This window comes from Methylobacterium sp. CM6244 (assembly GCF_054817885.1).
The window spans coordinates 2,695,291-2,807,962 of the sequence record NZ_CM139247.1 but is presented as its reverse complement, the minus strand read 5'-3'; the positions used below and the strand labels follow the sequence as shown (position 1 = coordinate 2,807,962).

The window sequence follows — 112,672 nt, the reverse complement described above, 5'->3', positions numbered from 1 at the left end:
CATGGCCTTCGGCCGTCCGCGCTTCACGGCCTCGGGCTTCGGATCGAACGCATGGGCCAGCACCTTTTTCATGACGCCGGGCAACGGTTCCTCCTCGAGGTCGCGCCTGGGCGTGAAGCGCATGCCGGCCGGTGCCTTCGTGGCGAGGCCGACGCGGGCGACGAAGACGGTCAGTCCCAACGGGAAATGCGTGAAGACGTGGCGCACCACGCCCGGCAGCCGCTTCCATCGCGCGTCCAGCGGAGCGTCGAGCAGGGCCTGGGCGACGTCGTAACCGCTCTCCCATGCGCTGGTCGGAGGCTCCGCCATGGCACCGAGCAGCCCCTCGGGGGGGCGGGTCCGCAGCAATACGGCCTCGTCGCCGCTCCGGATCGCCACGAAGGCGGCGCCATAGCGCTCGACGCCCTTCGTTTTCTTGATCTTGCGTGGAAACGTTTCCTGCAGCCCCAGGGTGCGGGCCTCGCAGGGGGCCATCCAGGGGCAGAGGGCGCAGGCCGGTCGCTTCGGCGTACAGATGGTCGAACCAAGATCCATGAGACTCTGGGCGAAGTCACCGGGCCGCTGCGCCGGGACGAGGCTCTGCGTCAGCCGTCGGATCTCGGGACGCGCGGCGGGGATCGGCGTCTCGATTGCGAAGAGCCGGGTCACCACCCGCTCGACATTGCCGTCCACTGCCGCTTCCTGCCTGTCGAAGGCGATGGCCGCGATGGCGCCGGCCGTATAGGCGCCGATGCCGGGCAGTTTGCGCAAGCCGTCGAGCGTATCGGGGAAGGCGCCGGCTTCCGCGACCGCCTTGGCGCAGGCATGGAGGTTGCGGGCGCGGGAGTAATAGCCGAGGCCGGCCCAAGCCGACATGACGCTCTCCTCCGGCGCCGCCGCGAGGGCCTCCACGGAGGGGAAGCGTTCGAGAAAGCGCAGGAAGTACGGTTTGACCGCCGCGATCGTGGTCTGCTGCAGCATCACCTCGGACAGCCAGACCCGATAGGGGTCCGGAGCTTCCCCCGGCAGGGCGCGCCAAGGGAGGACGCGGCGATGCCGGTCGTACCATGAAAGGAGATCGGCGGCCTGCGGGCCTCCAACAGAAGAACCGGTCGCTGCCGTGAAGTCCGGTGACATGAAATCCCGCGACATGAGATCCGGCGTGTTGGGCGCCCGTCCATACAGGGTGGCGGCGAACGATCAAAGCATTCGAAAGCCCGCGCCGTTCGGGCTATCATGCGACTTCAGCCCGCATCGGAGTCTCCGGAGCTCATGGCCCGCATCAAACCCCTCGCCGAGCTGATCGAGACCTGTATCGGACCGGCTTTCGCCGCGCAGGGGTTCGCCTCCACCGATATCCTCGCGGCCTGGCCCGATATCGTCGGCGAGCGCCTCGCCCGCTTCTGTCAGCCTTCGAAGCTCGAATGGCCGCGCCGTGCCAAGCGGGAGGAGCAGGGCCGGCCGGATCCAGGCACGCTCGTGGTGCGCGTGGAGGGCGTCTTCGCCCTGGAATTGCAGCATCTGGCTCCCGTGGTGATCCAGCGCATCAACGCCCATTATGGCTGGGCCTGCATCGGCAAGCTCGTCCTCAAGCAGGGGCGCGTTCATCAAGCCGTTCGCAAGCGGGTCGTGCCGCCCCTCGATCCGGTGAAGCGCGGCGAAGTCGCCCTGGCCGTGTCGTCCATCGGCGATGACGCGTTGCGTGACGCCCTCGATAGGCTCGGCGTGGCGATCGTGGCTTCCTCACCACCGCAATCTCGCTGAATCTCACTTCCGACACCATCCGTGTCGCGGCGCATGGAAGCGGGACCGCAGGTCCCGTCTTGTCAGATTGTTCGCGGGTCTCTACCGCAAGCCGCATGGATCGGATCTTCGAGCGGAGCCCGTCGACATCATGATCACCCGTCGCGACACCTTGAAACTCACCGGCATGGCGATCGGCGCGGCCGCGCTCCTGCCCCGGCTGACACTCGACGCCTTCGCCCAGGATGCGAACCTCGCGTCCCTGATGGAGCCCGGCCCCCTCGGTGACGTGTGGCTGGGGCCGAAGGACGCCAAGGTCACGATCATCGAATATGCCTCGATGACCTGCTCGCACTGTGCCGCGTTTCACAAGAACACTTGGCCGGCTTTGAAGGAGCGCTACGTCGACACCGGCAAGGTCCGTTTCACGCTGCGAGAGTTTCCGCTCGATCCTCTGGCGACCGCGGCCTTCATGCTGGCCCGCTGCGACGGCGACGCGAAATACTACCCCATCACCGATCTGCTGTTCGACCAGCAGCAGGGCTGGGCCTACGTGCAGAAGCCGCAATCGCCGGTGGATGCCTTGGAGCAGATGTTGCGGCAAGCCGGATTCTCGAAGGAGAAATTCGAGACCTGTCTCAAGGATCAGAAGCTCTACGCTGCCGTGAACGCGGTGAAGCAGAAGGGGCTGGACACCTTCAAGGTCGACTCGACGCCGACCTTTTTCATCAACGGCGAGCGCTTCAAGGGCGAGATGACGATCGACGGGATGGAGAAGGTCATCAAGCCGATTCTGGGCGCCTGAGACCGAAGCTTGGCCGTCGATTGCCCTTCATGAACGGGGCGCATCGTTCAGGATCGTCGCAAGGGCCTGTTTATCTATATTTTACAGGAACTTAAGACCTATTCGGCGCGCCTTGACACTCAAGATAGGCGAAACTATGGTGCGCCGCGCTTGACGGGGTTTTCAGGCCGGTTCCCTCCACTCTCGCCAATGTGAGTTTTCGCCGTGAGCGGTAACGACGCAGGGGATGGGAATGGAGACGGACGGCAGAAGCCGGATGAGGATCTCTCGGCGAGACTGAAGCATCTCGAGAAGCGGATCGAGGAGAAGCGGCCCGCCGCTACTTCTCGCCCCTCGTCGGGTGCCGGTGGCTCCAACGGGGCGTCATCCTTGGGCCTGGCGATGCGACTCTCCACGGAGTTCATCGCCGGTGTCCTCGCCGGAGGCATTCTCGGCTGGTTGTGCGATCAGTTTCTGGGGACGAAGCCCTGGGGTCTGATCGTTCTGCTCATGCTGGGCTTCGCAACCGGCGTCTATAACGTCATGCGTGTCTCGGGCTCGCTCTCGAGGCCGGCCGCGAAAAACGCGGTCGACAAGAACCAGGATCGGGAACGGTCCTGATCGGCGAATTTTGCCGCTTTCGAGCGGTCCTGAGGCAAAGCGGGCATCTCGCCCGCTCGTGGACAGAAGGACGGTAGCGGCAATGGCCGTAAAGATGGATCCGATCCACCAGTTCGAGCTCAAGCCGCTCGTATCCTTCGGTCATATCGGCAATCAGGAAATCGCGTTCACCCAGTCGGCGCTGTACATGTTCGCCGCCGTCGGGATCATCGCGCTGATCACGATCGTGGCGACGGCGCAGCGCTCGGTGGTGCCGGGCCGGATGCAGTCCGTGGCCGAGGTGTTCTACGAGTTCATCGGCTCGACCCTCCGTCAGTCGGCCGGGCACGGGTCCGAGCGGTTCATGCCGCTGATCTTCTCCCTGTTCATGTTCGTCCTCGTCCTGAACATGTTCGGCATGATCCCCTATGCGTTCGCCGTGACAAGCCACATCATCGTGACTTTCGCGCTGGCGCTCCTCGTGATCACCACCGTCATCGTCTACGGCTTCATGGCCCACGGCACGAAGTTCCTGAAGGTGTTCGTGCCCTCGGGTGTGCCGGGCTGGCTGATGCCGATGATCGTCGCCATCGAGATCGTCTCCTTCGTCTCGCGGCCGATCAGCCTCGCGGTGCGTCTCTTCGCCAACGTGCTCGCCGGCCACATCGCCCTCAAGATCTTCGCGGGCTTCGTGCCGGCGCTTCTCGCCGCGGGTGCCTGGGGTGCGATCTCTCCGCTGCCGCTGGCTCTCAGCGTCGCGGTGACGGCCCTCGAGTTCCTCGTCGCCGGTCTGCAGGCCTACGTCTTCGCGACGCTCGCCTCGATCTACCTCAGCGACGCCCTCCACCCCGGCCACTAGGCCCCGGCGGTATCCCCTTCCGTCCCCGGTCCGCGGTTGCGGCCGGATTCCTCTCCACGCAACGAACGAACCGATACCAGGAGCAATTTGATGGATCCCTTAGCCGCTAAGTACATCGGTGCCGGCCTCGCCTGCCTCGGAATGGCGGGTGCCGCCATCGGCCTCGGCAATCTCTTCGGCCAGTTCTACGCCGGTGCCCTTCGCAACCCGTCGGCCGCTGACGGCCAGCGCGGCAACCTGCTCCTCGGCTTCGCGCTGACGGAAGCGCTCGGCATCTTCTCGCTGCTCGTCGCGCTGCTCCTCCTGTTCGCCGTCTAAGTCAGACGACGTTCGTCGACCCGACAGCAGACCCGGACCGGGCGCCCCATTCTTCTGGACGCGCGCCCGGTCCTCATTCACGAACTTACTTTGAGCGAAGGACGTCATGGCTCAGCCGGCCCATCCGACCGCAACCCATGAAGGCATCATGGCATCGCCCGCGTCCGAACATGGCGGCGGCTTTCCGCCGTTCGAGAGCCATACTTTTCTCTCGCAGCTGATCTGGCTCGCACTGGCCTTCGGCCTGCTCTATTACCTGATGGACAAGGTGGCCCTGCCCCGCATCCAGGCGATCCTGCACGACCGTGCCACGCGCCTCTCGTCCGATCTCGACGAGGCCCAGCGCATGAAGTCCGAGGCGGAGGCAGCCGGAGCCGCCTACGAGAAGTCGCTGACCGATGCCCAGGCCAAGGCCCGCACCATCGCCACCGAGACCCGCGCTGCCCTGAGCTCCGAGGCTGAAGCCCGTCGCAAGACGCTCGAGGCCGAGCTCAACGACAGGATCGCCGCCTCCGAAGCCACGATTCGCACCCGCACCGCCGAAGCCATGGGCAGCGTTCGCTCCATCGCCGGCGAAACGGCCTCCGCCATCGTCGAGCGCCTCACCGGAACGGCTCCCGACCAGGCCAGCCTCGATACCGCATTGAACCGCGTCGCCATCCCGCACTGAGTGCGCCTGCAGCAGACGTGACCGGTCCAGCCCCGCCCGGCCGGACGCCAACGAAATAGGACGACGAGAATGTTGTTGGATGCCGAGTTCTGGGTCGCCGTCGCCTTCGTCCTATTCATGGGCGTCGTGTGGAAGGTCGGCGGCTTCGCTCAGATCACCAAGGCCCTCGACACCCGCGGCCGCCGCGTTCGCTCCGAACTCGACGAGGCCCGCCGCCTGCGCGAGGAGGCCGCCACGGTACTGGCCGACTACAAGAAGCGCCGCAGCCAGGCTGAGTCCGAAGCCGAAGCGATTGTTGCCGGAGCCCGCGAAGAGGCCCAGCGTATCGCCGACGAGGGCCACGCCCGTCTGAACGAGTTCATTGCTCGCCGCACCAAGTCGGCCGAGACCAAGATTGCCCAGGCCGAGGTTCAGGCGACCGCGCAGGTTCGCGCCGCCGCCGCCGATGCTGCCGTAAAGGTGTCCGAGGTGATCCTGCGGGAGCGCCTCCGGGGCGATGCGGCTCTATCGCTCGTCCGCTCCAGCCTGGACGAGGTTAAGGGGCGCCTTCAGGCCTGAGTGTTACCTCCGTCGACGTTCGGAGAAAGCCGCCGCAAGGCGGCTTTTTTGTTCTCCGGCGTGCCGCTACACACTCGTCCGCGGCACCCATCTCCATGGTATGGCAGCGCCGTTAGTCGCTCCGAAGAAAAATAATCCACGGAGATTCGATGCCGCCTATCATCTCCATCGCGGGCTTGTCCAAAGTCTACGCATCGGGTCTCCATGCCCTGAAGGATATCAACCTCGATATCGCTAGGGGTGAAATCTTCGCCCTGCTCGGCCCCAACGGTGCCGGTAAGACGACACTGATCAGCATCGTTTGCGGACTCGTCCGGGCAAGCGGCGGCACCGTTACGGTGGACGGCCACGACATCGCAAAAGACTACCGTAATGCGCGAAGAGCCATCGGCCTCGTGCCGCAGGAGCTCACTACGGACGCGTTCGAGACGGTTTGGGCGACAACGAGTTTCAGCCGGGGGCTGTTCGGTATGAAGGCCGACCCTGGTCATATCGAGCGGGTGCTGCGTGACCTGTCGCTGTGGGACAAGAAGGACAGCCGCATCATGACGCTGTCCGGTGGCATGAAGCGGCGCGTACTCATCGCCAAGGCCCTCAGCCACGAGCCGCGTATCCTGTTCCTGGACGAGCCGACCGCAGGCGTAGACGTGGAACTACGTCAGGATATGTGGCGCTTGGTCCGGAAGCTGCGTGACCAAGGCGTCACCATCATTCTCACGACGCATTACATCGACGAGGCCGAAGAGATGGCCGACCGCGTCGGCGTGATCCGAAAAGGGCAGATCATCTTGGTCGAGGAGAAGGCCGAGCTGATGCGCAAGCTCGGCAAAAAGCGGCTGAATCTGCAATTGCAGGCTCCGCTCCCCGCATTGCCGGTCGAATTGGCCCCACACGGCCTCGCGCTATCGGCGGATGGTCAGGAGCTTGTCTACACCTACGATACCAAGGGCGAGCGCACCGGCATAACGACTTTGCTCACCGACCTCGCTGCGGCGGGAATCCCATTTCGCGATCTCTCCACGAGCCAAAGTTCCCTCGAAGACATCTTCGTCGATCTCGTGAGGGAGCAGGCATGAAGGTCGCCCCGATGAATCCTCTTGCGATGAATTGGCCGGCGATCCGCGCCATTTACCTTTTCGAAATGGCGCGTTTCTGGCGCACGGGCCTTCAGAGTATCGTTGCTCCGGTCATCGCAACCTCTCTGTATTTCGTGGTCTTCGGCGCAGCGATCGGTGCACGCATGGCTTCCGTGGATGGAGTCGCCTATGGCGCCTTCATCGTGCCAGGCCTGATCATGCTCTCTTTGCTGACGCAGAGCATCGCCAACGCATCCTTCGGCATCTACTTCCCGCGCTTTGCCGGGACGATCTACGAGATCCTGTCGGCACCGGTCTCGCCGTTGGAGATCGTGCTCGGCTATGTCGGGGCCGCGGCTTCGAAGTCGATCCTGATCGGCCTCATCATCTTGGCGACGGCGGCCCTGTTCGTACCGTTGAGGATCGAGCATCCGCTTTGGATGGTAGCGTTTCTCCTGCTGACTGCGACCACGTTCAGCCTGTTCGGCTTTTTGATCGGATTGTGGGCAGACGGGTTCGAGAAGCTGCAACTGGTGCCGCTTCTCATCGTCACGCCACTCACCTTCCTCGGCGGCAGCTTCTATTCCATCGAGATGCTGCCGCCCTTCTGGCGGACGGTGAGTCTCGTGAACCCAGTAGTCTATCTCATCAGCGGTTTCCGCTGGAGCTTCTTCGGCACGTCCGATGTCGGGGTGGAGATCAGCCTCGCGATGACGTTGATCTTCCTCGCCCTTTGCCTTGCCAGCGTGACGTGGATCTTTCGCACCGGCTATCGGCTCAAGAGCTGATCGCCCTCACGGCCGCTCGTCGAGGAAGGCCAGAACGCCCTGCCGGTGCAGCTTGTCGCCGACAGCCGTGCTGTGATCGCGGTTGGGGAGTTCCAGGCTCTTCGCATGGGGCATGAGCGCCGCCAAAGCCGGGGCCGAGCCTGCTACAGTATCGAGGGTGCCCACCGTGACGAGCGTGGGAGCCTCGATCTGAGAGACTTCCTCCCGTGACAAGGTCTGGCGTGAGCCGCGCATACAGGCGGCGAGCGCCCGAAGGTCGCTTTTGGTCTGTTCGGCGAAGGTACGGAAGGCAGCAGCCGTGAGATTGGGCGCCTTTTCGCCAGCCGGAGCCTCCAGAGCCTCGGCGATGCCATTCGGCAAGCCCTTCCCCTCCACCAGATGCAGGCCGAGGCCCCCTAAAAGCACCGAACGCACCCGCTCCGGGTTGTCGAGTGCGAGATAGGCCGAGATCCGCGCGCCCATGGAATAACCCATGATGTCGGCGCGCTCGATACCGAGATGGTCCAGGAGCCGCCTTGTATCCTGCGCCATGATGTCGGAGCCATAGGCTTCCGGCTCGTAGAGCTTCTCGCTCTCGCCATGGCCGCGATTGTCGAGAGCGACGACCCGGCGCCCCGCCTCGGACAGGGTCTTCACCCAGAGTGTATTGACCCAGTTCACGGCATGGTTGGAGGCGAAGCCGTGGATCAGCACGATCGGATCACCGCTGCCGCCCTTCGCCGGCACGTCGATATAGGCGATGGTGGTCCCGTCGGAATCGAACGTCTGCATCGCGCTGCATGCTCCTGTCGGAAGGTCGATGGCGGCCCGAGGGCCATGCCTATTGGTCGCCAAAATCGTCCTTGAGCGGCATTGAGGCAAGGCGCGAGTGGTCAGAGGGGTGACAGGACGGCCTTTCCCTTGTCCTCATCGTACTCCAACCGTCTTCCTCCCCTTGCCGCACGGAACTTGCGGGGCGAAGAACGATCTGGCCGCCCCAGCTAAACGATTCAGGGCGTGCCATGCGGCTCGATCTTTCAGGATATGGACGGCCCATGATTCAGATCGTTCCCGTTGTCGTTCTCAAACACGTGGTGCGCGCCCCGCAGCCGGACGTCTTCCGAGCCTGGACGGACCCATTGCTCGCGCGAGGCTGGATGGCGCCGGTCGGAACCGTGGCGGATCATGTGGAGATCGACCCCCGAGTCGGGGGGGCATTCCTGCTGCGGGGGCGGGATGAGGCGGGCGCACTTCACGCGGTTACCGGTTATTTCGAAGAGATCAGACGCGGGCATCACCTGCATCAGACGTGGACTTATGACGGGCCGAACGAGATGCTGCGCATCGGCGAGACTATCGTGCAGGTGGATTTTCTGTCGGTGGGTGACAAAGCCACGGAGATCACATTAACGCACCGCCGGATCGTCAGCGTGGACGTACGCAACGCCTATCGGTTGCATTGGCGCGACCGCTTCGAGAAGCTCCACGCCTCGCTGGCCTGAACGAGCTCCGCGGCGTCTAAAGCCGACAAGGGGGCAACGACTAGCGTCGCTGCTCCCCTTGTCGCGGATGCGATGAGCGATCTAGGCGAAGGCGGGCTGGCCGCTGGCGACGGCGCGTTGGGCGACCGCTTCGTCGTACAGCTTCTGCTCGTTTTCCTTATGGGTGAGCGAGAAGCGCACGGAGATTGCGCAGAGCGACGAGATCAGCACGGCGATGCCGAGGATGAACAACGCGCCGGGCAGGTTGCCGACCCCCTTGAGCAGGAATCCAGCCGCCACGGCGCCGACGTTTCCACCCGCGCCGATGATGCCGGTGACACCGCCCAGCGCCTTGCGATCGATGAACGGTACGAGGGCATAGGTCGCGCCGCAGGCCATGTGGGTGAACAGACCGAAGGCGAGCATGGCGATGACGGCGAGCGCGACCGACCCCGCATAGGCGAAAGCGAGAAGGCCGAGACCCTCGCCGACCATCAGGACGAACAAGAGCAGGGTGCGGCCGTCGAGGCCTTTCTGACGTGCGACCCGGTCCGACGCGATGCCCCCGAGCGCACGGGCGAAGAGAGCGAGAAGTCCGAAGCTGCCGGCCGCCATTCCGGCCTGGGTCAGGTCGAGGCTGAATCGTTCGACATAATACGTCGCCGCTACCGCATGGATGAAGATCTCGACTCCGAAACAGGCGCCGTAGGTGATCGCGAGCATCCAAACGCGATAGTTCGCCATCGCCTGTTTGAAGACGGCCCAGCCGCCCTTCTTGCCGGCGTCAACCGAAACGCCGCGCGCACGAAGCTCGGTGATGTTGCCCTCGGGCGTGTCCTGCGTGAAGCGGTAATACAGGAATGCCACGACCAGCATCATGACGCCGGGCACGATCATCGACAGGCGCCAGCCCATCGTCTTCTCGACGCCGATGCTGACGAGGGCCGCCAGAATCAGCGGCATCACGCTCTGGGTGACACCACCGCCGGCATTGCCCCAGCCGCCGACCGTGGCGTTGGCCGTACCGACCACGTTCGGTGCGAACATGACCGAGGTATGAAACTGCGTGATGACGAAACTCGCCCCGATGGCGCCGATGGCGAGGCGAAAGAACAGGAAGCTCTCATAGGAATTGGCGAAGGCGATGCCGATCACCGGAATCGCACCGAGGGTCAGCAGACCCGTGTAGGTCAGGCGCGGCCCGAACCGGTCACACATGGGACCTATCAGGAGGCGCACCAGGATGGTGATACCGACTGCGGCGATGTTGATATTGTAGACCTGATCGTTGGTCAGCTTGAACTCACCCTTGATGACCGGCATCAGCGGAGCGACCGCGAACCAAGCGAAGAAGCAGACGAAGAAGGCGAGCCAAGTGATGTGGAAGGCACGCATCTGGGGCGTGGCCAGACTGAAGAGATCGATTCGGGTCGCTTTTTGGGACTGCATGCGGAGAGGCTCCAGGCGATCGGATATCTCCCGGCACTCCTCGCGAGTGGCCCCCATGAACGGGGTGGGGAGAGATTGGTCGCTCACGCCACAGTGAGCACGAGCCGCCCGTCATCGAAGGCGTCTCTCGCAGGCGCCGTTGCCCACCTGAAGCCATCTGCATGGTATGTGCCAGCTGCTCTAAGCGATTCCGTAAGGCCGCCCGTCACTGCGGCTTTCCCTGGGGCTGCATTGTTCCCCTACCCTTTTCATGAAGGCGCCAGTCCTACGGAGGATGCCTCCCGGATAACCGTTTGCTCAGTCGATAATCGGGGACGTGCGCCGTTTGTGGGCATGGCGTCGAATTATGCAGGCTTCAAGGGCGGTGCTGGACGACAGGAGAAGCTTGCCGTCAGGCTGCCGGGCTGGCATCACCCGGCGCAATGACCGATACGCATTCTTCCGGCATCCCGCCCTTCGGCGCCCACGCGCCCAAGGGGCTTGTGGCACGCATCACCAAGCGCACGGTGAACCTCTCGGGCAAAAGCTGGGCGGGGCGGCGTCTCGGCTTCCTGCTGAGGCGACTCGCGATCACGATGCTGCAGGGTCAGCCCCTCGACGTGGAGCGTTTTGGCGCACGGATGCGGCTGCACCCCTACAACAACAATTGTGAGAAGAAGGTGCTGTTCACGCCGCAATTCTTCGATCCCGAAGAACGTGCGCTTCTGGCGTCACGGCTGGAGCCCGGCTGCACCTTCCTCGATATCGGGGCCAATATCGGCGCCTACGCCTTGTCCGTGGCCGCCTTCGCCGGTCCCCGCGCGCGGATCCTAGCCGTGGAACCTCAACCCGACATCTTCGATCGGCTCACCTACAATATCGCCCAGAACCCGTTCGGCACGGTGAAGGCCGTGGCTTGCGCGGTGGCCGATAAGGCCGGTGAACTGACCTTGTTCGTCGATCCGCGCAACCGGGGCGAATCGAGTCTGAAGATTGTCGGCACCAACGAAGGTGCACAGATCCGAGTGCCTGCAGTCACCCTTCTGGGCCTTGCCCAGGGCGAAGGCATCACCCGGATCGATGCGATCAAGCTCGACGTGGAGGGGGCAGAGGACCTGATCCTGGAGCCGTTCTTTCGTGAGGCGCCGGTCTCCCTGCACCCTCGCCTGCTCCTCATCGAGGATGGCACGGCGCAATGGCAGATCAACCTCGTCGGCCTGCTCGAATCGCGCGGCTATCGCCAGATCGCCCGCACGCGGCTGAACCTGATCTTCGAGCTGAGAGTCGCCTGAAGCGATTGTCGCCCACTCGAATGGCTCGAGCGGACTCACCGCACGGTCAGGGTGGCGACGGACAAACACTGCCACGCTTGGCCAAGCGGAGTTTTGCGCTCACGATCGACCGCTCAGCGCCATCCACCTACCCTGCCGCCAGAATACCTCACATGGCCTCACGAGCGATAAGGGCGTCTTCAGGGGGCGCGACCGACACCGCCGCTTGAGTACAGTACCCCAAGGCCATTGTAAAAATGCGCCTCTCTCGAGGATCCGGCGACTGCGTCGCCGGAATGCACTCGTAGCAGGAAGCAATGCCTGCCTGTCAGGCGCATGCTGATGCTTTCAGTAAAGTTGCCGTGTAGGAACAGCTAGATAATAAAACTACCGTCCGTCAGGCTCGATGCCACGACATCGTGCAAGATGATTTTCTGCGCAGGGTCTGCAATCCCAGCAAACGTAACTTGCGTATCCTGTCCGCCGTTAATCGCTTTAATTTTAATGTCACTGAAGTTTTTCGCGATGAGTGTTACATTAAGGCGATCGATATCGACTTCGAATTTATAAATGTTGTCTCGGCCGAAATTACTGTCCGTATAGCCGAAAATGGTTTCGCCCGAACCTGCAAACAACTTATCGTTGCCGGCGCCGCCAGTGATACTGTCGTTGCCGTCGCCGGACAAGATCCAATCATTGCCCTGGGTGCCATAGATGACGGTGCTATTTTCCAAAGTCGTCTGAGATACGATGGTTTGACCTTGCGTTACGAACTCGAACGACACATCACCGCCGTTCCGAACGTAGGTCCTTTCGATACTATTGAAGTTGCTGTTTGTGAGTTCGATAACGCCCGTGACAATCAGTACGTCTTTCCCGGTGCCTCCGTCGATGATGACGGGATCCTCGGAAACGACGAGGCGGTCATTGCCACCTAGGCCGTAAAGAGAGTCGTTTCCTCCGTTGCCGATCAAAGTGTTGGCGGCGGCGTTGCCCGTGAGATGGTCTCCATGGGTGCTGCCATTGATCTTGGAGATACTGATCAAGACGTCGCCTTCGGCATCGCCACCTCGATTGACGCCCGTGCTCAGGTTGACGGTGACTCCCGCGGAGGAATGCTCGTAGCTCGCCGTGTCGGTTCCCAAGCTGCCGTTCAAGATGTCAGCGCCAGCGCCTCCTTCCAGCACGTCGTTGCCGCGACGACCGTTGAGCGTGTCGTCTCCGAGCCCTCCAAGAAGACTGTCCGAGCCGGATCCACCGGTCAGGACATCGGCGAAATTTCCACCCTCGAGTGTCGTTTTTCCAAGGCGGTCGGAGAAGTTGAAATCGTAGCCTCCCGAAAACGCCGTAGCATGGTGCGACAAGCGATCTTCAGAAAAGTAGAATAATGTTGTCCCGTCTCCATCGCTATCGCGAATCACGAGTCGCTCATCGACCCCGACGGAGCGGACATAAATATCTGCTTCCGGATCGTCGTCATACCGTTGCGGAGGAAATACAGTGATGGAATCGTCATCATTGTAACCTGTACCTACCGTGATTTTAATGGTCGGCATGGCGAATCCTAGAATCTATCCAATAAGGATCTCGATCACTAGGTTGAGCGTAGCGGTCATATTTAAGGTTGCAACTGAAAAAAGAGACGCAGGTTGTTTTTAAGGCAATAATCGTTGGAGCGGTTTATTTCTGTATTGATGAGCCGGTAACCGGTGATAGCGATTTGCGGGTTTGTTCACGGCAGTGCTGACAATGCCCTTGAAAGAAAAGGTACTGTTTGTCTTGCCACGATGGGGCGTTGGGGAAGCTCAAAAGCGGAGATTCCGGTCCAACCCAACCCAGCGAGCTGGTAGCCGGCCCTTGCCGGCGCAAGCCGCGAACCATCGGCGCAAGCTCTCGATCTGTCCCTCCTGCGTCGGATCATCCTGGCAGCATCCGGGAACAATCGCGATATGGGTGAGAGTGCCGAGCCTTTGGTAGGTATGGCGGCTTTCCGGGGCGACTGTCAGATCACCCGGACCGGACGGAGCCGGAACTTCGAGCGGACGGTCGGCTGGGCACGTTCGCCCATCGCATCGAACCACCTCATCCAGATGTGCCCCGCGTATGTGGGTCTTGAGGAACTCGTTCGTTCGCTCAGGTCCGGCTGGAGCCTTTCTCATCGTCAGGTGCCGCGGCACCTGACGATGGGGTCGAGATTGGGATGGCCGAAGATGTCATCGCGGCTCCCGCACCCCACGTCATGGCCCACCATCCACTTCGCGGCGGGCCACTGGGAATAGGCTTCCCCGGTGGGAAGCCTTCCACCGCTTAGAGCGGGATGTTGTCGTGCTTCTTCCAGGGCTGCTCCATCTCCTTGGTGCGGAGCATGCCGAGCGCCCGGGCGATGCGTTTACGCGTCGAGTGGGGCATGATCACCTCGTCGATATAGCCGCGCTCGGCGGCGACGAAGGGCGAGAGGAAGCGGTCCTCGTATTCGCTGGTTCGTGCCGCGATCTTGTCGGTATCGCCGATCTCACTTCGGAAGATGATCTCCACCGCGCCCTTGGCGCCCATCACCGCGATCTGCGCGGTCGGCCAAGCGTAGTTGATGTCGGCGCCTACATGCTTCGAGGCCATCACGTCATAGGCACCCCCGAAAGCTTTGCGGGTGATGATGGTCACCAGCGGCACGGTGGCTTGGCTGTAAGCGAAGAGCAGCTTGGCGCCGTGCTTGATGAGACCGCCATATTCCTGGGCGGTGCCGGGTAGGAAGCCGGGGACATCGACGAAGGTGACGATCGGGATCGAGAACGCATCGCAGAAGCGTACGAAGCGGGCCGCCTTGCGGGAGGCATCCGAATCGAGCACGCCGGCCAGCACCATCGGCTGGTTGGCGACGAAACCGACGGTGCGGCCCTCGATGCGGCCGAACCCGGTGATGATGTTGCGCGCATAAGTCGACTGGATTTCGAAGAAGTCGCCTTCGTCGGCCACCCGGCGGATCAACTCACCCATGTCGTAGGGCTTGTTCGGGTTGTCCGGAATCAGGGTATCGAGGGACTTATCGAGCCGGAGCGGGTCGTCGAAGCTTTCGATCTCCGGCACGCCGTCGATGTTGTTGGCGGGCAGGAAGTCGAGCAAGCGGCGGATCTGAAGGATCGCCTCCACGTCGTTCTCGAACGACCCGTCGGCAATGGAGGACTTGGTGGTGTGGACCTTGGCGCCGCCGAGTTCCTCGGCCGTGACGACCTCGTTGGTCACGGTCTTCACCACGTCCGGGCCCGTGACGAACATGTAGCTCGTGTCACGGACCATGAAGATGAAGTCGGTCATGGCGGGCGAGTAGACGTCGCCGCCCGCGCAGGGGCCCATGATGACGGAGATCTGCGGAATGACGCCGGAAGCGGCGACGTTGCGGCGGAATACCTCGCCGTAGCCGCCCAAAGCGGCAACGCCTTCCTGGATGCGGGCGCCGCCGGCATCGAAAATGCCGATGATCGGGGCGCGCATCTTCAGCGCCATATCTTGGACCTTGACGATCTTGGCGGCATGCGTCTCGGAGAGCGAGCCGCCGAAGACGGTGAAGTCCTTGGAGAAGAGGAACACGGTGCGGCCGTTGATGGTGCCCCAGCCGGTGACCACGCCGTCACCGGGAATCTTCTGCTTCTCCATCCCGAAATCGGTCGAGCGATGCTGCACGAACATGTCGAATTCCTCGAACGACCCATGGTCGAGGAGGAGTTCGATACGCTCTCGTGCCGTCAGTTTGCCGCGCTTGTGCTGGGCCACGACGCGGTTTTCGCCGCCGCCGAGACGGGCTTGAGCGCGCCGCTCTTCCAGCTTCTCGAGAATATCCTTCATGCGTGGTGAGCCTTGAGATGGGTTCGTGGGGGTGAAGCCGTGCCCTGTCCGACAGCATGGCTTGGCGGTATACTTCAAAAGCGCCTTAGCACGGGGGAAAGGCAGCGAAAATGAATTTAACGAGCCAGGGTTGCCAGCGTCGCTGCGGCCTCGAATTCAGCCTTCCGCAGGGCATGCCGAGCCTCAGCTTCGGCATCGCTACCCCAGACGCTGGCCTGATAGGCCTCGTCCACATGCGCCGCCGCCCAGGCCTCCATCGGAGTGAGATGTCCGCGCAGCGTGGCGAGGGCGATCAGGAGAGAGCCAGTCAAGGTCGTCATCGTGTGCAGCGCGGCCAGCCGGAAAGGCCCTTCGACGGCCGCGATCGCAGCGCGAAGCGCGTTCACCGACGTCTCCGGCTGGGTCACATGCATCACGCCTTCGCTCAATATCAGGCGTACGCCCAAGGTCTCGTGCGCCCAGTCGATCACGGGGTTCCAGGCACGGGCTTGATCGGCCACGAGACGTTCCGGGTCTCCGGCGCGGTAGGCGACGAGATCCGTCCCTGCATAGGCCGAGAGATCATCGATCACCGCGTCACGGCGGGGAGCGACCCCGTCGATGGCGGTGTTGGCGAGGCGAGTCAGCGGCATGGTCGAGGGGTCGATGAACTCGGCCTGCGCTGCCCATTCTGCGGCGATAGCGTCGCCGAGTGAGCGGGTCGGCAAGGTCAGCGGATTACGGGCCGGTGTATTGGCAGATCGCCCGTCGAGAATCAGGCGAAATCCCTCCTCGCTACCCGCGAGGCCGGCCACTTTGTAGAACCGCTTCGGCAATGCGGGGCGGGTTTGTGCGCGCACGGCCTTGTGCGGATCGTGCACCGGAGGGGCGTCGCCAAGCCAATCGGCAGGATCGTCTGTACTCATGGCGCGAGGTTCTAGCGCATCGTCTCGCAGCCTGCGAGCAGGAAGCCGGCGCGATACTGAATGGCTGTAGCGAACTTTACTCGCGGGTAAGATCCGCAATCGTCATGTCTACAGCGACCGTTCGAAGGCCGCCCGTGAACAGATCTGCCAGCGCGGAAGCGGTTTCGACCACGATCACTGCCCCAGCGCCAAGCAGCGCTCCCGGCGGATGGTAGCCCCAAGCGACACCAATGGCGGCCGCGCCGGCACTCACCGCCATATCCATGTCGTAGGTGGTGTCTCCGATCATCACTGTCGTCTCTGGCGGTGCTCCAACCGCGGCCATGGCCTGATGCAGCATCGCCGGGTCGGGCTTCGATGGCGCGTCGTCAGCAGTCTGGATGGTGGCGAAGACGTCGCCCCAACCATGGCTTTCTACGAGCCGATCGACACCGCGCCGGGATTTCCCCGTGGCGAGTCCGAGGCGCAGGTCGTCTCGGGCATGCAGACGTTCGATCAGATCGCCCATTCCGGGGAACAGTGGCTCTTCATAGGCCGGATCCAGGCGCAAGGTATTGAAGGCCCGCTTGTAGCTCTCGGACAGGCCTTCCACAGGCCCATCCTCGCCTACGAGACGCCGGAAGGCCTGCGGCAGTGAAAGGCCGACAACGGAAAGGGAGACTGATCGCGAGGGTGGAACGATGCCGTGCTCGGCGAAGGCCATGCCTTGGGCCGCAACGATGAGGTGCTGGCTATCAACCAGCGTACCGTCAACGTCGAAAACGACGAGCTTCACGGAAGAGTCCTGCATGGCCGCATTACGGCTGACGCCCTGGCTGCAGTTGTTGCGCCGCTGCCTGGCCTGGCTTCTGGCGTTCGTAGCCGAGCTTGCAGCGGATCAGAAAGCGCCGCCGTACCCCGCCGCGCAGGCCGCGCGCGTGCGAAAGTCGGTTGCAACTGGCATAGGACCGCCGCCTGCGTTCGCCCGCCCGCGCCTGTGATCCATGGCGGCCGACGGCGGGAGGTGGCGGAGCTGGGTTCTGCGTTGCCGGAGCGGGAACCGCTTTTACCGCGGGACTTGGCGGGGTCTGTTGTGGACCCGCCGCCTGCGCGGCAGCCTCGGCGGTCAGCGACGCTGATCCGAAGCACACGAACAGGCCGATCAAGGCGGTGCTGGCCATGGTCGCGAACGTCATCGGCATTGTTTCTCGCTGCAACGACGGGTGTGGTCGACCACAAGGATAAGGCATGGCGCCCAATTGCCAAGGCGCATACGTGGACGCTTTCCGCCGATGCGGCCAAAGCGGATCACGCTTCCGGCGCCTCGACGATGGGATCGTAGCGCGAGGCGTCGAAGCCCAGAAGGTTCCAGCTCTGCGCCATATGCGGTGGCAGGGGCGCCGTGACGTCCACCGGCTTCAGCGTGCGCGGATGCGGGATGACGATGCGACGTGCGAGGAGATGCAGCCGGTTCTGGATGCCTCCCGGCAACGCCCAGTTCTCGACGCTGAAATATTTCGGATCACCGACGATGGGATGGCCGATATGCGCGGCATGGGCGCGGAGCTGATGCGTGCGCCCGGTCACGGGCTTCAGCGAAAGCCAGGACAGCTTCTGCGCCGCATTGTCGACCATGGCGTAATAGGTGAGCGCGTGGGCGGCACCGTCGTCGCCGTGCTGGGCTACCCGCATTCGGGCGTCGCCGTCGGGGGCTTCCTCCTTGGCGAGATAGGTCGAGATCCGGCCCTGAGGCACGCGCGGGACACCGGCGGTGAGTGCCCAGTAGACCTTGCGGGCGGACCGCGAGCGGAAGCTCTTGGCGAGGGTCGCCGCAGCCAGGCGTGTCTTGGCGACGATGAGGCACCCGGCGGTGTCTTTGTCGAGGCGGTGGACGAGGCGCGGCTTCTGTCCGTCCGGTCCGGTCAGAGCCTCCAGCAGCCCGTCCACGTGGCGCACGGTGCCGGAGCCGCCCTGGACCGCGAGGCCAAAGGGCTTGTTCAGCACCATCATGTCCGCATCCTCGTAGAGGATCAGCGAGCGCAGGAAGTCGGCGTCGGTGGCGTCACGCGCGACACTGCGCGGCCGTTCCGCCACCGGGTCGAGCTTGAGGGGGGGGACGCGCACGCTCATGCCCGGCAGGAGCCTGTCGTTCGGCTTGGCGCGCTTACCGTCCACACGTAGCTCACCCTTGCGGACGATGCTTTGAACACGGGTGAAGGGTAGCTGCGGGAAACGCGTCGTGAGGAAGCGGTCGATCCGCATTTCGGCTTCGTCTTCCTCGACGATCAGTGTCTGTACGCCGGAGGCCAAAGTCGCGGAGGCGGCGGCGCGCTGTTCGCGCCGGGTCGGTCCTTCGACCACTGGTTCCGGGGACTTGGTGCCAGCGCGGCGCGGACGCGGCGCGTCCAATGATTTCTCCACGACCTCATTGCGAGGCGCCCGCGTCCGAGGCGCACGGGCCACCGGGATTTCGTCATCGGACGGCGTCTCCGGGGCATCGCCGGGGCGCCAGGGCGCGCGCTTGTCGGCCTCGCCGCGCAACTGCGCCGCGCGATGGGCGGCGTCGAGGGCGCTCGTGCGGGGGCCAGTGCCTTCGCGGTCGGGCCTGCGGAACGTGCCGGGCTTGCCGGGACGGTAAGGCTTGCCGCCGCTGCCGGGCGGCCTGCCTTTGCCGGCGCCGGAACCTTTACGTCCGGCATTGCCGCGTGATGGTGGTCTGGTGGTCATCGCGTGCTCGTAACACCCTCGCCCCTCTGGGCAAAGCGCTTCGAGGATGGGGCGCTTCGAGAACGCGACGTTGCATGAACCGCAGTTCAGCCGGCGCGGCGGCCCGCCTCGATGGTCAGCCCGGTCCCGACGGAGCCGAACGTATCACCGTCCACAACTCTGGCATTCGGGACGCCCGCCACCAATGCGGCACGGACATGCGGCAGGCCCGTGGACCCGCCGGTCAGGAACAGGGCGTCGATGCCCTCGGCCGGCAAGCCCGCCTGATTCAGGCAGCGCCCGATCCTCTCGGCGATTCGCCGAGATAGCTCTTCCGTCTGCGCCACGAGGCCGGCATGGTCGAGGTTGGCGGCGAGACCCGGCTCGACCCAGCCGAGCGCGACGCCGCCCTGGCCGGCATCCGAGGCAGCGATCTTGGCGCCCTCGACTTCCATCGCCAGGGAATGCCCGCGTTCGGCTTCCACCACGGTGTAGAGCCGAGCGATCAGGTCCGGCCGGCGCGCGTCGCGGCGGACCTCCTCGATCTCGCGGAGGGTCTTGGCATTGTAGAGCCGGTTGATGCTCGACCAGGTGGCGAGGTCGTGGAAATACCCGCTCGGCACGTCGAGGTCGCCTCGGTTCATCGGGCTGCCGAGCCCGAAGAGCGGCATTACCGTGCCGAGGCTGAGCCGCCGGTCGAAATCGGTACCGCCGATGCGTACGCCGTCATTGGCGAGGATGTCGCCGGACCGGTCGACCTTGGTATGGCGCTCCGGTGATAGCCGGACGATGGAGAAATCCGAGGTGCCGCCGCCGATATCAGCGATGAGCGCGATCTCCTCCCCCGTCACCTGCTGCTCGTAATCGAGCGCCGCCGCGATGGGTTCGTATTGGAACGAGACGTGGCGGAAGCCGATGCTCTGGGCGATCTCGCGCAGGGCATCCTCCGCGCGGGCGTCACCCTCCGGGTCGCCATCGACGAAGTGGACCGGGCGGCCGTGCACCACAGTATCGATGGCCGTTCCCGCCTGCGCCTCGGCGCGCGTCTTCACAGCGAAGAGGTAGCGGGCGATGACGTCGCGGAAGCGGATTCGCTCACGCCCGACTGGCGTCGTCTCCTCGAGTAGCGAGGATCCGAGCACTGACTTCAGGCTGCGCATCAGCCGCCCCGGCGTGCCCTCGACGTACTTCGCCATGGCCGCGCGGCCGACGAGGGGCGTCCCACCCGGCGGGAAAAAGATCGCGCTGGGAATTGTCACGTGGTCACCCTCCAGTCGCAGCAGGGCGGGCCGTCCCTCGGTCACAAGGCCGAGCGTGGTGTTGGACGTGCCGAAATCGAGGCCACAGGCCGCCATGTAGGATCTCCGGACGCTGGTCCGCTGGAATGGGGGGCCGTCGACCTACAGGCTGGGCCCGTCCCGGTCCACCGGTCTCAGCGCTCGAAATCGCCGGCCCGGCTCGCCTTCAGCGCAGGGCTCCCGCCGGTGAGCCGCCGCTTGAGCCGCACGATTGCCTCTCGCTGCAACTCGCTGGCGGCGGAATGGGCATTGGCGACCTGTGAAAGCATGTCGATGAAATGCAGACGCTCGGCCGCGGTCAGGTTGTCCCGCAGCAGGGGCAGCATTTCGTCTGCCACGAGGGAGAACGGTCGTCGTGCCTCGGTGTAGGTCCACGCTCGCTCGAACGTGGCCGAGATAGTATCGATCTGGAGCGGAGAATCCATGAATTCCAGGATCTTGGTCGTCTCGGCGGCGGTGACGGGGCTACCCGTGCGCACCAATTGGATCATCAGGATCACCGCCGCGAGCCTGACGTCTCGCACTCGCTTCAGCGGTGTGCCGATGATGTCCTCCAGGGTCGATTTCGCCCGACGCTGAAGGCCCTTCGTGTCACGATTGACCTCCCTCAGCGCCGTCGCGGTGCCGTGCGCGCGGATGATCCAGAACAGGACGGCACCCACGATCCCGATCACTGCGACGATGACGACCATTCAAGCGAACCTTTCCCCGGATCCGATTCGGCTCGGACGATTGTTTCGGCTGTGAGCATAGCGCCATGGCGGCAGCGGCAAACCCCGAGGGACGTCCGATCCCGCGAAGGATCGCCACGCAGCAACCGATTCGCAACCAGCCGATGCGAGCGTTCAGCCTTCCCCGAGATAGCGGTGGCGCAGGTGGCGCATGTAGTCTTCTGCGCCCAGGGGCTTGCCGGTGGTGGCAACGAGCAACTCGTCCGTCTCCAGGAAACTGCCGCGTCCGTGCACGTTCTCGCCGAGCCAGCCGCGCATGGCGGTAAAATCGCCCTCGGCCAGATCGGCTTGGATTCCGGGCAGGTCCTCACAAGCGGCGCGGAAGAACTGCGCCGCCGCCATGGCGCCTAGGGTATAAGTCGGGAAATATCCGAAACTGCCCCCGGGCCAGTGGATGTCCTGCAGGCAGCCGAGCCGGTCGCTCGGTACCGCGAGACCAAGTAGCGAGCGCATGCCTTCATTGAATGCGCCCGGCAGATCGGTGATTGCGAGATCACCGGCGATCATCGCGGTTTCGAGATCGTAGCGGAGGAGGATGTGAGCCGGATAGGTCACTTCGTCGGCATCAACTCGGATCAGGCCCGGCTCAACTCGCGTGTAGAGGCGGTGCAAGTTGTCGGCATCCCAGGCGCTTCCCTGCCCGCCGAACGCCTCGCGCAGCCGAGGTGCCAGGTAAGCGCAGAACTCGGCTGAGCGGCAGGCCTGCATCTCGATCAGCAGCGACTGGCTTTCATGCAGGCTCATCCCCCGGGCGTTCCCCACGGGCTGGTGGAGCCATGTGGCCGGCCGACCCTGCTCGTAGAGCGCGTGGCCGGTCTCGTGCAGCACGCCCATCAGGGCGCGGGTGGCATCGGTCTCGTCGTAGCGCGTGGTGATGCGCACATCGTTGGTGGCGCCGCCGCAGAATGGATGCAGGCTGATATCGAGCCGTCCGCGATGAAAGTCGAACCCGGCGGCGCGCATCAGCGTCAATCCCAGGGCCTTCTGCGCCTCCACCGGAAACGGCCCGGGAAGCGGGATCGGTGTCGGCAGTGAAGCCTGACGATCGCGGATCACTTCAATCAATCCCGGCAGGATCGCGCGAAGCTCGGCGAAGAGCGGATCAATCGCCGCCTGGCGCATGCCGGGATCGTAACCGTCGAGGAGGGCATCGTAGGGAGCAAGCCCCAGGGCCGCGCCCTTCGCCTCCCCGACCTCCCGCTGCAGCCGCAGGGTCTCGGCGAGATGAGGCGCCAGCATCGCGAAATCGGATCCTGCCCGCGCTTCCCGCCATACCATTTCGGAGTGGGACGAAGCTTTGGAGCTCGCGGCGACGAGATCGCCCGGCACGGCGGACGCATGATGACAGGCTCGTCGCATCTCGCGCAGATTAGCGCGCTCCCACGTCCCGAGGCCGGTCTCGTCGTCTGAGGCCTCCGCAATCAGGTCGCCGGTCTCGGTGCCAGTGAGAATCTCGTGGGCGATGACCCGCAACTGCGCAAGCTGTTCTGCCCGACCCTCTGCGGCGCCGTCCGGCATGAACGTCTGGGCGTCCCAGCCCAGGATGCCGGCCGCATCGTCGATGGCCCCGATGCGGGCGAAGCGGGTGGCGAGGCTCTGATAGGCATTCGTGGTCATGGTTGGCCTTCCTGCTTGACGGAGCGCCGCCCTAACACCGGACGTCGCGGTCAGCGTTCCTCATCACGACGTTGCTTTCGCAAGGCCTCCCAATGGGCAAGGCGGTCGCCGTAGCGGGTTTCCATGCCACGGTCGGTGGGCTCATAGAAATACTGGCGGCCCAGCGCCTCGGGCCAATAATCCTGGCCCGAGAACGCATCCGGCTCATCATGGTCGTAGCGGTAGCCCTCGCCATAGCCGATCTTGCGCATCAGCTTGGTGGAGCCGTTGAGGATAGTCCGGGGCGGCGGCAGTGAGCCGTGCTCCTTAGCCACTCGCGTCGCCGCCTTGTAGGCATTGTAGACCGCGTTCGATTTCGGCGCGCAGGCGAGGTAGACGGTGATCTGGGCGAGCGCCAATTCCCCTTCCGGCGAGCCAAGGAAGTCGAACGCATCCTTGGCGGCGGTGGCAACGACCAGGGCCTGCGGATCGGCGAGCCCGATATCCTCCACGGCCATGCGCACGAGGCGCCTTGCGATGAAAAGCCTGTCCTCGCCTCCGTCGAGCATGCGGCAGAGATAATAGAGCGCCGCATCGGGGTCGGAACCACGCACAGTCTTATGCAGTGCGCTGATGAGGTTGTAGTGCCCCTCCTGGCTCTTGTCGTAGATCGGCGCCCGGCGCTGGACGATCTCCTGCAAGGTGGCAGCGTCGAAGATCTCGTCTCGCTTGGCAGAGCGCCAGACCTCTTCCGCCAGGGTGAGGCAGGCCCGTCCGTCACCGTCGGCCATGCGGACGAGGACGCCGCGCGCATCTTCGTCCAGTGGCAGCGAACGCCCCGTCAATTCCTCTGCCCGGACCAGTAGCTTGGCAATGGCGACGTCGTCGAGCGAGCGGAACAGCAGGACGCGGGCGCGCGAGAGAAGCGCGGCGTTGAGCTCGAAGGAAGGGTTTTCGGTAGTGGCGCCAACGAGCGTTACGGTTCCGTCTTCCATCACGGGAAGGAAAGCGTCGAGCTGAGCTCGATTGAAGCGGTGGATCTCATCCACGAAGAGCAACGTCCCCTGACCCATCGCCCTGCGCTGGCGCGCCGCCTCGAAGACCTTTTTCAGATCGGCGATGCCGGAAAAGATCGCCGAGATCTGTTCGAACTTGAGGTCAGTCTCGTGGGCCAGAAGGCGGGCCACCGTGGTCTTGCCGGTACCCGGCGGCCCCCAGAATACCAGTGAACCGAAGGATTTGCCGTTCAGGAGCCGGGTCAGCGATCCGTCCGGTCCGGTGAGGTGCTCTTGTCCCACCACCTCGGCGAGGGAGCGCGGACGCAAACGGTCCGCAAGCGGGCGAGGCGCATCGTTCTGCAGACCGGCGGAGGCGAAGAGATCGGACATCGACGCATAGAAGACGCGGGCTGCGCCATCCCGCAATCTGGAAATGACCTCGTCCCCGCGTTTCGGTGGACTTGCCGTCCTGCCTAACAGTTAGGATGCCGAGCAAAGATCGGATCGGCGCCTCGCACGTCTTCCTCATATGGGCATCCAGCGAATCACACGCGATCCCGGCCTCCTATGACCAACGTTTAATTCGCCAGGGCACGCCTCCGGAGCCCGGTGCCCGAGGATACCGGCTGCGCGGACTGAATGAGGCCTCTAGCCTCCGAACACCGAGGTCAACACTGTGCCGCCGCGATTAATCGTAATCTCCCAAATGCCGGGATTGGTCCGGATCAGGCGCTCGAGATCTTTCGTGGCGGTCACTGGGGCTCCGTTGATCGCCACGACCACGTCTCCGACCTGGAGTCCGTTGCGAGCCGCGATGGACCCTTCCTCTACGGACGAGACCGCTACTCCCTCGGAGGCGAAATCCTTCTGCAATTCTTCCGCGACGGCCGGCGAAGTGTTGACCAGGGTGGCGCCGAACATGGGCGAGCGAGTGCGCAGCTTCACCGCCTCGCGTGGTCGTGTCTCTGGAGCCGAGGCGAGTTTGACCGAAATCGTGGAGCGGGAGGTGCCGCGCAGGATGCCGAACTTGGCACTTCCGCTGATTCCCTTCAGGGCAAAGCGGTAACCAAAGGCTTCCGGATCATCGACGACTTTGTCGTCCACCGTGAGGATCAGGTCACCGCGCTTCAGCCCGGCCTCTTCGGCCGGGCTTTTCGGCTGCAGGCTCGCCACCAAGACTCCGGTCGGATGGTCGAGGCCCATGCTCTCGGCGATGTCCGGTGTCACGTTCTGCACCCGCGCCCCAAGCCACGGGCGGCGTACCGTCGTGGCACCACCCTTGGCTGTCTCGACCACGGCGCGAACCATGCTTGTGGGGATGGCAAAGCCTATACCGTGGCTTCCGCCGGATTGTGAGTAGATCGCCGTATTGATGCCGACGAGCTGCCCTTGCAGGTCAACGAGAGCGCCGCCGGAATTGCCCGGGTTGATCGCCGCATCGGTCTGAATGAAGAATTGGTAGTCCGAAGACCCGACCTGGGTACGCGCCACGGCCGAGACGATGCCCTGCGTCACTGTCTGGCCGACGCCGAACGGGTTGCCGATCGCCATCACGAAGTCGCCGACCTCCAGCGCCTCGGAATCCCCCATCGGCATTGGCACGAGTCCGCCAACGGGGCTCTTGATCTTGATGACGGCAAGGTCAGTGCGGGGATCGCGCAAGACGATACTGGCCTCGAACTCCCTTCGGTCGGAGAGCGAGACACGAACCTCATTCATGTTATCGATGACGTGGTTGTTGGTGATGACGAGCCCAGATTCATCCACGATGACGCCGGACCCCAAGGATTTCTGTGCCCGCTCGCCCGGCATGCCCTGGCCACGACCAGAGCCTTGCTCGCCGAAGAACCGGCGCATGAACTCGTCCATGGCGCTTCGCGACGTGCCCCGTTGCTCCACATGCGACGCGTAGACATTGACCACCGAGGGAGCGGCTCGCTTCACCACCGGCGCGAAAGAAAGATGGACTTCGCCCTTCGAGCCGGGAACGATCTTGGCCGGAACGTGCGTTTCCGGCGTCTTCATCATCTGCGCTTGAGCGTTTGGCGAGACGACGATGGACGCCGTGACGAGGCAGGCGAGCAGCGGCCGATGAATCATCGCGATCTCCCGGATGGTAGGCGCAGACAGCGGAGCCGCTGCGGAATCCGAGATATCTAGACGCGCCGGGGCGTCAGCGCGAGGGGTGTCCGGGGCGTCGAAGCGTGTCGGCGATGCGGCCCGCGCGGCGGGCAAGACTCGCAATGCAGCTGAGAGAGGCATCGGCTGCCCGTTGCATTTCATTCACTTGGAGACGGAGAGCATCAGCGGGGTTCTTTGCCGCCGATAAGGCACGCCAATGCGCAAGAGTGGCAATGCTCTCGTTGCGGACATAGGTCGCCAGCGTATCGTTGGCGGCGGTTATTTCCTTCAATGCCGAGGGGGTCTCAATGGTTGGCGACTGCGCGGCAAGATCTTTCGCCGAGGCGATCGCACTCTCAATCTCGGCAGGCAGGAGAGATGCGAGTTCCTCCTCGTGCTCCGTTCGCGCCTCGCCATCGCCGGCATGTCCTGGCGCATCATCTTGCGCGGCGTTGGATACGTTTACGGCGGCAGGCGCGTGGACTTCGGATGCCCCATCCTCCGCGAGCGTCTCTGCTATGCCGGAATGGAGCTCCGTCACAGACTGTCCGGCCGTCAAAGCATCTGAAGACACGGTCTCCAACAGGGGCGCGATGACCGGGGTAGAGCCGTCAGGCAGAGATGCCCCGACCAAGGCAGAATCGATACTCGACGATTGATAGGTCGGAGCCACCTCGAGCGACTTCGTTACGATATCCGGCGCTTCGGCTGTCGTCGGAGCGGCGTCCGCATTGGCAGGCTGGGTCGATCGATTGGCTTTACTTTTGGGGCGCTCTACGGAGCGTGCTGGTCGGCGTATTGCCATGATTCGCGTCCCCTTCATCCATCGTCGGACATGCATCGCCAGGTACCGGCCGGCACCCTCCGCGGTTCATGCCGGAACTCCAGTTGGACCGCATTTACTGCGCCGACACCATACCGCTTCTCCGGTTTGCGCGCGAACCGGCAATCGGCCAGTCCGCGCATGGAGGCAAATTCAGGCGCCTTTGGTCGCTTTCTGCGCCAGGGCGCCGAGATCCTTGGCCTGGGTCTGAATCACGGCAATCTGGCTGTGCAGGAACGCGCTCTGCAACTCGAACGCTTCCTTCACGTCGCGGGTACGCACCAGCTTTTGAGCGAAGTCGAACGTCGAGCTTGCATTCGCCTGGACTTGGTCAAGGCCCTTGGCGATCACGGACTGGATCGTCTCATGCACCGTGTTGGACGATGTCTGAAGCTGTTCGGCGGATTTGACGACCGTGCCGAGCAGACTGCTCACGGCAGTCCGGGCCTGACTGACGCTCTTCTCCGCGAAGTCGCGAAGCTCGGCAGGAATCCCGTAGGTTGGCGCGTTCATGTCGTTCCTCTCTGAATGAGCGGTGGCGACACGGGATGACGCGCCGCACTATCGATATGTTGCGCTGCAATATGGAAGTCAAGATGGGGCGTTTAGCGGAGCCCACCGGTAGCAGTGCCATCCCGGTGTTGGATTCAAATTAGCGGGATGCCGAAGGATTTGAGCATGCAATGTAGGCCAGCAAGTCAGGCATTGTGAAATATGACGTCCGCAGTAACGATTCATTGGCGGCTGTGTTGAGCATGTTGGGCTTGAGGATGATCCTTTTCGATGGATCTCACGTGGGAGCCGACGCACAGGTTTTCTGCAGCTATCGATGACTTGGTGTTTCTAAGACATCGGGCGTTGCAGGCGATACGTTTCGGGTGATCCTTCGATAGAGGCGGACAAGTGCATCGGCATGGGCGTCGATCGACATCGGCGCGTTCCAATATCTAGCGTGAGCGGAACGCCCGAGCGTCTCCGCTGTCATCGCGTCGAGATTTCGGAAAGCCGCCGCGAGCGTTGTCCGCTCCGGTGCGACTACATAACCGGTAACGCCGTTGACGACTTTCTCGGCGGCACCGGAGCGGTCTGACGCGATGACAGGAAGCCCGGTCGCCAAAGCCTCGTAGACGGTGAGAGGTCCCGTCTCGTACCACCGGGACGGCGCGGCCACGGCACGCGCACGTTGAGCAAGGATGGTCCATACCTCGTCGGGAGAGCGCCATCCCAGCATTTCCACATGCGGCTGCACGCTCAGTTCCGTCTCTAATGGTCCAGTTCCGATGAAGAGGGCCGGCATGCCGGCATCGCGTGCTGCCTCGGCGACGAGGTCCGCGCCTTTCTCGCGCGTCAGGCGACCTACATAGGCAATAGCTGCCGCCCCAGCCGGGTTGGCCCGTACTCCCCTTTCCACCCGGACGGGATTGTCGACCCGATGATGCGTCACGGAGAACGAGCCTTGCAGATCGTCAGCGCGGCGGAGGCTGGCATCGCAGACATGGACCAGATCGAGATGGCGCCGTCGCAAGGCACGGCTTTGAACGACGCTTCGCCCTACCCGGATGGCCTTGTGAAAGCGGCTTCTTGGATCGCAAGGCGCTACGACACAGGACTTTGAGAGTGGCTTCAGTCCACATGGGCGATCCTGGTCGAACCGGTAATAGACGCCGTTGGGGCAGGAAAGAAAGTAATCGTGCAACGTCACCGCCACGGGGACGCCGCTGTCGAATAAGACAGGGAACACGCTGGGTGAAAGGCTCCGGGTCCATTGATGCAGGTGGATAACGTCTGCTGGCCTCGGGAGGCTGCGAAGTATGGAGCGCAAGCGTGCGGCGGATTGCCAATTCCAAAGGCCAGACAAGGCCGCCTCCATAGGGGGGCGACTCCAGATGTCTGCATTGCCGAGGGTAATGTGCCGGATGTTCGGATGATCGAGTAACGGATCCGCCGCGCCGTCGATGGCTTGGATGTATGTAATGTCGATCCCCGCCCTAGCGAGGCCGTGCGCAGATTCGACCGCCACCTTTTCAGCACCGCCACTCGCTACGGCGAACTCGGCGAGGATCACGATATGCATGGCGCGCCCGATCCCTCGGCCAGCTCGAGGATCCCATGAGGCTCCGGCCGGTATGGCCAAGGTAGCGATGATCGACTCATTTCCGGTAAACGCCACCGTCGCACAGACGAGCCGCTGTACCGCCAGCGATGAAAGGGATCGGGCGTCGTTCCATCCGCGTTTGTCGAGGTGAATGCGCAACCCCGGTGATGACCGGGCAAGCACCAGGAGACGCTGATGTCCGACCCGAAGCCAAAAGCCACGTCCGATGCCGACGAGAAACCTCGCGTTGACCCGGCGCGCGGCGGTGACAAGACGAATCCCGGTAATAACCAGGATGAGATGAGCGAACGACTCGATGAAGCTTTGGAGGAGACCTTTCCTTCAAGCGATCCGGTCTCGGTAAAAATCACGAAATAGGGCTACGAATAACCAAAGCCGAGATGTTGGGCATCTCGGCTTTGGTAGCGGTTCGGTGTCGTGGGCTCAGGTATCAGATTTCGCGCGACACCATCATCTTTTTGATCTCAGCGATGGCCTTTGCGGGATTGAGGCTTTTCGGGCAGGCATTGGCACAATTCATGATCGTATGGCAGCGATAAAGCCGGAACGGGTCGTGAAGAGCGTCGAGACGCTCGCCGGTGTTCTCGTCACGGCTGTCGATGAGCCAGCGATAGGCCTGTAGAAGCGCAGCGGGACCCAGAAAGCGGTCGCCGTTCCACCAATAGCTTGGGCAGGACGTGGTGCAGCAAGCGCACAGGATACATTCGTAGAGACCATCGAGTTGGGCACGGTCCTCCGGGGTCTGCTTCCACTCACCTTCGGGGGCCGGTGTCTCGGTTTGGAGCCAGGGCTCGACCGAGGCATGCTGAGCAAAAAAGTTGGTCAGGTCGGGTACCAGATCCTTGAGGACCGGCATGTGCGGGAGCGGGTAGATCCGCACTGCGCCGGTCTTCTTACCCTTCGCATGCTCCTGGCATTCGTCGATGCCCATGGTGCAGGCGAGCGCGTTCTGACCCTCGATATTCATAGCGCAGGAGCCGCAGATACCCTCACGGCAGGAGCGGCGGAACACCAACGTCGAATCGACCTTGGCCTTGATCCACAGGAGGGCGTCGAGAACCATCGGCCCGCAATCGTCGCGGTCGACTTGATAGACGTCGACACGCGGGTTGGCGCCGTCATCCGGATTCCAGCGATAGATCCGGAATTCCTGAAGGTTGTTGCCCCCGGTCGGCCGAGGCCAGGTCTTGCCCTCGGTAATCCGGGAGTTCTTGGGTAGGTTGAATTGGGCCATGGTTCGGCGTGCCTAAATCCGTCTCGTGAGTACCATCGTCGGGAGCGACCGCAGCCGCTTTCCTAGTAAACGCGAGCCTTCGGCTCGATGTATTGGATCTCGTTGGACATGGTGTAGGTGTGGACCGGACGGTAATCGATGTTCACCTGCTGAGATTTGTCGTCTAGCCACGACAGCGTGTGCTTCATCCATTCCTTGTCGTCACGATCGGGATAGTCCTCGCGAGCATGAGCGCCGCGGCTTTCCTTGCGGTTGGCAGCCGATTCCATGGTGACGACGGCTTGACCGATCAGATTATCGAACTCGAGCGTCTCGAGCAGGTCGGTGTTCCAGATCAGCGAGCGATCGGTGATCTTGATGTCGGCTTCGCCTTGCCAGACCTTATGGATCAGAGCCTTGCCTTCTTCCAGAACCTCGCCGGTGCGGAAGACCGCGCAGTTGTTCTGCATGGTCTTCTGCATTTCGGCGCGCAGTTCCGCCGTCGGCGTGCCGCCATCGGCATATCGGAAGCGGTCGAGACGACCGAGCGCCTTGTCGGCCGAATCCTTAGGCAGGTCCATCTGGCGACGGCCCGGCTCGACGATCTCGGCGCAGCGTAGGCCGGCTGCGCGGCCGAACACCACCAAGTCGATGAGGGAGTTCGAGCCGAGACGGTTGGCGCCGTGCACCGAGACGCAGGCAGCTTCACCCAACGCCATCAGGCCCGGCACCACCGTGTCGGGGTTGCCGTTCTTCAAGGTCAGTACCTCGCCGTGATAGTTCGTCGGGATGCCGCCCATGTTGTAATGTACGGTCGGCAGGACCGGGATCGGCTCCTTGGTGACGTCGACGCCTGCGAAGATTTTGGCAGATTCTGAGATGCCCGGCAGGCGCTGGTGCAGAATCGCCGGGTCGAGATGGTCGAGATGAAGGTAGATGTGGTCGTTTGACTTACCGACCCCGCGCCCGGCCCGGATCTCCATGGTCATCGAGCGTGAGACCACGTCGCGCGAGGCGAGGTCCTTCGCGCTTGGAGCATAGCGCTCCATGAAGCGCTCGCCCTCGGAATTGGTCAGGTAGCCACCCTCGCCGCGGGCACCCTCGGTGATGAGGCAGCCGGCGCCATAGATGCCCGTAGGATGGAACTGCACGAATTCCATGTCCTGCAATGGAAGGCCGGCGCGTAGCACCATCGCGTTGCCGTCACCCGTACAGGTATGGGCCGAGGTTGCCGAGAAATACGAGCGTCCGTAGCCGCCGGTGGCCAGGATGGTCATCTGGGCACGGAAACGGTGGATTTCACCCGAGGCCTGATCGATGGCGATGACGCCGAGGCAACGGCCCTCCTCGTCCATGATCAGGTCGAGGGCAAAGTACTCGATGAAGAAGTTGGTATGGTTCTTCACTGCCTGCCCATAAAGCGTATGGAGCATAGCGTGGCCGGTGCGGTCGGCCGCCGCGCAGGTGCGCTGTGCGGTGCCTTTGCCGTAATCGGTGGTCATGCCGCCGAAGGGGCGCTGATAGATTTTGCCTTCCTCGGTGCGGGAGAAAGGGACGCCCCAATGCTCTAGTTCATAGACGGCGGCGGGCGCATTACGCACTAGGTACTCGATGGCATCCTGATCGCCGAGCCAGTCCGACCCCTTCACGGTGTCGTACATGTGCCAGCGCCAATCGTCCGCGCCCATATTACCAAGGGAGGCAGAGATTCCCCCCTGCGCCGCCACGGTATGCGAGCGAGTTGGGAAAACCTTCGAGATGCAGGCCGTGCGGAGACCAGCCTGAGAGCAGCCCACCGTGGCGCGAAGACCGGCCCCGCCGGCGCCGACGATCACCACGTCAAAGGTGTGGTCGATGATGGAATAGGCGGGCGCACCGTTGCCGCTGGTTCCGTTGGTGGCCATGGGCAGATCCTTCGGGTTCGTGGGCGGGTCAGACGAGCTTGCCGAGGCTCACGCGCAGGATCGCGTAGAGGCAGGCAACGGCGACGACGACCGCATAGGCATTGTTGGCGAACAGGCTCAAGAATTTCAGTCCCTTGTCGTGGACGTAATCCTCGATGATGACCTGCATGCCAATCCTCATGTGGAGCGTGACCGAGATCACGGCGAGGATAAGAACGAGTGCAACGAGCGGGTGCGACATCAGCGCGACCGCCTCGGGGTAAGGCCGATTGGCCATCATTGCGACGATGACGACAAAGCCGAGCATCAAAGGCGCGTTGGAGGCGGCGGTCAGTCGCTGCTGCCAAAAATGCCCTGCGCCGTGGCCGGAGGCGCCGAGACCCTTCACCCGCGCACGCGGGGTACGCATGGTCACGTTCGTGTTCTGACGGTTGTCTACCATGGAGTCGCTCCTCAGCGCAGGACGAGGGCGAGCGCCCAGATGAGGACGGTCAGGATCACGGAGCCGATGAGGGTCGCGCGAGCCAGACCCAATCGCTGCTCACGGTCGAAGCCGTAGCCAAAATCCCAGATGAAATGGCGCAGGCCACCGAGCATGTGGTGCATCAGGATCCAGGTGTAGGCGAAGAGGACCAGCTTCCCGATGATGGAGCCGAAGAACCAAGCGACCCAGCCGTACGCAGCCGAGCCGGAGGCAAGTGCGACAAGCCAAATTGCTACCAGGGCGGTTCCACCGTAGAGAGCGGTACCGGTGACGCGATGGAACACCGACATCGCCATGGTCCAGGTCCAGCGGTAGATCTGGAGAAAGGGCGAGAGCGGCTGCGCGATCGTGGGTCTGACGGTGGGGGCCATTCTGCGAAAGTCCTCGGCACTTTGGGGCCAATGCCAGCAGGTATGCTGCTCAGATTGGACCGTCTCTAAAGGGGTAAGGGCCATGCGCCAATGCGCAAGCCGGTTAGATGTGCATTGCGGTGTGACACACTCACATGATCGTCATTCGGCTCGTCCTCATGGAATATGGCCGAGAATACGCCACCAGAGGTAGTCGAGCGGCGTTACAATGAGCAGTGACGACAGACCGACTACGAGTGTCAGAATGGTCGCCGATCGGAGCGGTACCCGGCCGAGATCCATTGCCATCACGATGGGCGGAGCCTGGTAGGGAAGGAACAGGGTCGAGTATCCGACGACCTGGATCATCACCACGCTCGCGAGGTCCAGACCGCTCGCGCGGGACATCTCACCGGCCAAGGCCGTGTAGAGGGCGGGAGCGCCGTTGGCTGTGACGGCGATGGCAAAGAGCGCCGCAACGATCGTCAGCACGCCGAAATTCTGTGCCGATGCTCCGTGTTCCAGCGGAGCTACGGCAAGTAGGACATGGCCTAACCGAGCGCCGAGACCCGTCTCATTGATCACGGCGACCAGCCCGAGGAGAGCGGCCACGTAGAAGCAGGTTCTCAGGTTCACTGCGCCAAAGGCTTCCGCCGGAAGGACGCCGACGCGCGGCAGGAGGCAGATCACTGCTGCGATCAGCCCGATCCAGGCCGGGGCGATATGGTGAAGGCTGTCCGTCACCCAGAAACCCAGCGTCAGTGCCAGGATGATCGTCAATCGCACTTCCGGCGCGGAAAAAGCTGGTCCTGTCTCGCCGATACCGATGGTGGCTGGGCTCATCCGGTCTGGAAAAAGGCGCACGATGACAGCCACCAGAAGGATCCCCTTCACACCGGCGAGGATCGGCGCGTGGAGCAGCAGATAGGGCAGGTAGCCGACATGCAGGCCGTATTGGGTCTCCGCCGTGCCAGCCATGACCAGGTTGGGGACGTTGGCGGGGAGGATCGCCGCTGAGAGCAATGGTGTCGCCAGGGCTACGGCGAGGACCGCGCCGTTTCGCCCGGGGCGGCCAGGCTCCAGGCCGAATGCATCACAAAGGGCCAGAACCACCGGGATCAACAGGGCGATGCGCCCGAGATTGGACGGCATGACGAAGGCAAGGGCAAACGACAGGGTGACGATGACCGCTACAAAGCCGGTATAGGATCCGGTCAGCCGGCCCGCGAGGCTTCGCGCCAAGCGAGTGCCAAGGCCTGTCCGGGTGATCGCGAGACCGACTACCATCCCGCTCAGAACGAGCCAGAAAGCGGATGATGAGAAGCCAGAAAAGACCGTCGCTGCAGGAGCGAGCTTGAAAAGCATGGCTGCGGCGAAGAAAATCATCGCCGTTACCACTTCGGCCACGATGCCACTTGCCCACAGACCCATGCAGACGGCGAGCAACAGCGCGGTCACGACCATCGTCCAATCGCCTGTCAGGGTGGTCGCCGCCTGCATCTGCCGGGAACGCTCCGCTCGGGCTGTGAAAAGCGGTTGCCCGGTATCGTCGGAGGGGACAGTGCTCTCGAATTGGAGTGGTTCGCAATTCGGATATCGCTGACCGTTCCTTCGCCAAGGGCGAAGGATCGTCGCGCTGCATGGGTCTCAGGCCATCGTTCAGCGCAATCGATTTTCCTGATCTACCGCGATACGAATGAGGTCTGCCAGCGTGCTGACACCGAGCTTCTGACGCATGGCGGAGCAGGTGTTGAGAACCGTTCGGTACTTGATAGATAGCGCGTCGGCGATGCTTTGATACGAGGTGCCGCGGCTGAGGAGCGAAAGGATTTCGCGCTCGCGACTGCTCAGATCAGCCAGGGGCGAGCGACGGGCTCCGGCCTGCAGCACTGCAATCTCCACGGCGAGGTCGTGATCGAGGTAGCTACGCCCGGCGCGTACCGCTTCGAAGGCCTTGAGGAATTCCGCTGTCCGAACATCCTTGAAGACGTATCCGATGGCGCCGCTTTCCAAGGCGCGCGAGACGATGATCGGGTCGTTGTGCATGCTGAAGGCGAGGATCCGCGTGTCCCGCGCGAGATTATGGATGCGCCGGATCAGCGAGAGGCCGGACAATCCCTCGCCCTGCAAACTCAGGTCGGCGACTACCATCTGCGGGCGCAGGCGGTGGAAGATCCGGTAGGCGGACATGATGTCGGTGGCCTCATGGATCGTCTCGACGCCCGCATCCTCCATGAGGCGCCGGAAGCCGCGCAGGACCACGGGATGATCGTCCACGACGAGGACGGCCGTCATTGCCGGTTCTCCCGTTCACGGGGGGCTCGTCCCTCACCCTGGAGCGAGTAACGCTCCTTCAGCCTCGCCAGCGCCGTCGCCCGGTCGGCTCCCTGCTGGCGGGTGTTGTAATAGTGCTGGCACATCTCGCCGAAGAGCTGCTTGCGGTGGGTGGCGGCGGCGACCTCCTCCAGCCCGTCGAGTAGATCGGCATAGGGTTCGGGCTTTCCCGCCTCGGCCAGCATCTCGCCGAGCTGGACGATGCGGTTGGCCATCATGCGCGGATCCTCGATGAAGACCTCCTTGGCGCGAGCGAGGCTGTGGCGGAGATGCTCTGTCTGCGAGCCCACCTCCGCGGCGGGCCTGCCGATCTCGCGGCTCGCGAGCCACCGGGCCGGCTCGGTCGGGTCCGTATGCGAAAGCCAAGCCGGAACGTCGGCGTCGGATTTCGTGGCGACGAGGGCCTGATCCTCGGTGCTCGCGGCCTCGCCGCCGGCCTCGTCACCCTTGTCGCAGGCCGTGAGGGCGAGGGGGAGGCACAGGATCGCGCGCGTGACCCGTTTCATCGCACCGCCTCCGGGTTCGAGCCGACGGCGAGGCTGCGTGGCCCCTCCGCCACGGGGATGCGGGCGGTTTCCTTCGACGATTTCAGGTCGATGACCGAGACCGAATCCGAGAACCAGTTCGCCACATAGGCGAAGGCCCCATCGACGGCGATCCCTTCGGGGTAGCGCCCGACCGGGATCGTCGCCTTGAGGCCGAGGCTGCCCGAGTCGAGCACCGCTACGGTGCCCGCCTGCTGGTTGGTGACGAGGACGAGGCTGCCATCCTCGCTGGTCGCGACGCCGTAGGGCATCCCGCCGATCTTTACGGTGGCCGTCACCGTCAAGCTGCCCGTGTCGACGACGCTCAGGTCGCCGCTGCGCACATTGCCCACGTAGAGCCTGCCTTCGTCCGGGCTCAGCCCGAGGGCGAACGGCCCCTCGCCCACCGGCACCGTCGCCACCCGCTCCATGCGCGCGGTGTCGATGACGCTGACCTGCCTGCTCTCGCGGTCGGCCACGTAGAGCCGGCCCTTGCGGTCGAGGACGAGGCCGGCCGGGTCCTTGCCCACGGGGCAGTCGCCCTCGACGGCGCCCGTCGATGCGGAGAGGCGGACCACCCGTCCCCCGGCCCAGTCGCCGACGAAGAGGCTCTCGCCATCCGCCGGGGCGGCGATGCCGAAGGCCTGTCCGGGAAACGGCAGGCGCCGCAGGACGACACGGGTTCGCCCGTCGACCACGTCGATCCCCGCGTGGTCCGGTTGACTCAGGTAGAGGCGGCCGTTCGGTCCGGCCGCCACCTGCGCGATCCCCTGCCCCACCGCGATGGTGGCCGCGACCGTGGTGGCCCCGGCCTCGATGCGGCTCAGCGTCCCGGCTCCCTGGCTCGCCACATAGACGGGCCCGGCCTCCACCCGAGGGTTGGAAAGCGTCAGGACGAGACCGGCAAGGAGCATCGGGCGCAAAGGTCTCATCGCGCCGTCTTGCCCTCCAGGCGCGCCTTCAGACCCTTGAGCCCGTTGCTGAAATAGAGGTTCATCGCATCCTTGCCGGCGGCATCGCTGAGCTCCTCCGGCGGCTCGTTTCCGGTGTCGCCGCGATAAAAGCGGCCGAGCCACTCGACCTTCGAGCCCTCGCCGTCCGGTGAGACGGTGATCGTCGCCGAGTAGGAGGAGACCGGCAGCGCCTTCAGGTCGGCATCGCCGAGGCGGTAGGAATAGCTGCGCTTGGCCGCGTCCCACTCGTCGAGGCCTTCATCGAGGGTGCCGCCGTTCTTCAAGGTCAATGTACGACGACCGCCCGAGGCGTTGCCGCCGGTGCCGACGCTTTTCGCCACGTCCGGATGCCAGTTCGAGATGCCGGCGAAGTCGCCGACCACGGCCCAGACGGCATCGGGCTTTGCCGCGATGGCGAAGGACTGGTCCACCTTCTGCGGCGTCGGGCCGTGCGCGAGAGCCGTGGTTGCGAGGAAGGCGGTGGCTGCCAGGGGAGCGAGGAACGCGGACGGCAGGGCAAAACGCATCGATCAGACCTTTTTTACCAGGACAAAACGGCCGGCCCCGAACAGAGGGGCGGCGAAAACGGCAAGGATCAGCGCGAGGGCGATCCCGCCGAAGACGGGGCGCAGGTCGAGGCTGCCCGGGAGCGGGCGCGGGGTCGCCGCGCGGACCAGCGCGGGGCCGACCCCGGGAGGGCCGTCGAGATGGGCGTAGGTCAGGCCCGTCGCCTGAGCGAGGGTCTTGAGGTAGGCCTCCCGCACCGAGGAGAGATGCTCGGTGCCGGAGGCCGCCGCAGCGCCGAAGGGGGCGTTGCGCGGGTTGTAGCCCTCGCGGCTCTCGGCATCGGCGGGGGGCGGGCCGAACCGGTTCTCCTGCTGGACGTCGCCCGAGCCATAGAATCCGGTCTCGCGGCCGCGATCGTTGTAGCGTGGGATCGGCGACAGGGCGTAGGCCCCCGCTCCGACGATGAGGCCGCGCACGGCGCCCGGCTTGCCGTCGAAGGCGGGTCCGCCGGTGCTGGGCAGGGGCGGCGCTTCGTGGCCATCGGTGATGAAGACGAGGTCGGTGCCGAGACTGGCCGCCATTTCCACCGAGCGGAACAGCCCGGCCGAGATCCGGCTGTCGCCTTCCCAGGCCATGCGCCAATCCAGGGCGTCCAGCGCACCGTCCAAGGGGGCGAAATCGGCGCAGACTTCGATGGGGGTGAACAGCAGGAACGGCCGGCGCTCGGTGAACAGGCCCAGTGCCACCCGCGACCCGCAGGGCAGCGAGGTGACGAGTTCGCGTAAGGCGGCCTTCGCCGTCTCCAGACGGCTCTGCGGTTTGCCGTCCGCGCCGACGTAATCGCGGACGTTCATGCTGCCGGTGATGTCGAGGACCGCCAGAATCTCGACGCCGTTGCGGGTCAGCGGCAGGGGGCGAGCCACGAAGGTCAGCCCCACGAGCGCCAGTGCGGCGGCCAGGAACTGGAACCGCCGGTCCCGCAGGTTTCGCCGGACGAGGCCGGGCGCTCTCATGGCTCGCCCCGCGGCTGGCCGGGGATCTCGGTCCAGATCTTCTTCGGTTCGGCCTTCAGCTCGTCGCCGGTCTTGCGATCGAATTCGGGAAAGTCGCGGAGCAGGCGCGAGGCCACGTCGAGGTTGAACTTGGCGTCCCAGAGGTCCGGCCGGCCCTGGAGCGCGCGCCGATAATCCTGACGGGCCAAGGTGATGAGCGGTCCGGCCGGATCGAGGTTGCTCCGTTCCAGATGGTCGAAGGCTTGGCGCAGGCGGGCATTGCCGAGCGCATAACGGGCGCGAGCGGAGAGGTCGGTCTCGCCCCGGCGGTCGAGGGATTCGATCAGCGGCTCGATCTCCTCGGTCACGCCGCGACGGGCGAGGTGCTGCACCCGCGCCAGCAGGAGCGGAGCCGAGGCGTCGAGGGAGACCGGGACGTCCTTGCCGGCCGCGAGGGCCGCGATCGCGGCGTTGTCGCGCGCTGCCCGCCAGGCCGCCGCGCCGAAGCCGAGGGCCACGAGAAGCAGGAGGATCGGCACGGCGAGGAGGAGGTGCGGGCGGGCGCGGCGCAGGGCGTCGCCCAGTCCGGCACCGGCTCCCCCACCCCCCTCTGCGGGAGAGGGTGGCCCTCGCGTCAGCGAGGGTCGGGAGAGGGGAGCGCGCTGTCCAGAGAGGTCGCCCCCTCTCCCGGTCGCTCCGCGACCACCCTCCCCCGCAGAGGGAGGAGGGTTGGCGCGCTGCGGCGATATTGGTTTCACAAACGCCTTCATGCGGCGAGCCTCTGCGGCTGGGGAGCCGGCGCGGCGGAGGCGGAAACCACCGGCCGGCGCAAGCTGAGATCCGCCTCGGCGAGCTTGGCCGCGACGAGCAGGATCAGGCCTAACAGGCTGATTCCATAGGCCCATCCCGCGAGGTCGCGCCGTGGCCGCTGCTCGATATAGGGGATCGGGTCGCGCTCCAGACGCTCGATCTGGCCGATGGCATCGGCCACCGCCTCGGCGCCCTCGGCCTCGAAGGCGCGGTATGGGATGCCGAGGCTCTTGAAGAACAGATCGAGATGACGTTCGGGCGCGGCCTGAGGGGTGTCCTCGCCCGATGGCCGGTCGGAGATGGAGGGCGAGCCCTTCGTCCGCAGGAAAAGCCAGTAGAGGTTCGGACGAATACGCGAGAATTCGGCGCGCAACGTCCCCTGTACACGGGGATCGATCACCGCAGCGCCGTCGGAGACGATGAGCAGGGCGCGCGAGACGTTGGCGGTACTGGCGCCGAACTGCGAGAGCGCCATGCCGAGGCCGCGCGCCACGTTGGTGTAGTCGAGGCCCGGCCGGTCGATGGCGGCGATGGCCGCGCGGACCGCCTCGTGCCGATCGGTCATCGGCACCACCAGCATGGGGGCCGTGGAGAAGGCCGAGACGGCGAACTGGTCATGGGCGCGGCTGCCGACGAACTCGCCGAGCAGCCGGCGCGAGGCCGCCGCCTTCGATTCCTCGGCACCGGAGGGCTGCAATCCGGCGAAGGTCTCGTTCATGCTTCCCGAGCGATCGACCAGGATCGAGACCTGGGCCCCGATGCCGGTCCGGGTGATGGTCTCGCCCTGGCGATAGGGGCCGGACAGGGCGACGACGAGGCCGCCGATGGCGAGGATGCCGGCGAGGCGCAGGCTCCAGCCGATGAGGCGCGACAGGCCGTCGACGGGGCTGGCCGCGATGCTCGACAGCGGGGTGACCCGCTGGCTCGACGCGGCGAGCGGCAGCAGCGCCAAAGGCAGCAGCCACAAGACCCAGGGAAAATCCGCCATCAGGCGCATGACACCACCGCCATCAGACCCATGCTTCGACCGCCATCGGACGGGTTTTCGGCTCGTTCATGATTGCCGCTCGATGGCGGTGAGTTTCCGGGTCAGGGCGACGACGTCGGCCAAGGGCAGACGCTGCATGGCGGCGGCCGGACCGGGTCCGAAGAAGCTGTGACGCGACGCGTCGAGGAAGGCGGCGAGGCCGGCCCGTTCCCGCGCATAGGCGGGATGGCGGGTGAGGAAGGCCGGCAGGTCGTCGGCCAGGACCCGGCGCCCGTCGGTCTCGTCCAGCGCCCCGTGAAGCGCGAGAAGCGCGGTCTCGTAGGCCGCCTCGTCCTCCCTCCGTCCGGCGAGGACGCGCAGGCGGCGCAGGCACGCGGCAAAGGCGCGTCCTTCGCGCTTGGCGAAGGGCCACCATGTCCGGTCCCAGGCGAGACCCGCGAAGGCCAGAAGGGCCATGGCCATGAAGCCGGCGCCGCCGACGACGAGGGGTTGCGTGTCGAGGGAGGCGACCCGCCCGTCCGGACGCAGGTAGTTCCTCGGGTCTTCCTGAGCCGGCGGCTGGACCTCGCGCAGGGGCGAGATGTTGAACGACCACGGCGGAACCTGGGCCTTGGCCGTGGTCGCGCCCGTGTCCGTCTCGCTTACGAAGGTGACGACGAAGCCGGGGATCTCCAGGGGGCGAGCATCGAGGGCGGCGTAGAAGTTCTGGTAGGTGAGATCGAGGCGCACCCGGCTGCCGCCGCCCACGGATGCCTGCGTGACCGCGACGGTGCGAAGGTCGAGCCAATAGGTGATCGCGCCGGGCTGGGGCAGCGAGGCGGCCTGCAGGGCAAAGCCCGGCTCGACCACGATATCCACCTGGGCGCGGACGAGATCGCCGAGGAAGTAGCCGAACGGGCGCGGCGTGCGCACCTCGACGGTCCGCACCTGGGACTGGGCGGCGAGCGACGAGCAGAGCAAGAACAGGAGCGGGGCGAGGCGGCGCATGGGATGCCTCAACTCGCCAGGAGGTGACGGCTGATCGCGTCCGGGTCGAAACGGCCCGCGAGGCGGAAAGGCGGTCGGCCATAGGTGGACGCGATTCGGCGCAGGGTCTCCTCCCGCTCCGCTTCGCGCGCGATCCAGCGGCGGCGCAGGCTCGGGCGCATGAAGACCAGGCGACGGCCCGCACCTTCGAGATCGTCGAGTTCCATCAGGCCCCATTCGGGCAGGCCGTCGTCCTCGGCGGAATCGGCCAGGACGACCGGCACGAGGTCGTGGCGCGACAGGCTCGCGAAGGTCTCGGCGATGAGTGCCTCCGGCCAGCGGAAATCGGAGACCAGGAACACGATCTTGGGACGGCCGACGAGGCGGCGGGCCGCCTGCCCCATCCCGTCCGCGCGGTCGCCGGTACAGGCGGCGTCCGTCAGCCGGGAGACCACGTCGCCGGCAATGCTGCGGCGACGGCTCGCGGGCAGGAACACGTCCTCCCGCAGGGTGGCATCGCAGCCGACCAGGCCGAAAGCGTCCCCGATGCGCGTAGCCGAGGCGGCGAGGCAGCCGCAGAAGGACGAGACGAGCCCCATCCTGTCTGCCTCGCCGGAGAAGCGCATGGAAGCGGAGAGGTCGACCAGTGCCCAGATTTCGAGCGCCGTGCGGCTCTCGAACCGCCGGACGTAGGTGCCCTCGAACGGGTCGCGCAGGGTGGCGCGGACGTCGATGCGGCGGGCATCCGGCATGCGCAGGAACGGCACCTGGTCGCGGAAGGTGCCGAGACCGCCGGCATCGCGGCCGCGATGGGCACCCGCCATCGTGCCGGGAACGCGGCCGCGCGGGCGGTAGACGATGTCCGGCGTCGGCTCCTGGGGCGTTCTCTCGGGCGCCGTCACGGGGCGGGCACGGTGTCGAACACGGCGCGGCAGAGCTCCGGCACGATGGTGCTGCGGCGCATCTCGTAGATCGGCTCGAGGAAGACGCGGTGGGCCATCACCTCGGGGAAGATCGCCCGGATGTCCTCGGGCACGAGCCAGTCGCGGCCCTCCAGCCAGGCGCGGACGCGGGCGGCGCGGACGAGGAAGGCGACGCCGCGCGGCGAGGCCCCGCCCTGGATCAGCGCCGACATGTCGATGCCGGGAAGGCGGATGCCGGCCTCGTGCGGGCGGACCAGGGCTTCCCACAGGCCGACCACGTAGGCCTCGATGGCCGGACTCGCCTGGATGCCGTGCTGGATCGCCGCGCCGATCCCGGCCATGGCCGCGTGATCGAGGACGCCGCCGTCGATGCCGGCGATGAGGGCATCGGTATCGTGGAAGCGCGGATCGAAGACGAGGGCGCGGCGCGCCTCGGCATCGCGCGGGGCGTCGAGCCCAATCTCCATCAGGAAGCGGTCGCGGGCGGCGGCCGGGAGCTCGAAGGTTTCCTCGCGCTCGACGCGGTTGCGGTCGGCGAAGACCTGGAGGTTGGGGAAACGGTATTCGCGGTTAAACGCGGTCAGGCTGCGCTCGGCCATGAGGCGGAGCAGGAGCGAATGGACCTGCGGACGGGCGCGGTTGATCTCGTTGAAGAAGAAGATCGAGAGGTCTTCGGATTGCCGCAGCACCGGCCCCGGCTCCACGCGCGGGCGGCCGTCATCGGCGAGGTAGGTGTGATAGATGAGGTCGGACGGCATCATGTCCACCGTGCCCTCGATGCGCTCGTAGGCGCCGCCGAGCGCCCGCGCCACGGCGCGCAGCAGGGTGGTCTTGCCGACGCCGACATCGCCTTCCAGCAGCACGTGGCCCCGGGCGAAGAGAGCGATGGTGAGAAGCCGGATCGCCCGGTCCTGGCCCACCACGGCGCCGCGGACCGCGCGCTCGAAACGGCCGGCCGCCTCGCGCCAATCGGTGAGCATCGCGTCGCCGGAGCGGATGTCGTTCATGGGGTTTGCCTTTGAGGACAGCGGCCGCGATCCCCGGACGGAGCGGTCCAGGCGCCTGAGGGGATCGCGGTCACCGTGATGGCCGCCCAAAGCGATGGGCGGCGACGACGTCAGTTGGAGGAGATCTTGGTGACGTCGTATTCGAACTTGCCGGTCTTCTTGGCGGCTTCGATGCGCTTCTTGTTGCGCTCTTCCATCTGCTTGATCGAATCGGCCTGCTTGTTCAGCTCTTTCGGATCGTGCTTCGGGTCGTATTTCGTGCCGGCGATCTTCTCGGGGAAGCCGGGCTTGGGCTGCCAGCAATCGCCGGGGGCCTTGCACTTGGTGCCGTCATAGGCGAGCGCGGGAACGGCGAGCAGCGCGCCCGCACCGATTGCGAGAGCCGTGATGAGTGTCCGCATGGTCGTTTCCTCTGGTTTGATTGTTACGGCGTTCGCCGCTTCTCGCTCACCGCGCGAGGCATCCTCGCGCGACGTGACTTCCCAAGACTGCTACTCCAGCGGTGGGCACTGGCCCGGAGCGTCCTTGGGGAAGGTCTCGCCCTGCTTGTAGGGCGTGTATTTCTTCTTCTGCTCGTCGTTGAGCCAGACGGCGTCCTTGACCGGGCCGGTATAGAGGTGCCGGATCCAGGCGATCGTCTGCAGCATCTCGTCGGGCGTCAGGTTCTCGTTGTGCGGACCCATCATGCCGTTGGCGCCGCCGAAGATGGTGGCGAACAGGCCGGTATCCTCGGTGTTGGACGGATAGGTCCAGTAATTGTCGTTGAGGCCGGGGCCGAGCTTGCCTTCGGCGAGGTGCCCGTGACAGCCGGAGCACGAGGTCGCGAACAGCGATTCGCCGTTACGCAGGCACGACTTGTCGTCGATGTAGAGGTTCTTGCCGGTCTGGAAGAACTCCTTGACGGCGGGAGTGTCGCGCCCGCCTTCCTTGCCTTCCGAGACGTTCAATTCTTCGCCGGTCACGGTGTTGCGGAAGGTGATTCCCGTCGAGGGGCCCGCGGAGGGCTGGGCCAGGGCCGCCAGACCGGCGGAGGCGAGGCCGAGCCCGAGAAGGGCGGCGAGGACACGGTTCGTGTGACGCATCAATTTGCTCTGTTTATCCCCGGACTTGCGGCCGAGGTGGGCGTACCGGTGCTCAGCGCACCGGCGACGCGGGACAGGGTTCGGAGGATCAGTTGGAAACGGGGGTGACGGGCACGCCGTCCTGGCGGAGGATCGCCTCGATCTGCGGGCGAGCCTTGGCGATCGCGGCGTCGAGGGCCGTCTTGAGGGCCTGGTCGTCGCGGCGGACGCCCATCGACTGGTCGAAGCTCTGCGGCACCTTCTGGCCGTCGCTGCGCACCGTATCGTCCGGCACCGGATTCATGCGCAGGGGCTGGCTCGAATCCTTGACGTAGCGGGCGACGTCCGGCGCGAAGGCCACGGCGACGTCGGCCTTGTTGGCGACGACTTCGCTGACCATCCGGGCCGGGTCGATCTGCGTGTAGGTGTTGCGGGCCGCGCGGAAGTTCACCAGCGAGTAGAGGTAGGCCATGTCCTCCTCGTAGCGGCCGATATCCTTCAGCATTGCCTCGCCCGGCGTGCCGAAACCGACGACCATGTGGTCGATCGTTTTCAGGCGCGGATCGGACCAGGACTTGATGTCGAGGTCCCGGTCGGCGCGGGTGATGAAGACGTAGCCGCTGCGGTAATAGGGCTTCGTGGTGAGCACGCGCGGGTCGTCGCTGTCGAGGCCGACCACCACGTCGCAGAGCTTCTTGTCGAGACTGTCGCGCACGAGATAGATCGCGGCCTTGTCGGACCAGACGAACTGCGCCTTGCGCCCCATGGCCTCGGCGACGGCGGAGACGATGCGGTTCTCGAGCCCGGAGCCGTCCTTCATCGAGAGCGGCGGCTGGTTGGCCGCGCAGACCCGGAGCACGGTGTCGTCGGGCGCGGATTTCGTATCGGCCTGCGCGAACGCGGCACTGCCGAGGGAGAGGAGAGCCGCGACGGACAGGCATCCTTTGGCGAAGGACATGAGAGCGTTTCCGTTGTTTTTATGGGTCGGATTCTTTGGGATCGAGGCGCTGCGAACGGAGCGCCGCTCTCCTCCGCAGCGGATCTCGGGCCTGCCCGAGATCCGTCGAGATTGCGGGGAGGAGTTGGAGGTGGGGGTGGCTCCGCTGGCCTCTGCAGCCTGCGGGTCACCCAACCACCCCCACTCCTAACCTCTCCCCACAAGGGGGAGAGGGACGCGCTCGTTTCCCGATGCAGCCGTTACTTGGCGGCTGCGGTCTGGTACTCGCCGATGCTCGGATCGTCGTACGGACCCTTGCCGTTCAGCGAGAACACCATCACGCCGCCGCCCATCTGGGTGTAGTTGGCGAGCTTCTTGAACGCGCCCACCGCGCCGAGGCCGGCAGTTGGGTCCTGAAGGTCGAACACGAGGCCGACACCCGGCCAGCCGCCGACGCCGTAGTAGATGGCGACGTACTGATCACCCTTGTGGCTGTAGGTAATCGGGTAGCCGATGGCGCCCGACGGCATCTTGAACTTCCAGAGAAGGTCTCCGTTGTCCGAGTTGCGCGCCTTGATGTAGCCGTCCAGCGTTCCGTAGAACACGAGACCGCCGGCGGTCGCCGTCGTTCCGCCCCACACGGCGAAGCGCTCCATCTTCTCCCATTTGAACTCGCCGGTGATGGCGTTGTAGCCCTTGATCTGGCCCAGACCTTCGTAGTTCTGGCGATCGCCCTTCGGGCCGGGATACATGTTCAGAGTGGCGCCGACGAAGAACTGACCGGCACGGTAGGGAAGCATGAAGGGCTCCCAATCCATGCAGATGTGGTTGATGCCCATGAAGAAGAGCTTGCGCTCGGGATCGTAGGAATCGTGGCCCTGGTTGTGGTAGCCCATCGCCGAGGGACAGATGTCCTTGGCGAGGTGGTCCATGCGGGTGCCGTATTCGGGATCGCGCACCGGCTGGCCGGTCTTCAGGTCGACCGACTTGAACACGTTGACGGTGTCGTCGATCTTGTTGGCCGAGACGAGCGAGCCGTCCGTCCGGTCGAGCGTGTAGACGATGCCGTTCCGGTCCGGATGGGTCAGGAGCTTGCGGTCCTTGCCGTCCTTGTCCTTCTGGTTCGACAGCATCATCACGTTGACGCCGGCGTAATCCCACTCGTCGTGCGGGGTCTTCTGGTAGCCGAACTTGGCCTCACCCGTATCGGCGTCGCGGCCGAAGATGGTCATCGTCCACTTGTTGTCGCCGGGACGCATGGTCTCGTTCCACGGCGCCGGGTTGCCGGTGCCGAAGTAGATCAGGTTGGTGCCGGGATCGTAGGCGTACCAGCCCCAGTTGGTGCCGCCGCCGATCTTCCAGGCATCGCCCTCCCAGGTGGAGGTGCCGAGGTTCTTCTGGCCGTAATGGGGGTTCTTGATGTTGAAGTCGGAGGCCAGCAGCAGGTCCTTGTCCGGGCCGGTCGCGTAGGCGCGCCAGACCTGGGAACCGGTCTTCACGTCGTAGGCGGTGAGGTAGCCGCGCACGCCGAGCTCGGCGCCCGAGGAGCCGATGATGACCTTGTCCTTAACCACGTAGGGGGCGATCGTCAGCGTGGAGCCGACCTTGATGTCGGAATTCTCGACCTTCCACACCGTCTCGCCGGTCTCGGCGTTGAGCGCCATGACGTTGCCGTCGAGCAGGGTCTTGAGGATCAGCGCCGGGGTCTTTCCGTCGCCGGGCCAGTAGGCGAGACCGCGATTGACGAGATCGCAGCAGGCGACGGCGCGGGCGGCCGGGTTCTGCTTGGGCTTGTCCTGCCACAGGATCTTGCCCGGATCGTCGAGGGCGAGAGCAAAGGTGTTGTTCGGGAAGGAGGTGTGGATATACATCTTGTTGTCGACGACGACGGGCGCGCCCTCGTGGCCGTTGAGCAGGCCGGTCGAGAACGACCAGGAGACCTTGAGGTCCTTCACGTTCGTCGTGTTGATCTGCTTGAGCTTGCTGTAATTGTCCGAGTCGTAGTTCTTGCCCGGCATCACCCAGTTTTCATCGCTGTTCGACAGATCGATGAGCTTGTCGTTGGCCGAGGCGATCCCTGACAATCCGATCGGTGCCAGGGCCAAGACGGCCAGCACCGAGACTGAATTCAGTAACCTGTTCATTCTGCGTCTCCTGCCCTTCTGCCGCGTGCTCGACCCCAGGGGATCGGCCGCAGCCATTGCTTTCGCCGGTTCAGCAAACAGTCAGTCGGTCGATATTATGAACGTATTTATAAGAATAACCTGACGCTGGCCGCTCTTATAAAAGACTTATTACTGATCCATCGGCTAGCTATATAATCATTTGCTTTGCCTGCTGTCTTTAGCCACTTCAACCTTTTTTTACAGGACGATTTGGCAACTTGTTCCATGCTTTTATCCCTGTCCGGAGGGTGATCCTGGCCAAGACTTGTGGAAGAGCGACATAGGTGAACGACCGGTCTTTCCCTTTCGGTCGAAGCACTTGCTCTGTGGATTGAAGCACTTGCGCTGCAGGTTGGCCGTCGTCGGCCTCTCGGAGCGGTCCGGCGTTCGGTGGCGCAGAGGCACGGGAGCCGGACGATGCGCGGTCGCGATGCGCAAGGTTTATGCACAGTGTCGCAGCAGGAAAAGCGTCCTGTGCCGGTGAGCCTGTGCTTTACTCGTTGCCGACCAGCGCTAAACTGATGGTGGGTAGGAAACAAAAACGAGACATGCCGATGATCAGAAGAACAACTGCGCTCGTGATTTGCCTGATTGTCCTGCCGTCGATTGCCGATGCGGCACGGTTGACCATGGACGACAAGGTATTGCGCTGGCCCCGCGCTTCCACGGACGAGAAGATCGATTTCGCCACCCGCATGGGCAAGGCCTTCTCCAGCCTGAACGCCGAGCTCGACAAGAATTACTTCATCCGCTGCCTGGAAGAGACCGCGAATATCGGCAATCCGGGCGAGATCAAGCTGGAATCGGCGGTGAAGATGTGCGTGTCCGTGAAGAAGGACCCGCCGGAATAGGTGGTCCCCGCGGGGCCCTGCCCCGTGCGCGAGGCCGACGACATTCCGAACCGCCCTCCTCCTCGGATCGAGCGGCGATGGCTCAGCATCAGCATCGGTTCACATCACAGATGATTCCTGTCGCAGCCGAAAGCTCGATCCGCCGGAGGCACGATGGCCGGTCCCGCCCGCTGCGGAGATGGGCGCTGGCCGGGCTCGCAATCATGGTGTCGGGGGCGGCCTCGGCGGAGGAAGGGCGCATGGCCGCCCTCTATCCGCATGACGGGCGCCGCGATCTGACGGGGGCCGACATCACCCGCTATCCCGGCGCGGGCGTCCTGTTCTGCCATCGCCGGCCGGACGGTATCCCGCAGAAGGCGGCGGCGGCCTGGCTCGTCGGGTCGTCACGCCTCGTGGTGATGAACGCGCACAATTTCCGCAACCGCCGCATGGAGGTGACGCGGGAGGTGGAGGATTGCTTCTTCCAGATCGGCGGGCGGAATTACGGCTTCGTACCGGCGAGCCTGCGCCTCGGCGCGGCGCCCGACGCCAAGGCCCTGCACATCACCGACGATTGGGCCTTGCTCGACCTCACGGAGGCGGTGGTCGGCGCGCCGCCGCAGCCGGTCCCCGAGGCGCCGTCTCTGGCAACGGGCGTCGCGGAGATTCCCGTGGTGATGGTCTCGCCCGGCGGGCACGAGAATTATCGCGGGCCGAGCAGCACCGAGACCTGCGCGATCCACCAGATCGATCCGCCGACGGAGGACGACATCCGCCGCGCCCGGCACAATTGCAATGACGGGTTCGGCGGCTCTGGCTCCGGCCTGTTCGACCTGTCGGGCCGTCTCGTGGCGATGCAGAGCGCCTCGCTCTCCATGAATTCGCGCCGCCCCTTCGACCTCGAGTTCCATTACGGTTCCGCCCTGCTCTTCGAAGGCGCCCTTCTGGCGGCGATCCGGCAGGCCGTGACGGCGGAAGGCGAGGCCCCGAAGACCCGGTGAGGCGACAGGGCGTCTCAATGCACGGTGGGACCCGGCTCTTCCGGCGCGAGGGTGACCACCTCGGAAAACGGGAATTCGAGGACCGTTTCGCCGGATTCGTCGGTGACGACGAGGATTGCCCCCATCAGGCGGGCCTGGGCCTCCGCCTCGCTCATCGTCGCCTGAATCGTGTCGCGGGCGACCTCCCAGGCATGGTCGGCATCCCGCAATTCGGTGCCGGTGGGATCGGCGATGACCTCCCGGCCGATATGGGTGTGAAAGAAGAAGCGGGGCATCGCGGCACTCGATCGGCTTGAGGAACAGCCGATATCAGCTGGAAACCGAGGTGCGGCGGCGCAAGTCCCGCTGGCCCGTCTTGCAGGGCGGAACCGGTCCTCCGCCGTGTCATCGCAGGCAGGCAAAGCCCATGAGGCACGCTCGTCCCAGTCTGGTCTCAGAGCAGATGTGAGGTGTTTTTTTCCAACGCACCACCTCATCCTGAGGTGCCGCGAAGCGGCCTCGAAGGAGGCCTCCAGTCGACGCGCGATCCCTGGAAGCTCCCTCAAAGCCCTTTGCTTGCGCAAAGGTCACCTCAGGATGAGGTGGTCGGCTTGGATGATCGATCCTGGCAAGACGATACGCAGAGAAACCTCATCAGACCGGCTCTCAGGCCCGAGCCAATCGCGAATGACGCTGCGAATAGGCGGCATAGATCATCAGGGCGGCGGCGATCCAGAGCGCGAAGAGCAGGTAGGTGTCCCGTGGCAGCGCCGCGATGAGCATCAGGCAGCAGGCGAGGCTCGCGAGGGGCACGAGCGGGTAGAACGGCACGCGAAATCCTCGCGGCAAGTCGGGGCGCCGCCGGCGCAGGATGATCACGCTGAGAGAAACCGCCGTGAAGGCCACGAGGGTGCCCATGCTGGTGAGGTTAGCGAGCACGTCGAGGGGGACGAGCGCCGCCAGCGAGGCGACGAAGAGCGCCACCGCCAGCGTGTTGGCGTTCGGGCTCCGGCTGCGCCGGTCCACGCGCTGGAACAGCCTGGGCAGCAGTCCGTCCCGGCTCATGGCGAAGAGGATGCGGGTCTGGCCATACATCGTCACCAGGGTCACGGAGAAGATGGAGGCCACCGCCCCGATCGACAGGACGAGGGCCGGCCAGGCCGTCCCGGTGACGTTGCGCAGGATCACCGCCAGCCCGGCATCCTGCCCGGCAAAGTGCGTCCAGGGCTGGGCTCCGATCCCCGCGAGGGCGACGAGGAGGTAGATCGCGGTGACGATGACCAGGGAGACGAGGATGCCGAGGGGCAGCGTGCGGGCCGGGTCGCGCACCTCCTCGCTCGCCGTCGAGATCGTATCGAGGCCGACATAGGAGAAGAAGATCGTCGAGGCGGCGGTGCCGATGCCGGCCCAGCCGAGCGGCGCGAAGGGCGTGAGGTTCGCCGGCTCGAACGCCGTGAGGGCGACCACGGCGAAGAACGCCAGCACCGCGAGCTTCAAGACCACGAGGAACGCGTTGATCGCGGTGGATGCGGCGGTGCCGCGCAGGAGCAGCAGGGTGCACAGGCCGATGAGGACGATGGCCGGCAGGTTGACGTAGCCGCCCCGGCCGGGGGGCTGGCTGATGGAATCGGGCATGGTCCAGCCGAGGAGCGCACCGAAGACCTCGTTGAGATACTGGCCCCATCCGACGGCGATGGCCGAGGCGGAGACCGCGTATTCGAGGAGGAGGCAGGCGCCGACCAGGAAGGCCGCGAGTTCCCCGAGGGTGGCGTAAGCATAGGAATAGGACGAGCCCGAGAGCGGAAGCGCCGAAGCCAGTTCCGCGTAGCAGAGCGCCGTGAGGCCCGCCGTGACGGCGGCCAGCAGGAACGAGACCAGGATGGCGGGGCCTGCCTCCGGCACCGCCGCGCTCAGGATCACGAAAATGCCGGTGCCGACCGTGGCGCCGACCCCGAGCATGACGAGGCGGAACAGGCCGATGGAGCGTTCGAGGGGCCGGGCTCCGGTATCGGCACCCTGCGTCGCGGGGGATACGGGTTTCCGCCGTAGTACCGACCGGCGCCAGTCGCTTGGTCCCCCGTCCGATCCGATCAACGACCCCATCGCGACGCGACCTCACAGCGACCGGGTCGAGAGGTGCCGATCATGATGCCCTGCCCATTTCGCCCTCTCTCATCGCAGCAAGGGCTATGCCGCATCGCGCGGGCGCGCATCCTGCCTATGATCGATTCGGTATCGGTCCGGGAGACGAGGCGTCATGGCGGACAAACTGAATGTCGTTCCCTTCGTCAGCGTGGACAACATGATGAGGCTCGTCCTGGCGATCGGCGTCGAGCGGTTCCTGCGGGAATTGGCCGCCACGATAGAGGAGGATTTCCGGCGCTGGCACCTGTTCGACAAGCAGCCGCGCCTGGCCTCCCACAGCGCGGACGGGGTGATCGAACTGATGCCGACCAGCGACGGCACCACCTACGGCTTCAAATACGTCAACGGTCACCCGAAGAACGCCCGCAGCGGGCGCCAGACCGTGGCCGCCTTCGGCGTGCTGGCCGATGTGGGCAACGGTTATCCGATGCTGCTCACCGAGATGACGATCCTCACGGCTCTGCGCACCGCCGCCATGTCGGCGGTCGCGGCGAAATACCTCGCCCCGAAAGGGGCGCGGACCATGGCGATCATCGGGAACGGCGCCCAGGCCGAGTTCCAGGCCCTGGCCTTCAAGGCCCTCATCGGCATCGATTCCCTGCGCCTCTACGACATCGACCCGGCCGCCAGCGCCAAGTGCCGGCGCAACCTCGCGGGGTTCGGCTTCCGGATCGCGATCTGTTCGAGCACCGCCGAGGCGGTGGAAGGCGCCGACATCGTCACCACGGCGACGGCCGACAAGCAATGCGCCACCATCCTCACCGACAACCTCGTCGGCCCCGGCATCCACATCAACGCCGTCGGCGGGGATTGCCCCGGCAAGACCGAGCTCCACCCCGACATCCTCCGCCGTTCGGACATCGTCGTCGAATATGCACCCCAGACCCGGCTCGAAGGCGAGATCCAGCAATTGCCGGCCGATCACCCTGTCACCGAACTCTGGCGGGTGATCGCCGGCGAGGTGCCGGGGCGGATCGACGACAGGCAGATCACGCTGTTCGATTCCGTCGGTTTCGCGGTCGAGGATTTCTCCGCCCTGCGATACCTGCGCTCGGTGCTGGCCGGCACCGGCTTCTTCGAGGATCTCGACCTGCTGGCGGACCCGGACGATCCCCGCGACCTGTTCGGGATGCTGCTTCGGGCGGAGGGCCGGGCTGGTCCCGATCCTGCGGCGCCATGACGATCCGCCGGCCCGCGCCTCACGGCTGTCGTGCGCGGCCCCTATGGTGTCGGCGGATCGGAGAATGAACCCATGGACGAGAAACGCTGCATCCTCATCGGCGTGCCGGTCCAGGAGGGCACGAACCGGCTGGGCTGCGACATGGGCCCGAGCGCCTACCGGGCCGCCGGTTTGGGCGGCGCCCTCACCTCCCTCGGCCTGGTGGTGGAGGATCGCGGGAACATCGCCCCTCCCCCCGGCGAGGCCGTCGCCCATCCCAATCCGAGCGTGACCAACCTCTCCGACTTCGTGCGCTGGACGTCGGCGCTCAGCGAGGCCGCCTATCGGGCCGGGGGCGAAGGCCTGCCGATCTTCCTCGGCGGCGATCACAGCCTCTCGGCCGGTACGGTCTCGGGCATGAGCCGGCGGGCGGCCGAGGCGGGCCGCGAGTTGCACGTGCTCTGGCTCGACGCGCATCCCGATCTCCACACCCTGGAGACGACGACGAGCGGCAATCTCCACGGCGTGCCCATGGCCTATGCACTCGGCCTCAAGGGGTTCGGCCCCTACCTGCCGCCGCCCGTCGCGCCGGTGAAACCGCATAACGTCTGCATGATCGGCCTGCGCAGCGTCGATCCGGCGGAGCGGCAGACGATCCGCGAGGCCGGGATCACCGTGCACGACATGCGCGCCATCGACGAGTTCGGCATCGGCATCCTGCTGAAGGCCTTCCTCGAACGGGTGGCCGCCGCCGGCGGGTGGCTGCATGTGAGCCTCGACGTGGATTTTCTCGATCCCGGCATCGCGCCGGGCGTCGGCACCACGGTTCCGGGCGGCGCCACCTTCCGCGAGGCGCATCTCGCCATGGAGATGCTGCACGATAGCGGCCTCGTCCGCAGCCTCGATCTCGTCGAGCTCAATCCGTTCCTCGACGAGCGCGGTCGCACCGCGATCCTGATGACGGATCTCGCCGCCAGCCTGATGGGACGCAGCGTCCTCGACCGGCCGACGCGGAGTTTTTGACCGACCGGGTTCACACTACTCCTCGGACAGGCGGAGCGCGTCCCTCTCCCCACAAGGGGGAGGAGAGCCGCGTATCCCGCGAAATGTGTGATGATCGTAGGCTGCCGACACCCGCGCAGGGCGAACGAAACGGCGTTCAGAGCCGGTCGCGGGCGCCGGTCAGGAATGCGCGCAGATCCTGCGCGGTGGGGAAGTAGATGTCGGCGTCCGTCTCCTTCCACAATCCCTTCAACGTCTCGTCGGACGCCTCGCGGAGGGCGCGGTCGATGAACTGCCGCAACCGGACGCGCTCCTCGCCGCGGAAGAGGTTGAGAACGAAATCGTACATCTCGTCGAGCGTCGGCGCGCCGCCACCGATGTCCTGCATGAACCAACGGCCGAACTTCAGGAATTCCGGGGACGCTCGCATGTCAATCTCCGTCGTTGCCCGGATAGGCGGTATGGATGCGGTACCCGCGGGGGTTGCCCGGATCGTGAAGGATAAAGATTCCGACACCGTAAGTCGTACGCATGTACGGCTCAAGCTGCCCCGCCGTGTAGGCTTCCCGACCAGTTTTGTATCCAAATCGGGACTTTAGGAATGCATTGGCCTTTTTCCCGGTTGCGACGTCATCAACTTCGGAGGCGTTCTGTTCCAAGGTGCAGTTGATGAGATCGTTTGCGGTCTCCACAGACTCGAACGTGCCATCTCGCCTGAGGCCATAGTCTACGAACAGAAATCTCCTTTTGCTGGACTGGACGCGCTGCATCATCTGCGCGTCCGTCCTACCGACATGCTCGCGAAGCGTATGGCCGCCGCGCACCTCTTCTTCGGAGAGCACGACCGTGTACCGACGGTTGAGGTCATCCGAGACGTGGACGATCCGCGCATCGTCACCGGAATCATATCCGTCGCCCGCACCGCCGTCCGTCCATTGGCCGCCGTCCGGATGTCCGGCCGGCACGCGGGGTTGATCGGCGTGGTACGCACGGAGCGACAGACGCAACCGCTGAAACGCGACCTGAACACGGCACGACGTGATCAGCCATTTCGCCTGCAGCAGCGCAGTTGTGCTCGACGACATCGGATTAACCCCCTTGATCAAGCTATTATACCTATAAAGGAATAATAGCATAATATCAGTCACGAAATCGGGGGGGTGAAACGCGAAACGCCGGAGCCCCTTTCGAGGCCCCGGCGTCGCGCATTGTCCGAATGGCCGGGCGAGCGCGCCCGACCCGCTCGCCTCAGAGCGAGTAGTACATCGTGAACTCGACCGGATGCGGGGTCATCTCGTAGCGCATCACTTCCGTCATCTTCAGTTCGATGAAGGAGTCGATCTGATCGTCCGAGAACACACCGCCGGCCTTCAGGAAGCCGCGGTCGCGGTCGAGGTTGGTCAGCGCTTCACGCAGGCTGCCACAGACGGTGGGGATCTTCTTCAACTCGCGCGGGGGCAGGTCGTAGAGATCCTTGTCCATGGCCGGGCCCGGATCGATCTTGTTGATGATGCCGTCGAGGCCGGCCATCAGCAGGGCCGAGAAGGCGAGGTAGGGGTTCGCCATCGGATCGGGGAAGCGGACCTCGACGCGCTTGGCCTTCGGGTTCGTCGTCCACGGGATACGACAGGAGGCCGAGCGGTTGCGGGCCGAGTAGGCCAGCAGCACGGGGGCCTCGTAGCCGGGCACCAGACGCTTGTAGGAGTTGGTGGACGGGTTGGTGAAGGCGTTCAGCGCCTTGGCGTGCTTGATGATGCCGCCGATGTACCAGAGGCATTCCTGGCTGAGATCGGCATACTTGTCGCCGGCGAAGATCGGCTTGCCGTCCTTCCAGATCGACTGGTGCACGTGCATGCCCGAGCCGTTGTCGCCGTAGACGGGCTTGGGCATGAAGGTCGCGGTCTTGCCGTAGCTCTGGGCCACGTTATGAATCGCGTATTTGTAGATCTGCATGTGGTCGGCGAGTAGGGTCAGCGTGTCGAACTTCATGCCGAGCTCGTGCTGGGCCGAGGCGACCTCGTGGTGGTGCTTCTCGACCTTGACGCCCATGGACTGCATGGCGGCCAGCATTTCGCCGCGCATGTCCTGCGCCGAATCCTGCGGCGGCACGGGGAAGTAGCCGCCCTTGGTGGCCACGCGGTGGCCGAGGTTGCCGCCCTCGTAATCGGTGAAGCCGTTGGTGGGCAGTTCCACCGAATCGAGCTGGAAGCCGGTATGGTACGGGTCGGAGCCGAACTTCACGTCGTCGAACACGAAGAACTCGGCCTCGGGGCCGACATAGATCGTGTCGCCGATGCCGGTGGACTTGAGGAACGCCTCGGCGAGCTTGGCGGTGCTGCGCGGATCGCGCGAATACGGCAGGCCGGACGAGGGCTCGAGCACGTCGCAGACGATCGACATGGTGGAGGCCGAGAAGAACGGGTCCATGCAGGCGGTCGCCGGGTCGGGCATCAGCAGCATGTCGGATTCGTTGATCGCCTTCCAGCCGGCGATCGACGAGCCGTCGAACATCGTGCCTTCGGCGAAGATTTCCTCATCGACGAGGGACACGTCGAACGTGACGTGCTGCCACTTGCCCCGGGGATCGGTGAAGCGGAAATCGACGTACTTGACGTCGTTGTCCTTGATTTCCTTGAGGACCTGATCGGCGGTCTTTGCCATCCCTGTGTCTCCTTCGAGGCTCAGCCTGTCTCGGCCGTGGTTTTGCCGCACCACGCGGTGGCGTGCCGCGGATTGGGAAGGGGCGTGCGCGAGGGACTTAGCTTCTAGGACGGCGCGAGGCTAGAGCCGCGCTTGGCCGGATTGTAACAGGCCGGCGCCTTCGCCCCATCGTTCCGTTCGACCGTCGCCGCCGGCCGGCCGGAGCCATGCCGGAACATCCGCCGGAAGCGGGCGTCAGATCGCGTCGGTGCCGGTCTCGCCGGTGCGGATGCGGATCGCTTCCTCGATGGTCGAGACGAAGATCTTGCCATCGCCAATGCGTCCGGTCTGGGCCGACTTGCGGATGGCTTCCACGGCACCTTCGACCAGAGCGTCGGAGAGGACGATCTCGAGCTTCACCTTGGGCAGGAAATCGACCACGTATTCGGCGCCGCGATAAAGCTCGGTATGGCCCTTCTGCCGGCCGAACCCCTTGGCTTCGATCACGGTGATGCCCTGAAGGCCGACCTCTTGAAGGGCCTCCTTCACCTCGTCCAGCTTGAATGGCTTGATGATCGCTTCGATCTTCTTCATGCCGAACGGGCCTGACCTGAATGCTGCTCCGGGCCCTTTTCCTACCATCGCGGCACGGCCTTCGCCACGCCGTTTTCCCCGAGACAGGCGTTAAATTGCCCATTCGGTAGGCAACGAATGCAAATCGTTTCAGCCAAGCCCGCTTTGCGCCTGAAATAACGGCGCGGCATGAGCGGTGCGCAGGCATGGACACATGGACAAGGCGAAGTTTCGAATGCCCCCACACCGTCTGATCACCGTCGAAGCGATGCGGAGAATGGACGCCGCCGCCATAGCGGCGGGCGTTCCGGGGATCGAGTTGATGCGCCGGGCGGGCGCCGCCGTGGCCGAGAGGGCCGCCACGATGGTCGCCGCGCCCTCCCGCATCATCGTCCTCTGCGGACCCGGCAACAATGGTGGGGACGGTCTCATTGCCGCCCGCCTCCTCGAACGCAGCGGCTATGCGGTCGATCTCGTCTGCACCGCGCCGGTGGAGAGCCTGACGGGCGACGCCGCGTTGGCCGCCGCTGACTGGCAGGGGCCCGTCCTATCCGAGGCCGATCCGGTGGGGGCCGCCCTCGTCATCGATGCCCTGTTCGGGGCGGGCCTGTCCCGCGACCTCGACGGCGAGGCGAAGGCCATGGTCGAGCGGGTCGCGGCGGCTAACGTGCCCGTTCTTGCAGTCGACATTCCGAGCGGTATCGACGGCGATACGGGCGCTCTACGCGGGGTGGCGCTCAGGGCGCGCGAGACGGTGACTTTCGTCGCGTTGAAGCCGGGCCACCTGCTGCAGCCGGGCCGCGACCATTGCGGTCATCTCCATGTGGCCGATATCGGCATCGGCGACGCTGCCGTCGAACAGGGGTTGGCCGGCACGCCGAGGGTCTGGCGCAACGGGCCGGGTCTCTGGGACTCTGATTTCCCGAGGCTCGACGCCGTCAGTCACAAATACACCAGGGGGCATGTCCTCGCCCTGTCCGGGCCCGCCTTCAAGACCGGGGCGATCCGTCTCGCGGCGCGGGCGGCGTTGCGGGTCGGGGCCGGCCTCGTCACCATCGCCTCCCCCACCGCCGCGATGCCTGAGAACGCCGCGCATCTCACCGCGATCATGCTGACGCCATGCGAGACCGCCGACGACCTCGACGATCTCCTCGTGGACGAGCGCCTCAACGTCATCCTCGCCGGCCCCGGCATGGGGAGCGGCGAGGCGACCCGCGAGCGTGTCGCCGTGGCGGCCGGCGTCGGGCGAAGCCTCGTCCTCGACGCCGACGCGCTCACGAGCTTCAAGGGTCAGGTCGACCAATTGGCGAGCATCATCGCGGATGGCGGGGGGCAGGCAGTGCTGACCCCGCATTCCGGTGAGTTCGGCCGCCTCTTCGCCGATACGGCCGCGGTCGACCCGAAGGCGAGCAAGCTCGAACGGGCCCTGAGGGCGGCGTCTGTCGCCGGGGCGGTGGTGGTGTTGAAGGGCGCCGATACCATCATCGCCGCGCCCGACGGACGCGCCGCGATCAACGACCACGCCACGCCCTATCTCGGCACGGCCGGTTCGGGCGACGTCCTCGGCGGCCTCGCGGCCGGCCTGCTGGCGCAGGGCATGCCGGCCTTCGAGGCGGCCTGCGCGGCGGTCTGGCTCCACGGCGATGCCGGGTTGCGGCATGGGCCGGGCCTCATCGCCGACGACCTGCCGGAGATGATGCCGCGGGTTCTCGCCGGTCTGGTCAAGTGACCTCGAAACTCGTCCACAATCCGGTGTCGAACCGCTCCAGCACCGTGGAGCCGATGACCCAGCGGCCGGGATTGTCCGCCTTGAAGGCGATCCGGGCCGTACGGCCTTCGAGCAGCTGGAACGTGTCGAGCCAATAGGGCTCCCAGCCGTCGTCCAGCGGGTGAAGCAGCCGGAAGGCGTGGCCGTGGACGTGCAGGGCCTGCGGGAAGGCGGTGTCGTTCCGGATCGCCAGGACCACAACCTGGCCGCGCTTCACCGTGAAGGAGGGAGCGGTGCCGGAGGCTCCCGTGATGCCGTTGATCGCCCAGACCCGATTCGGATCACCGGAATAGGCCGGTTCGGCGTTGGGCTTGTCCTTGTCGAGCTTGGCGCCGCCGGTGATCGCGATGTCGCGGCGGATTGCGTTCTGCAGCTTGACCTCGGCGGGCAGGAGTTTGTTCTCGCCCACCGGTGCGATCGGCGGACGCTTCTCCGTCACCGGCTGGCCCTTGGCGGTGAGTGTCGCCAGGACGAGGCCGTTGCCGACCAGGGCATTGACCGTGACGCTGGCGCCGGCCTCCGCCGGCATGTCGAGCATCAGGTCGTAGCGGGTGCCGGGGGGGAAGGGCAGCGTCGCCCGCAACGGCTCGAACGTGTCGGTGGGCTGGCCGTCCACGGCCACCACGTAGACCTTGGCGCCCTCGAACCGGATGCGGGTTCCGCGCGCGTTGCAGACATTGCCGAGCCGCAGGCGGATCCGCGATCCCGGGCGGACCTCCACCGCTTCGGGAACCGGCCTGCCGTTGATCGTGACGAGATTGCCGAGGCGCCCGGAGGCCGCGGCGAAAGCCGTCTGTCCGAACGGCATCAGCGCGCCGTTCTCCTCCAGACGCCAATCCTGCATAAGCAGCGCGAGGTCCTGGTCGAGCGAGGGCGGCGAGGTCTCCTCGACGATCAACGCACCGGCGAGGCCACGTCCGGACGGTTCGCTCGAACCGCCCACGACGAGGGGCCGGATCAGGAACGTGCCCGCATCCGGCGGGACGAAGGAATAGGTGAAGGCCGCACCCGGAGCGATCGGCGGCTGGGTCACGCCGCCGACGCCGTCCATGGCGTTCTGGTTGCGGACCCCGTGCCAGTGGAGGGAGAGCGGCTTGTCCGTCTTGTTTTCGACGCGCAGGCGGACGGTGTCGCCGAGTTTCGCCCGGATGACGGGAAGGCTCGCTTTGCCGTCGAAGGTCCAGACCGGCGTCTCGGCGGCCGGCTCGGGTTTAAGGCGGTTCGTGCCCGGTCCGGCGACGAGCGCGCGCGGTTCGGGCAACGGCTCGGCCGGCTTGGTCTCGGACGGCTTGGCCGGCACGGGCGCTGCCTTTGGGGTAGCCTTGCCCGATCCGGTTTGCGCCCCCGCGCCCGTGATGAAGGCCGGTCCGGCAAGGCCGAGGGCCGCCGCCCGGCCGATCAGCGAACGGCGGGACAGGCCACCGGTCTCCGAGGGCGGGTGGTCATTCTTCAGGTCGGAACTCGGCATGTCACCTCGGACGGGAATGAAGGGATGCTCAGGCGCATCCGGCGCTTTCGCCCGCTTGTAGACGGCGGTCCCGCGCGGCGCCAACCGCCGCCACGCCCCTGATGGGCGAGGTCTTATTTTTTTGCTGCGGACTTGCGCGCGCATGCTATAGGACCGCGCTCTGGCGGCTGAAAAGGCACGCCGGGCGTTGGCGCTTGCGGGCGTGGCGGAACTGGTAGACGCGCTGGATTTAGGTTCCAGTGACGAGAGTCGTGGGGGTTCGAGCCCCTCCGCCCGCACCAGCCTTCGCCGTTGGGAACGGAATGGCTCACAGCGATGGCCGGCCCGCTCTGCCGCTCGGAGTCGGCCTCCGGTCGGGCGTGCTTTGTCAAACGCCGCCTGTGGTGTCCCGCCCTCGACGGCGGCGCCATTCGAGATTTTTTGACCGATCACACGGACGACAGCGGGAAGACGACGATGCAGGTGACCGAGACACTCTCCCAGGGTCTGAAGCGCGAGTTCCAGGTGCTTCTGGCCGCCAAGGAGCTCGAAGAGCGCCTGACGACCGAGCTGTCCACCCTCAAGGACAAGGCCCAGATCAAGGGCTTCCGCCCCGGCAAGGTGCCGGTGGCCCATCTGCGCAAGCTCTACGGCCGCTCGGTGATGGCCGACGTGCTGCAGAACGCGGTCAACGAGGCCAACCAGAAGATCGTCACCGACAACAACCTCAAGCTCGCCCTCGAGCCGAAGATCGAATTCCCCGGTGAGGCTTCCATCGTCGACCGGGCGCTCGAGGCCAAGGACGACCTGTCCTTCAACGTCGCCCTCGAAGTCCTGCCGAGCTTCGAGCTCGTCGACCTGTCCGACGTCACCCTGACGAAGCAAGTCGCCAAGCCGAGCGACGAAGAGGTCGACGAGGCAATCAACCGCATGGCCTCCTCGAACCGCGCCTTCACCCCGAAGGACGAGGGCGCCGAGGCCGCCACGGGCGACCGTGTCACGATCGATTTCGTCGGCAAGATCGACGGCGTCGAGTTCGACGGCGGCAAGGGCGAAGGCGTGGATCTGGAGCTCGGCTCGGGCTCGTTCATCCCCGGCTTCGAAGACCAGCTGGTCGGCGCCAAGGTCGGCCAGTCGCTGGTGGTGAAGTCGACCTTCCCCGAGGCCTACGGTGCCGAGCATCTCGCCGGCAAGGATGCCGAGTTCGACGTGACCGTCACGGCGATCCAGGCTCCGGGCGAGACCAAGATCGACGACGAGCTCGCCAAGGGCTTCGGCATGGAATCGCTGGAGAAGCTGAAGGAAGCCGTCGCCGGCGCCCTCGGTGGTGATTTCGAGGCCCAGTCGCGCCGCAAGCTCAAGAAGGAGCTCCTCGACGCCCTCGACGGCAAGTACGCTTTCGACCTGCCCCCGAGCCTCGTCCACCAGGAATTCGCTGCCGTGTGGGCCCAGGTCGAGCAGGACCTGAAGACCCGCGGCAAGACCTTCGAGGACGAGGGAACCACCGAGGAAAAGGCCACGGCCGAGTACCGCAAGATCGCCGAGCGGCGCGTCCGTCTCGGCTTGGTGCTTGCGCAGGTGGGCGAGACCGCCGATATCAAGGTCAGTGACGACGAGGTGAACCAGGCCCTGATCGCCCGTGTCCGGCAGTATCCCGGGCAGGAGCAGCAGGTCTGGGACTTCTACCGGAAGAACGCACAGGCCCTGGCCGAGCTTCGCGCACCCCTGTTCGAGGAGAAGGTCGTCGACCATGTCCTCGCCCAGGTGAAGCTGGTCGAAGAGCCTGTTTCGAAGGATGCTTTGTTCGCAGATGAGGACGCCGATGCGGCCAACGCCGGATCGACGGAGTCGGAGACGGACAAATCCCAGGCTCCTTCGGGCGACGATCTCCCGGCCGTCGCAAAGGCCGATTGAGCTCGAGGCTCCGAAAAGGGCGGCGGGCTTGGATGTAAAGGCGGCGTTCACCGCCGCCGTAGTTCGCTGACACGTCCGGCTCGCGCGCCATTCGCGCGGCCGGACCCCTTGAAGCCTGGGGCACGAGAATGATGAGAGATCCGGTCGACTATTATAACAGCGCACTCGTTCCCATGGTGGTCGAGCAGTCGAGCCGCGGCGAGCGTGCGTTCGACATCTATTCCCGCCTGCTGCGTGAGCGGATCATCTTCCTCACCGGCCCGGTCGAAGATTACGGCGCTTCGCTGATCGTCGCGCAGCTGCTGTTCCTCGAAGCCGAAAATCCGAAGAAGGAAATTTCCTTCTACATCAACTCGCCCGGTGGCGTGGTGACGTCGGGCCTGTCGATCTACGACACGATGCAGTTCATTCGCTGCCCGGTGACGACCCTCTGCGTCGGCCAGGCCGCCTCGATGGGATCGCTGCTGCTCACCGCCGGTGAGCCCGGCCACCGCTTCGCCCTGCCGAACGCCCGAATCATGGTCCACCAGCCGTCCGGCGGGTTCCAGGGCCAGGCCACGGACATCCTGATCCATGCCCGCGAGATCGAAGCGCTGAAGAAGCGCCTCAACGAGATCTACGTGAAGCATACCGGTCGCGACTACGACACCATCGTCCAGGCGCTCGAGCGCGACAATTTCATGACCGCCGACGCGGCCAAGGAATTCGGCCTGATCGACGAAGTGATCCAGAAGCGTCCCGAGCCGGCCGCAGCCTGATCTCGACCGCGCCGTGGCCGCATGGCGGCCCCGGCGCGTCCTTTAGAGGCGGGCCGCCAATGCGGCTTTGCCTTGATCCCGTCGCGGCAGCATGCTTGCATCGCGAGTCTGACCTACCGGCAGAAAGCGCGCAGGTGACTGTTTCTTTAGGCGGGCGCCCTTAGATCTTAGAAGATGCGCGTGCGCCCCGGGGCTGGCGTCGCACCCGCGAACGGAGACCGATATGAGCAAGACTGGCGGCAACGACTCGAAGAGCACGCTGTACTGCTCGTTTTGCGGCAAGAGCCAGCACGAGGTCCGCAAGCTGATCGCGGGCCCGACGGTGTTCATCTGCGACGAGTGTGTCGAACTGTGCATGGACATCATCCGTGAGGAATCGAAGTCCTCGCTGGTGAAATCGCGCGACGGCGTGCCCACGCCGAAGGAGATCCGCCGCGTCCTGGACGATTACGTCATCGGCCAGGATTTCGCGAAGAAGGTTCTCTCCGTCGCGGTCCACAACCATTACAAGCGCCTCGCCCACGCCTCGAAGCACAACGACGTCGAGCTGGCGAAGTCCAACATCATGCTGATCGGGCCGACCGGTTCGGGCAAGACTCTGCTCGCGCAGACCCTGGCCCGCATCCTCGACGTGCCCTTCACCATGGCCGACGCGACGACGCTGACCGAAGCCGGCTATGTCGGCGAGGATGTCGAGAACATCATCCTGAAGCTGCTCCAGGCGTCGGATTACAACGTCGAGCGGGCGCAGCGCGGCATCGTCTACATCGACGAGATCGACAAGATCTCGCGGAAGTCCGACAACCCGTCGATCACCCGCGACGTGTCGGGTGAAGGCGTGCAGCAGGCCCTCCTGAAGATCATGGAAGGCACCGTCGCCTCCGTGCCCCCGCAGGGCGGTCGCAAGCACCCGCAGCAGGAATTCCTGCAGGTCGACACCACCAACATCCTCTTCATCTGCGGCGGCGCGTTTGCCGGGCTGGAGCGGATCATCTCGGCGCGCGGCAAGGGCACCTCGATCGGCTTCGGCGCGACCGTGCAGGCCCCGGACGACCGCCGCACCGGCGAAATCTTCCGCAATGTCGAGCCCGAGGACCTGCTGAAGTTCGGCCTGATCCCCGAGTTCGTCGGCCGTCTGCCCGTGCTGGCGACGCTGGAGGACCTCGATGAGGTCGCCCTCAAGCGCATCCTGCAGGAGCCGAAGAACGCCCTGGTGAAGCAGTACCAGCGCCTGTTCGAGATGGAGAATGTCGACCTGACGTTCCAGGAAGAGGCGCTCTCCATGGTGGCCCGCAAGGCCATCGAGCGGAAGACCGGCGCCCGCGGCCTGCGCTCGATCCTGGAGACGATCCTGCTCGAGACGATGTACGACCTGCCCGGCCTCGATTCGGTGGAGCAGGTGGTGATCGGTCCCGAGGTGGTCGAGGGCAAGTCGCGCCCGCTCTACATCCATGGCGACCGCAACAAGGACGTTCCCGCGAGCGTCAGCGCCTGAGGGCGCAAAGCGGCGGCAGAGACTTAGCCGCCGAAACGGTCCGGGGAGAATTCTTGAAAAAGCTCTCCCCGGCTTCCATCTGAAGTGTCAGACGGCGATGGCCGCACGCTCACCTTCTGAGGTGCGGTGTCCCGCCTCCAGCCTCACAGTTCAGCGATGCTTCCGACCCCGCGATGCGGACTGGTCGGTCCGTGGCAGGATGCTTGCTCATTTCGAGGAGCTAGAGCCCGGAATCCATCAAGAGGAAGTCCGACATGACCCAATCGAAATCTCGCCAGCCGGTCGTCCCGGGTTCGACGGGCTCCTACGCCGTTCTTCCCCTGCGTGACATCGTCGTCTTCCCGCACATGATCGTGCCGCTCTTCGTCGGCCGCGAGAAGTCGATCCGCGCCCTCGAAGAGGCCGTCCGCACCGACCGCCACATCCTGCTGGCCACCCAGATCAATGCCAGCGACGACGATCCGTCGACCGATGCGATCTATAAGATCGGCACGCTCGCCAGCGTCCTTCAGCTCCTGAAGCTGCCCGACGGTACCGTGAAGGTGCTCGTCGAAGGCGCGGGCCGCGCCAAGATCACGAACTTCAACAAGTCGGATTCCTTCTACGAAGCCGATGTCGAGACGCTGACGGATGAGCTCGGCGATCCCGTCGAGGCAGAGGCTCTCGCCCGCTCGGTCATCTCCGAGTTCGAGAACTACGTGAAGCTCAACAAGAAGATCTCGCCCGAGGTCGTCTCCGCGGTCACCCAGATCGACGAGCCGTCGAAGCTCGCCGATACCGTCGGCTCGCATCTCGCGGTCAAGATCGCCGACAAGCAGGCGATCCTCGAAATTCCCACGGTGGCGGAGCGTCTCGAGCGCGTCCTGTCGCTGATGGAGAGCGAGATCTCCGTGCTGCAGGTGGAAAAGCGCATCCGGACCCGCGTGAAGCGGCAGATGGAGAAGACCCAGCGCGAGTACTACCTCAACGAGCAGATGAAGGCGATCCAGAAGGAACTGGGCGATTCAGAGGACGGCAAGGACGAGCTCGCCGAAATCGAAGAGAAGATCGAGAAGACCAAGTTCTCGAAGGAAGCCCGTGAGAAGGCGATGGCCGAGCTGAAGAAGCTTCGCCAGATGTCGCCGATGTCGGCCGAGGCCACGGTCGTGCGCAACTACCTCGATTGGATGCTCGGCATCCCGTGGTCGAAGCGGTCGCGGATCAAGAAGGATCTGCTGGGCGCCCAGGTCATGCTCGACCAGGACCATTTCGGTCTGGAAAAGGTCAAGGAGCGCATCGTCGAGTATCTCGCCGTGCAGCAGCGCGCGAACAAGCTCACCGGTCCGATCCTGTGCCTCGTCGGTCCTCCCGGCGTCGGCAAGACTTCGCTCGGCAAGTCCATCGCCAAGGCGACCGGTCGCGAATTCGTCCGGATGTCGCTGGGTGGTGTGCGTGACGAGGCCGAGATCCGCGGTCACCGCCGGACCTATATCGGTTCGATGCCCGGCAAGATCGTGCAGTCGATGCGCAAGGCCAAGACCTCGAACCCGCTCATCCTGCTCGATGAGATCGACAAGATGGGCCAGGATTTCCGCGGCGATCCGTCCGCGGCTCTCCTCGAGGTGCTCGACCCGGAGCAGAACGGCACGTTCAACGATCACTACCTGGAGGTCGATTACGATCTCTCGGACGTGATGTTCGTGACGACGGCGAATACGCTCAACATCCCTGCGCCCCTGATGGACCGCATGGAGGTGATCCGCATCGCCGGCTACACCGAGGAAGAGAAGCTTCAGATCGCCCGCAAGCATCTTATCCCGGGTGCCGTAAAGAAGCACGGCCTCACGGCCAAGGAATGGGAGATCGACGATTCTGGCGTCCTCATGCTCATCCGCCGTTACACGCGGGAAGCGGGCGTGCGTAACCTGGAGCGCGAGATCTCGAACCTGATCCGCAAGGCGGTGAAGGAGATCCTCATCACCAAGGTGAAGGCCGTTGCCGTCACCGAGGAGAACCTGCCGGTCTTCCTCGGCGCGCCGAAGTTCCGCTACGGCGAGATTGACGAGGAGGATCAGGTCGGCGTGGTGACGGGTCTCGCCTGGACCGAGGTCGGCGGCGAGTTGCTGACGATCGAAGGCGTCATGATGCCCGGCAAGGGCAAGATGACGGTCACCGGCAACCTGCGTGACGTGATGAAGGAGTCGATCTCGGCGGCGGCGAGCTATGTCCGCTCCCGGGCCCTCGACTTCGGCATCGAGCCGCCGCTGTTCGAGCGTCGCGACATCCACGTCCACGTTCCGGAAGGGGCGACCCCGAAGGACGGTCCGTCGGCCGGTATCGGCATGGCCACCGCCATCATCTCGACCCTCACCGGCATCCCGGTGAGGAAGGATGTGGCGATGACCGGAGAGGTCACTCTGCGTGGCCGCATCCTGCCCATCGGCGGTCTGAAGGAGAAGCTGCTCGCTGCCCTGCGCGGCGGGATCAAGACGGTCCTCATCCCCGAGGAGAACGCCAAGGACATCGCCGAGGTGCCCGACAGCGTGAAGAACGGGATGGAGATCATCCCGGTCTCCCGGATGGACCAGGTGCTTCAGCACGCTCTTGTGAGGGTGCCCGAACGCATCGAGTGGGAGGAGCCGCTCCCGGTCGCCCGCCGTCCGGTGGTCGGCGAGGACGAGCCGACCACGGTGATCGCCCACTGAGCGTCATCCGCAGGTGGAAAAATGGAAAGGCCCTGGGGTTTCCCCGGGGCCTTTTCGTATGGTCCTCCACCGGCCTCGTGCCGAGGAGGGTTGCCATCCCGACGATGCTTGGATTAACGATGCGGCGCGCACCGGGCGGTTAGCTCAGTTGGTAGAGCGTCTCCTTTACACGGAGAGGGTCGGCGGTTCGAGCCCGTCACCGCCCACCATCCCGCTGCCCCTCCCCCTACCCTTCCCGGCAACAGAGACGAGCGATGACCGCGCGCGGCTTCCCCACCCCCTGGCTCGTCGTCGAGAAGGTCGAGAGTTTCTGCGTCGAGGATGCGGACGGAGCGGCCGTCGCCTGGACATACTTCTCCGACGAGCCGGAGAAGCGAGAGGCAACCGGCCTCATGACCCGCGAGGAGGCGTTGCGGATCGCCAGGGCCATCGCGATGATCCCCGAGATGCGCACGATCATTCGCAGCATCCAGGACGGGTTGACCGAAGCGGATCAACTTACGGATTGAGCCGCGCGGCGAGGACGTATGCGCCTCAGTTTCCGGCGAGGACCAGGGCCCAGAAGCGCTTGTAGCGCGTACCCGGCGCATCGACGCGGGCGATGCCAATTCGCTTCAGCTGAGGCATCAGCATGTTCTTGTTGTGCTCGGATGAGGCTTTCCAGCGTGCCAGCACCTCGTCGAACGTATTCGAACCGGCGCTGAGGTTCTCGGCGGCGAAGGAGCGGCCGAACCCCGCCCGCGCCATGCGCGAATCGAAGGTACCGCCGATCTCGTGGCTGAGCTTGCCGGCCCGGGCATTGGATTCCGCCTGGTAGGACGCAGCCCGGATCAGGCTCGAATCCAGCACCACCGGGCCGAGCCCGTGCGACGCCCTGTAGCGGGAGATCGCGGCGGCGGCGGCACCCTCGTCGAGAATCACCGGGCTCGTGAGGTTGTCGGCCTCGGGCAGGATCGTCGGCCCGCCGCAGCCGCCCACCGCCAACAGGCTCCCCAAAAGGACGATGGCGCCCAGCCGCGACAGAATGGGTGAAAGGGGGAAAGCCATCATCGCTCGGTGCCGGTTCGCTGCGCTGCCATGTCGTCGGCTTCGCCATCCCGGTGCGATGGGGCGAAATCGCGGCGGCGGCGCGAACGGGATCGCGGGACGGGCCGGTGTGTCCGATCCGGCACGCCATTGCACTCTGGAGAAGAAACTTGATCGATGCGCGAGGAGGTGCCGATTCGCGTCAGATCCGCGTACCGAGATCGCGGGGCGGCGAACCGCAGCGCCACGCGGTGATGCGGTAATCGGGATGGGTGTCGACCCATCGCGCCAGCTGCGGCTGTGCTACGCGGACGCATCCTCGCGCATCGACGACGTCGAGCGGAAGACGCTTCGATTCACAGGTATCCGGTGCGTTCGCCATGCAGGCGGTGAAGTACAAGAAGAAGAAGCCCGCCATGGTTCGGACAGCCCGTTTCGCGAGTCACGCTCGGGAAAAGGCTAGTGCACGAATGTCCCATATTGAGGGCATCACGCAAAGCAACCCGTTTGGAGGCTGCGTCATCGGCTGCGTGAATTCTTGAGAATGGCGCGGGCGACGGGACTCGAACCCGCGACCTCCGGCGTGACAGGCCGGCACTCTAACCAACTGAGCTACGCCCGCGTATCTGGGTAGCCGGGCATTCGGATCGTCCCGCATGATGCAGGCCGATGATGGACGTGGCGCGGGCGACGGGACTCGAACCCGCGACCTCCGGCGTGACAGGCCGGCACTCTAACCAACTGAGCTACGCCCGCACGGCGTCCCGCCCCGTTTCCGGCGGTGTCGGGGGTCTAGTTTCCGCACCCCGGCCTGTCAAGCAACCGGACGCAGCATTTCCATGGAAAATCCGACGGCGGTCGCTTTGCCGAGCGCTCGGGGGCGAGAGGCGACGACCCGGCGAGCGCAGCCGCCATTGAAACCACGTCTCTTTTCTGTCATACGCCCCCTCGCGTTGAACCGCCCGGCCGATAGGGCTGCCGTGGCGGTTCGTGCTGCTCCATCAGAAGCATCAACCGAGCGCACGCCTTCGACCTGTCCCAGGGTCGGAGGGCATGCGCGTTCAGGAGAGCCAAATGCCCAAGCTGAAAACCAAGTCGGGCGCGAAAAAGCGCTTCAAGATCACCGGCACCGGCAAGGTCATGTATGCCCAGGCCGGTAAGCGCCACGGAATGATCAAGCGGACGACGAAGCAGATCCGCAACCTGCGCGGCACCACCACCCTGTTCGAGGGCGATGCTGCCAACGTGAAGAAGTATTTCCTGCCCAACAGCCGGTAATCCTTCGCCGCAGCCGATACTGTTTTCGTAATCCAGGAGAGAACCCATGGCCCGCGTCAAGCGCGGCGTGACCAGTCACGCAAAGCACAAGAAAGTCCTCAAGGCCGCCCGTGGCTATTACGGCCGGCGCAAGAATACGATCCGGATCGCCAAGCAGGCGGTCGAGAAGGGCATGCAGTATGCCTACCGTGATCGTAAGAACAAGAAGCGCACGTTCCGCGCTCTCTGGATCCAGCGCCTCAACGCCGCTGTCCGCGAGCACGGCCTGACCTATTCGCGCTTCATCAACGGTCTCGCGAAGTCCGGCATCGAGGTGGACCGCAAGGCTCTGTCCGAGCTCGCCATTCACGAGCCGGCCAGCTTCGCGGTCGTCGTGGAGAAGGCCAAGGCCGCTCTTCCGGACCTCGCCAAGGCTGCCTGATTCGTGAAGGCTGCCTGAGGCGCGTTCACACGCCCTCTCATTCGTCGATGCGAAAGGCGCGGGCCGAGAGGTGCCGCGCCTTCGTCTTTTGCAAAGGATCGTCGGCAGGCGCGCTTGCATTGGCGGCGCTTACCCGCAAAACCGCTCGCGGGGGCCGCACACGATCCGAAGGCCAGATGCCAACCGGTGGTTTGAACCGATGACCGATCTCGAAACCCTCGAAGGCGATCTGCTCGGACAGGTCGGGAGCGCATCCGACGAGGCCTCCCTCGACGCCGTGCGCGTCGCTGCGCTCGGCAAGAAGGGCTCGATCTCCGACCTGCTGAAGACCCTCGGCAGCATGACGCCGGACGAGCGCAAGGAGCGTGGTCCGCTCATCAACGGTCTGCGCGACAGGGTGCAGGGCGCCATCGCCACGCGGCGCGAGGCGTTCACAGAGGCCGCCCTCGAAGCACGCCTCGCGGCGGAGCGGATCGACGTGACCCTGCCGGTGCGTGAGGCGCCGGAAGCGCGTGGGCGCATCCATCCGATCAGCCAGGTCATGGACGAGATCACCGCGATCTTCGCCGATATGGGCTTCTCGGTGGCCGAAGGCCCGGACATCGAGACCGACGATTACAACTTCACCGCTCTCAACTTCCCGCCCGGCCATCCGGCGCGCGCGATGCACGACACGTTCTTTCTGGCGCCCGACCGCAACGGCCAGCGCAAGGTGCTGCGCACCCATACGTCGCCGGTCCAGATCCGCACCATGCGGTCCCAGGAGCCGCCGATCCGCGTGATCTGCCCCGGCCGTACCTACCGGCACGATTCCGACCAGACCCACACCCCGATGTTCCATCAGGTCGAGGGGCTGGTGATCGACAAGAGCGCCACCATCGCCAACCTGAAATGGGTGCTGGAGGAGTTCTGCCGCACCTTCTTTGAGGTCGATGCGGTGAAGATGCGCTTCCGGCCGTCCTTCTTCCCCTTCACCGAGCCGTCGGCCGAGGTCGATATCCAGTGTTCGCGCAAAGGCGGCGAGATCCGCTTCGGAGAGGGCACCGACTGGCTCGAAATTCTCGGTTGCGGCATGGTCCATCCGAACGTGCTCCGGAATTGCGGCTACGACCCGGACTTCGTCCAGGGCTTCGCCTTCGGCATGGGCATCGACCGGATCGCCATGCTGAAATACGGCACGCCCGATCTGCGCCCGTTCTTCGAGGCGGATGTGCGCTGGCTGGAGCATTACGGCTTCCGCCCGCTCGATATCCCGAGCCTGGTGGCCGGGCTGACGAGTTAGGATGCCGAGGGAGGGATCGTGCATGACCGAGCAGGAGATCCGACAGGTCGCCAACGAGGTGCTGCGGGAAACGCTCGGACCACACGGGTTCGAGAGCGCCGATGTTCGTCCGGCTCCCGACTTCGACGGTGAGCCCTCGCTTCATGTGACGGCGCATTTCAGGCCGAAGGCAGGGGTGACCAGCGGAGACGCTTCGACCAGGGCTCTGTCGGCTCTACGGAAACGGCTGCTCGATAAGGGGGAGGAGCGATTTCCGTACATCCGCTACGATTATCCGGATGACGAAGTGCTCGGCGACGACCCATCGGAACCAATGCCGGACCGGCATTGATGCCGAGGCTCGGAAATCCACTCGTCTACGATCTCCTGGAAACATCCCGCACGCTCGCGGACACGCGCGGCCGGGTGAACCTGCGCAAAGCGGCGATGCGCCGGGCGGTCAGCGGGGCCTACTATTCTGTCTTTCACGCTCTCTGCTTCATTTGCGCGAGTGAATTGATCGGGTGGACCCAGGAGAACGACATCGTCGAACCGATCTACCGCCTGCTCGATCATGGAACGGCAAAGAAGCGTCTCAACAGCCGGGATGCGAACCTGATCGGACCGACCGTTACCGATATCGGCAATAACTTCCTGAGTTTGCAGGAAGCTCGAAACGCCGCCGACTATTCGCCGCCTACTCTGAAGGTTCGTCATGACGAGACGTTGCGCTACATCGAGCTTGCGGAACAGACCGTGACGTTGATCGAATCTCTCACGACGCTCGACCGCAAGAAGCTTGCGGTTCTCCTGATCGCCAGAACCCGGCCCCTCTGAGCCGAAGAGACGAACTCATGAAATTCACCCTCTCCTGGCTCAAGGAGCACCTCGACACCGATTCGTCTCTGGAGAATATCTCCGAGACGCTGACGCGGATCGGCCTCGAAGTCGAAGGCATCGAAGACAAGGCGGCGGCGCTCGCGCCTTTTGTCGTCGCCCATGTGCTCACGGCCGAACAGCACCCCAATGCCGACCGTTTGCGTGTCTGCACCGTGGATGCCGGCGACGGGCAGCCCGTGCAGGTCGTCTGCGGAGCGCCGAATGCGCGCGCCGGGATGAAGACGGTGTTCGCGCCCCCCGGCACCTACGTGCCCGGTCTCGACAAGACCTTGGCGGTCGGCAACATCCGGGGCGTCGAGAGCCTCGGCATGCTGTGCTCGGGCGCCGAACTCGGCCTCGGCGATGAGTCCAGCGGCATCCTCGATCTGCCGGCGGACGCCCCGACCGGCCAGGCCTACGCGCTCTATGCCGGGCTCGACGATCCGGTCATCGAGATCAACCTCACCCCGAACCGCCCGGATTGTACCTCGATCCACGGCATCGCCCGCGATCTCTCGGCTGCCGGCATCGGCGTCTTGAAGCGCGAGCCGATGCCGCCTGTGCGTGGCGAGGGCGAGTGCCCCGTGCCGGTCGCCCTCGATTTCGAGCCCGCGGACAAGGGATTGTGCCCCTATTTCGCCCTGCGCCTCGTGCGCGGCGTGAAGAACGGCCCCTCCCCCGACTGGATGCAGGCCCGCCTGCGCGCCATCGGCCTTCGCCCGATCAACGCTCTCGTCGACATCACCAACTACCTCACCTTCGATCGCGGACGCCCGCTCCACGTTTTCGACGCGGCCAAGGTGAAGGGCGCTCTCACGGTCCGTCGCGCCCGCGACGGCGAGAGCCTGAAGGCGCTCGACGGCAAGACCTATGCGCTCGATGACGGCATCGTCGTCATCGCCGACGAGAACGGCCCCGAATCCATCGGCGGCATTATCGGCGGCGAGGCCTCCGGCTGCGACGACGCCACCGTGGACGTGATCATCGAATCCGCCCTGTGGGACCCGGTGAACATCGCCCAGAGCGGCCGGCGCCTCGGCATCATCACCGATGCCCGCTACCGCTTCGAGCGCGGCGTCGACCCGGTCTTCGCCCTGCCGGGGCTGGATCTGGCCACCCGCATGGTCGTCGAGATCTGCGGCGGCACGGCGAGCGAGGCGGTGATCGCCGGTGAGCTGCCCGAGACGGAACGGGTCATCGATTTCCCCTGGACCGAGACCCGCCGGCTCGCCGGGATCGAGCTGTCCCGCGCCGAGATGAAGGTGACGTTGGAGACCCTCGGGTTCCACGTGGCCGGCTCCGGCGACCGGGTGAAGGTTCTCACCCCGTCCTGGCGCCCGGATGTGGAGGGCAAGGCCGATCTCGTTGAGGAGATCATCCGCATCGCGGGCCTCGACCGGATCGAGCCGAAGCCGCTGACGCGCGGCGATGCCGCCATCGCCAAGGCGACGCTGACCCCCCTGCAGAAGCGCACGCGCCTCGCCAAGCGGGCGCTGGCCACGCGCGGCCTGGTGGAGGCGGTGACGTGGTCGTTCATCCCGCATGACGATGCCGTCCTGTTCGGCGGCGGCAAGGCGGATCTGGCGCTGGCCAACCCCATCGCCGCCGACCTCTCGGACATGCGTCCGAGCCTCGTTCCGGGCCTGCTCCGGGCGGCCCAGCGCAACGCCGACCGCGGCTATGGCGACGTCGCCCTGTTCGAGGTCGGCCAGTGCTTCGAGACCGACCAGCCCGAGGGCCAGTCGATCCGCGCCACGGCCATTCGCCGGGGAACGGCACGCCACGATGGCGCCGGCCGCCATTGGGCGGGGGCCGCCGCCACCGTCGATGCGTTCGAGGCCAAGGCCGACGCCCTGGCCCTCCTCACGGCGCTGGGCGTGCCGACCGGCGGTCTCCAGCTCGTGGCGGGTGGCCCCGCCTGGCTTCATCCCGGACGCTCCGGCACGATGCAGTTCGGGCCGAAGAACCAGATCGGCTATTTCGGCGAGATCCACCCCCGCGTGATGAAGGCTCTGGACCTGAAGGGCACGCTCGTGGCCTTCGAGATCACCCTGGATACGATCCCCCTGCCGAAATACCGCCCGACCAAGGTGAAGCCCGCCCTTGCCCTCTCAGACTTCCAGGCGATCTCACGCGACTTCGCCTTCGTCGTCGGGCGCGACGTTGCGGCGGGCGACGTTGTGAAGGCGGCGCAAGCTGCCGAGCGCAAGCTCATCGCCGGGATCGACGTCTTCGACATCTACGAGGGGACGGGCATTCCCGAGGGCGCGAAATCCGTCGCCATCGCGGTGAGGCTCCAACCGGTGGAGCGGACCCTCACCGACGCGGAGATCGAGGCCGTGACGGCCAAGATCGTCGCCGAGGTCGCCCGCAAGACCGGCGCGACTTTGAGGGGGTGAGAGCTTGTTTGAGGTGTTTTTCCAAGACCTTGCCTCATCCTGAGGTGCCGCATAGCGGCCTCGAAGGAGGGCTCCAGATCGCGCACCGGCCTCTGGAGGCCTCCTTCGAGGCCCTTCGCCGAGGCAAAGGGCACCTCAGGATGAGGTTGTCTGCTTGGATGATCGACTCGAGCATGAGCAGCCACCGAGAAATCCGATCGGACAGGCTTTGAAACGGCGCTCGGAACTCCAGACAAGGAAGCCGACCACATGGCGAACCAGGAACTGATCGACGTCTTGTCGGCCGCCAAGCATCTGCCGAAGGCGGCGATGCTCCAGGCCCTGGCGAGCCCGGCCGACATCGCCGAACCGGTTCTCGCCGTCCTGGCTTTGGCGGCGGAGGGCAAGGAGCTCGACGAGGCGCAGGGCAACCTGCTGTTCTGGGGAGTACACGTCCTGGCGGCGGCCGGCGAGACGCGGGCCTTCCTCCCGCTTCTCACCATCCTGCGGCGCCAGGATTCCGACGGGCTGGATGCGCTCCTGGGCGACGCCCTCACCATCACCATGGCGAAGATGCTCACCAGCCTGTTCGACGGCGACGTGGCGCCGATGCATGCGCTGCTGCTCGATTCGACGGTGGACGGCTTTGCCCGCAACGAGGTCTTCGCCGCCCTCGCCTACCTGACCCAGACCGGACGGATCGACCGGACCGAGACCCACGATCTCCTCGTCCGCTTCGACGACAAGCGCGCCGCCGTGGAGGGCGATTTCGCCTGGGTCGGCTGGGAGGAGACCATCGCCCTCCTCGGCTATGCCGATCTCGCCTTGCGAAGCATGGCCGCCAGGGCCGACGGCCGCCTGACCGACGAATTCAGCGACGCAGGGTGGTTTCACACTACCCTGCGCCGGGCGACCGCGAAGCCGAACGACCTGCAGCGGTTCGACGGACAGAAATATGGCACGTTCGACGATCCCATCGGGGCCTTGGCCTGGACCGCCGAGGGGGCGGGCCTCCCGATCCGCAATCCGGTGAAAATCGGCCGCAACGATCCCTGCCCGTGCGGAAGCGGGAAGAAATACAAGAAGTGCTGCCTCAACGCGGCCTGACGAAGAGCCAGGATCGCCCCGGACCGTAAAGGTCCGGCGCTTCCAGACGCACGGACGCGACAGCATTCGCCAACGGCGGTACGATGGGCGAACCCGCGTTCATCTTTGCCGGAGCAGTGCCATGTCCCTCGTGATCCCCGTTATCCTCGGTTCCGTCCGCAGCGAACGCCAGGGATTGCGCGCGGCGCGCTTCCTCGTGGCGCGCCTGCAGGAACGCGGCATCGAGGCTCCGCTGGTGGACCCGGCCGGGTTGAAGCTGCCGCTCCTCGACAAGATGTACAAGGAATATCCCAAGGGCGAGGCGCCTCCGGTGCTCGAGGACCTCGCCACGCTCTACCGCCGGTCGGATGCGTTCGTGGTGGTCTCGGCCGAGTACAACCATTCGATCCCACCGGCCCTCTCGAACACGCTGGATCACTTCCTCGAAGAGTATTTCTGGCGGCCTTCGGCCATCGTCTGTTACTCGGCCGGCCAATATGGCGGCGTACGGGCGGCGATGCAGCTCAGGGCGATGATGGCCGAGCTCGGCGCTCCGAGCATCGCGTCGCTGCTGCCGATTCCCCGGATCCACAAGGCGCTCGACGAAGAGGGCGTTCCGCAGGAGGAATGGCTCTCGAAGGCCGCCAAGCGGTTCCTCGACGAGCTGGTCTGGCATGCCGAGGCCCTGAAGACGCAGCGCGCCAAGGGCACCCCGTATTGAAAGCCTGTTCGATTGGATTTCTCGGCGGATGCTCACGCCAGAGCCGAGCATCCCAGCAGACAGCCTCATCCTGAGGTGCCCGCATCAGCGGGCCTCGAAGGAGGCCTCCAGTGCTCGGGCGATTTCTGAAAGCCTCCTTCGAGGCCGCTGCGCCGCACCTCAGGATGAGGTAGAGCGTTGGAAAAGCGACTCAAACAGGCTCTGAGGGTGGTGCTCCGTGCCGGGAACCCGCCGATGCGAGGTCCGGCGCGGGTCTTGCGCGTCGACCCTCCACGATGCCGGAGGCCGCAGCAAAGATGACGATTCTTCAGACCCTTCTCGCCGACCTCGTGAAGGCGGCGCTGATCTCCGACGACGCGGCGAGTCTTCGCTGGCGTGACGAGGCGAGGCGCGTCCATGCCGTGATCGCCTCGGACCCATCGGCAGTGGCGGGGTTGAAGATCGACGGGATCTGGACCTTGGCCGTTCGCGAGGCGGAGGCCCCCGAGCTTCGCGCCTCGGAGACCCGGGTCTCGTTCACGCTGCCGGTCGCCTGCCCGTTCAGCCTCGCCGACATCACCGACCCGGGTTTCGACATCGATGCCGGGGTGGAGCGGATCGTCGGTTCCGCGTCCACCGGTTGATGAACAACGGAAGAACATTGCCCCCGGCCTCGCGCGGTCCCATGTTAACGGATGTGGAAAGGCCCGAGCCTGAGGCCTTTCGACCTCTCGCCGCCAAGACATGAGCGGCGCGTTATACGAGTTCGAGCCCAGAGACATTTGGCCAGACGCATCAATCCCAACCCCGGGCAGAGCGCCCTTCCCTCCCGCGAGCAGATTCTCGCCTTCATCGCGCAGGCGACCGAGAAGGTCGGCAAGCGCGAGATCGCCGCGGCGTTCAACATCAAGGGTTCCGATCGCATCGGCTTGAAGCGCATCCTCAAGGAGATCGAGGAGGAAGGGGAGATCGAGCGCGGGCGCGCCGGGCTGGTGCCGCCCGGCCGGCTTCCGCCGGTGACGCTGGCCGATATCAAGTCGCGGGATCGCGATGGCGATTTCTTCGCCGTTCCGGTGGAATGGGACCATGCGAAGGGCCCCCCGCCGAAGATCCTGGTCTCCTCACCCCGCAGCGGCAAGAAGCCGGGCCGCGCAGCCCCCGGTATCGGGGACCGCGCCCTTCTGCGCGTCGAACTCATTCCCGGCGAGAGCGGGCGCTATTCCGGCCGTGTCATCAAGGTGATCGGCAAGAACAAGGCGGAGGTGCTCGGCGTCTACCGCTCCGGCCCCGATGGCGGGCGCATCGTGCCCGTTGAGAAGCGGGCGCAGGGCCGCGAGATCGCGATCCCGGCCGGCGAGGAAGGCGAGGCGCGGGACGGCGACCTCGTCAGCGTCAGCCTCGTGAGCGAGAGCCGGTTCGGCCTGCCGCGTGGGCGCGTCACCGAGCGCCTCGGGTCGCTCGGCTCGGAGCGTGCCGTGAGCCTCATCGCCCTGCATCTCCACCACATTCCCCACGTCTTCGCCGCCGACACTCTGGCCGAGGCCGACGCGGTGGAGCCGGTGGGGATGAAGGGCCGTGAGGATTGGCGCGCCGAGCCTCTCCTGACCATCGACCCCCCCGACGCAAAGGACCATGACGACGCTGTGATGGCGGTGCCGGACCCGGACGAGGCCAATCAGGGCGGCTTCGTCGTCACCGTCGCCATCGCCGATGTGGCCGCCTATGTCCGTCCCGGCTCCGCCCTCGACCGCGAGGCGCTGTTGCGCGGCAACTCGGTCTATTTCCCGGACCGCGTCGTGCCGATGCTGCCGGAGCGCATCTCCAACGACCTTTGCTCGCTGAGGGAGAAGGAGGATCGGCCGGCCATCGCGGTGCGCATGGTGATCGGCCCCGACGGCGTGAAGAAGCGCCACAGCTTCCACCGGGTGATGATGCGCTCGTGCGCCAAGCTGTCCTATGCCCAGGCGCAGGCGGCCATCGACGGATTCACCGACGAGACGACCGCGCCGCTGCTGGAACCGATCCTGCGCCCGCTCTGGGCCGCCTACGCGGCCCTGACGGCGGCGCGCGAGGCACGCGGCCCCCTCGCCCTCGATCTTCCGGAGCGGAAGGTGCTGCTGACGCCGGACGGGGCCGTGGACCGGGTCGTGGTGCCGGCCCGCCTCGACGCGCACCGGCTCATCGAGGAGTTCATGATCCAGGCCAACGTGGCCGCCGCCGAGACCCTGGAACAGGCGAAACAGCCGCTGATCTACCGCGTCCATGACGAGCCGGCCCTGGAGAAGATGCGCGCGCTCGGCGAGGTTCTCGCCTCCATCGGCATCAAGATTCCCAAGGAAGGTGCCCTGCGCCCCGCCCTGTTCAACCGGATCCTCGGCTCCGTGGCCGAGACCGAGCACGCGATCTTCATCAACGAGGTCGTGCTGCGCTCGCAGGCGCAAGCCGTCTATGCCGCGCAGAATCTCGGGCATTTCGGCCTGAATCTCAGGCGCTACGCCCATTTCACCTCGCCGATCCGGCGCTATGCCGATCTTATCGTCCACCGGGCGCTGATCGCCGCCTGCCGCCTCGGCCCGGACGGCCTGTCCTCCGACGTGACGGTGGGCGCTCTCGACCAGATTGGGGAGCAGATCTCGGCCGCCGAGCGTCGCGCCATGGCGGCCGAGCGCGAGACCATCGACCGGCTCATCGCGCATCATCTCGCCGACCGGGTCGGTGCTACCTTCACCGGCCAGATCTCGGGCGTCACCCGCGCCGGGCTCTTCATCAAGCTCGACGAGACCGGTGCCGACGGCTTCGTGCCGATCTCCACCATCGGCAACGATTTCTACCACCACGACGAGGCGCGGCATGCCCTGGTCGGCTCGCGCAGCGGCGAGACCCATCGCCTCGGCGACCGGGTGGAGGTGAGGCTGGTGGAGGCGGCGGCCGTGGCCGGAGCGCTGCGCTTCGAATTGCTCTCCGAAGGCCAGACGAGGCCGGGAGCCGGGGGGACGAGAACTCCGCGCTCGCCGAGCTTCCACAAGGCCGGCCCGCCCGGCAGGCCTGCCGGCATCCGCAACACCGGGTCGCGCCACCGCGGGTCGCGCCGCTAGGGCGGCTCGTGTAGGATCGGGCCTCATCGGAACTGGTCTTCCCAGCCCCAACCTCGGCGATGAGGTTGCGGCGTTGGACATCCGAAGCGGAAGGTAGATCGCCATGACCGAGAGCGTCGAGACCCTGCCCGGAGAGCGTGTCGGCCTCGTCAAGTCGATGGCGCGTGGCTTCCTGTGCCGCTGCCCGCATTGCGGCGAGGGCAATCTCTTCGGCAAGTTCCTGAAGGTCCGTCCTTCCTGCGACGCGTGCGGGCTCGAATTCCACCACCACCGCGCCGACGACCTTCCGCCCTACGTGGTGATCTTCATCATCGGCCATATCGTCGGTTACTTCATTCTCGAACTCGAGACGAACTACGACGTACCGTTGTGGTTTCAGCTCTCGTTCTGGCCGATCGTGACCCTCGGATCGGCGCTTGCCCTGCTGCAGCCGGTGAAGGGCGCGGTGGTCGGATTGCAGTACGCCCTTGGCATGGGAGGCTTTGCCACGCTACCGACGGGGACAAGCGTGGCAATTGCGCGATCCGAGGAGGTTCAGCTTGGACCAAGCGACAATCCTACCCCCGGCCTCGGCCGCCTCTGAGCCTCGACGGCGCCCGGCCACCCTACGGCCGCGCAACGCGGCCACCCTCATCATCATCGACCGCACGGCGCGCCAGCCCAAATTCCTGATGGGCAAGCGCCATGACGGCCTCGCCTTCATGCCCGGCAAGTTCGTCTTCCCCGGCGGGAGGATCGAGCCCGGAGATCGCCGCATGAGCGTCGCCGGAGCGCTCTCGACGCGCGCGGAAGATGCCCTGGCCAAGCGCGTGCCGCGCGCCTCGCATTCCCTCGGGCGAGCGCTCGCTTTGGCGGCGATCCGCGAGACCTCGGAGGAGACCGGACTTTTCCTGGGCACCAAGGAATACGGACCGCCCGACACCGCGCCCGAGGGAAGCTGGTCGGCCTTCAAGGAGTTCGGAATCCTGCCGGACCTCGAATCGCTCCACCTGGTGGCGCGCGCGATTACGCCCCCCGGCCGAGCGCGCCGGTTCGATACGCGCTTCTTCACCATCGACCGGAAAGCCGTGGCGGCCGAGCAGCCGGGGATCGTCACGCCGACATCCGAACTGGTGGAGCTCGCCTGGGTGAGCTTCGCCGAGGCGCGGAACCTCGACCTGCCGCGGATCACCCGCGTCGTCCTCGACGAATTGGAGCTGCAGATCGCCGGTGGGTTCGCGCCCTACCTGCCGATCCCGTTCTTCTACGAGCGGAGCGGCAAGCATGTCAGGGAGGTTCTGTAGACGGCCGCAGGAACCGTATCCGCTCACATTCCGTTGATCGAACGATGATGTAGCTGGAGTATGACGATGCTGAAAGGCGGATTGTTGTGGTTGATCGGTATCCCATTGCCGATCATTTTGCTGATCTACTTCTTCACGTCCTGGCTGCACTGAGCGGAATTGAAACGGGACGTGCCGCCGAGTCCGATGAGTCGGCTCCTCGGCGGGCATGACATGTAAAAAGCCCTCTCCCCCGACCGGGGAGAGGGCTTTTTCGTTAGTAGATACGAGCGCCAGCTACTCGGCGGCGTCGAGGCGCGGGCGGACGATCTCGGCGCGCTCGCGCTTCACCAGTTCGGCCGTGAGGAACGCGACTTCCAGCGCCTGCTCCGCATTGAGGCGGGGATCGCAATAGGTGTGGTAGCGATCCTGCAGGTCGTCGGCCGTCAGCGCGCGGGCGCCGCCGGTGCATTCCGTGACGTTCTTGCCGGTCATCTCGAGATGGATACCGCCGGCGACGGTCCGCTCCGCCCGGTGCACGCCGAAGAAGCCTTCGATCTCCGTCATCACCCGCTCGAACGGACGCGTCTTGTAACGGCCGGCCGCGATGGTGTTGCCGTGCATCGGATCGCAGACCCACACGACCTTGCGGCCCTCACGCTCCACCGTGCGGATCAGCCCGGGCAGATGCTCGCCGACCTTGTCCGCGCCGAAGCGGCAGATCAGGGTCAGGCGGCCGGCTTCGTTCTCCGGGTTGAGCTGGTCGATCAGCTTGATCAGCCCCTCGGAGGTCATCGACGGCCCGCATTTCAGCCCGATCGGGTTCTTGATCCCGCGCGCATACTCGATATGCGCATGGTCGGCCTGGCGTGTGCGGTCGCCGACCCAAAGCATGTGGCCCGACGTGGCGTACCAGTCGCCGCTGGTGGAATCGACGCGGGTCAGCGCCTCTTCATAGCCCAGCAGCAGCGCCTCGTGGCTCGTGAAGAAATCCGTGGTGCGGACCTCCTGGTGCGTCTCGGGATTGATGCCGATGGCGCGCATGAAATCGAGGGCATCGCTCATCCGCTCCGCCACATCCTGGTAGCGTGAGGATTGCGGGCTGTCCTTGACGAAGCCGAGCATCCAGCGATGCGCGTTCTCGAGATTGGCGTAGCCGCCGGTCGCGAAAGCGCGCAGCAGGTTGAGCGTCGCCGCCGACTGGCGGTACGCCTCCAACTGCCGGCGCGGATCGGGGATGCGCGCCTCCTCCGTGAAGGTGATGCCGTTGACGATGTCGCCCCGGTAGCTCGGCAGGCTCACGCCATCCATCGTCTCGGTGGACGAGGAGCGCGGCTTGGCGAACTGCCCGGCGATGCGCCCGACCTTCACGACGGGCGAGCCGCCCGCGAAGGTGAGCACCAGCGCCATCTGCAGGAAGACTCGGAAGAAATCGCGGATGTTGTCGGCCGAATGCTCGTCGAAGCTCTCGGCGCAATCGCCGCCCTGGAGCAGGAAGGCTTCGCCGGTGGAGACGCGGGCGAGCGCCGATTTCAGCTTGCGCGCCTCACCTGCAAAAACGAGGGGCGGAAAGCTGGCGAGCTGGGTCTCGACCGTCTGGAGCGCAGCGGCATCCGGATAGGCCGGTACCTGCTGGATCGGCAGGTTGCGCCAGGATGTCGGCGTCCAACCGGTCTTCGATGTCCAACGCTCGCCCATGATGATCTCCCGTCCACCTCTCGGCCGGCTTCACGAAAGGGGAATCCCTCGCGAAGAGCGGGGCTTATAGAGCGGTTCTCGTAGAGAAGCGAGGGATACGCACCGGCCAGTTCCGCCAGTCGCGAGAGTGTCCCGCCCGATAAGGCCAAGGTCGACCCCGGAGATGGAGATTGGCCGTCGTCGGCTCAAGGCTTCGCGTGCTTTGCGGTATGTTTAGAGGGGAAGTTGCTACTCGCCCTCCCCGTCCTCTACGGCGATGCCATGCTCCGACAGGATCCAGAAGATCGCTTCGAGATCCTCGGCCGTCACGTCACGCGGAGGCAGGGCCTCCTCCAGATCCTCGTAGGTCAGGCGGCGCGCACGCTGCGCTTCGGCCTTGGCGAGAAGACGGTCCACCGTCTCGCGCATATCCTCCGGCAGGGCATCGTGGCTCGGCAGGCGACGCTCGACGTCCGGAAACAGCGCCTGTTCCAGCATTCGGTCGATGATCGCCTGGCGCCGGTCATGCGCGTCGTCGTTCTGTGCCATGTCCCGTTATGGAGCGCGGAAGCCGCTCGAAACAAGAGAGCGTTATATCACCGACCTCCAGGCGCCGGAGGACGCGGCGACCTCAACCCTGGAGGGGCGAGGCCGAGCGGGCGATGGTCACCGGGATCGCCTTGGCGGCCGGCGTCTTCGATTGCTCGTCATGGTGCCAGAGCGGGATGAGCGGATTGAGCTCCGGGTAGTACCCCGCGCAATTCCCAGGTGGGATGTTGTAGGCCACGATGCGAAGCCCCTTCACTGAACGGACCCTGTCGTCGGCGACCGTCGTCACATCGACGATCTCGGCATCGGCGAAGCCGAGCCGGGCGATATCGGCGGCATTCATGAACAGCACCATCCGGGTGCCCTTCACGCCGCGGAACCGGTCGTCGTAGCCGTAGACGGTGGTGTTGAACTGGTCGTTCGAGCGCAACGTGATGAGGTCGAGGGCCTCGGCGCTCCGCAGCGGCATGTCGGGATCGGCCTCGATTCCCTCGGGAACCGTGAAATTGGCCTTGCCGGTCTCCGTCTCCCAGCGGCGTTCGCGGGCGGCCAGGGGCTTGTGGATGCCGCCCGGCTCGAACATCCGGCCTTCGAGATTGTGGAACACCGAGGGGTAGGTCGCCTCCATGGCCCCGCGAATGCGGGAATAATCACCGACCCATGCGTCCCAGGGAACGTTTGGATTCGGCTCCAGGGTCGCCTTGGCGATCTCGGCGACGATCCATGGCTCGGAGCGGACCTGTTCGCTTACCGGATTGGTCTTGCCCCGCGAGCCATGGAAGCACGAGGTCGAGCTCTCCATCGAGACCGCCTGCGGACCGCTCGTCTGGGTGTCGATCTCGATCCGGCCGAGACAGGGCAGGATATAGGCGACCTCGCCGTTGATGAGGTGCGAGCGGTTGAGCTTGGTCGAGATCTGCACGGTGAGGCGCATGCTCGGCCACGCCTCTTCCATCTGCACCGTCTCGGGCACGGCGCGGACGAAGTTGCCGCCGAGGCTGACGAAGGCCTTCACATCCCCGGAGACGATGCCCTCGCAGGCCTCCACCGTGTTGAGGCCCTTCTCGCGCGGCGGCTCGAAACCGTATTGCTCCTTCAGCATGTCCAGCGGCGCGAGTTCCGGCTTCTCGGTGATCCCCACCGTGCGTTGGCCCTGAACGTTGGAATGGCCCCGAACCGGAGAGGGCCCGGCGCCTTTCCGCCCGATATTCCCGCGCAGGAGGAGGAGATTCACGAGCATCTGCACGGATTCCGTGCCCTTGCGATGCTGGGTCAATCCCATGCCGTAGACGCCGATGACGGCACGCGCGCGGGCATAGACGGTGGCCGCCGCCTCGATGGCAGCGCGGGTGAGACCCGACCGGCCTTCGAGGGCCGCCCAATCCTGTGACTCGCAATAGGCCGCGAAGGCGTCGAACCCATGGGTGTGTTCGTCGATGAAGCTCCTGTCGAGGATGCCGGGGCGCCCGACCTTCAGCGCCTCCCGGTCGGCTGCGATGAGCGCCTTGCACATCCCGGTGATCGCCGCGAGATCGCCACCGGCCTTGACCTGATGGTACTGGGTCGAGATCTCGGTGGCGTGGCCTGTCGCCATCTCCACCACCGATTGCGGGTTGGTGAACCGCTCCAATCCGCGCTCGCGCAGGGGGTTGAAGGTGATGATCGGAACCCGGCGTTTCCGCGCCTCCTGCAACTGGTGCAGCATACGGGGCGCGTTCGAGCCGACATTCTGGCCGAAGAACAGAATCAGGTCGGTCGTCTCGAAATCGTCCAGCACCACCGTCCCGACGGGGACGCCGATCGATGCCTTCAGCCCGACGGACGTCGGCTCGTGGCACATGTTGGACGAATCGGGCAGGTTGTTGTTGCCGTACATCCGGGCGAAGAGCCCGTAGATGTAGGACGTCTCCAGCGAGGCGCGGCCCGACGTGTAGAACACCACCGATTTCGGATCGAGGGCGCGCAATTCCCGGCCTATCGCCGCCGTCGCCTCCTCCCAGGAGACCGGCACGTAACGATCGCTCGTCGCGTCGTAGCGCATCGGATGCGTGAGCCGGCCCTGCCCCTCCAGGGCGTAATCCGTCCAGCTGCGGAGTTCCGTCACCGTGTGCTTGGCGAAGAAGTCGGGTCCGCAGCGCTTGGCGGTCTGCTCCCAGGCCGTCGCCTTCGCGCCGTTCTCGCAATATTCGAACGTCAGCGGCTTGGCGGGCTTGGCCCAGGCGCAGGACACGCACATGAAGCCGTCCGGCTTGTTCTGCTTCATCAGCAGCGCCGCGCCGGAGACGGGAATCTCTTCCCGCAGAAGAATTTCGGTGAGAGATTGCGCCGAGCCCCAGCCGCCGGCCGGCCCGTCATAGGCCTCGATCTTCGGCTCCGCCATCTTGTCGGTCATTCGCTGGGCCTTTGCCGATGAATCGGTTCAGAGCCCAACGGCAGTGCTGAGTGCCTGTTCCGGGGTGCGGCTCTAACCCACTCCTTCCGGCCGCTTGGTCACGGCTGGGACCCGCATGGTGACGAGTTCCTCGCCGGCCGTGGGATGGACCGCGATGGTCCTGTCGAAATCGGCCTTCGTCGCTCCCATCGTCACCGCGATGGCGACGGCCTGGATGATCTCCCCGGCATCGTGGCCGACGATATGGACGCCGAGCACCCGGTCGCTGGCGCAATCCACGATGATCTTCATCAGGACACGCTCGGCGCTGCCGGACAGCGTCGCCTTCATCGGGCGGAAGCTCGACTTGTAGACATCGATAGTCTCGAACCGCTCGCGCGCCTGCTCCTCGGTGAGGCCGACGGTGCCGATCTCGGGCGTCGAGAACACGGCGGTGGCGATGAGTTCGTGGTTCACAGCCCACGGCCTGCCGCCGAATACGGTGTCGGCGAAGGCATGGCCCTCGCGGATGGCGATGGGCGTCAGGGCGGCGCGGTTGGTGACGTCGCCCACCGCGTAAATCGAGGGCACGCATGTCTGCGAGAAGGCGTCCACCGGGATCGCACCGCTCTCGTCGGTCTCGATCCCCACGGCCTCCAGGCCGAGGCCGGTGACCGCCGGCCTGCGCCCGGTGGCGACGAGAACCTGATCGACCTCGAGGACGCTGCCGTCGCCGAGAGTCGCGGCAATGCCGCCCTCACCCCGTTCGAGGCGCTCCACCGTCTGGTTGAGCCGAAGATCCAGGCGCTTCTCATAGCCGAGGCCGAGGGCGTCGCGGACCTCATCGTCGAACCCGCGTAGCAGGCGGTCGCCCCGGTGCAGCAGGGTCGTCCGCGAGCCGAGATGCGCGAAGACGCTGGCGAACTCGACCGCGATGTAGCCACCTCCGATGACGAGGATGCGCTTCGGCAGGGTCTCGAGTTCGAAGACCTCGTTCGAGGTGATGCCGAGATCGCCGCCGGGAATGACCGGCACCTTCACCGGATACGCGCCCACCGCCACCAGGATGTACTTCGCCCGCACGCGGCGACCCGAGCCGACGAGGCGAATCGTATGCGCGTCCTCGATGACGGCCCGTTCGGGGATGATCGTGACGTTCATCCGTTCGAGGTTGGTGTCGTAGATCGATTCGAGGCGCGAGACCTCGGCGTCCCGGCGCGCTTTCAGCACGCTCCAATCGAAATGCGGCTCACTCACCGACCAGCCGAAACCGGCCGCGTCCTCGAACTCGTCGGCGAAGCGCCCGGCATAGACCATCAGCTTCTTCGGGACGCAGCCGCGGATCACGCAGGTGCCGCCGATCCGGTACTCTTCGGCGAGACTCACCCTGGCGCCGTAGCCGGCGGCGATGCGTGCTGCGCGCACACCCCCCGAGCCACCACCGATGACGAACAGATCGACGTCGAATTCGTCGGTCATGGCAGGCTCCTCACAGCGACGGATGCAGGTTCGGCGATCCTGGCGGAACGCGGGGCTGGTTCTGTCCGCTCTATCGCAGGAACACGATGCCCGTCATCGCCGCGCGGCGAAATTCAACGCTGCCGCTTCGGTTCGTCACTGAGGGCATGGATCGGGCCGGTCGAGATCGGCCGTCCAGAGACTGGTAACCGCTTCTCCCCGAGCAAGCGAAGGTGCTGTCCTAATTTCATGGAACAATAATCTAGCCAACGAAATGGAACAGGTGCGGGAGAGGGCGAATAGAAAAATCAATTTCCCTTCGAGATAAAGCCACGCTTCATGATGATGCGTTGCGACATCTCGACGGAACGCTTTCGCTTCCTTCCGGATTGAATAGGTCCGATCGAGGGAGAATAACATGCGACATCAGCTGGCTACACTCGCGTTTGTGGCACTTCTAGGCTCGGGCACGGCCTATGCTCAGACCACCGTGACCGGCAAGCCCGCCACGGATGCCGAGACCAGCGCCAAGTCTGGCGGCCAAGAATCCGTGACGCGCCCGAACACCGACAAGCCCGATGCGAAGAACCCCGCTACCACCCAGGCGGCGACCAACGCCAAGCTGGAAGAAGGCGCGAACAGCTTCACCGAGGGCCAGACCCGGAGCCGCCTCGAACAGGCCGGCTACAAGGACGTCAAGGAACTCAAGAAGGACGACAAGGGCATCTGGCGCGGGGCGGCAACGCTCAACGGGAAGCCTGTCACCGTCGGCGTCGACTTCAAGGGCAACGTCGCTGCTCAGTAGCGACATCTCGGACGTCGCAGACTTGTCGATACAGTGAGAGGAACGATCCCATGGCAAACCAGACCATTACCGCACTCTACGATTCCTATGACGATGCCAGCAAGGCCGTCGCCAAGCTCGAAGCCTCGGGCATCAGCCACAGCGACATCAGCATCGTCAGCAGCAACGAGAACGACCGGCATGCCGGACGTGTAGCGACCGGCGATCATACCCGCACCGACACCGCCGAGACGGCATCGACCGGTGCCGGGACGGGCGCCGGCGTCGGTACGCTCCTCGGCGGCGCGGCCGGCCTCCTGACGGGCCTCGGCCTGCTGGCGATCCCCGGTGTCGGTCCCGTCGTGGCCGCCGGTTGGCTCGTGACGACGCTCGCCGGTGCCGGCATCGGTGCCGCGGCCGGCGGTCTCGTCGGCGGCCTGACCGGCGCCGGTCTGAGCGAGGCCGATGCGCATACCTACAGCGAAGGCGTGCGTCGCGGCGGTACCCTCGTGACCGTCAAGGCCGACGATGCCCGCGCGTCGCTGGTGATGGACGTTCTCGAGGAGCACGGCTCGGTGAACGTGACCGAGCGCGCAGAGGGTTGGAAGGCCGAAGGCTGGACCGCGCCGAGCGCCACGCCGTCCGAGGCCACCACGGTCCCGGGCAACCGTACCGGCGTGCGCTCCTACCCCACCGCCTCGCTCTAACCGAGACGACCCATCCACGAACGGAAAAAGCCGCCCCGAAAGGGCGGCTTTTTCATGCCGTCTCGAAGGGGAGACGAAGCTTACTTGATCTTGGTTTCTTTGAAGTCGACATGCTTGCGCACGACGGGGTCGTACTTCTTCATGGACAGCTTTTCGGTCTGCGTCCGGGAGTTCTTCTTCGTAACGTAGAAGTAGCCCGTATCGGCGGTCGAGATGAGCTTGATCTTGACGGTGACGGCCTTGGCCATGGCGCGGTGCTCCTGAAGGTGGCGGCATTCCGCTTGAGCGAAACGCAAAATGGCCGGCACGGACCGGCTGAATTCCGCGCGGTCATTGCCTCATCGGGCTCACTTCGTCAAGGCCGAGGCGGTTTTCCGAAGCCGCCACAGGACGAGGCCGGCATAGGCGACGAGCACGCCGCACATGGCATGGGCGAAGCCCTGAGGGGGCATCAGGTCCATGCCGCCGCCAATGATCGGAGGCCCCACCATCAGGCCGACATTGTAGAAAATCAGGAAGGCGGCATTCGCGCCGGCGAGTTCGGCCCCGCGCACGCTGGCCCCAAGATGGGCCAGGCCGACCGTGTAGAGCGTGCCGGTCAGGCCGCCCCAGATCAGCAGCAGGATGGCGAGCCAGAAAGGGGATGCCGACGCCGCCGGGATCAAGGCCGCGCCGATGGCGCCACCCAGGGCCGAGGCGAGGAGGAGGCGGCGACGGTCGAACCTATCGGCCAGGAGGCCGAAGGGGATCTGGAACAGGACGTGGCCGAGAGCGAGCATACTGACGAGCCCGGCGGCGCTCTCCGCATCGAGCCCGATCCGCAGGCCGTAGAGCGGTAGGATGGCGAATCCCCCGGTCTCGACGGCACCGTAGACGAGGGCCGCGAAGATGGCGGCGGGGGCCAGCCGGACATAGCCGAGCACACCGCGACTACCGGACCCTTCGATCTCGGGGGAGAGACCGCGCGCCAGAGCGATGGGCACGGTGCCGAGCAGGAACAGGGCGGCGCCCGCACAATACGGCGCGTAGCCCTGTGTGCCGATGAGGACGAGGAGCGTCGGACCCACCGCGAAGCCGAGGGCCAGGACCGTCGCGTAGATGCCCATGACGAGGCCGCGCCGGGCCGGGGGCGCGACCTCGTTGATCCAGAACTCGGACAGGACGAAGAGCACGCCCAGCGTCGCCGAAAAGACGAAGCGGAGGGGGAACCACCAACGGATATCGTGGAGCAGCTTGAACCCGATGAGGGAGGCCGCGCCGATGAAGATCGCGAGAATGAGAAGCCGTACGACGCCGATCCGGGCGGCCAGACGCGGCACGAACGGCACGGTGACGATGCTGGCGAGACCCGCCAGGGCCGTATTGATGCCGATGACCGTGCTCGACACGCCCATGCGCTCCATCTCGAGGGAGAGGAGCGGGATCGACAGGCTTAGGCCGATGCCGACCACCGCGACACAGGTGATCGCGGCGCTCATCGCCGCCACATGAGCGCGATCGAGAGTGTCCGAGGCGGGGCGGTCGAGCATGATCGTGGGGCGTTCCGGGGGAGGCGCGAGCGGGCGCACCGAACGGTGAGGCTCTACGCCATCATCCGCCTTCGACGGAACCTGCCGGACGGCTGGGCTGGCCTGCGCCCCGGCCAGCCGGTGCTATCGCGCCGCCGATTTCAGCGGCTTTCCCTCCTGCTTGGGTGCCTGGCGCTCCATCCTCTGCCCATCGCGCAGGTCGACGGGCGGGCTCAGGACGATCTGCTCGCCCCCATCCAACCCCTGGTCGATCTCGATGGTGGTGCCGAGATCACGCTGGATATGGACGCCGCGCCATTCCACCGTGCCGTCGTCGCGAGAGATCGCGACCTGGGTGCCGCGCTGATTGAAGACGAGGCCTTCGGCCGGGATGACTGTGTTCCTCGCTGTCCGCGGCACCTTCAGCGTCACATAGACGTAGAGGCCGGGCCGCAGGCTGCCGTCGCGGTTGGGAACGTCCACCTGCGTGGTCAGGGTTCGGGACGAGGTCAGCAGGGCGACGGAGCTTCGCTCGACCTTGCCGGAGAAGGTCCGGTCCGGGATCTGCGGCACCTTGATCGTCGCGGCGACGCCCGGACTCACCCCGACGGCGAGATTCTGGGGCACGTTGACGACCACGCGCAGGACGTCGTCCCGGTCCATGGACAGCAGGGCGGTGCCGGTGCCGTCCGCCTGGACGAGATCGCCGACATCGACGCTACGGGCGGTCACGACACCATCGAAGGGGGCGATCACGTCCTTGAAGCCGGTCAGTGCCTTCAGGCGGTCCACGGTGGCGCGCTGCGCCTTGATGTTGGCCTCGGCCACTTTCACCCCCGCTTCCGCCGAGGCGAGGCTCGCGCCCTGGCTCAGGACGCTGGCCTGGGAATTGTCCGCGTTCTGCTTCGAGGCCCAGCCCTGCACGGCGAGGGTCGAGGTGCGGCTGTTGGTGGCGGTGGCGAGATTCACGTTGGCCTTCGCCTGATCGACCATGGCCCTGGCCTGGAGCAGCTGGGCTTCGAGTTGGCCGACCTGCGCCTGGGCCTGCGCCAGCTGCTGGTCGAGATCGGGGGCGGCGATGCGGATGAGGATGTCGCCCTGCTTGACCCGCGTGCCGATATCGACCCTGCGCTCTGCGATGTAGCCGGTGGCACGGGCGAAGAGGGATGCCCTGGCGAAGGCGTCGGTCTGTCCGGGCAGGGTGATGTCGATGGGCTGGTCGGCCCGCTCCACCGCGATGGTCCGCAGTTTCGGCACGAAATCCCTCGCCTTGCGCTGCGTCTCTTGCGCCGCGGCGGCCTTCTGCCAATGGCCGTACCCGCCCCAGCCGAGCAGGCCGACGGCGATGAGCCCGGCGACGAGGAACGGCCCCTTCCCCGGCGGCGGCGGGATCTCCGCCGAGCCTCGCCCCGATCGATGACTCGAACCATGAGCCGTCACCGTTTCGGTCTCGCCATCGGTCGCGTCACCAGGGCTGTTCCCGCTCATGCGTAATCCTGAAGCGGCTTGACCTCGCCCCGCCTGAGGAGGGTGTAGAGGAAGGGCACGAAGAGCAAGGTCGATGGCGTGCCGACGGCGATGCCGCCCATCACGGCGCGGGCCAGCGCCGCGTTCTGTTCGCCGCCCTCCCCCGTCCCCAGGGCCATCGGGATCAACCCGAGGAACATCGCGCCCGCCGTCATTAGTACGGGCCGCAGCCTGGTCTCACCCGCCAGGAGCGCGGCCTCGGTGGCGCTGCAGCCGGTGGCCTCCCGATGCTCCTTGGCGAAGGTGACGAGAAGGATGGAATTGGCGGATGCGATACCCACCGACATGATCGCCCCGAACAGCGACGGGATCGAGAAGGTCGTGCCGGTGATGAACAGGCTCGCGACGATTCCGCAGAAGGCGAGCGGGAGCGCCGCCAGCACCACGAGCGGGTCGCCCCAAGACTGGAAGTTCACCGCCATCAGCAAGTAGACCGCCACCAGGGCGATGGAGAGGCCGATTCCCATGCGGAAGAAGGCCGATTGCATGTTCTCGATCTGCCCGCGCACGGTGATCTTGTCGGGGGCCGGCAGGGCCTTCTGTTCCTCCTCGACGATTCGGCGGATGTCTTTCGCCACCGAACCGAGATCGGAATCCTGCACCGCCGCGTAGATATTGAAGGTCGGCTGCGTGTTGACGTGGTTGATCACCGTCTGCGACCCCTCGCGGCGCATGGTCGAGACGCTCGACAGCAGCGTCAGCACGCCCGGCGCATCGGAATTGCCGCTGACGAGGAGCGGGGTGTTCTGGATCGCCGTGAGGCTGTCGTTGCGATATTCCGGGGTCTGGACCCAGAGCTGGTAAGGGATGCCGGTCTTCGGGTCGGTCCAGAAGTTCGGCGTCACCTGGAAGGAGCCCGACAGGGAGACGTTGAGGCCCTGCGCGATCTGCTGCTCGGTGAGGCCGAGCTCGGAGGCGAGGCGCCGGTCCACGTCTACGAAGAATTGCGGCGTGCCGACGATCTGGTGGAGGTGGACGTCCACCGCCCCGCGCGTCTCCTTGAGGCGACGGACGATGTTCTGCGCGGCGGCGAGGTCCTTGGCGGTGTTGCGACCCGAGACCTGGATGTCGATCTGCGCCAGCGTCCCGAAATTGAGGATCTGCGTGATGATGTCGGAGGGCTGGAAATAGACGATCAGGTCGGGAAAGCGCTCGCGCAACACCTCGCGCAATCGCTTGGTGTAGCCGGCGACCGAGCCGTGGCCTTCCTTCAGGTTGATGAGCATCTGCCCGTCGTTGTTGGCGACGAACGACCCGTCCGAGAAGGCGAAATTGTAGTTGTTCGCAGGCAGGCCGAGATTGTCGAGAACCTGGTCGATCTCGCCCTCGGGGATGACCTCGCGGACGACGGTCTGGACTTCGGCGAAGGTCTGCACCGCCGTCTCGATGCGCATGCCCGGACGGGTGCGCAGATGCAGCGTCATCTGGCTCGATTCGACCTGTGGGAAGTAATCCTGGCCGACGAAGCCGAACAGGCCTGCCGTGCCCGCGAAGATCACCGCCACGGTGGCGAGGGTGACGACGCGGCGGCGCAGGACCACGTGGAGCAGGCCGAGATAGCTGCGGTGGAAGCGGGCGAACCGGGCTTCGAATCCCTGCCGGAACCAGCCCGCGAGGCGGAAGATCGGTCCGAACAGCCAGCCCAGCGCACGGGCGACGCGGCCCCGACGCGGAGCCTGCCCGCCCTTGCCGTGATGCTCCTCGTATTCCCGCGCGACCAGCACGTCGATCAGCACCGGCACCAGGGTCCGCGACAGGACGTAGGAGGTCAGCATCGCGAAGACGACGGCGAGCGCCTGGGGCGTGAACAGGTATTTCGGCGTGTCAGTGAGGGCAAAGACCGAGACGAAGGCGGCGCAGATCGAGAGCGTCGAGATCAGTGCGGGTTTGGCGATGCCGGCCGCGCCCTCCACCACGGATTTGCGGAACGGCTCCCCCTCCTCGAACAGCCGGTAGGTGTTCTCGATGGCCACCGTCGCGTCGTCCACGAGGATGCCCACCGCCAGGGCGAGTCCACCCAGCGTCATGACGTTGATGGTCTCGCCCAACGCCGTGAGGATCGCGAGTGAGGTCAGGATCGAAAGCGGGATCGAGACGAGCACCACGATGGTGGAGCGCCATGAGCCGAGGAACAACAGGATGGTCAGGCCGGTGAGCGCGGCGGCGATGACCGCCTCGTGGATCACGCCCTCAATGGCGGCGGAGACGAAGACCGACTGGTCGAACAATTCCCGTAGCGCCATTCCCTCCGGGGCGGCGGCGCGGATGTCCGGCAGGGCCTTCTTCACGTTGTTGACGACGTCGAGCGTCGAGGCGGTGCCGTTCTTGAAGATGCGCATCAGCACCGAGTTCAGGCCGTCGGCCCGCACGATGTTGACCTGCGGCGGGCCTCCGTCACGGACATTGGCAACGTCGCGCACCAGCACAGGCTGTCCGCCGACCACTCGGATCGGCACCTGGTTGAGCGCCTCGATGGCGTCCGGCGTGGCGTTGAGCTGGATCGGGTATTGCTGCTCGCCGATCTTGGCGAGGCCGGAGGGCACGGTGAGATTCTGCGCCGTCATGGCGTTGGTGACGTCCAGCGCCGTCAGGCCCAGAGCACGCAGGGCCTGAAGGTCGAGATCGACCATGATCTGGCGCGGCGTGCCGCCGAAGGGCGAGGGCAGCGTCGAGCCCGGCACCTGGGTCAGGCGCTGGCGGATGCGGTACTGCGCGTAATCGTAGACCTTGGTCAGGCTCTCGCTGGTAGAGGAGAGCGAAAGCTGGATCACCGGGACGGAGGAGGCCGAGAACCGCAGGACGATGGGCGGCTGCACCCCCGGCGGCATGGTCGAACGGATCGAGTTCATCGCCGAGACTGTCTGGGCGATGGCGAGATCGATGCTCACCGATTGGTCGAAATAGACCTTCTGGATCGCGGTGCCCTGCAGCGTCGTCGATTCCATCCGAGCGATGTTGTTGACGTTGTTCGAGAGCGAGAACTCTGCATAGGTCGTGATGCGACGCTCCATCTCGGAGGTCGAAAGGCCCGTATAGGTCCACACCACCACGACCACCGGAATATCCACGGTAGGCAGCACGTCCTTTGGTGCCACGATCACCGAGGCCGCGCCGCCGAGCATCATCAGCACCGCGAGGACGTAGACCGTGATGCGAAACTTCAGAGCATACTGGACGAGGCCCATACGGTATCCGCGCAAACCTGTTCGGGCCGGTGTACCACGTTCGTCGCATGCCACGAGGTGATCTGTAGCCGTGACGCCGCGCCGCAATCGGCGGGCCGGGCCGGGAATTTTGTTTCCGGATGTAACTCGCGCGCGGAAAGGCCCGGCATGGTCGGGCGCCTATTTCGCGGGTTTGGCCGGCACGTCGCGGCAGATGCCCTTGAGCGTCGCCCACTCGGTCTCGTCGAGAATGCGCCGGCCAACCGTCTCCGTGCCCGCCATCGCGCGGATGCGGTTGGCGCGCTCCTTCGTGAAGGGATGGCTGCGGAGCAGGCCCGCGAACTCGCCCTTCTCGTCGTCCTTGGCGATGCGTTCGAGGATCGTCGCCAGCGCCGTGGCATCCCCGCCCGACCGGCGCATGACCTCCACCGAATAGGAATCCGCCGCGTTCTCCGCCTCGCGCGAATAACCGGCCGAGATGGCGGCCTGTCCCACCGCGACGACGATCGTGGAGCCGGTCAGGTCGCCGAGCACGAGGCTGAGGAGGAACGAGCTTCCGCTCGCCGCCAGCAGAGCGCGCATGGGATCGTGCGCGGCGACATGGCCGAATTCGTGGGCCAGCACGCCGGCGAATTCGTCCGGCGTCCGGGACTGGTCGATGAGGTCCGACAGCACGACGACCCGCCCACCGGGCAAGGTCAGGGCATTGGCGATGGCGTGCCGGCGAACGCTGATCGCCGGATCGACCGGCAGGCCGCCATCCGCCGTCATCCGCTCGATCAAGCGGTCGAGGACGGCCCGCGCCGGGGCATCGTCGCAGACCGGCGGGTCGCCGAGGATCTTGCCGATCTGCCCGTCCACGGCGCCGCCGAGCCGCGCTTCGATCGCTGCCGGGATGACGGGTGCCAGACGCACGGCAATGGCCGGGACGCCGTAGATCGCCAGACCGATCACCGAGATCCCGGCTGCGATCGACCACAGGACGAGGCGCAGGCGACCGCCCGAGGCGGAGGGGTCGGATCGGTACAGGTCCGGACAGCGATCCTTCAGCGCGGCGGCCAGGGCCTCGTCGGTGAACTCGACCCGCTCGGCACGTCCCGCCGGGCCGACCCGCATGAGCGGGGCCGCCGTGTCGCCGGCCGCGAGCTCGGCGAGTGTCCAGGCGAGGCGTAGGTCCTGCCCGGTGATCTCCAGGCTGTCCTCGAGGACCAGGGTCACCGGATGGGCCCTGGCGCTCAAGCCATCGTAGTAGGTGCCGTGGACCGCATGTGCCGGCACTAGAACCCCACTTCGAGCGCGCCGCCGACATCGAGCGCGTCGGCGAGGCCCTCGTTGAGGCCGCTGCCCACCCGCCGGCTCGACGCGAGCACGGCATCGAGGCCGCCGGCATTCTCGACCACCGTGGTGGTGGCGACCGCCGCCCAGAGCCGCGCCGTGATGACCCGGACATAAAGCACGGCGAAGAACAGCGCGCCGCCGAGATAGCCGAACACCATGCCGAACAGCACCGCCCAATGGGCTCCGCTCTCCATGCCCTGGGTCTGCAGGAGCAGACCGCCGCCGCCGATGACGAGGCCGAGGATCAGGACGAAGCCGATCACGGAGAGAAGGTAGACGAAATAGGGCCAGTAGAACTGGCGGGCCTTCAGGGTGGACGAAAGGCGCACGGAGCCGAGGCTGGCCGCGTTCATGAAGAGCCGCGTCTCCCGCGCCCGGTAGAAGGGGATGAGCAGGAGCCCGAGGGGAAACGTGATGCCGATCGTGCTGAGGAAGAGCGCCCCGAACGTGGCGATGGGCGTGCCATCGTAATCGCTGTTGAACTCCGTCTCGCCGGGTTTGCCCCCCTCCTTGGGGACGAACAGATCGTCGGGAATGTTGAAATCGGTAGCCACGAGGAAGGCGAGCAGCGCTCCGACGATGGGCAGGAAAACCACCACGTAGAATGCCAGCCAGGGAAGCAGCAGCGAGCGCCCGCGCGCGGTGGATTCCATCCGGCTCGACCCGATGAGGGTGTGATTGATCCGGTACCGCTCCAGGCTCGCGCGCATGAAGGGGAAGGCGAGGCCGAGGGTGAGGAGCGTCAGCAGCGACCAGCCGATGGCCATCAGCGCATAGGTGATCGCCGAACCGTCCTGGCCAAGGCGGATGCCGCGCCACAGGGTGCGTGAGGCCCGGTAGCGCCGGCCGCGATAGACCGCGAATTGGCCGAGGACGAAGAGGATGAGGAAGGACAGGACGCTGCCGAAGGCCGCGAGCCAGGGCGCCGAGATCGTCGCGACGAAGATCAGGACATAGACGGGGATCAGGATGGCGACGGCGACGAGGAAGCCGAGGAACAGTTCCTTGCCGGTCCCGGAATACTCGGCCGGGCTGCCGTCGACGACGGTCCGGTTCCAGAAGTAGCGCCGCAATTCGGTGACGTACCAGAATCGGTAGATGCCGAAGGTGACGAGGGACAGGAGGAAGCCACGGACGGCGACGCCGGTGAGGCCCCTGAGTGTCCTGTCGAAGGTGATCGCGCCGGAGCGGTCCATCCCGGATCGCGTCTCGGTCATTGGCGGCTGCGACATGAGACCTCCTCTCTCGGGAGGCGACATATAAGCCTATCGTCCCAGATGAGGCCACCCGCCGATACGACTTTAGATCGGTATGCTCTTGCACCGATGAAGTATGGGGCCGCCGACGTCGTTAAAAAGCCCCGCTCCGGTCTTGGAATTTCAACTCCGAGACCGGAGCCCGAAACGTCTTCGTCGCATGATCGCGATAGAGAGGAAGATCTGTCTCGCCGAAGGGGTCGTCACCGAAGGGGATAGACTGGATCAGCAGCAGCGAAATCCGTTCCGGTTACCCACACCGAACCGGGCATTCTCCCTGTTTCGGTAGAATTCCCGCTCGCTCATCGGCTCCTGATCGGTATGGGTCCGGCGAATATGGGCGGCATAGGCCTCGTAGTCGCCCTGCCCCACCATCAGGCGGGCGCCGTCGCAGACGCATTTCGAGAAGGTCTTCAGCCGATCCCGTAGTTCCATCGACGACAGCGCCATATCGGTTACTCCGCCGGGACGGCGGTGGGGTCGCCGCTTTCGAGGGCCGTCCAGCGCTCGGCGCGATAGGCCTTGACGCAAGCCATGATGCCGAAGGCGGCGATGGCGACGACGAGGCCGACGAACATCACGGCGAGTGCCGCGTCGATCCGGTCGTTGAAGACGATCTTGTGCATGTCGGCCATGTTCTTGGCCGGACCCAGCACCTTGCCCTCGGCGATCGCCGCCGAGAACCGGTCGGCATGGGACAGGAAGCCGATCTTGGGGTCGGCCGAGAAGATCTTCTGCCAGCCCGCATTGAGGGTGCAGATCAGCAGCCAGACGGTGGGGATGATCGTGACGAAGGCGTAGCGCTCACGCTTCATCTTGAAGATCACCACGGTGGCGAGCGTCAGCGCCACGGCCGCCAGCATCTGGTTCGAGATGCCGAAGAGCGGCCACAGGGTGTAGATGCCGCCGAGCGGGTCAGTGACGCCCTGGTAGAGGAAGTAGCCCCAGGCCGAGACGCAAAGTGCCGTGGCCAGGATGCTGGGTGCCCAGGCCGTGGTGTCCTTGAAGGTCGGCGAGATCAGGCCGAGCAGATCCTGCAGCATGAAGCGTCCCGCACGCGTGCCGGCATCGACGGCAGTGAGGATGAAGAGGGCCTCGAACAGGATCGCGAAATGGTACCAGAAGGCCATCATCGTCTTGCCGCCGATGGCGGACGAGATGATGTGGGCCATGCCGACGGCGAGGGTCGGAGCGCCGCCGGTGCGCGAGATGATCGAATGCTCGCCCACGTCCTTGGCGGTCTGGGTGATCACATCGGGTGTGATCGGGAAGCCGAGATTGGTCACCGCCGCCGCCGCCGTCTCGGCGGAGGTCCCGAGCAGGGCGCCGGGCGAATTCATGGTGAAGTAGATGCCCGGATCGATCACGCTCGCGGCGACCAGCGCCATGATCGCGACGAAGCTCTCCATCAACATGCCGCCATAGCCGATGAAGCGGGTGTCCATCTCGTTGTCGAGGAGCTTCGGCGTCGTTCCCGACGAGATCAGCGCATGGAAGCCGGAGACTGCGCCGCACGCGATGGTGATGAACAGGAACGGGAACAGGGAGCCTGCCCAGACCGGGCCGGTGCCGTCCACGAACTTCGTCATGGCCGGCATCTGGAGGTGCGGGGCGACGACGACGATGCCGAGCGCCAGGCCGATGATGGTGCCGATCTTGAGGAAGGTCGAGAGATAGTCGCGCGGGGCGAGCAGGAGCCAGACCGGCAGGATCGAGGCGATGAAGCCGTAGCCGATCAGCATCCAGGTCAGCTGGGTGCCGGTGAAGGTGAAGGCCGGGCCCCAGACCGGGTGTTCGTTGATCTGGCCGCCGCCGATGATGGCGGCCATGAGCAGGATGAAGCCGAGGATCGAGACCTCACCGATCTTGCCCGGCCGGACGAAGCGCGCGTAGAGGCCCATCAGGATCGCGATCGGGATTGTGGCTGCGACGGTGAAGGTGCCCCAGGGGCTCTCGGCCAGCGCCTTGACCACGATCATCGCCAGGACGGCGAGCAGGATCACCATGATCATGAAAGTGCCGAACAGCGCGATCACGCCGGGGATCACGCCGAGTTCGGCCCGGATCAGTTCACCGAGGGAGCGCCCATCGCGGCGCATGGAGATGAACAGGATCATGAAGTCCTGAACCGCGCCCGCGAGCACGACGCCGGCCAGGATCCAGAGCATGCCGGGCAGGTAGCCCATCTGCGCGGCCAGGACCGGGCCGACGAGGGGACCCGCGCCTGCGATCGCCGCGAAATGGTGACCGAACAGGACGGTCTTGTTGGTGGGAACGTAGTCGAGCCCGTCATTGTGACGATGGGCGGGTGTCTCGCGCGCCGGGTCGAGGCGCATCACCTTCTCGGAGATGTAGAGCGAGTAGTACCGGTAGGAGATGAGGTAGACGCAGACCGCGGCCACGACGATCCACAAGGCGTTGATCGATTCGCCGCGGCTGGTGGCGACAATCGCCAGGGCTGCCGCGCCCAACGCACCGACAAGGGCCCATGGCCCGTGCTTCTGTATCGCACTCATCGACGTCTCGCTCCCGCGACCCGTCCTTGATGGCGGATCGTCAAGGCTCTTCTGGCTCAAAAATTCTTTCGGGGCCAGAGGAGAAAAATACAAAGACGCGGACGCTGTCAGTCCGTGACGATCACCCGGTTCGGCAACTCGTCGATATTCCCCGGCCGGCGCGGCAGGTGTCGCTCGAGGATGGCGCCGATGGACTCGACAGCTGTGACTAGGCCCTCCGTCGCCTCGCGCCGTCGGAGCGAGGCCAGAAGCGAGTCGATCGCCGACGACCACGCCGCCGGGGAGATGCGCGAGGCGATGCCCGTATCGGCGACGATCTCCGCATGCCCCTCGGCGACGGCGAGATAAATGAGGATGCCCGTTCGCCCGCGCGTCCCGGCCAACCCGCGCGCGGCAAATTCCCTCGTTGCCGCCTCATGAGCCCGCGCCCGCCGGATCGAGCGGGGAACGAGGCCGAGACGGGTTCGCGGATGGGAGGCTGCGGCAAGCGCCAGGAGAACGACCGCAGCCTGCGTCAGGGCGATCGACGCCGCACTCCACGGCGTGAACAGGATCAGCGGCCAGGGCACCGCGAGCCCGAGGGCAAGTGCCGGCACGAGGGCTGCGGACCGGTACAGCCCGGCGCGGGCGGCGACGAGAACGACGATCTCCGCCGATGTCGTCGATTCGGCCTTGGCGATCGCTCCGGCGATCCGCGTCCTGTCGGTGTCGCTCAGCATCCTACCAATCCCCGGAGGCGCCGCCTCCTCCCGATGAGCCACCTCCGCCCGAGAAGCCGCCGCCATCACCGAAGCCGCCCGAGACGCCACCGCTCCAGCCGCCGGACGATGGCCCGGGAAGGATGATGAATCCGCCACCCGGGCGGCCGCGATTCATCCGGTAGACGACGAACAGGATCAGCAGGAACAGGATGATGAAGCCGATGACATGGGACGGCTCGGCCTCGTCGCTGCGTACCTTGCCCCTGCGCTGCCATTCCTCGGCATCGCCGCTGAGGATCGACAGCATGGCATCGATTCCGGCCTTGATGCCGCCGCCGTAATCGCCCGTCTTGAAGCGGGGCGTGATGGACGTGGTGATGATGACCTTCGACAAGGCGTCGGTCAGCGCTCCTTCGAGGCCGTAGCCGACCTCGATCCTCACCTTGCGGTCGTTGGGCGCCACCAGCAGAAGTGCGCCGTTGTTGGTCTTGGACTGCCCGATGGCCCAGGAGCGGAACAGTCGGTTGCCGTAATCCTCGATCGTCAGCCCTTGCAGGTTCGGCACCGTCGCCACGACGACCTGATCGGAGGTCTTCTCCTCGTAGGCCTTCAGCTGAGCTTCCAGTGCCGATATCTCATCCGGCTTGAGGATCCCGGCCGCATCCACGACGCGGCCGCTGAGGGACGGGAAGGTCGGCTCCGCGGCCAGAGCCTCGCCGCGCGCCAGCAGCACTATCCCCGCCAGGACGACGAGGACGAACGCCAGGACCGGCGCGAGCGCGCGCCCTCGAAGAAACGCCGCCCTCATCACCGCGCTAGAACTTCACGGACGGAGGCTTGTCCGAATTGGGCGTCGCCGTGAACGTCTCCATCGGCTTCGATTCCGGATAGAACCACGCGGCGATCCAGCGGCCGGGGATGGTGCGGACCTCGGTGTTGTAGGCCTGGACGGCGCCGATATAGTCGCGGCGCGCGACGGCGATCCGGTTCTCCGTGCCTTCGAGCTGCGACTGCAGCGCGAGGAAGTTCTGGTTCGACTTCAGATCGGGATAGCGCTCCACGGTGACGAGGAGCCGCCCGAGGGCGCCGGAGAGCTGATTCTGCGCGTCCTGGAATTCCTTGAACTTCTGGGGATCGGACACTGTCGAGGCATCGACCTTCACGCTGGAGGCCTTGGCGCGGGCTTCCGTGACGCCGACGAGGACATCCTTCTCCTGCTGCGCGTAGCCCTTCACCGTCTCCACGAGATTCGGGATCAGGTCGGCACGGCGCTGATACTGATTCTGAACCTCGCTCCACGAGGATTTCGCGCTCTCCTCCAGCGTGGGCACCCGGTTGATCGCGCCGCAGCCCGAGAGGGTCGTGGCCAGGGCGACGGCGACGAGCGCGGACCGCATGCGGCGAAACACCGAGGGTCGAGGCGAAGGCGCGAAGGTCGCGGTGGCGTCGGGACGCAGAACTGACAACATCGGGGGCTCCTCGTGGACGGGCGCGGCATGGCGCGTCCACGCCCCTGCCGCCCAGCGACGCGTGTTGAGATAGGGCGGGATACCGCCGGTGAAAGGCCGGATCGCGATGCGTCCGCGACGAAACTCCACGCACATCCCATGGTCGAACTCCCACGGGGGCAGGTTGACAAGGCAGCGTGCATGGGTCGCTGTGCCGGCCATGGATGAACTGCCACCTACCCCACGGGTCGAAAAACCGAGGGTTTCCATCACCTACTGCACGCAGTGCCAGTGGCTCCTACGTGCCGGCTGGATGGCGCAGGAGCTTCTTTCCACTTTCCGCGACGAGGTCGGCGAAGTCGCCCTCGTGCCGGGGACAGGCGGCGTCTTCATCATCGTCTGCGGGTCGGAGACGATCTGGGACCGAACGCGGGATGGAGGATTTCCCGACGTGAAGACCTTGAAGCAGCGCGTCCGCGATCGGCTGGCGCCGAGCCGGGATCTCGGTCACATCGATAGGCCATGAACGCCGAGACGGGGAAAGCCAAGATCAAGAACCAAGAGCCGAAGAGCGCCGAGTCCAAGGGCGAGATGGAACCTGCTTTCGAACGGACGAGAACCGGTGGGTGGCAGGGCACGGCGCCGGGCCGGCTGTTCGCACGCATCCGGGATCGAGGCTTCTCGACCCAGGTCTACCTGATCGCCCTCGTCGTGGCGCTGATCGGGCCCGGGCTTCTGTTCACCGCGATCCTGCTGTTTCGCTATGCCGGAACAGAGCGGGCACGGTTCGAGCAGGATGCCCGCGAGAACGTTCGCGGCATCGCCCTGTCCATCGACCGCGATACGGCGGGGCTCGTCTCCGTGCTGCAGACCTTGGCGACGTCGCCCCGCCTGAAGGATGCGGAGTTCGAGAATTTCGACGCCCAGGCACGCCTCGTTCGCGAAACCGTCGGGCTCGACATCCTCCTGCGCCAACCGGACGGGCAGCAACTGGTCAATACGTCGGTCCCGCGCGGGGCCCCATTGCCGAAGACAGCCTTGCCTTTCGACCGTGAGCTGACATCCGGAACGCAGCGGGCCATGATCTCCGGCATCCTGTCGGGCAGCATGCCCGATCGGGCGACCTACGCCATCGCCGTCCCGGTGCAGAACGAGGGCGAGGTCGTCTACCTCCTGAGTTTTCTCGCGCCGGTGAACCGGCTCCAGGGCATCCTGAGCCGGGAATACGTCCAGGGCTGGATGACGGGGGTCTCGGACCGGGATGGGATCGCCCTCGCCCGTATTCCCGACCCGGCCTCCATCGTCGGGCGGCCGCGCCTGGCGACCCTTCGCCAGCGCCAGACCGACACGCCGGGAGTCTGGGAGGGCAAGGATTTCAACATGCGCCCCGTCACGGTCGTCGAGGCGCGCTCGCGCCTCACCGGGTGGACGGTGAGCGCCGTGATTCCGAAGGCGCTGGTGGATGCGCGGCTGCGCGGATGGATCTGGGCCTTTACCGGCTTCGGCCTCCTCGTCCTGGCGACGTCGTCGATCCTCGCCATCAATCTCTGGTCGAAGGTTTCGCAGCCATTGCGCCGGCTCGTGGCGTCCGGCCCGGCGCTCGCCCGTGGCGAAGCGATTCCGCGCATTACCTCGCCGATCCACGAGATCCGCCGCCTCGGCGACGTTCTGGCGGACGCATCCCTGCGCCTGCGCACGCGCAGCGAAGAGCGCGATACGGCGCTCGCCGAGACGGAGCGCGGGCTCTTGGCCCTGCGCGAGAGCGAGGCGCGGTTCCGGCACATGGCGGATTCGGCCCCCGCATTGATCTGGATGACCGACGAGCTTGGCGAGATCAGCTTCGCCAACCTGCATTTCGACCATCTGTTCGGAAAACCCGCCAGCGCGCTGGCGGCCGGCGGGTGGCAGACGATCGTCCATCCGGACGACCAGACGGCGTTCACGTCCAAGTTTTCCGAGGCCTTTGCCGAGCGTCTTCCCGTGAGGGCGGAGGTCCGGGTGGTGGATCGCGACGGCGAGGTACGCTGGCTGCGTTGCGAAGGCGTGCCACGCCTCGACGATACCGGGGCCTTCCTCGGCTATACCGGCTGCAACGTCGACATCACCGACGCCAAGCGGGCGGAGGAGCATCTCCTGCTCCTCATCCACGAACTCAACCACCGCGTGAAGAACACGCTCGCGACTGTCCAATCCATCGCCATGCAATCCCTGCGCGGCCTCGACACGGCGGAGGCGGCGGCGGCAAAGGCCGCGTTCGAGGCGAGGCTGCTCGCCCTCGCCCGGGTGCACGATGTGCTCACCCGCGAAAGCTGGGAGGGTGCGGAACTCGGCAACGTGGTGGCGGATGCCATCGCTCCCCTCGATTCCACCGGGGCGGGCCAATCCCGCTTCATCGTGTCCGGGCCGCAACTGCGCCTGCCACCTCGGCTTGCGCTCTCCATCGCCATGGCGCTGCATGAACTCGGCACCAACGCGGTCAAATACGGCTCGCTCTCGCAAGAGGGCGGGAGCGTGAAAATCACTTGGTCAGTCATCAAAGAGGCGGAGACCCGCCTCCTTCTGCGTTGGAGCGAAAACGGCGGACCGCCTGTGACGCAGCCGACACGCACCGGCTTCGGTTCCCGCCTCATCGAGCGTAGTCTGGCGCGCGAGCTTGCCGGCGAGGTTCAGCTCCTGTTCGAGCCCACCGGGGTTGTCTGCTCGATCGAGGCGCCCGTACCGCCGCCGACCTTGCTCGAGCGCAAGGCCGGCCTCGTCCCGCTGCGACCCGCACCGCTTCTCCCTCATTCGGCCTGATCGCTCGCGCCTAGAACAAGTCGAGATGCGCGCTCGCCCGAACATGTGCGTGAGGACGACGCCCCATCGTGGCTCGCCCTTCGATCCGATGCAGTCGCTCACGTCGAGCGCGCGAACTTCGCAAAAAAGTTACTCTCCCATGTGCGACACTGGGCGAAATTGAATTCAACTATAAGTATGTTTCTTGTTCGGTGCCGCCGCGACATCAATTCTTATGGCGAGACGACATACATGGTTGGAGTATGCGCCAGCCAATTTTCGTCTACGCGTGATACTGGAGAAGAACCAGCGGTTTGATTGGTAATCCTGTTTTTTGAGGAGCAGGTCGGATACTGTTCGAAAGAAGAAAATATTAGAATCCAGCCGCTTGGTTACCATTGACGACTGGCGTCTGGCTCAAGGAAGCCGACCTTTCTCGCGTTCCGGCGGTCGCGGAGAGCGGGTATGCTAAGGCACTATTAAACAATAGAGTTTATTACATTGCCCTATCGATATCTCAGGGTTGTAGTTTTATGATTGGCTTCTCCCGCAAGCGTCCCGCCTCCGACACGACTGCGGTGCCTGCCGTTGCCCAGCAGATCGAGGCCGATGAGGTTCGTCTGAGCGCGGCCGTCGAAGCACTGATGTCGAGCCAGGGTTTGACCGCCGTCGACCTGCCAGACGGTAGGCTCAAATCCGCCCTCGAACGCCTTCGCAGCCATGGCGATGACGATAAGCAGCGTAGCCTGTCCTCCATCGCGTCCATGGCGAAGGAAGCCTCGGAGGCCGCCATCAATATCGGCTGGATGACCTACGATGTTGGCGAGGTGGCGAGCGCCACGCAGACGATCGCGGGTGCAACAGAGGAATTGGCGGCGTCCATCGCCGAGGTCTCTCAGACGTCCGACACGGTCGTCACCGTTGCCCAGGACGCGCTGACCGCCATGAGCGCCTGCATCGGCGACGGACGCCAGGCGAAATCCGCCATGCAGGAGATCGAAGCCCGCACCTCGCTCATTTCAGAGCGCGTCGTGGTGCTGGAGCGAGCCATCGCCCAGATCGAAGTGATGGCGACCGCCATCGCGTCGATTTCCGCCCAGACCAATCTGCTTGCGCTGAACGCCACGATCGAAGCCGCGCGTGCGGGTGAAGCCGGACGCGGGTTCTCGGTGGTCGCCGCCGAGGTCAAGTCGCTCTCTGCCCAGACCGCCAAGTCGACAGGTGAAATCCGCGGCCTGCTCAGCACCCTCACGGCCGAAATGGGAGCCATCTCGGTGGCCGTCGGCGAGAGCCGCAGCGCCGTCACGTCCGGCCGGGCGATCGTCGAGCAATTGGAGACGCGGGTCGAGCAGACCAACGAGCGGATCTCGCAGGCGAGCGACCTGAATCAGGCGATCTCGCACATGCTCTCGCAGCAGCGCTCTGCCACCGCCGAAATTTCCACCAGCGTCCAGAACATTGCCGGCAAGGCCGCGAAGACCCACGAGGAGATCGACAAGATCACCACCCGCCTCGTGAAGGCGGAAAGCTTCGGCCGCACCGCTTTGGCTGCGGAAAGCGGCCGCGTCAGCGCTCATGGCCTGGTCTGCCTGCCGGCGGATGTGGGCATGTGGAAGCGCAAGCTGGCCCGCATCCTGGTCGGGCTCGCTCCGGCCGCCTCCACCGAAGCGACGATGCTGGGCATTGCGAACCACAGCGTCTGCACGGAGTTGCGGAACGGCCCGTTGCGCGATCACCCGGCGCTGGCCCGTCTTGCCGATGCCGAGAAGACCGCTCTCGAAGAAGCGAAGAAGATGATCGATGCCGTCGCCGCGAACAATTGGGACGTGGGGACGCCGGCTTATCAGGCCGCTTCCGCTGCCATGAAGTCGATGCTCGCCGCCGCCAACGAGTTGCTCGACACCAAGGCTGCGTAATCGCCGCTCATCGCGGATGACGCTCAGGCAAACCCATCGACATCCTGCGGCTGGCTCTTGTTGCCGGCCGCAGGTTTCGTCATGGCTTGAGCGCATCGCCACGAGAGAGCCCGAACCCTTCGAATGATCCTCCCGGACGCTGCCCTACCGGCCCGTTTCAATGCCGCCCGCCACTGCCTCGCGGACAATGCGCGCCTGCGGGGAGGCAAGACGGCGCTCGTCATGGCGGGCGCGGAAGGCGAGACGCTGCGCCTCACCTTCGCCGAGGCGGACCGGGCCGTGCGCGGCATTGCCGCCGGCTTTCTGTCCCTCGCCCTCACACGCGGCGACCGGGTGATGATCCGGATGGGCAATGAGGCGGATTACGTCCTCGTGTATTTCGGCGCGCTCGCCGCCGGGCTCGTGGCCCTCCCCTCCTCGCCCCAGCTGACGCCGGCGGAGGCCGCGTTCCTCATGGAGAATTCCGGTGCGGCCGTCGTGGTGACCGGGGCGGGCCACCGTCTCGACGCGGCGGAGGCCGTGGGCCGCATCGTCCTCGGTCCCTCCGAGATCGCCGCGATGAAGCGTGCCGAGCCGATCGCGGATTATGCCGACACCGCGGCGGACGATCCGGCGACCCTGGTCTACACGTCGGGCACCACTAGCCGGCCGAAAGGCGTGCTCCACGCCCATCGGGCGATCTGGGGGCGACGTCCGATGCATGCGCATTGGCTGGGGCTGACGGAAGCCGACGTCATGCTGCATGCCGGCACCATGAACTGGACCTACACGCTGGGCGTCGGGATCACCGATCCCTGGTCCTGTGGCGCCACGAGCGTGCTCTACGATGGGCCCCGTGATCCTGCCATCTGGCCCAGTCTCATCGCCCGCCACGGAGCGACGCTGTTTGCCGCCGTGCCGAGCGTCTATCGACAGATCCTGAAATATGCAGATCTCGACGCCTGCGATCTGTCCCGGCTGCGCCACGGCTGCACCGCTGGCGAGGCCCTGCCCGCCGACTTGCTCGAGGCCTGGACGCGTCGGACCGGCAAGCCGCTCTACGAGGCGCTCGGCATGAGCGAAATCTCCACCTATGTCTCCAGCGGCCCCACCATCCCGGTGAAGCCCGGCTCTCCCGGCAAGCCCCAGCCAGGGCGCCGCGTGGCGATCCTGCCCGTGGACGGGCCGAGCGAGCCTTTGCCCAAAGGCGAGACCGGGCTTCTAGCCATCCACCGTACGGAGCCGGGCTTGATGCTCGGCTACTGGAACCGGCCCGACGAAGAAGCCTCGGTTCTGCGCGGCGAATGGTTCGCGGGCGGCGATCTCGCGAGCCTCGACGAGGGCGGCTACCTCTGGTTCCACGGGCGCAACGACGACCTGATGAACGCTTTCGGCTACCGGGTCTCTCCCAACGAGGTCGAGGGCGTGGTCGGCTTGCATCCCTCCGTGGCCGAAGTCGGCGTCGCCGAGCTCGCCGTCCGGGCCGACCTGAAGGTCATCGCCGCTTTCGTCGTCCTGAGGCCAGGGGCGGAGGCGGACGGACCATCGATCCTCGCCTGGTGCGCCGAGAGACTGGCGGCCTACAAATGTCCGCGCGAGATCCGGTTCGTGGAGGCGCTGCCCCGCACCGCCAATGGCAAGGTCCAACGCAAGCGGCTGGGCGACCAGCCGGTCGCGGCCTGAGCACGACGCCGCCGGCCCTAGGGGGACGATCCTCGATCCATGACGACACTGTCGAGAAAACAGTATCGGCCAGCCGGGCCGATGCCGTAGAGCCCTCCCCATGTCCGCGCCGCCGCTCTCGATCTTCCTCATCGCCTTCAACGAAGCCGACCGGATCGGCGCGACCATCCGAGCCGTACGTGACCTCACCGACGACCTCGTCGTGGTCGATTCCGGCTCCACCGATGGAACGCAGGCCCTGGCGGCCTCCCTTGGTGCGCGGGTGATCCACAACGCCTGGTCCGGCTACGGCCCGCAGAAGCGCTTCGCCGAGACCGTCTGCCGTCACGACTGGCTGCTCAACCTCGATGCGGACGAGGTGGTGCCGCCGGACCTGTCCGACGCCATCCGCGCCCTGTTCGCCGCCGGCGAGCCCGCCCATCCGGCCTATCGCATCGCCATCGCGGAGATCTTCCCCGGTGAGACGAAGCCCCATCCCTGGGCCTATGCCCTGCATCCCGTCCGCCTCTATCGCAAGGACAGGGGCCGCTACTCGCCCTCCCCCGTCCACGACCGGGTGGAACTCGATCCCGGCGCCAGCGTCGGACGCGTGAAGGGGGTCATCCACCACTTCTCCGTCCGCTCGCTCGGCGACCAGCTCGACAAGCTCAACCGCTATTCCGACCAGCAGGCCCGGGATCTCGAAACGCGCGGCGTCACGATCCCGACCTGGCGGATCTTCGTCGAGCTGCCGCTGAACTTTCTGAAGGCCTATCTCGGCCGGCGCCATTTCGTGAGGGGCGTCTATGGCTTCCTCACCGCCGCGAACTACGCGATCTCCCGCCATCTGAGGGTCGCCAAGCATTATGAACGGCGCAACGCACGAATTTCCACCCCATTGGCGCCTATCGAGCCAGCGAAGCGGGTTGACCCGTCCGACGCGAAATTCTAGAGCCACCCCTACGGAGACGTGGCCGAGCGGCTGAAGGCACTCGTTTGCTAAATGAGCATACCCCGAAAGGGGTATCGAGGGTTCGAATCCCTCCGTCTCCGCCATTTGGCCGATTCTACGCCATGGTGCACCATTCTGCGCGGTAGATACGCATCCACCGCGGGTCTCTGCTTGGACGCAGTCCGTGGGGGCAGGCGCCATCCACCCGCACCGCAGATTCTCCTGTCCATTTGATCCGGGTACATCGGGCCTCACCGTCCCTTCACCCAGAAATTCCAGCAGTCGGGCTGAAAACCGATCCGCTGAATCGACGTTGGAGATGTGTGCGGCGCCGTCGATTTCGGCGTAGCGGCCCTGTGGCGCGCGCTCGGCCATGCGATGGCTGGTCTCGGGCGGGGACATCCCATCGAGGTTGCCTGCCATGAAAAGCGTCGGCATGGCGAGCGAGGCGATGCGTTCGGTGACGTCGAACGCGGATGCCGCGCGCAACATGGGCGAGCGAGGCGCCATCGGCCGTCGCCGCTATGCCATGCCAGACTTGATAGGTCCGCAAACCCTCCGGTGTCGTCTGGAACGCGGGAGAGACAAGCGACGGCCGGCTTTGTTCCAACCGTTGAACCGGAACCGGGGTGCTCGAAAATCGTCGCCCAGCCTTGCGCCAGCGCGTGGAAGACGGGCGTGCTTGTCTTGTCGAAGCTGTTCGCGACGACCAGTCGGCCGATACGTTCTGGGTCTCGGAGCGCAAGCTCCAGCGCGATCATGCCCCCAGTGGAGGCCAACCAGATCGACAGGCCCTATATTCAGATGAGTGAGCAGTGCTTCGATATCGCCCGCGAGCGCGGCGACGCCTATGGGCGTCGTCAGCTTGCCCGGCGCGCCATGCCCGGCATGATCGGGCACGATCACCCGATAGCCTGCCTCGACCAGCGGAGCGATCTGTGGTCCCCAGGCGCGGCCTGAATTACTGATGCCATGCAGAAGGACGATAGGGCGGCCAGCGCCGAATTCGATGAAATAAGCGGTGCGGCTAGCCGTGTCGTAAACGGCCTTTGTAAGCCTCCTGTCATCAGAGGCGGAGGAAGAGACGGTCACCGGGGCGAAAGCGCGCGGCGATGAGCGCGAGCGCGAGGCACAGTCCCGCCATCAGCCACCAGGCGGGGGTGAGGTCCGCCAGATGCTGACGCAGCAGTCCGGCGACCAGCGGCAGCGCGGCGGCGAGGACATAGCCCCCACCCTGCACGAAGCCGGCGAGCGCGCTTGCCTGATCGGCATCGTCGCCATGATCCATCGCGACGATCAGCGAGAGCGGGAAGAGCGCGCCAATGCCGAGCCCCGCCAGCAGCGCCGCCGCCCATGCGAGCTGCAGTGGCGCCACGCAGAGGCAGAGCATTCCCGTCAGCAGCGCGGCAATCGCGGTGAACAACACCGCGCGACGATCTGGCGATCGATCAACCCAAAGCGAGACGGTAATGCCCGCGACCACCTCCGACAGCGTGACGGCTCCAAGCATCGCGCCGGCCGCCTGCTCGGACCAGCCGAGCTGGGTGTAGAAGGGCGGCAGCCAGGCGAGGACGAGCGTATAGGCACCCGTGCCGAAGCCGAAGAACAGCATCAACAGCCAGGCGCGCGGCGCATGGTGCACCGGGCTGCGTTGCACCGATCCTATTCTCTCTTGCGGTCCCCGCGGTACCAGAAGCCAGACGCACAGCCCGAGCAGGGCAGGCAATGCCCAAATGCCCAGCGCGGTCGGCCAGCCCAATGCCCGCGCGATCCAGGCGCCCGCCATGCTCGACATCAACGCTCCACCCATGATCGCGGTGGAGTAAAAGCCCATCAGGCGCCCGCTCCGTGGTCCCGCTCGACGGCGGATGGCACCCGGCATCAGCGCCTGAACGATGGCGATGCCGACGCCGCCAACGATGGCGGTCAACACCAAAGCTGCCTCCTGCGGCCACACCCAGCGGCCCAGGCAGGCGAGGAGAATGAGCAGGACACCAGAGGCGATGCCTGCCCGCTCTCCCATCCATCCGCGCAGCCATGCCGTTCCCAGCAGGCAGATGCCCATCAACAAAACCGGGAACGTGGTCAGCAGGCTCGCGCCGATGTCGCCAAGGCCCGTGTCGCGCTGGATCGCGTCGAGCAGTGGGCCGACCGAGGCCAGTGCCGGGCGCAGATTGATGCCGACGAGCAGGATTGCGGCCGGAAACAGCATCCGACCTGATGTTTCCCGCATGATGGTCTCCGAGCAATATGACCTTGTCAGGGTCGCCGCGTTCAATATTATCTCTACATAGAGATATGTATCTCGACGTCAAGATAGGGGCGCGGAATGGACAGGGCTGCAATGGCTGCGGAACAATGGGCCTGCGAACGGCCCGATCTCGATATCGGGCCGATGGTGCTGCTGGGACGGCTGGGTGAAGCAGCGCTGCTGATCTCGCGGGATCGGCTCAATCCGCTATTTGCGGAATTTGGCCTGCAACCCGGCGAGTTCGACGTGCTGGCAACGCTCCGGCGCAGTGGCACACCGTATGCGCTCACGCCCACCGCGCTCTATGAGGCGGCGATGATTTCATCTGGAAGCATGACCAATCGCCTCGATCGGCTCGAGAATGGCGGACTGGTCGAGCGGAGGCCCAACCCGGCGGATAAACGGGGAACGTTGGTGGCGCTGACGGCCGATGGTCTGGCGTTGATCGATCGCGCGGTAGAGGCTCACATCGCAAATCAGCAGAGCATCGTTAGTGGTCTGGATGAGCAGGAGCGAGGTCAGCTTGCCGCGCTCCTCGGCAAATTGATCCGATCTCAACAGCACGCGGACGGCGTTAGAGGGCTATAGCGTAGACGTAGTGCTCATCATCATCGGGCGTGGCCCGCCATCTTGGCCAAGCTGACGACGTACACGACCGTTCGGTTTCCGAATGCCGTCGATTTCCCCTCCCTGGCTCTTTCGCGTCTCAGCTAAGCCGGCATCGTGACCGGCGTTGCCGGATCGAGCGTTCGGCCGCGAGCGAAGGCCGCATGGCGCGACCTCATTGCCTCGCTGGATCTCAGACATTTCGAACATGTCGGCGTGCTTCCTGAGCGACTTGCGACGGATGACGGCCTTCTATCGCTTCCGTTCGGCTGCACCGCTGAGGCTATGGCGCTGACACATGTCCTTGCCGGTTCGTGGTGTAGAAGGATGGCACCGCAACCGACAAAGGCGCATCACATGAGAATGATCCAGGCCCTTAGTTTGGGAGGCGTCATCGCTGTGAGTGTTCTTACCCAGCAGGCCTCGGCAGGCGACGCCCAGCTGCCAGGTTATTCCGAGGGGGCTCAGGTCGTTCGGGTGGAAGGAAACCGGAGCCAGGTCGATCAGATCAGTGGTGTGATCTATTCCCAGATCCGTTCGATGCGTGCGATCCGGCAATTGCGCATGTCGCTGCTCGTGCCGCGCACCAAAGACAAGAAGCCTGCGATCGTGTATTTCCCGGGCGGTGGTTTCACCTCGGCTGATCATGAGAAATACTTCGAGCTGCGCTCGGCTCTGGCCGCGGCCGGCTTCGTCGTTGCCGCCGCCGAGTATCGTGTCGTCCCCGACAGGTTCCCGGCGCTGGTGGAGGACGGCAAGGCCGCCGTACGTTACCTGCGGGCTCACGCGGCCGAGTATGGCATAGACCCGACCCGGATCGGCGTCCTCGGTGATTCCGCCGGCGGCTATCTCTCCCAGATGGTGGGCGTCACCGGTGGAGAGAAAGCCTTCGACAAGGGCGATCATCTCGATCAGCCCTCGGATGTGCAAGCGGCCGTCACCCTCTACGGAATTTCGAACCTCCTCAATATCGGTGAGGGATTTTCGCCGGCGGTCCAACTCATGCACCAATCGCCTGCTGTGACGGAGGCGCTTCTCGTCAACGGGCCGGCTTTTCGTGACTTTCCCGGTGCTTCGATTTCAGCCGATCCCGACAAGGCGCTGGCTGCAAGTCCCATGGGCCACCTTGGCGGCGACGAGCCGCCCTTCCTGATCATGCACGGAACCGCCGACAGGCTCGTCTCGCCGGTGCAGAGCAAGCAACTGTTCGAAGGCCTGCGGGCAAAGGGCGGCAAGGCGGACTATGTGCTGGTCGAAGGAGCGGGCCATGGCGACCTCACTTGGTTTCAGCAGCCGGTGATCGATCGGGTCGTCGCATGGTTCAAGGCGACGCTCGGGGGACCCATCCCCGGAGGCGGTGGCAAAGCCGACCCGAAGTCAGACCTCTGACCGCCTTCCCGTCCTCGGACTATGGTTTTTCGCGGAGGCGGTCTCGGTCTATGGACGCCTCGCCCTCCCCCGTCGTGGGGAGGGCGAGGCCTGCGGGGTCTTTCGATGGGATGATCCATCTTGGATGGGTCTGCGCAAACCGGCCATCAACGGTGACAATCTGACGGACGAGTTCACGGCCTCGCCGGCAGCACCGCCCGCATGGGAACCCGACGCCGACCCCGTGCTTGCCCCTTCGAGCCGGCATTCCGCCCGGCCTCGGAGATGGCGATGTCGAGCGACACCGAGAAACACAAGGCTCTCCTGGCCGCGCTCAAAGCCGCCCAGGGCAAGGGCGACGGTTCCTTCGAGCAGGCTGTCACGCATGCTTTCGAGCACGTTTTCGAGCATCTCGAGCGCCTCAACGCCGTGAGCGACGGGGATGAACAGCGTGCTCTTCAGCCCGGAGAGTCTCCCACCCTGCGGTAGCCCGACGGCAGACCGGCTGGGATCCGCGCATATGGCGCGAAGCGTCGCTCTCAGCCGGCGGCTACGACGAGCGTGCGGACTTGATCCAACAAGCTCGGGCCGAGGGCGAGCGGGCCATCGAACG

General features: G+C 65.4%; 107 protein-coding genes and 5 tRNA genes (2 of these 112 running past the window's edge). 47 read left to right on the top strand and 65 right to left on the bottom strand.

Annotation, left to right across the window (positions count from 1 at the left end):
• Window positions 1-1,116, bottom strand: the 5' portion of a protein-coding gene (gene mutY / locus ACYQML_RS13050) for an A/G-specific adenine glycosylase (RefSeq protein WP_461235723.1). Its footprint begins 210 nt before the window's first position; 1,116 of the gene's 1,326 nt are visible here — the first part of the coding sequence; it begins with the start codon at window positions 1,114-1,116; the stop codon falls past the left edge of the window.
• 135 nt (window positions 1,117-1,251) lie between these two features.
• On the opposite strand from mutY, the gene ACYQML_RS13045 reads away from it, so the two are divergent.
• The 9 genes from ACYQML_RS13045 to ACYQML_RS13005 all read left to right on the top strand — a co-directional run bounded on the left by ACYQML_RS13045 (window position 1,252) and on the right by ACYQML_RS13005 (window position 7,375).
• Window positions 1,252-1,743, top strand: a complete 492-nt coding sequence (locus tag ACYQML_RS13045; RefSeq protein ID WP_056430444.1) for a DUF721 domain-containing protein — start codon at window positions 1,252-1,254, stop codon at window positions 1,741-1,743.
• A 130-nt stretch (window positions 1,744-1,873) separates the two neighbouring features.
• Window positions 1,874-2,527, top strand: coding sequence for a DsbA family protein (locus tag ACYQML_RS13040; protein ID WP_056430592.1), 654 nt, complete (start codon window positions 1,874-1,876; stop codon window positions 2,525-2,527).
• A gap of 204 nt (window positions 2,528-2,731) precedes the next feature.
• A complete protein-coding gene (locus ACYQML_RS13035) occupies window positions 2,732-3,127 on the top strand; it encodes an AtpZ/AtpI family protein (RefSeq protein ID WP_461233048.1) in 396 nt (131 codons plus the stop codon).
• A gap of 82 nt (window positions 3,128-3,209) precedes the next feature.
• Complete coding sequence (locus ACYQML_RS13030; RefSeq protein WP_018044492.1) at window positions 3,210-3,965, top strand: F0F1 ATP synthase subunit A; 756 nt, start codon at window positions 3,210-3,212, stop codon at window positions 3,963-3,965.
• A 90-nt stretch (window positions 3,966-4,055) separates the two neighbouring features.
• Entirely contained in the window at window positions 4,056-4,283 is a 228-nt protein-coding gene (locus ACYQML_RS13025; protein ID WP_018044493.1) for a F0F1 ATP synthase subunit C, read from the top strand.
• A 106-nt stretch (window positions 4,284-4,389) separates the two neighbouring features.
• On the top strand, window positions 4,390-4,953 hold the full coding sequence (locus tag ACYQML_RS13020; protein WP_461233047.1) for a F0F1 ATP synthase subunit B family protein: 564 nt from the start codon (window positions 4,390-4,392) through the stop codon (window positions 4,951-4,953).
• Between the two features lie 72 nt (window positions 4,954-5,025).
• A complete protein-coding gene (locus tag ACYQML_RS13015) occupies window positions 5,026-5,511 on the top strand; it encodes a F0F1 ATP synthase subunit B family protein (protein ID WP_207410765.1) in 486 nt (161 codons plus the stop codon).
• A gap of 149 nt (window positions 5,512-5,660) precedes the next feature.
• Complete coding sequence (locus tag ACYQML_RS13010; protein ID WP_461233046.1) at window positions 5,661-6,587, top strand: ABC transporter ATP-binding protein; 927 nt, start codon at window positions 5,661-5,663, stop codon at window positions 6,585-6,587.
• A gap of 26 nt (window positions 6,588-6,613) precedes the next feature.
• Window positions 6,614-7,375 (top strand): ABC transporter permease, encoded by a 762-nt coding sequence (locus ACYQML_RS13005; protein ID WP_207410766.1) that lies wholly within the window; start codon window positions 6,614-6,616, stop codon window positions 7,373-7,375.
• A gap of 6 nt (window positions 7,376-7,381) precedes the next feature.
• On the opposite strand, the gene ACYQML_RS13000 is transcribed toward ACYQML_RS13005, so the two are convergent.
• Complete coding sequence (locus ACYQML_RS13000; RefSeq protein ID WP_056430428.1) at window positions 7,382-8,146, bottom strand: alpha/beta fold hydrolase; 765 nt, start codon at window positions 8,144-8,146, stop codon at window positions 7,382-7,384.
• 230 nt (window positions 8,147-8,376) lie between these two features.
• On the opposite strand from ACYQML_RS13000, the gene ACYQML_RS12995 reads away from it, so the two are divergent.
• Window positions 8,377-8,856 (top strand): SRPBCC family protein, encoded by a 480-nt coding sequence (locus ACYQML_RS12995; protein WP_461233044.1) that lies wholly within the window; start codon window positions 8,377-8,379, stop codon window positions 8,854-8,856.
• 81 nt (window positions 8,857-8,937) lie between these two features.
• Here the strand turns inward: ACYQML_RS12995 and ACYQML_RS12990 are convergent, their stop codons facing one another.
• Entirely contained in the window at window positions 8,938-10,284 is a 1,347-nt protein-coding gene (locus tag ACYQML_RS12990) for an MFS transporter (RefSeq protein WP_461233043.1), read from the bottom strand.
• Between the two features lie 422 nt (window positions 10,285-10,706).
• On the opposite strand from ACYQML_RS12990, the gene ACYQML_RS12985 reads away from it, so the two are divergent.
• Window positions 10,707-11,555: an FkbM family methyltransferase gene (locus tag ACYQML_RS12985; RefSeq protein ID WP_461233042.1), complete on the top strand. Its 849-nt coding sequence runs from the start codon at window positions 10,707-10,709 to the stop codon at window positions 11,553-11,555.
• 353 nt (window positions 11,556-11,908) lie between these two features.
• Here the strand turns inward: ACYQML_RS12985 and ACYQML_RS12980 are convergent, their stop codons facing one another.
• From ACYQML_RS12980 to ACYQML_RS12915, 14 genes are all read right to left on the bottom strand, one after another.
• On the bottom strand, window positions 11,909-13,090 hold the full coding sequence (locus ACYQML_RS12980) for a calcium-binding protein (protein WP_311274729.1): 1,182 nt from the start codon (window positions 13,088-13,090) through the stop codon (window positions 11,909-11,911).
• Window positions 13,091-13,841: 751 nt separating this feature from the next.
• The gene (locus tag ACYQML_RS12975) at window positions 13,842-15,374 is read right to left on the bottom strand and encodes an acyl-CoA carboxylase subunit beta (RefSeq protein ID WP_056430411.1); all 1,533 of its coding nucleotides are present in this window, start codon (window positions 15,372-15,374) and stop codon (window positions 13,842-13,844) included.
• A gap of 116 nt (window positions 15,375-15,490) precedes the next feature.
• Entirely contained in the window at window positions 15,491-16,279 is a 789-nt protein-coding gene (locus tag ACYQML_RS12970; protein ID WP_461233041.1) for an ATP12 family chaperone protein, read from the bottom strand.
• Between the two features lie 76 nt (window positions 16,280-16,355).
• Complete coding sequence (locus ACYQML_RS12965) at window positions 16,356-17,069, bottom strand: HAD-IA family hydrolase (RefSeq protein ID WP_311274730.1); 714 nt, start codon at window positions 17,067-17,069, stop codon at window positions 16,356-16,358.
• A 7-nt stretch (window positions 17,070-17,076) separates the two neighbouring features.
• Window positions 17,077-17,454, bottom strand: a complete 378-nt coding sequence (locus ACYQML_RS12960) for a hypothetical protein (protein ID WP_405030573.1) — start codon at window positions 17,452-17,454, stop codon at window positions 17,077-17,079.
• Window positions 17,455-17,566: 112 nt separating this feature from the next.
• Entirely contained in the window at window positions 17,567-18,985 is a 1,419-nt protein-coding gene (locus tag ACYQML_RS12955) for an RluA family pseudouridine synthase (protein WP_207410565.1), read from the bottom strand.
• Between the two features lie 86 nt (window positions 18,986-19,071).
• Window positions 19,072-20,319, bottom strand: coding sequence for an Hsp70 family protein (locus ACYQML_RS12950; RefSeq protein ID WP_461233040.1), 1,248 nt, complete (start codon window positions 20,317-20,319; stop codon window positions 19,072-19,074).
• Between the two features lie 77 nt (window positions 20,320-20,396).
• Window positions 20,397-20,954, bottom strand: coding sequence for a tellurite resistance TerB family protein (locus ACYQML_RS12945; protein WP_461233039.1), 558 nt, complete (start codon window positions 20,952-20,954; stop codon window positions 20,397-20,399).
• A 153-nt stretch (window positions 20,955-21,107) separates the two neighbouring features.
• A complete protein-coding gene (locus ACYQML_RS12940) occupies window positions 21,108-22,610 on the bottom strand; it encodes a carboxypeptidase M32 (protein WP_461233038.1) in 1,503 nt (500 codons plus the stop codon).
• 50 nt (window positions 22,611-22,660) lie between these two features.
• Window positions 22,661-23,977: a replication-associated recombination protein A gene (locus ACYQML_RS12935; RefSeq protein ID WP_056430586.1), complete on the bottom strand. Its 1,317-nt coding sequence runs from the start codon at window positions 23,975-23,977 to the stop codon at window positions 22,661-22,663.
• A gap of 258 nt (window positions 23,978-24,235) precedes the next feature.
• Window positions 24,236-25,687 carry a DegQ family serine endoprotease gene (locus ACYQML_RS12930; protein WP_056430390.1) on the bottom strand — a complete coding sequence of 484 codons (1,452 nt, stop codon included), beginning with the start codon at window positions 25,685-25,687 and terminating at the stop codon, window positions 24,236-24,238.
• Window positions 25,688-25,760: 73 nt separating this feature from the next.
• Window positions 25,761-26,513, bottom strand: a complete 753-nt coding sequence (locus ACYQML_RS12925) for a hypothetical protein (protein ID WP_461233037.1) — start codon at window positions 26,511-26,513, stop codon at window positions 25,761-25,763.
• Window positions 26,514-26,684: 171 nt separating this feature from the next.
• A complete protein-coding gene (locus ACYQML_RS12920) occupies window positions 26,685-27,044 on the bottom strand; it encodes a phasin (RefSeq protein WP_461233036.1) in 360 nt (119 codons plus the stop codon).
• Window positions 27,045-27,354: 310 nt separating this feature from the next.
• Entirely contained in the window at window positions 27,355-28,605 is a 1,251-nt protein-coding gene (locus ACYQML_RS12915) for a glycosyltransferase (protein WP_461233035.1), read from the bottom strand.
• 216 nt (window positions 28,606-28,821) lie between these two features.
• Between ACYQML_RS12915 and ACYQML_RS12910 the strand changes: the two genes are divergently transcribed.
• Window positions 28,822-29,004: a hypothetical protein gene (locus ACYQML_RS12910; protein WP_056430377.1), complete on the top strand. Its 183-nt coding sequence runs from the start codon at window positions 28,822-28,824 to the stop codon at window positions 29,002-29,004.
• A gap of 73 nt (window positions 29,005-29,077) precedes the next feature.
• Here the strand turns inward: ACYQML_RS12910 and ACYQML_RS12905 are convergent, their stop codons facing one another.
• The 19 genes from ACYQML_RS12905 to ACYQML_RS12815 all read right to left on the bottom strand — a co-directional run bounded on the left by ACYQML_RS12905 (window position 29,078) and on the right by ACYQML_RS12815 (window position 46,744).
• Window positions 29,078-29,881, bottom strand: coding sequence for a succinate dehydrogenase iron-sulfur subunit (locus ACYQML_RS12905; RefSeq protein WP_056430374.1), 804 nt, complete (start codon window positions 29,879-29,881; stop codon window positions 29,078-29,080).
• Window positions 29,882-29,943: 62 nt separating this feature from the next.
• Window positions 29,944-31,764 carry a succinate dehydrogenase flavoprotein subunit gene (sdhA, locus tag ACYQML_RS12900; protein WP_056430371.1) on the bottom strand — a complete coding sequence of 607 codons (1,821 nt, stop codon included), beginning with the start codon at window positions 31,762-31,764 and terminating at the stop codon, window positions 29,944-29,946.
• 28 nt (window positions 31,765-31,792) lie between these two features.
• The gene (gene sdhD / locus ACYQML_RS12895) at window positions 31,793-32,206 is read right to left on the bottom strand and encodes a succinate dehydrogenase, hydrophobic membrane anchor protein (protein ID WP_311274738.1); all 414 of its coding nucleotides are present in this window, start codon (window positions 32,204-32,206) and stop codon (window positions 31,793-31,795) included.
• An 11-nt stretch (window positions 32,207-32,217) separates the two neighbouring features.
• Complete coding sequence (sdhC, locus tag ACYQML_RS12890) at window positions 32,218-32,619, bottom strand: succinate dehydrogenase, cytochrome b556 subunit (RefSeq protein WP_056430365.1); 402 nt, start codon at window positions 32,617-32,619, stop codon at window positions 32,218-32,220.
• Window positions 32,620-32,775: 156 nt separating this feature from the next.
• Window positions 32,776-34,098, bottom strand: a complete 1,323-nt coding sequence (locus tag ACYQML_RS12885) for an SLC13 family permease (RefSeq protein ID WP_461233034.1) — start codon at window positions 34,096-34,098, stop codon at window positions 32,776-32,778.
• Between the two features lie 159 nt (window positions 34,099-34,257).
• Window positions 34,258-34,893: a response regulator transcription factor gene (locus tag ACYQML_RS12880; RefSeq protein WP_207410580.1), complete on the bottom strand. Its 636-nt coding sequence runs from the start codon at window positions 34,891-34,893 to the stop codon at window positions 34,258-34,260.
• Window positions 34,890-35,438, bottom strand: coding sequence for a hypothetical protein (locus ACYQML_RS12875; protein ID WP_461233033.1), 549 nt, complete (start codon window positions 35,436-35,438; stop codon window positions 34,890-34,892). The genes ACYQML_RS12880 and ACYQML_RS12875 overlap by 4 nt, the downstream gene beginning before the upstream one ends.
• Window positions 35,435-36,388, bottom strand: a complete 954-nt coding sequence (locus ACYQML_RS12870; protein WP_461233032.1) for a YncE family protein — start codon at window positions 36,386-36,388, stop codon at window positions 35,435-35,437. The genes ACYQML_RS12875 and ACYQML_RS12870 overlap by 4 nt, the downstream gene beginning before the upstream one ends.
• A complete protein-coding gene (locus tag ACYQML_RS12865) occupies window positions 36,385-36,936 on the bottom strand; it encodes an SRPBCC family protein (protein WP_461233031.1) in 552 nt (183 codons plus the stop codon). Before ACYQML_RS12865 ends, ACYQML_RS12870 begins: the two co-directional genes overlap by 4 nt.
• A 3-nt stretch (window positions 36,937-36,939) precedes the next feature.
• A complete protein-coding gene (locus ACYQML_RS12860; protein ID WP_461233030.1) occupies window positions 36,940-37,929 on the bottom strand; it encodes a vWA domain-containing protein in 990 nt (329 codons plus the stop codon).
• Window positions 37,926-38,480: an MxaK protein gene (locus ACYQML_RS12855; protein ID WP_461235722.1), complete on the bottom strand. Its 555-nt coding sequence runs from the start codon at window positions 38,478-38,480 to the stop codon at window positions 37,926-37,928. The genes ACYQML_RS12860 and ACYQML_RS12855 overlap by 4 nt, the downstream gene beginning before the upstream one ends.
• Before the next feature lie 194 nt (window positions 38,481-38,674).
• The gene (locus ACYQML_RS12850; protein WP_461233029.1) at window positions 38,675-39,715 is read right to left on the bottom strand and encodes a vWA domain-containing protein; all 1,041 of its coding nucleotides are present in this window, start codon (window positions 39,713-39,715) and stop codon (window positions 38,675-38,677) included.
• Window positions 39,716-39,772: 57 nt separating this feature from the next.
• Window positions 39,773-40,693: a nonribosomal peptide synthetase MxaA gene (locus ACYQML_RS12845; RefSeq protein WP_461233028.1), complete on the bottom strand. Its 921-nt coding sequence runs from the start codon at window positions 40,691-40,693 to the stop codon at window positions 39,773-39,775.
• 8 nt (window positions 40,694-40,701) lie between these two features.
• Window positions 40,702-41,574 (bottom strand): DUF58 domain-containing protein, encoded by an 873-nt coding sequence (locus ACYQML_RS12840; RefSeq protein ID WP_461233027.1) that lies wholly within the window; start codon window positions 41,572-41,574, stop codon window positions 40,702-40,704.
• Complete coding sequence (locus ACYQML_RS12835; protein WP_461233026.1) at window positions 41,571-42,602, bottom strand: AAA family ATPase; 1,032 nt, start codon at window positions 42,600-42,602, stop codon at window positions 41,571-41,573. The genes ACYQML_RS12840 and ACYQML_RS12835 overlap by 4 nt, the downstream gene beginning before the upstream one ends.
• A 110-nt stretch (window positions 42,603-42,712) precedes the next feature.
• The gene (locus ACYQML_RS12830; protein ID WP_207410594.1) at window positions 42,713-43,003 is read right to left on the bottom strand and encodes a methanol dehydrogenase [cytochrome c] subunit; all 291 of its coding nucleotides are present in this window, start codon (window positions 43,001-43,003) and stop codon (window positions 42,713-42,715) included.
• Between the two features lie 90 nt (window positions 43,004-43,093).
• Complete coding sequence (gene moxG, locus ACYQML_RS12825) at window positions 43,094-43,684, bottom strand: cytochrome c(L), periplasmic (protein ID WP_056430336.1); 591 nt, start codon at window positions 43,682-43,684, stop codon at window positions 43,094-43,096.
• An 88-nt stretch (window positions 43,685-43,772) separates the two neighbouring features.
• On the bottom strand, window positions 43,773-44,621 hold the full coding sequence (gene moxJ, locus ACYQML_RS12820; RefSeq protein WP_461233025.1) for a methanol oxidation system protein MoxJ: 849 nt from the start codon (window positions 44,619-44,621) through the stop codon (window positions 43,773-43,775).
• 239 nt (window positions 44,622-44,860) lie between these two features.
• The gene (locus ACYQML_RS12815; protein WP_420604569.1) at window positions 44,861-46,744 is read right to left on the bottom strand and encodes a methanol/ethanol family PQQ-dependent dehydrogenase; all 1,884 of its coding nucleotides are present in this window, start codon (window positions 46,742-46,744) and stop codon (window positions 44,861-44,863) included.
• A gap of 569 nt (window positions 46,745-47,313) precedes the next feature.
• Between ACYQML_RS12815 and ACYQML_RS12810 the strand changes: the two genes are divergently transcribed.
• Together ACYQML_RS12810 and ACYQML_RS12805 are read left to right on the top strand one after the other, a co-directional pair.
• Entirely contained in the window at window positions 47,314-47,616 is a 303-nt protein-coding gene (locus ACYQML_RS12810) for a hypothetical protein (protein WP_461233024.1), read from the top strand.
• A 203-nt stretch (window positions 47,617-47,819) separates the two neighbouring features.
• Window positions 47,820-48,596, top strand: coding sequence for a serine protease (locus ACYQML_RS12805; RefSeq protein ID WP_461235721.1), 777 nt, complete (start codon window positions 47,820-47,822; stop codon window positions 48,594-48,596).
• Window positions 48,597-48,610: 14 nt separating this feature from the next.
• Here ACYQML_RS12805 and ACYQML_RS12800 read toward each other — a convergent pair whose 3' ends face one another.
• A complete protein-coding gene (locus tag ACYQML_RS12800) occupies window positions 48,611-48,871 on the bottom strand; it encodes a DUF6894 family protein (protein ID WP_056430323.1) in 261 nt (86 codons plus the stop codon).
• 370 nt (window positions 48,872-49,241) lie between these two features.
• The gene (locus ACYQML_RS12795) at window positions 49,242-50,678 is read right to left on the bottom strand and encodes an amino acid permease (RefSeq protein WP_461233023.1); all 1,437 of its coding nucleotides are present in this window, start codon (window positions 50,676-50,678) and stop codon (window positions 49,242-49,244) included.
• Between the two features lie 154 nt (window positions 50,679-50,832).
• On the opposite strand from ACYQML_RS12795, the gene ACYQML_RS12790 reads away from it, so the two are divergent.
• Together ACYQML_RS12790 and rocF are read left to right on the top strand one after the other, a co-directional pair.
• The gene (locus tag ACYQML_RS12790; protein ID WP_461233022.1) at window positions 50,833-51,900 is read left to right on the top strand and encodes an ornithine cyclodeaminase; all 1,068 of its coding nucleotides are present in this window, start codon (window positions 50,833-50,835) and stop codon (window positions 51,898-51,900) included.
• 72 nt (window positions 51,901-51,972) lie between these two features.
• The gene (gene rocF, locus ACYQML_RS12785; RefSeq protein WP_461233021.1) at window positions 51,973-52,902 is read left to right on the top strand and encodes an arginase; all 930 of its coding nucleotides are present in this window, start codon (window positions 51,973-51,975) and stop codon (window positions 52,900-52,902) included.
• A gap of 136 nt (window positions 52,903-53,038) precedes the next feature.
• Here the strand turns inward: rocF and ACYQML_RS12780 are convergent, their stop codons facing one another.
• The 4 genes from ACYQML_RS12780 to ACYQML_RS12765 form a co-directional block, all read right to left on the bottom strand.
• Window positions 53,039-53,311 (bottom strand): hypothetical protein, encoded by a 273-nt coding sequence (locus ACYQML_RS12780; RefSeq protein ID WP_461224630.1) that lies wholly within the window; start codon window positions 53,309-53,311, stop codon window positions 53,039-53,041.
• Window position 53,312: 1 nt separating this feature from the next.
• Complete coding sequence (locus tag ACYQML_RS12775; protein WP_461233020.1) at window positions 53,313-53,966, bottom strand: RNase A-like domain-containing protein; 654 nt, start codon at window positions 53,964-53,966, stop codon at window positions 53,313-53,315.
• 163 nt (window positions 53,967-54,129) lie between these two features.
• Window positions 54,130-55,542 (bottom strand): type I glutamate--ammonia ligase, encoded by a 1,413-nt coding sequence (glnA, locus tag ACYQML_RS12770; RefSeq protein ID WP_056430308.1) that lies wholly within the window; start codon window positions 55,540-55,542, stop codon window positions 54,130-54,132.
• Between the two features lie 234 nt (window positions 55,543-55,776).
• Complete coding sequence (locus tag ACYQML_RS12765) at window positions 55,777-56,115, bottom strand: P-II family nitrogen regulator (protein ID WP_003600526.1); 339 nt, start codon at window positions 56,113-56,115, stop codon at window positions 55,777-55,779.
• Between the two features lie 214 nt (window positions 56,116-56,329).
• Between ACYQML_RS12765 and ACYQML_RS12760 the strand changes: the two genes are divergently transcribed.
• Window positions 56,330-57,823 carry an NAD(P)H-hydrate dehydratase gene (locus ACYQML_RS12760; RefSeq protein ID WP_461233019.1) on the top strand — a complete coding sequence of 498 codons (1,494 nt, stop codon included), beginning with the start codon at window positions 56,330-56,332 and terminating at the stop codon, window positions 57,821-57,823.
• Here ACYQML_RS12760 and ACYQML_RS12755 read toward each other — a convergent pair.
• The gene (locus ACYQML_RS12755) at window positions 57,816-59,330 is read right to left on the bottom strand and encodes a multicopper oxidase family protein (RefSeq protein ID WP_461233018.1); all 1,515 of its coding nucleotides are present in this window, start codon (window positions 59,328-59,330) and stop codon (window positions 57,816-57,818) included. The genes ACYQML_RS12760 and ACYQML_RS12755 overlap by 8 nt on opposite strands.
• 196 nt (window positions 59,331-59,526) lie before the next feature.
• On the opposite strand from ACYQML_RS12755, the gene ACYQML_RS12750 reads away from it, so the two are divergent.
• The 7 genes from ACYQML_RS12750 to ACYQML_RS12720 all read left to right on the top strand — a co-directional run bounded on the left by ACYQML_RS12750 (window position 59,527) and on the right by ACYQML_RS12720 (window position 66,669).
• Window positions 59,527-59,611 (top strand) — tRNA-Leu (locus ACYQML_RS12750).
• Between the two features lie 175 nt (window positions 59,612-59,786).
• Window positions 59,787-61,223, top strand: a complete 1,437-nt coding sequence (gene tig, locus ACYQML_RS12745; protein WP_461233017.1) for a trigger factor — start codon at window positions 59,787-59,789, stop codon at window positions 61,221-61,223.
• Between the two features lie 131 nt (window positions 61,224-61,354).
• Window positions 61,355-61,981, top strand: a complete 627-nt coding sequence (locus ACYQML_RS12740; protein WP_026176059.1) for an ATP-dependent Clp protease proteolytic subunit — start codon at window positions 61,355-61,357, stop codon at window positions 61,979-61,981.
• 223 nt (window positions 61,982-62,204) lie between these two features.
• Window positions 62,205-63,476, top strand: a complete 1,272-nt coding sequence (clpX, locus tag ACYQML_RS12735) for an ATP-dependent Clp protease ATP-binding subunit ClpX (protein WP_019904739.1) — start codon at window positions 62,205-62,207, stop codon at window positions 63,474-63,476.
• A 254-nt stretch (window positions 63,477-63,730) separates the two neighbouring features.
• Complete coding sequence (gene lon, locus ACYQML_RS12730; RefSeq protein WP_056430302.1) at window positions 63,731-66,160, top strand: endopeptidase La; 2,430 nt, start codon at window positions 63,731-63,733, stop codon at window positions 66,158-66,160.
• A gap of 133 nt (window positions 66,161-66,293) precedes the next feature.
• Window positions 66,294-66,369: transfer RNA gene (locus ACYQML_RS12725), tRNA-Val, on the top strand.
• A 45-nt stretch (window positions 66,370-66,414) separates the two neighbouring features.
• The gene (locus ACYQML_RS12720; protein ID WP_461233016.1) at window positions 66,415-66,669 is read left to right on the top strand and encodes a hypothetical protein; all 255 of its coding nucleotides are present in this window, start codon (window positions 66,415-66,417) and stop codon (window positions 66,667-66,669) included.
• 25 nt (window positions 66,670-66,694) lie between these two features.
• Here the strand turns inward: ACYQML_RS12720 and ACYQML_RS12715 are convergent, their stop codons facing one another.
• The 4 genes from ACYQML_RS12715 to ACYQML_RS12700 form a co-directional block, all read right to left on the bottom strand.
• Window positions 66,695-67,210, bottom strand: a complete 516-nt coding sequence (locus ACYQML_RS12715) for a CAP domain-containing protein (RefSeq protein WP_461233015.1) — start codon at window positions 67,208-67,210, stop codon at window positions 66,695-66,697.
• Window positions 67,211-67,388: 178 nt separating this feature from the next.
• Entirely contained in the window at window positions 67,389-67,604 is a 216-nt protein-coding gene (locus tag ACYQML_RS12710; protein WP_461233014.1) for a hypothetical protein, read from the bottom strand.
• 127 nt (window positions 67,605-67,731) lie between these two features.
• Window positions 67,732-67,808 (bottom strand) — tRNA-Asp (locus ACYQML_RS12705).
• 57 nt (window positions 67,809-67,865) lie between these two features.
• A tRNA-Asp gene (locus tag ACYQML_RS12700) sits at window positions 67,866-67,942 on the bottom strand.
• A gap of 318 nt (window positions 67,943-68,260) precedes the next feature.
• Between ACYQML_RS12700 and rpmI the strand changes: the two genes are divergently transcribed.
• From rpmI to ACYQML_RS12640, 12 genes are all read left to right on the top strand, one after another.
• Complete coding sequence (gene rpmI / locus ACYQML_RS12695; protein ID WP_018044555.1) at window positions 68,261-68,464, top strand: 50S ribosomal protein L35; 204 nt, start codon at window positions 68,261-68,263, stop codon at window positions 68,462-68,464.
• A 46-nt stretch (window positions 68,465-68,510) separates the two neighbouring features.
• Window positions 68,511-68,885 carry a 50S ribosomal protein L20 gene (gene rplT, locus ACYQML_RS12690; protein ID WP_018044556.1) on the top strand — a complete coding sequence of 125 codons (375 nt, stop codon included), beginning with the start codon at window positions 68,511-68,513 and terminating at the stop codon, window positions 68,883-68,885.
• A 199-nt stretch (window positions 68,886-69,084) separates the two neighbouring features.
• A complete protein-coding gene (pheS, locus tag ACYQML_RS12685; RefSeq protein ID WP_461233013.1) occupies window positions 69,085-70,167 on the top strand; it encodes a phenylalanine--tRNA ligase subunit alpha in 1,083 nt (360 codons plus the stop codon).
• 22 nt (window positions 70,168-70,189) lie between these two features.
• Complete coding sequence (locus ACYQML_RS12680) at window positions 70,190-70,498, top strand: hypothetical protein (protein ID WP_056146206.1); 309 nt, start codon at window positions 70,190-70,192, stop codon at window positions 70,496-70,498.
• The gene (locus ACYQML_RS12675) at window positions 70,498-70,983 is read left to right on the top strand and encodes a hypothetical protein (RefSeq protein WP_056430285.1); all 486 of its coding nucleotides are present in this window, start codon (window positions 70,498-70,500) and stop codon (window positions 70,981-70,983) included. The genes ACYQML_RS12680 and ACYQML_RS12675 overlap by 1 nt, the downstream gene beginning before the upstream one ends.
• Window positions 70,984-71,000: 17 nt before the next feature.
• Entirely contained in the window at window positions 71,001-73,424 is a 2,424-nt protein-coding gene (gene pheT, locus ACYQML_RS12670; protein WP_461233012.1) for a phenylalanine--tRNA ligase subunit beta, read from the top strand.
• Between the two features lie 249 nt (window positions 73,425-73,673).
• On the top strand, window positions 73,674-74,510 hold the full coding sequence (locus ACYQML_RS12665) for a DUF1186 domain-containing protein (RefSeq protein WP_461233011.1): 837 nt from the start codon (window positions 73,674-73,676) through the stop codon (window positions 74,508-74,510).
• 121 nt (window positions 74,511-74,631) lie between these two features.
• Window positions 74,632-75,210, top strand: coding sequence for an NADPH-dependent FMN reductase (locus tag ACYQML_RS12660; RefSeq protein WP_461233010.1), 579 nt, complete (start codon window positions 74,632-74,634; stop codon window positions 75,208-75,210).
• 296 nt (window positions 75,211-75,506) lie between these two features.
• Window positions 75,507-75,833: a hypothetical protein gene (locus ACYQML_RS12655; RefSeq protein ID WP_461233009.1), complete on the top strand. Its 327-nt coding sequence runs from the start codon at window positions 75,507-75,509 to the stop codon at window positions 75,831-75,833.
• A gap of 138 nt (window positions 75,834-75,971) precedes the next feature.
• Entirely contained in the window at window positions 75,972-78,284 is a 2,313-nt protein-coding gene (rnr, locus tag ACYQML_RS12650; protein ID WP_461233008.1) for a ribonuclease R, read from the top strand.
• Window positions 78,285-78,387: 103 nt separating this feature from the next.
• Window positions 78,388-78,867: a DUF983 domain-containing protein gene (locus ACYQML_RS12645; RefSeq protein ID WP_461233007.1), complete on the top strand. Its 480-nt coding sequence runs from the start codon at window positions 78,388-78,390 to the stop codon at window positions 78,865-78,867.
• Window positions 78,824-79,567 (top strand): NUDIX hydrolase, encoded by a 744-nt coding sequence (locus ACYQML_RS12640; RefSeq protein WP_461233006.1) that lies wholly within the window; start codon window positions 78,824-78,826, stop codon window positions 79,565-79,567. The genes ACYQML_RS12645 and ACYQML_RS12640 overlap by 44 nt, the downstream gene beginning before the upstream one ends.
• A 276-nt stretch (window positions 79,568-79,843) precedes the next feature.
• On the opposite strand, the gene ACYQML_RS12635 is transcribed toward ACYQML_RS12640, so the two are convergent.
• The 4 genes from ACYQML_RS12635 to gor all read right to left on the bottom strand — a co-directional run bounded on the left by ACYQML_RS12635 (window position 79,844) and on the right by gor (window position 85,622).
• Window positions 79,844-81,244: a class II 3-deoxy-7-phosphoheptulonate synthase gene (locus ACYQML_RS12635; RefSeq protein ID WP_461233005.1), complete on the bottom strand. Its 1,401-nt coding sequence runs from the start codon at window positions 81,242-81,244 to the stop codon at window positions 79,844-79,846.
• A gap of 228 nt (window positions 81,245-81,472) precedes the next feature.
• Window positions 81,473-81,772, bottom strand: a complete 300-nt coding sequence (locus tag ACYQML_RS12630; RefSeq protein WP_056430260.1) for an RNA polymerase sigma factor region1.1 domain-containing protein — start codon at window positions 81,770-81,772, stop codon at window positions 81,473-81,475.
• 82 nt (window positions 81,773-81,854) lie between these two features.
• Complete coding sequence (locus ACYQML_RS12625; protein WP_461235720.1) at window positions 81,855-84,152, bottom strand: FdhF/YdeP family oxidoreductase; 2,298 nt, start codon at window positions 84,150-84,152, stop codon at window positions 81,855-81,857.
• 84 nt (window positions 84,153-84,236) lie between these two features.
• Window positions 84,237-85,622: a glutathione-disulfide reductase gene (gor, locus tag ACYQML_RS12620; RefSeq protein WP_461233004.1), complete on the bottom strand. Its 1,386-nt coding sequence runs from the start codon at window positions 85,620-85,622 to the stop codon at window positions 84,237-84,239.
• A 397-nt stretch (window positions 85,623-86,019) separates the two neighbouring features.
• Between gor and ACYQML_RS12615 the strand changes: the two genes are divergently transcribed.
• Together ACYQML_RS12615 and ACYQML_RS12610 are read left to right on the top strand one after the other, a co-directional pair.
• Window positions 86,020-86,406, top strand: coding sequence for a hypothetical protein (locus tag ACYQML_RS12615; RefSeq protein WP_056430254.1), 387 nt, complete (start codon window positions 86,020-86,022; stop codon window positions 86,404-86,406).
• 50 nt (window positions 86,407-86,456) lie between these two features.
• The gene (locus ACYQML_RS12610) at window positions 86,457-87,092 is read left to right on the top strand and encodes a general stress protein (protein WP_056453977.1); all 636 of its coding nucleotides are present in this window, start codon (window positions 86,457-86,459) and stop codon (window positions 87,090-87,092) included.
• A gap of 80 nt (window positions 87,093-87,172) precedes the next feature.
• Here the strand turns inward: ACYQML_RS12610 and rpmG are convergent, their stop codons facing one another.
• From rpmG to ACYQML_RS12555, 11 genes are all read right to left on the bottom strand, one after another.
• The gene (rpmG, locus tag ACYQML_RS12605; RefSeq protein ID WP_056255359.1) at window positions 87,173-87,340 is read right to left on the bottom strand and encodes a 50S ribosomal protein L33; all 168 of its coding nucleotides are present in this window, start codon (window positions 87,338-87,340) and stop codon (window positions 87,173-87,175) included.
• Window positions 87,341-87,439: 99 nt separating this feature from the next.
• Window positions 87,440-88,621 carry an MFS transporter gene (locus ACYQML_RS12600; RefSeq protein ID WP_056430246.1) on the bottom strand — a complete coding sequence of 394 codons (1,182 nt, stop codon included), beginning with the start codon at window positions 88,619-88,621 and terminating at the stop codon, window positions 87,440-87,442.
• Window positions 88,622-88,744: 123 nt separating this feature from the next.
• The gene (locus tag ACYQML_RS12595) at window positions 88,745-90,088 is read right to left on the bottom strand and encodes an efflux RND transporter periplasmic adaptor subunit (protein ID WP_461233003.1); all 1,344 of its coding nucleotides are present in this window, start codon (window positions 90,086-90,088) and stop codon (window positions 88,745-88,747) included.
• The gene (locus ACYQML_RS12590) at window positions 90,085-93,312 is read right to left on the bottom strand and encodes an efflux RND transporter permease subunit (protein ID WP_461233002.1); all 3,228 of its coding nucleotides are present in this window, start codon (window positions 93,310-93,312) and stop codon (window positions 90,085-90,087) included. Before ACYQML_RS12590 ends, ACYQML_RS12595 begins: the two co-directional genes overlap by 4 nt.
• Window positions 93,313-93,471: 159 nt before the next feature.
• Window positions 93,472-94,569 (bottom strand): M48 family metallopeptidase, encoded by a 1,098-nt coding sequence (locus ACYQML_RS12585; RefSeq protein ID WP_461233001.1) that lies wholly within the window; start codon window positions 94,567-94,569, stop codon window positions 93,472-93,474.
• Window positions 94,569-95,861 (bottom strand): YjgN family protein, encoded by a 1,293-nt coding sequence (locus ACYQML_RS12580; protein WP_461233000.1) that lies wholly within the window; start codon window positions 95,859-95,861, stop codon window positions 94,569-94,571. The genes ACYQML_RS12585 and ACYQML_RS12580 overlap by 1 nt, the downstream gene beginning before the upstream one ends.
• A 249-nt stretch (window positions 95,862-96,110) precedes the next feature.
• Complete coding sequence (locus tag ACYQML_RS12575; RefSeq protein ID WP_056430233.1) at window positions 96,111-96,335, bottom strand: YbdD/YjiX family protein; 225 nt, start codon at window positions 96,333-96,335, stop codon at window positions 96,111-96,113.
• Window positions 96,336-96,340: 5 nt separating this feature from the next.
• Window positions 96,341-98,401: a carbon starvation CstA family protein gene (locus ACYQML_RS12570; RefSeq protein WP_461232999.1), complete on the bottom strand. Its 2,061-nt coding sequence runs from the start codon at window positions 98,399-98,401 to the stop codon at window positions 96,341-96,343.
• 107 nt (window positions 98,402-98,508) lie between these two features.
• Window positions 98,509-99,120, bottom strand: a complete 612-nt coding sequence (locus ACYQML_RS12565; RefSeq protein ID WP_461232998.1) for a TPM domain-containing protein — start codon at window positions 99,118-99,120, stop codon at window positions 98,509-98,511.
• 1 nt (window position 99,121) lies between these two features.
• Window positions 99,122-99,910 (bottom strand): TPM domain-containing protein, encoded by a 789-nt coding sequence (locus ACYQML_RS12560; protein ID WP_461232997.1) that lies wholly within the window; start codon window positions 99,908-99,910, stop codon window positions 99,122-99,124.
• A 7-nt stretch (window positions 99,911-99,917) separates the two neighbouring features.
• Window positions 99,918-100,571, bottom strand: coding sequence for a LemA family protein (locus tag ACYQML_RS12555; RefSeq protein WP_156467849.1), 654 nt, complete (start codon window positions 100,569-100,571; stop codon window positions 99,918-99,920).
• Between the two features lie 199 nt (window positions 100,572-100,770).
• Here ACYQML_RS12555 and ACYQML_RS12550 point away from each other — a divergent pair, with 199 nt between their 5' ends.
• From ACYQML_RS12550 to ACYQML_RS12525, 6 genes are all read left to right on the top strand, one after another.
• Window positions 100,771-101,076, top strand: a complete 306-nt coding sequence (locus ACYQML_RS12550; RefSeq protein ID WP_056430561.1) for an Rdx family protein — start codon at window positions 100,771-100,773, stop codon at window positions 101,074-101,076.
• A gap of 65 nt (window positions 101,077-101,141) precedes the next feature.
• Complete coding sequence (locus tag ACYQML_RS12545; RefSeq protein ID WP_461235719.1) at window positions 101,142-103,346, top strand: sensor histidine kinase; 2,205 nt, start codon at window positions 101,142-101,144, stop codon at window positions 103,344-103,346.
• 512 nt (window positions 103,347-103,858) lie between these two features.
• On the top strand, window positions 103,859-105,241 hold the full coding sequence (locus ACYQML_RS12540; RefSeq protein ID WP_461232996.1) for a methyl-accepting chemotaxis protein: 1,383 nt from the start codon (window positions 103,859-103,861) through the stop codon (window positions 105,239-105,241).
• A 123-nt stretch (window positions 105,242-105,364) separates the two neighbouring features.
• Window positions 105,365-106,903 (top strand): class I adenylate-forming enzyme family protein, encoded by a 1,539-nt coding sequence (locus tag ACYQML_RS12535; RefSeq protein WP_461232995.1) that lies wholly within the window; start codon window positions 105,365-105,367, stop codon window positions 106,901-106,903.
• 100 nt (window positions 106,904-107,003) lie between these two features.
• Window positions 107,004-107,834, top strand: coding sequence for a glycosyltransferase family 2 protein (locus ACYQML_RS12530; protein ID WP_461232994.1), 831 nt, complete (start codon window positions 107,004-107,006; stop codon window positions 107,832-107,834).
• A 12-nt stretch (window positions 107,835-107,846) separates the two neighbouring features.
• Window positions 107,847-107,938 (top strand) — tRNA-Ser (locus tag ACYQML_RS12525).
• 418 nt (window positions 107,939-108,356) lie between these two features.
• On the opposite strand, the gene ACYQML_RS12520 is transcribed toward ACYQML_RS12525, so the two are convergent.
• Both ACYQML_RS12520 and ACYQML_RS12515 read right to left on the bottom strand, forming a co-directional pair.
• Window positions 108,357-108,926 carry an alpha/beta fold hydrolase gene (locus ACYQML_RS12520; RefSeq protein ID WP_461232993.1) on the bottom strand — a complete coding sequence of 190 codons (570 nt, stop codon included), beginning with the start codon at window positions 108,924-108,926 and terminating at the stop codon, window positions 108,357-108,359.
• The gene (locus tag ACYQML_RS12515) at window positions 108,901-110,046 is read right to left on the bottom strand and encodes an MFS transporter (protein WP_461232992.1); all 1,146 of its coding nucleotides are present in this window, start codon (window positions 110,044-110,046) and stop codon (window positions 108,901-108,903) included. Before ACYQML_RS12515 ends, ACYQML_RS12520 begins: the two co-directional genes overlap by 26 nt.
• A gap of 117 nt (window positions 110,047-110,163) precedes the next feature.
• Here ACYQML_RS12515 and ACYQML_RS12510 point away from each other — a divergent pair, with 117 nt between their 5' ends.
• The 3 genes from ACYQML_RS12510 to ACYQML_RS12500 all read left to right on the top strand — a co-directional run bounded on the left by ACYQML_RS12510 (window position 110,164) and on the right by ACYQML_RS12500 (window position 112,548).
• The gene (locus tag ACYQML_RS12510) at window positions 110,164-110,673 is read left to right on the top strand and encodes a MarR family winged helix-turn-helix transcriptional regulator (RefSeq protein ID WP_419951468.1); all 510 of its coding nucleotides are present in this window, start codon (window positions 110,164-110,166) and stop codon (window positions 110,671-110,673) included.
• Window positions 110,674-110,808: 135 nt separating this feature from the next.
• Window positions 110,809-112,080 carry an alpha/beta hydrolase fold domain-containing protein gene (locus ACYQML_RS12505; RefSeq protein ID WP_461232991.1) on the top strand — a complete coding sequence of 424 codons (1,272 nt, stop codon included), beginning with the start codon at window positions 110,809-110,811 and terminating at the stop codon, window positions 112,078-112,080.
• Window positions 112,081-112,350: 270 nt separating this feature from the next.
• Complete coding sequence (locus ACYQML_RS12500) at window positions 112,351-112,548, top strand: hypothetical protein (protein WP_420604574.1); 198 nt, start codon at window positions 112,351-112,353, stop codon at window positions 112,546-112,548.
• A gap of 50 nt (window positions 112,549-112,598) precedes the next feature.
• On the opposite strand, the gene ACYQML_RS12495 is transcribed toward ACYQML_RS12500, so the two are convergent.
• Window positions 112,599-112,672: the 3' end of a bestrophin-like domain gene (locus tag ACYQML_RS12495; RefSeq protein WP_461232990.1), read on the bottom strand. 721 nt of this gene lie beyond the right edge of the window; the window shows 74 of its 795 coding nt (coding positions 722-795); its start codon lies beyond the right edge, outside the window; its stop codon occupies window positions 112,599-112,601.

Coding starts and splice junctions, on each gene's coding strand:
- ACYQML_RS13045 (WP_056430444.1), top strand. CDS start 1,252: ATGGCCCGCATCAAACCCCTCGCCGAGCTGATCGAGACCTGTATCGGA.
- ACYQML_RS13040 (WP_056430592.1), top strand. CDS start 1,874: ATGATCACCCGTCGCGACACCTTGAAACTCACCGGCATGGCGATCGGC.
- ACYQML_RS13030 (WP_018044492.1), top strand. CDS start 3,210: ATGGCCGTAAAGATGGATCCGATCCACCAGTTCGAGCTCAAGCCGCTC.
- ACYQML_RS13025 (WP_018044493.1), top strand. CDS start 4,056: ATGGATCCCTTAGCCGCTAAGTACATCGGTGCCGGCCTCGCCTGCCTC.
- ACYQML_RS13020 (WP_461233047.1), top strand. CDS start 4,390: ATGGCTCAGCCGGCCCATCCGACCGCAACCCATGAAGGCATCATGGCA.
- ACYQML_RS13010 (WP_461233046.1), top strand. CDS start 5,661: ATGCCGCCTATCATCTCCATCGCGGGCTTGTCCAAAGTCTACGCATCG.
- ACYQML_RS13005 (WP_207410766.1), top strand. CDS start 6,614: ATGAATTGGCCGGCGATCCGCGCCATTTACCTTTTCGAAATGGCGCGT.
- ACYQML_RS13000 (WP_056430428.1), bottom strand. CDS start 8,146: ATGCAGACGTTCGATTCCGACGGGACCACCATCGCCTATATCGACGTG.
- ACYQML_RS12995 (WP_461233044.1), top strand. CDS start 8,377: ATGCGGCTCGATCTTTCAGGATATGGACGGCCCATGATTCAGATCGTT.
- ACYQML_RS12990 (WP_461233043.1), bottom strand. CDS start 10,284: ATGCAGTCCCAAAAAGCGACCCGAATCGATCTCTTCAGTCTGGCCACG.
- ACYQML_RS12985 (WP_461233042.1), top strand. CDS start 10,707: ATGACCGATACGCATTCTTCCGGCATCCCGCCCTTCGGCGCCCACGCG.
- ACYQML_RS12980 (WP_311274729.1), bottom strand. CDS start 13,090: ATGCCGACCATTAAAATCACGGTAGGTACAGGTTACAATGATGACGAT.
- ACYQML_RS12975 (WP_056430411.1), bottom strand. CDS start 15,374: ATGAAGGATATTCTCGAGAAGCTGGAAGAGCGGCGCGCTCAAGCCCGT.
- ACYQML_RS12970 (WP_461233041.1), bottom strand. CDS start 16,279: ATGAGTACAGACGATCCTGCCGATTGGCTTGGCGACGCCCCTCCGGTG.
- ACYQML_RS12965 (WP_311274730.1), bottom strand. CDS start 17,069: ATGCAGGACTCTTCCGTGAAGCTCGTCGTTTTCGACGTTGACGGTACG.
- ACYQML_RS12960 (WP_405030573.1), bottom strand. CDS start 17,454: ATGACGTTCGCGACCATGGCCAGCACCGCCTTGATCGGCCTGTTCGTG.
- ACYQML_RS12955 (WP_207410565.1), bottom strand. CDS start 18,985: ATGACCACCAGACCACCATCACGCGGCAATGCCGGACGTAAAGGTTCC.
- ACYQML_RS12950 (WP_461233040.1), bottom strand. CDS start 20,319: ATGGCGGCCTGTGGCCTCGATTTCGGCACGTCCAACACCACGCTCGGC.
- ACYQML_RS12945 (WP_461233039.1), bottom strand. CDS start 20,954: ATGGTCGTCATCGTCGCAGTGATCGGGATCGTGGGTGCCGTCCTGTTC.
- ACYQML_RS12940 (WP_461233038.1), bottom strand. CDS start 22,610: ATGACCACGAATGCCTATCAGAGCCTCGCCACCCGCTTCGCCCGCATC.
- ACYQML_RS12935 (WP_056430586.1), bottom strand. CDS start 23,977: ATGTCCGATCTCTTCGCCTCCGCCGGTCTGCAGAACGATGCGCCTCGC.
- ACYQML_RS12930 (WP_056430390.1), bottom strand. CDS start 25,687: ATGATTCATCGGCCGCTGCTCGCCTGCCTCGTCACGGCGTCCATCGTC.
- ACYQML_RS12925 (WP_461233037.1), bottom strand. CDS start 26,513: ATGGCAATACGCCGACCAGCACGCTCCGTAGAGCGCCCCAAAAGTAAA.
- ACYQML_RS12920 (WP_461233036.1), bottom strand. CDS start 27,044: ATGAACGCGCCAACCTACGGGATTCCTGCCGAGCTTCGCGACTTCGCG.
- ACYQML_RS12915 (WP_461233035.1), bottom strand. CDS start 28,605: ATGCATATCGTGATCCTCGCCGAGTTCGCCGTAGCGAGTGGCGGTGCT.
- ACYQML_RS12910 (WP_056430377.1), top strand. CDS start 28,822: ATGTCCGACCCGAAGCCAAAAGCCACGTCCGATGCCGACGAGAAACCT.
- ACYQML_RS12905 (WP_056430374.1), bottom strand. CDS start 29,881: ATGGCCCAATTCAACCTACCCAAGAACTCCCGGATTACCGAGGGCAAG.
- sdhA (WP_056430371.1), bottom strand. CDS start 31,764: ATGGCCACCAACGGAACCAGCGGCAACGGTGCGCCCGCCTATTCCATC.
- sdhD (WP_311274738.1), bottom strand. CDS start 32,206: ATGGTAGACAACCGTCAGAACACGAACGTGACCATGCGTACCCCGCGT.
- sdhC (WP_056430365.1), bottom strand. CDS start 32,619: ATGGCCCCCACCGTCAGACCCACGATCGCGCAGCCGCTCTCGCCCTTT.
- ACYQML_RS12885 (WP_461233034.1), bottom strand. CDS start 34,098: ATGCAGGCGGCGACCACCCTGACAGGCGATTGGACGATGGTCGTGACC.
- ACYQML_RS12880 (WP_207410580.1), bottom strand. CDS start 34,893: ATGACGGCCGTCCTCGTCGTGGACGATCATCCCGTGGTCCTGCGCGGC.
- ACYQML_RS12875 (WP_461233033.1), bottom strand. CDS start 35,438: ATGAAACGGGTCACGCGCGCGATCCTGTGCCTCCCCCTCGCCCTCACG.
- ACYQML_RS12870 (WP_461233032.1), bottom strand. CDS start 36,388: ATGAGACCTTTGCGCCCGATGCTCCTTGCCGGTCTCGTCCTGACGCTT.
- ACYQML_RS12865 (WP_461233031.1), bottom strand. CDS start 36,936: ATGCGTTTTGCCCTGCCGTCCGCGTTCCTCGCTCCCCTGGCAGCCACC.
- ACYQML_RS12860 (WP_461233030.1), bottom strand. CDS start 37,929: ATGAGAGCGCCCGGCCTCGTCCGGCGAAACCTGCGGGACCGGCGGTTC.
- ACYQML_RS12850 (WP_461233029.1), bottom strand. CDS start 39,715: ATGCGCCTGATGGCGGATTTTCCCTGGGTCTTGTGGCTGCTGCCTTTG.
- ACYQML_RS12845 (WP_461233028.1), bottom strand. CDS start 40,693: ATGCGCCGCCTCGCCCCGCTCCTGTTCTTGCTCTGCTCGTCGCTCGCC.
- ACYQML_RS12835 (WP_461233026.1), bottom strand. CDS start 42,602: ATGAACGACATCCGCTCCGGCGACGCGATGCTCACCGATTGGCGCGAG.
- ACYQML_RS12830 (WP_207410594.1), bottom strand. CDS start 43,003: ATGCGGACACTCATCACGGCTCTCGCAATCGGTGCGGGCGCGCTGCTC.
- moxG (WP_056430336.1), bottom strand. CDS start 43,684: ATGCGTCACACGAACCGTGTCCTCGCCGCCCTTCTCGGGCTCGGCCTC.
- moxJ (WP_461233025.1), bottom strand. CDS start 44,621: ATGTCCTTCGCCAAAGGATGCCTGTCCGTCGCGGCTCTCCTCTCCCTC.
- ACYQML_RS12815 (WP_420604569.1), bottom strand. CDS start 46,744: ATGAACAGGTTACTGAATTCAGTCTCGGTGCTGGCCGTCTTGGCCCTG.
- ACYQML_RS12810 (WP_461233024.1), top strand. CDS start 47,314: ATGCCGATGATCAGAAGAACAACTGCGCTCGTGATTTGCCTGATTGTC.
- ACYQML_RS12805 (WP_461235721.1), top strand. CDS start 47,820: ATGGTGTCGGGGGCGGCCTCGGCGGAGGAAGGGCGCATGGCCGCCCTC.
- ACYQML_RS12800 (WP_056430323.1), bottom strand. CDS start 48,871: ATGCCCCGCTTCTTCTTTCACACCCATATCGGCCGGGAGGTCATCGCC.
- ACYQML_RS12795 (WP_461233023.1), bottom strand. CDS start 50,678: ATGGGGTCGTTGATCGGATCGGACGGGGGACCAAGCGACTGGCGCCGG.
- ACYQML_RS12790 (WP_461233022.1), top strand. CDS start 50,833: ATGGCGGACAAACTGAATGTCGTTCCCTTCGTCAGCGTGGACAACATG.
- rocF (WP_461233021.1), top strand. CDS start 51,973: ATGGACGAGAAACGCTGCATCCTCATCGGCGTGCCGGTCCAGGAGGGC.
- ACYQML_RS12780 (WP_461224630.1), bottom strand. CDS start 53,311: ATGCGAGCGTCCCCGGAATTCCTGAAGTTCGGCCGTTGGTTCATGCAG.
- ACYQML_RS12775 (WP_461233020.1), bottom strand. CDS start 53,966: ATGTCGTCGAGCACAACTGCGCTGCTGCAGGCGAAATGGCTGATCACG.
- glnA (WP_056430308.1), bottom strand. CDS start 55,542: ATGGCAAAGACCGCCGATCAGGTCCTCAAGGAAATCAAGGACAACGAC.
- ACYQML_RS12765 (WP_003600526.1), bottom strand. CDS start 56,115: ATGAAGAAGATCGAAGCGATCATCAAGCCATTCAAGCTGGACGAGGTG.
- ACYQML_RS12760 (WP_461233019.1), top strand. CDS start 56,330: ATGCCCCCACACCGTCTGATCACCGTCGAAGCGATGCGGAGAATGGAC.
- ACYQML_RS12755 (WP_461233018.1), bottom strand. CDS start 59,330: ATGCCGAGTTCCGACCTGAAGAATGACCACCCGCCCTCGGAGACCGGT.
- tig (WP_461233017.1), top strand. CDS start 59,787: ATGCAGGTGACCGAGACACTCTCCCAGGGTCTGAAGCGCGAGTTCCAG.
- ACYQML_RS12740 (WP_026176059.1), top strand. CDS start 61,355: ATGAGAGATCCGGTCGACTATTATAACAGCGCACTCGTTCCCATGGTG.
- clpX (WP_019904739.1), top strand. CDS start 62,205: ATGAGCAAGACTGGCGGCAACGACTCGAAGAGCACGCTGTACTGCTCG.
- lon (WP_056430302.1), top strand. CDS start 63,731: ATGACCCAATCGAAATCTCGCCAGCCGGTCGTCCCGGGTTCGACGGGC.
- ACYQML_RS12720 (WP_461233016.1), top strand. CDS start 66,415: ATGACCGCGCGCGGCTTCCCCACCCCCTGGCTCGTCGTCGAGAAGGTC.
- ACYQML_RS12715 (WP_461233015.1), bottom strand. CDS start 67,210: ATGATGGCTTTCCCCCTTTCACCCATTCTGTCGCGGCTGGGCGCCATC.
- ACYQML_RS12710 (WP_461233014.1), bottom strand. CDS start 67,604: ATGGCGGGCTTCTTCTTCTTGTACTTCACCGCCTGCATGGCGAACGCA.
- rpmI (WP_018044555.1), top strand. CDS start 68,261: ATGCCCAAGCTGAAAACCAAGTCGGGCGCGAAAAAGCGCTTCAAGATC.
- rplT (WP_018044556.1), top strand. CDS start 68,511: ATGGCCCGCGTCAAGCGCGGCGTGACCAGTCACGCAAAGCACAAGAAA.
- pheS (WP_461233013.1), top strand. CDS start 69,085: ATGACCGATCTCGAAACCCTCGAAGGCGATCTGCTCGGACAGGTCGGG.
- ACYQML_RS12680 (WP_056146206.1), top strand. CDS start 70,190: ATGACCGAGCAGGAGATCCGACAGGTCGCCAACGAGGTGCTGCGGGAA.
- ACYQML_RS12675 (WP_056430285.1), top strand. CDS start 70,498: ATGCCGAGGCTCGGAAATCCACTCGTCTACGATCTCCTGGAAACATCC.
- pheT (WP_461233012.1), top strand. CDS start 71,001: ATGAAATTCACCCTCTCCTGGCTCAAGGAGCACCTCGACACCGATTCG.
- ACYQML_RS12665 (WP_461233011.1), top strand. CDS start 73,674: ATGGCGAACCAGGAACTGATCGACGTCTTGTCGGCCGCCAAGCATCTG.
- ACYQML_RS12660 (WP_461233010.1), top strand. CDS start 74,632: ATGTCCCTCGTGATCCCCGTTATCCTCGGTTCCGTCCGCAGCGAACGC.
- ACYQML_RS12655 (WP_461233009.1), top strand. CDS start 75,507: ATGACGATTCTTCAGACCCTTCTCGCCGACCTCGTGAAGGCGGCGCTG.
- ACYQML_RS12645 (WP_461233007.1), top strand. CDS start 78,388: ATGACCGAGAGCGTCGAGACCCTGCCCGGAGAGCGTGTCGGCCTCGTC.
- ACYQML_RS12635 (WP_461233005.1), bottom strand. CDS start 81,244: ATGGGCGAGCGTTGGACATCGAAGACCGGTTGGACGCCGACATCCTGG.
- ACYQML_RS12630 (WP_056430260.1), bottom strand. CDS start 81,772: ATGGCACAGAACGACGACGCGCATGACCGGCGCCAGGCGATCATCGAC.
- ACYQML_RS12625 (WP_461235720.1), bottom strand. CDS start 84,152: ATGGCGGAGCCGAAGATCGAGGCCTATGACGGGCCGGCCGGCGGCTGG.
- gor (WP_461233004.1), bottom strand. CDS start 85,622: ATGACCGACGAATTCGACGTCGATCTGTTCGTCATCGGTGGTGGCTCG.
- ACYQML_RS12615 (WP_056430254.1), top strand. CDS start 86,020: ATGCGACATCAGCTGGCTACACTCGCGTTTGTGGCACTTCTAGGCTCG.
- ACYQML_RS12610 (WP_056453977.1), top strand. CDS start 86,457: ATGGCAAACCAGACCATTACCGCACTCTACGATTCCTATGACGATGCC.
- rpmG (WP_056255359.1), bottom strand. CDS start 87,340: ATGGCCAAGGCCGTCACCGTCAAGATCAAGCTCATCTCGACCGCCGAT.
- ACYQML_RS12600 (WP_056430246.1), bottom strand. CDS start 88,621: ATGCTCGACCGCCCCGCCTCGGACACTCTCGATCGCGCTCATGTGGCG.
- ACYQML_RS12595 (WP_461233003.1), bottom strand. CDS start 90,088: ATGAGCGGGAACAGCCCTGGTGACGCGACCGATGGCGAGACCGAAACG.
- ACYQML_RS12590 (WP_461233002.1), bottom strand. CDS start 93,312: ATGGGCCTCGTCCAGTATGCTCTGAAGTTTCGCATCACGGTCTACGTC.
- ACYQML_RS12580 (WP_461233000.1), bottom strand. CDS start 95,861: ATGTCGCAGCCGCCAATGACCGAGACGCGATCCGGGATGGACCGCTCC.
- ACYQML_RS12575 (WP_056430233.1), bottom strand. CDS start 96,335: ATGGCGCTGTCGTCGATGGAACTACGGGATCGGCTGAAGACCTTCTCG.
- ACYQML_RS12570 (WP_461232999.1), bottom strand. CDS start 98,401: ATGAGTGCGATACAGAAGCACGGGCCATGGGCCCTTGTCGGTGCGTTG.
- ACYQML_RS12565 (WP_461232998.1), bottom strand. CDS start 99,120: ATGCTGAGCGACACCGACAGGACGCGGATCGCCGGAGCGATCGCCAAG.
- ACYQML_RS12560 (WP_461232997.1), bottom strand. CDS start 99,910: ATGAGGGCGGCGTTTCTTCGAGGGCGCGCGCTCGCGCCGGTCCTGGCG.
- ACYQML_RS12555 (WP_156467849.1), bottom strand. CDS start 100,571: ATGTTGTCAGTTCTGCGTCCCGACGCCACCGCGACCTTCGCGCCTTCG.
- ACYQML_RS12550 (WP_056430561.1), top strand. CDS start 100,771: ATGGATGAACTGCCACCTACCCCACGGGTCGAAAAACCGAGGGTTTCC.
- ACYQML_RS12545 (WP_461235719.1), top strand. CDS start 101,142: ATGGAACCTGCTTTCGAACGGACGAGAACCGGTGGGTGGCAGGGCACG.
- ACYQML_RS12540 (WP_461232996.1), top strand. CDS start 103,859: ATGATTGGCTTCTCCCGCAAGCGTCCCGCCTCCGACACGACTGCGGTG.
- ACYQML_RS12535 (WP_461232995.1), top strand. CDS start 105,365: ATGATCCTCCCGGACGCTGCCCTACCGGCCCGTTTCAATGCCGCCCGC.
- ACYQML_RS12530 (WP_461232994.1), top strand. CDS start 107,004: ATGTCCGCGCCGCCGCTCTCGATCTTCCTCATCGCCTTCAACGAAGCC.
- ACYQML_RS12515 (WP_461232992.1), bottom strand. CDS start 110,046: ATGCTGTTTCCGGCCGCAATCCTGCTCGTCGGCATCAATCTGCGCCCG.
- ACYQML_RS12510 (WP_419951468.1), top strand. CDS start 110,164: ATGGACAGGGCTGCAATGGCTGCGGAACAATGGGCCTGCGAACGGCCC.
- ACYQML_RS12500 (WP_420604574.1), top strand. CDS start 112,351: ATGTCGAGCGACACCGAGAAACACAAGGCTCTCCTGGCCGCGCTCAAA.